Raw genomic sequence first — 113,689 nt, forward strand, 5'->3', positions numbered from 1 at the left:
AGGCGGTGGCGCGCCTTCGCGCCAGCCTTGAGGCCGGCCGATCACCGGTCTACAAAAAAGACAGTTGCTCCCCGGTGCTCCGGCTTGTTGGCCACCGTCGCCGTCGGGCTCATCATCACCCGCCGGCTTGGCATCAGCGTCGGGATGCCAGGACCACGCGACTTCACGTCCGCGCCATGCCGTCCGTCCACATGCCGAAGCACGCTGCGACACGTCGCGGCCACCGCATCCCGCGCTCCACGTCCGTGACGATCGCGAAGCGCCCCTCCTGTCGAGCACGGGACCAAATCAGCATAGCAGGCTTTTCCGAAAAAGCGAATCCTAAATTCGGCCGCCGGCAACGGCGCCGTCCGGCCCGCCTCCCGGCGCGTCCGCTGGCCGCGGACGGCCCGACCGCCTAAGCTGTCCGCTCCTGCACGCCCGCCGCCCGGAAGAACCGAATGCCCCTCGACATCATCTGTTTGCGTGACCGGCCCGACCTGATCCCGCGCGTGTTCTCGCCCGAGCTCGATGGTCTTTGGCCCCCCTTCATGCGTCAGGACCGGACCGCAATGTTGTACTTCGACCCGCCCGTGTTCGACCACTATTTGGACTGCGCCTATGCGGCGCTGGCCGGTAACGAGGTGGTCGGACGCGGCTTCGCCATTCCCTTCGCCTTTGGCATCGAGGGCCGCCGGACGCTGCCGGATGCGGGCTGGGACGAGGTGATCCGCTGGGGTCACGAGGATCGCCTGCTGGGGCGGCAGCCGACGACGATGAGCGCGCTCGAGATCGCGCTGCTGCCGAAGGCGCGCGTGCCCGGCAGCTCGCTCGCCATGCTGGCGGCGCTGAAGGACGGCGCGCGCGCAAAAGGCTTTGCCGAGCTGTACGCGCCGGTGCGGCCGAACCAGAAGCATCTGGTGCCGCGGACGCCGATGCGCGCTTATCTCGATCAGCGGCGCGAAGACGGCCAGCTCGCGGATTCCTGGCTGCGCACGCACATCCGCATCGGCGGCGAGATCGTCAAGATCGCGCCGTGCTCGATGACCATCGTCGGCACGCTCGCCGAGTGGTCGCAATGGACCGGCGTGACCTTCGATCGATCGGGTGAGATCGAGATCCCCTGTGCTCTCGTGCCTGTGCTCGCGTCGGTCGCGCACGACCATGCCGCCTATGTCGAGCCGAATGTCTGGATTCGACATCCGCTCTAACAGACCGCACGAAAGCCGTCCGCCCGTTGCAGATCGTCCGCGCCATGATCAACGCGCCGGCACGGCGCGTTCGTCGAGAAATCCGATCGCTGCATCGAACGCCTGCTGTCGATTCCGTTCCATCAGGACCATGTGCGTGCCCTGGCCGATCTCGACCAGGCGCTTGTACGGCGCGCTCGCGAGTCGAACGAACAGGTCGTGCGCCATCTCGAAGCTGACATCCACATCCCATTCCGCCGAGAGCAGGAGAACCGGGCAGTTGATGCTGCCGGGATCATAGGTCGGCCTGGCCGCGGTCCAATGCGCGCGGACGTCCTGTACCGCGCCCGAGGGCGCGCGGATCGCGTCGGGGTACGGCGAGTCCGGATCGGTCGCGAGCGTCGCCTGCGCCCAGGTCTCGAACCAGCCGTCCGGAATCAGCTTGTCCCGCGCGTGCTCCGGAGCGGCGCCGCGCCATGCCGCCTCGAACGCGCGCGGGGTGACGATCCGATAGGCGCCGAGCGGTCCGCCGGCGTCGATGCGCAGCGGCTCGCTCGACAGCCAGAGCGGCGTCACCAGGATCAGCTTCTCGAGCTTCGCGTTCGCCGCGCTCGCGAACATGCCGGCGATCGTGGCGCCCCAGGACATGCCGAGCACATTGACGCGCGGGATATCGCGATGCCGGCGGATGAAATCCACTGCGGCAGAGAAATCGTCCACGGCGGTCCACGCATTGGCCAATGGAGAACCTTCCTCTGGCGCGCGCGACATCTCCGGCGGCCGGCTGGAGCCGCCGTAGCCGCGCGCGTCGACGGCCCAGACGTCGTAGCCGGCCTGCGCCAGCACATCCATGAAGGAGGCGCCATCGACCGCGACGTCGAACAGGCTCGCAGACGAAAAGGTGGCGCCGTGCATCATCACCAGCGTGCGCTCGGCCGAGAAGCGTTGCAGGTCGTGCCGGCGCTTGTTGATGAGCTGAAGCTGGACGTCGGACACCGGACCTTCGATCAGGCGGCGCTCGGAAACGATGCGCGAGGAGAACGTTGCATTATCGATCATGGCCATCTCGGATCAGGCGAAGTGCCAGGCAAACCGGTCGCCGTCGCGGCTGACGCGCCCGGCCGAGGACTCGGCGAAATGGGTGGTGAACACGAGGGAGCCGGTCTCCGCGGCATGGTTCATCGCCCATAGCCGTGAGGTCCGCGCCGCCTCCGGGAATTCGCAATAGACCGAATTCCAGTCCGGATGCGCGACCTGCATCGGATGATGCAGCACATCGCCCCAGAACAGCGCGCGCTCGCCACGCGAGCTGAAGCTGATGCAGGCGTGATCGATGCTGTGACCGGGGCTCGGCACAAAACGGAAGCCGTCGACGACCTCGCTCCCATCGACCGTGATCTCGCGCGCGAGGCCGGCCTCGACGATCGGCAGCACGCTGTCTTCGTAGACCCCCGGCATCGGTGGATGCAGCATGGGTCCGAGCCCGGCCGCGTCCCTGATCGCGGCGTTCGAGCCGTCGCCAGCCGAGAGGGCGGCGACATAGGCGCGCTCTCGGCCCGAGAAAACGTGCCGGGCGTTCGGAAACACCGGCATCCAGCGGCCATCGGCAAGCTGCGTATTCCAGCCCACGTGATCCGCATGCAAATGCGTCATCAGGACGAGGTCGACATCGTCGGGGGCGACGCCGGCCGCCCGCAATCGGTCGAGGAACGGCTCGTTCAGGCGATGCAGAACGGCCGCGCCGGGCCGCTCCTTGTCGTTGCCGGTGGCCGTGTCGATCAGCACCACGCGCTCCGGCGTCCGCACCAGCCAGCTATGGATGCTCAGGCGCAGCGATCCCGTGCGCGGATCGACCGATCCCGGCCCGAAACGGCCGCGTTCGCGGGCAATGCTGGCGGCGTCCACGCCTGGAAACAGAAACTCGCCCTCGACCGCATCGAGACCGATCTCGAAAATCCTGCTGATGGTGGCGTCCCCGACGCGATAGGTCGTGATGTCCTGCATGTTTGGCGGCCTCGATCCGAACGGTGATCTTGTCTGGGCCGAGATCTACGATTAGGTCATGCATTCCTCAAATCGATCCAACTCATGCAGTCCATCGATCATTTCGATCTTCGCTCCTTCGACCTCAATCTGCTGGTCGCGTTCGACGCGCTGATGCAGGAGCGCAGCGTGACACGCGCGGCGGCGCGCCTGAAGGTGGGGCAGCCGGCGATGAGCCATTCGCTGTCGACGCTTCGCGTGCTGCTGCAGGATGAGCTGTTCGTCCGCGTCGGCACGATCATGCAGCCGACCCCCAAGGCTGCGGTGCTGGCCGGACCGGTTCGGGCGGCGCTGGCCCAGATGCAGGCTGCGTTGCACGCCGCACCGGAGTTCGACCCAGCGACCGAGCAGCGCACCATCCGCTTGGGATTCTCGAGCGAGGTCGAGCTGCTGCTGATCCCCGAACTCACGGCGGAGCTGCGTCGAACGGCGCCCGGCGTGCGGCTTCTCAGCCGTCCGACCGAACGCAACGAGGTGCATCGTCTGCTCGACGAGGGCGCCTTGGATGTCGGCGTCGGCTGCTTCGAGGCGGTGGCGCTGCGGCACCGATCCCAGTTCCTGTTCGAGCAGGCGCTGAGCTGCGTCTACAATCCAAAGCGCATCGCGATGAAAACACCGATCGGCCTGGATGCCTATCTGTCGCTTCCGCACGCACTGGTGACGCTGACCAACAGCCTGCAGGGCTGCCTGGAGGCGGCGCTGGATGAGATCGGCACCGAGCTCAACGTGGTCTCGGCCTCCTCGGATTTCCTCAGCGTGCTGGCGACGGTGGCCGCGTCACCGGTGATCACCACGATCCCGACCCGGATGGCAAGGCTCTACGGACCCCGGTTTGGGCTGGCGCTCTGTCCGGCGCCGTTGAAGTTGCGGCTGCCGGCGGTCTCGATGGTCTGGCCGCTGCAGCTCGATCGTGACGCGGCATCGGTCTGGCTGCGGAACATGGTGGCGGACATCCTGCACACCACCGAGCGCGCCGCCTGTCGCGCGGCTGCCGGATAGCTCCGTCGGGACTCCGTGTGCACGTGAGCAGATCGCGACTGCCCCCCCGGCATGATTGCAGAGTCTCTCGCGCGATCGTGAGGCGGCGGGCCACGCGACGCACCTTCAGACGATCGGAAAGCCGGGAGCGGCTTAGGCTCTTGGCCACCCCGTGCGCGTTCGGTTAGAAGGCGATTCAGTCGATCTGCCCGTCTTCGTCCGAAGGTAATCCCATGGCCCTGATGCCGGTCTCCGATGCGTTGTCCGCGGTGCTCGCCGGCACCGAGCCGCTGGCTGAGGAAATGGTCGGGCTGGACGAGGCCTATCACCGCATCCTGGCCCGCGACCTCGCGGCGCTGCGGACGCAGCCGCCCGAGGCGATGTCGGCGATGGATGGCTATGCGGTGCGCGCGGCCGACGCAGCCAAGGCCAAGGCGCGGCTGAAGGTGATCGGCGAGGTCGCGGCGGGACGGCCGTTCGATCGCGTGGTCGGGCCCGGCGAGGCGGCGCGGATCTTCACCGGCGGCGTTGTCCCCGCAGGCGCCGACGCGGTGGTGATCCAGGAGGACACGATCGCCGAGGACGGCCATGTCGTGATCACCGAGGCCGCGATCACAGGCCGGCACATCCGGCCGGCCGGCGTCGACTTCCACCAGGGCATGGTGCTGCTGAAGGCCGGGCGCCGGCTCAGCGACCGCGACCTATCCCTGGCGGCCAGCATGAATCATCCGGCGCTGCCGGTGCGGCGGCGGCCGAAGGTGGCGCTGCTCGCCACCGGCGACGAGCTGGTGATGCCGGGCTCGACGCCCGGCCCGGGGCAGATCGTCTATTCCAACGGCTACGCGCTGCGGGCGCTGGTGCGCAGCGAGGGCGCGACGCCGATCGATCTCGGCATCGCCGCGGATACGATGGCGGCGACGGTCGCTGGAATCCGGCGCGCCCGCGCGGCAGAGGCCGACGTCCTGATCACGACCGGCGGCGCCTCGGTCGGCGATCACGACCTGGTCAAGCAGGCGCTGGAGGCCGAGGGCGTCGAAATGGCGTTCTGGAAGATCGCGATGCGGCCGGGCAAGCCGATGATGCACGGACGGCTCGGCGACATCAGGGTGATCGGACTGCCCGGCAATCCGGTGTCGTCCTATGTCTGCGCCATCCTGTTCATGGTGCCGCTGATTCGGCGCCTGCTCGGCCGCGACGAGGCCGTGATGCCGCGCGAGACCGCCCTGCTCGGCCGCGAGTTGGGGGCGAACGATTCGCGCGAGGACTATCTGCGGGCGCAGCTCGAGGAGCGCGCCGACGGCACGCTGGTAGCCACCCCAGTGAGCCAGCAGGATTCGTCGCTGCTCGGGAACCTCGCGCTGTCGCAGGCGCTGGTGATCCGGCCGGCGTTTGCGCCGAAGGCGCCTGCCGGCAGCCCGTGCGAGATCCTGCGCCTGCCGAACTGAGCCGCTTCCCCGGTAAAGCCCGGTCCGTTCATCATATTTTTAGGATTGCGGAACACACATCGAACATATAGTGTCCGTTCATGATTTGTTTTTAGTATGTTGCGGGCGACGCGATGACGGTCCGACTCCAGGGCGCTCTCAGCCGGCTTGTGCTCAAGGCGCAGCTCCTGGACTCGGACGACAACAAACCGGGGACCAGGTCGAGATGCTGACGCGCAAACAGTACGAACTTCTGCGGTTCATCAACGAGCGGCTCAAGGAAGCCGGCGTGCCGCCGTCCTTCGACGAGATGAAGGATGCGCTCGATCTGCGTTCGAAGTCCGGCATTCATCGCCTGATCACGGCGCTCGAGGAGCGCGGCTTCATCCGCCGGCTGCCGAATCGCGCCCGCGCGATCGAGGTGATCAAGCTGCCCGAGCTGTCGCAGGCCGCGGGCAACCGTCGCGGCTTCACGCCGTCGGTGATCGAGGGCAATCTCGGCAAGGTGCGCACCAGCACTCCCGCGCTGGACGATGGCGAGCGCCCCGTGGCGGTGCCGGTGATGGGCCGCATCGCCGCCGGTACCCCGATCGAGGCGCTGCAGACGCGCAGCCACACCATCAGCGTACCTGCCGACATGCTCGGCAACGGCGACCACTACGCGCTCGAGGTGCGCGGCGACTCGATGGTCGATGCCGGCATCCTCGACGGCGACATGGCGCTGATCCAGCGCAACGAGACCGCCGACACCGGCGACATCGTGGTGGCGCTGATCGACGATGAGGAAGCCACCTTGAAGCGCTTCCGCCGCCGCGGCGCATCGATCGCGCTGGAGCCGGCCAACACCGCCTACGAGGTGCGCATCTTGCCGCCGAACCGGGTGAAGATCCAGGGCAAGCTGGTCGGGCTGTATCGCAAGTACTGATCGCGAATGCGATCGGTCGATCGGCGGCGGGCGCACGCGCTTTCGCCGCCGAACAAGAGGCAGCCCAGCAAAGCAAGAGGCAGCCCAGCACAATACGTCGCTCGCGAATGCACCTCATGATGTGCAGCGCGGCATGCTCAAACGCTTGTGATCGGCCGCGGGCACACGCGATGCAGATCAGCGCAGAATTGCCGCGAAGCGCGCGCTAACATCACCATCGATGTCCACTCTGATAGAGGCCTGCGCCTGTCCGGGGGGAGCGTGGGTCGGCTATCTCTCAACGAGGAGCGATCCGATGTGTGACTACAGCCTCCATGCGGTTGCGTCCCGTCCCGCCAAGGTCGGCGAGACGTTGATCTCGATGACCTTCCGTGGCACCGCCACCCGCGGCTTCGCGTTGGAGAGCGAGCCGACCGTCGCAGTCTGCATGCTGCCCGGCACCGAGTTGGCCTTCGCCGAGGACGTCCGCTACGACAGCCGCTGGCTCTGGACCCGGACGATCCGCGAGCGCGTCGCGAAGTTCAACAGCATCGAGACGCACATTCCCGATCGCCATCACGACGCGATCGAGTTCGCCGACGGCCGCCACGTGCTGGTGACCCAGCTCTGCGAGGGCCAGCGCGTCACCGTGCTGCAATTGCCGGTCAGCAAGCAGCCGGCAGAGCGTCGCCCGGACATCGGCGAGGACGTGCCGACGTCGCAGGCCACACCGATTCGCCGCATCAGCATCACCTGAGGGCCTGCGCGTCGGCATTTCTGTCGGTCGTGAGCGCGCTTTCGACGGTGGGAGACTTGGTCAACTTGGGTTCTGCAAGCGCAAAGTCCTCTCGGGCGAATCTCACGCCCCGGCATCGCATCGGATAGGAACGACATCCCTCGGCCGGCATTGTTTGCCGGGGGAGCTTGCCGCCGTGGTCAACAAGATCGATTGGAACAAGGCCGGACGGATCACCGAGCCCGGCCGCTACATGCTTGCGTTCGGATGGCTGACGGTCACGGCTGATGACGTCGCCATCTGGCAACGCTATCCGGGCGCTGCGTTCACGCTGGTCGAAGGGCCCTCGCTGTTCGATGGACCAGACGACGCCGAGTATCATCTCGGCACCTTCGAGCTGCCCGGCGCTCAATCCTGCTCGCCCTGCTCCGTCTCCGGCGGCGTCGCGTCCTGAAGCCGCGCGGCCGGCGCACGCGGCGTCAGCGTCGTGTCGAACTCGCCGGCCTCGGCGGGCGCCGGCCACCATGGGCGGTCGGTGCCGCCGGCACGCGCCGGCGTCACGGCGAAGCCTTTGCCCTGCTGCACCAGCAACAAGGCGCCCTGCTGCCGCAGCCGCTCGCGATCGATCACGGCCGCCGCGCAGGATGACGGCGCGGCGCGCGCGGTGACGATCAGCGCGACACGGGCGCAATCGTCGGCGAGCGCCTCAGCGCGCAAGGTCATGGCGGCGAAGCGGCCGTCGGCCATCGCGACCACGCAGCCCGCCTCGTCGCAGGAGACGCCATCGGCGAGCGAGGCGTCCGCCGGCAGCCGGGCATCGGCGTCGGCCGCGAGCCACTCCTTGGTGGCGAACACATCCTTGCCGGCGCGCATCACATGCAGGCGTCCGTCACGGCCGCGCACCGCCACCGCGCGCCCATCGCCGGCGACCAGGACGTCGGGCAGCGGCGTCGCGGCCGCCCAGGCGGTGGCGGCCAAAAGCCCCATGGCGCCCAACCAGCGCAGCGGTGTGCGCAGCAGGCCGATCAGGATGACGCCCAGGCTGGCCAGGATCAGCGGGCCGATGTCGAAGGCCGGGATGCGCCCGACCGCGCCCGGCAGCGCCGCCACCCAGCGCGTCACCGCGATCATCCAGTCGATGCCGAGGCCCATCAGCGACCACCAGACGCCATCCAGGCCGAACGGCGCCGCCAGCAAGCCCATCAGGCCGGCCGGCATCACCAGCGCCGAGACCACCGGCATCGCCGCGAGATTGGCGAGCACGCCATAGGGCGTCACGCGATGGAAATGGAAGGCGGCATAGGGCGTGGTCGCGAGCCCGGCGATCAGCGAGGCCAGCAGCAGCATCGCGAGCTCGCGCCCGCCCCACAGCGCGACGCGCTGCGTCGTGGAGCTGTCCGGCGTCGCGAACAGCCTGGGCAGGCCGAACTGCACCAGCGCGACCAGGCCGAGCGTTGCCGCGAACGACATCTGGAAGCTCGGATGCACCAGCGCCTCGGGGGCTGCGATCAGCACGATCATCGCCGCGACCGCGAGCGTGCGGAAAGTGACGGCGCGGCGGTCGACCATGACCGCGATCAGCACCACGGCCGTCATGAAGAACGATCTCTGGGTCGCGACCTCCGCGCCTGAGAGCAACAGATAGAACGCCGCCGCGACCAGCGCCGCGGCCGCCGCCCATTTCTTGATCGGGTGGCTGACGGTAAGGCCTGGGATCAGCGCCAGCAGCGCGCGCACGGCGAAGAACACGACGCCGGCCACGACCGCCATGTGATAGCCTGAGATCGACAGCACATGGCCGAGACCGGAGACGAACATCGCGTCGTTGACATCGGGCGTGATGGCGTCGCGCCGGCCTGTCAGCAGCGCGGTGGCAATCGCCCGCTCGTCGCCCGACAGGCGGGCGCGGATGCGTGCGTCGATCGCGTCGCGCAGGCCCTGCATGGCCGCCGCATAGCCCAGGCCGAAGCCGACGGCCTGGGGCGGCGGCGCCGTCGTGATCGCGCCCATCACGAAGCCGGAGGCTCCGATGCCCTGGAAGAACATGTCGCGCGCGAAATCGTAGGAGCCCGGCCGCACCGGGGCCATCGGCGGCAGCAGCCGCGCCTTGAGCTGCACGAAGCTGCCGACCTCGGGCGCCGTGCCCTTGCGCACCGCGAGCCGCACGCGCGCCAGCGTGATCGCGTTGCGCGGGCTCTCCATCGCGGTGACGCGCAGCACGATGCGGTCGCTGCGCTCGCGGATGTCGCGCGCCTCGACGAAGCCGGACAGCGCCACCGAATACAGCGGCCGCGCCAGCACCGGATGCGCCACCCACGCGGTCTTGATGGTCGCGGTGGCAAAGCCGCACGCCGCCGCCGCGATCATCACGGCCGCCGGAAACAGCCGATGCCGCCGCATCATGATGGCGACGAGGCAGAGCAGCGCCGCCGCGATCGCGGCGATCCAGAGCACAGGCTCGTGATCGGCGGTGAAATACAGCGCGATGCCGGCCCCGAATGCCACCGGCACCCAGGGCAGCAGCCGGCCCGCCCCGGCCTCCTCGGCCGCCCAGATCTTGAGGCGCGCGGCGAATGCCGACGAGGCACTCGAGCCGACCGCGGGCCAGCCGCCGGCCAGCGCGCCCCGCGGCGGCCAGACGTCGGCCATCACGCCCGCGATCCCGCGCCGCCCTCCTGGACGTCCTGCTGGCGGCCTGACCGGCTCCGCCATTGCCAACACCACCCGCTACCCGACCGGGCGGGAAGGCTATCGGAAGCTGCGCGAGGCCGCCTAGCAGAACGGAACGGGAATCCTGGCTTTCTGCACGCGCACCTGGCTTGGAACTTTTCGCATCGCACGCGCTTATCGGAGTATGGACCCTAAAGGTATTGACGACCCCTTCGCCGATCTCGCGCTCGAGAGGGCGATCCACCTCCGCTGGACTCTCCGGGACATCAAGGCCCACCGGCTCACGCTGTCCCCAGTCGCCGAGGAAGACCTCTCGCTCCTCGCCGAGCGCGGGCTCGTCGAGCTCACCGACGGTGTGCCGACCCTGACGAACGCCGGCCAGGACGCGATCAGCTGAGCTGCAAGCGTCCCGCGGCTTCCGCTCGCCTCAGCCCTTGGCGACCTCCTTCGCAAACGTGTCGCGCAGGCCGATGGTACGATTGAACACGAGCTTGTCGGGCGTCGAGTCCGGATCGCGCACAAAGTAGCCCTGGCGCTCGAACTGCATCGGCGCGTCCGAATTGCTCGCGGCGATCGCCGGCTCGATGCGGGCGTCGGTCAGCACTTCCAACGAGTTGGGATTGAGGTCGGCCGTAAAGTCGGCGGCGTTCGGACTCGGATTGGCGAACAGCTGATTGTAGATGCGGATCTCGGCTTTCAGCGACTGCGCCGCCGGCAGCCAGTGCATCGTCGCCTTGACCTTGCGTCCGTCCGGCGCGTTGCCGCCCTTGGTCGCCGGATCATAGGTACAGCGCAGCTCGACGATCTCGCCGGCATCGTTCTTGATCACGTCGCGGCACTTGATGAAATAGGCGTAGCGCAGCCGCACCTCGTTGCCGGGCGACAGGCGGAAGAACTTCTTGGGCGGGTTCTCCATGAAGTCGTCCTGCTCGATATAGAGCTCGCGGCCGAAGGCGATCTTGCGCGTGCCGGCGGAAGCGTCGTCGGGGTGGTTGATCGCCTCGAGCTCCTCGACCTGGCCTTCCGGGTAGTTCTCGATAACCACCTTCAAGGGCCGCAGCACCGCCATCCGGCGCTGCGCCGTGCGATTGAGCTCCTCGCGAATGCAGAATTCGAGCATGCCGACATCGACGATGCTGTTGGCCTTGGCGATGCCGATGCGCTTGATGAACTCGCGCACCGCCGCCGGCGGCACGCCGCGGCGCTTCAGCCCGGCGATGGTCGGCATGCGCGGATCGTTCCAACCGGAGACGTGGCCGTCCTGCACCAGCCGCGTCAGCACGCGCTTGGACAAGAGGGTGTAGGTCAGATTGAGGCGCGCGAATTCGTACTGATGCGGATGCGACGGCACCGGCAGCTTGTCCAAGAACCAGTCGTAGAGCGGCCGATGGTCCTCGAACTCAAGCGTGCAGATCGAGTGCGTCACGCCCTCGATCGCGTCCGACTGGCCGTGGGCGTAGTCGTAGCTCGGATAGATCTTCCAGGTGTCGCCGGTGCGCGGGTGATGGGCGTGCAGGATCCGGTACAGCACGGGGTCGCGCAGGTTGATGTTGCCGGCGGCCATGTCGATCTTGGCGCGCAGCACGCGCGCGCCGTTGGGAAATTCGCCGGCCTTCATGCGCCGGAACAGGTCGAGATTCTCCTCGACCGAGCGGTCGCGGAACGGGCTGTTCCTGCCGGGCTCGGTCAGCGTGCCGCGCGCCAGCCGGATCTCCTCCTGCGTCTGGTCGTCGACATAGGCCAAGCCGGCCTTGATCAGGCCCTCAGCCCAGTCGTAGAGCCGCTCGAAATAATCCGAGGCGAAGAACAGGTTGTCGCCCCAGTCATAGCCGAGCCAGCGCACGTCAGCCTGGATGGAGTCGATATATTCCTGCTCTTCCTTGGTCGGATTGGTGTCGTCGAAGCGCAGATTGCAGCGGCCGCCGAACTCCTGGGCAATGCCGAAGTTGAGACCGATCGACTTGGCATGGCCGATATGCAGATAGCCGTTCGGCTCCGGAGGGAACCGGGTGACGACCGTCTTGTGCCTGCCGCTGTCGAGATCGGCCTGGACGATGTCGCGGATGAAGTCGCGCCCTGCCTCTGCCGTCGCCGCCGTGTCTGTCGTCGTGGTCATCAAGAATATCCTGCTCCGGAATTTGGCAGCCTATGTGCCAAATCCGCCTCCCCCAAGGAAGGCTTTAGTTATGCGATAGGCCTGCTATACACCCCCCGCCCTTCATAGCCCCTGCCTGGATTTCGTGCTGCCGCCCATGACCTCCCCGATCGTCACGCGCTTTGCCCCCTCCCCGACCGGCTTTCTCCACATCGGAGGTGCCCGGACGGCCCTGTTCAACTGGCTGTATGCGCGGGGCCGCGGCGGCAAGATGCTGCTCAGGATCGAGGACACCGACCGCGAGCGCTCGACCGATGCGGCCATCGCTGCCATCCTGGATGGCCTGAAATGGCTCGAGCTCGATTGGGACGGCGAGGTCATCTACCAATATAGCCGCGCCGCGCGCCATCGCGAGGTGGCCGAGCAGCTGCTCGCCAGCGGCATGGCGTATCGCTGCTATGCCACCGCCGAGGAGCTGACGGCGATGCGCGAGAAGGCGCGCGCGGAAGGGCGCACCCGGCTCTACGACGGGATGTGGCGCGACCGCGATCCGAAGGAGGCGCCCGAGGGCGTCAAGCCGACCATCCGGCTGCGCGCGCCGCTGACCGGCGAGACCGTGATCGAGGACCAGGTCCAGGGCCGCGTGGTCTGGCAGAACGAGAACCTCGACGACCTCGTGCTGCTGCGAGGCGATGGCAATCCGACCTACATGCTGGCGGTCGTCGTCGACGACCACGACATGGGCGTCACCCACGTCATCCGCGGCGACGACCATCTGATCAACGCCGCGCGCCAGAAGCAGATCTACGACGCGCTCGGCTGGACGGTGCCGTCGATGTCGCACATCCCGCTGATTCACGGGCCTGACGGCTCGAAGCTGTCGAAGCGCCATGGTGCGCTCGGCGTCGACGCCTACCGTGCGATGGGATATCTGCCGTCGGCGCTGCGCAATTACCTGGTACGGCTCGGCTGGAGCCATGGCGACCAGGAGATCTTCTCCACCGAGGAGATGATCGAAGCTTTCGACCTGCCGGCGATCGGCCGCTCGGCAGCGCGCTTCGATTTCGCCAAGCTCGAGAACCTCAACGGCCACTACATCCGTCACAGCGACGATGCGGCGCTGGTGCGGCAATTCGAGGACGTACTGAACTATGTGCCGAACGGCGCGGCGCTGAAGACGAAGCTCAACGACGCCACGCGGGCGCAGCTCACTTTGGCGATGCCGAGCCTCAAGGAGCGCGCCAAGACCTTGCTGGAGCTGATCGACGGCGCCGCCTTCATCTTTGCCGACCGGCCGCTTCCGATCGACGCCAAGGCCGCCGCCCTGCTGACGCCGGACAGCCGCGCCTTGATCGGCCGGCTGCATGAGGCGCTGGCCGCTGTCGAGTCCTGGAGCGGACCGGCCACGGAAGCCGCGCTGCGTGCGTTTGCCGAGGCCAACAATCTCAAGCTGGGCGCGGTGGCGCAGCCGCTGCGCGCGGCGCTGACCGGCCGAACCACCTCACCCGGCATTTTCGACGTTCTGGCGATCCTGGGGCGTGATGAATCCTTGGGCCGCCTGGAGGACCAGACCACCTCATAAGGTCTCATGGACCCCCATCTTGCAGCGCACAGGGCAATACGATACGCATTTGCGCGGCACCCGCTGGTTTTCCCGGCTCGGACATTCTTCACACGTTGCGGCGGGCTCGTTGAGCGATGTTTGGGCCGAAGGACACTAGTAAGCATAAGATTCCAGTACGGTTTCGGATTTGACCTTCTTAAGCTGTTGGCAGCGACAGTGACGCGAATGTCAAAGCCACCGCACTAGATAAAGTCCACCCGCCCTGCCATCTCTCACAAAGAACAAGGGCCAAGCCTAACGATCTCATCGGGGACAAACGATGGACGCAAAATCCGCAAGCAAGACCGCGACGCTCACCGTCGGCAACAAGAATTTCGATCTTCCGATCCTGAGCGGCACCGTGGGTCCCGACGTCATCGACATCGGCAAGCTCTACGCCCAGACCGGGATGTTCACCTATGATCCCGGCTTCACCTCGACCGGCAGCTGCCAGTCCAAGATCACCTATATCGACGGCGACGCCGGCGTCCTCGAATACCGCGGATATCCGATCGAGCAGCTCGCCGAGAAGGGCGACTTCCTGGAGACCTGCTATCTGCTGCTGTACGGGGAGCTCCCCACCAAGGCCCAGAAGCAGGATTTCGACTATCGCGTGACCCACCACACGATGGTGCACGAGCAGATGTCGCGCTTCTTCCACGGCTTCCGCCGCGACGCGCATCCGATGGCGGTCATGGTCGCTTCGGTCGGCGCGCTCGCCGCGTTCTACCACGACTCCACCGACATCAACGATCCGAAGCAGCGCATGATCGCGTCGATGCGGATGATCGCGAAGATCCCGACGCTGGCGGCGATGGCCTACAAATACACCATCGGCCAGCCCTTCGTTTATCCGAAGAACTCGCTGTCCTTCGCCGAGAACTTCCTGAACATGTGCTTCGCCGTGCCGTGCGAGGAGTACAAGCCGAACCCGGTGCTCGCCGACGCGCTCGACAAGATCTTCATCCTGCACGCCGATCACGAGCAGAACGCCTCGACCTCCACGGTGCGCATCGCCGGCTCGTCGGGCGCCAACCCGTTCGCCTGCATCGCCGCCGGCATCGCCTGCCTGTGGGGCCCGGCGCATGGCGGCGCCAACGAGGCTGCGCTGAACATGCTGGCCGAGATCGGCACCGTCGACAAGATTCCGGAATTCATCGCCAAGGTGAAGGACAAGAACAGCGACGTGCGCCTGATGGGCTTCGGCCATCGCGTCTACAAGAACTACGATCCGCGCGCCAAGATCATGCAGAAGATGTGTCACGCGGTGCTCAAGGAGACGGGCCACGCCGACGATCAGATGCTCAAGGTCGCGCTGGAGCTGGAGAAGATCGCGCTCAGCGATCAGTACTTCATCGACCGCAAGCTCTACCCGAACGTCGATTTCTACTCGGGCATCACGCTGAAGGCGATGGGCTTCCCGGTCTCCATGTTCACCGTGCTGTTCGCGGTCGCCCGCACCGTCGGCTGGATCAGCCAGTGGAGCGAGATGATCGAGGATCCGCAGCAGAAGATCGGCCGTCCGCGCCAGCTCTACACCGGCGTGACCACGCGCAGCTACGTCGAGATGGACAAGCGCGGCTGATCGCGCCCGCCGCGAGACATCAAATCACCAAAGGCCCGTCCAGCACGCTGGATGGGCCTTTTTCGTTACGGCTGGATGCTCTTGCGCCGAAGCTTGGGATGCGTTGCAAAGATCGGCAACGCGGCAGTCCCAACCGTCGATCGGCGAACCGATCAGCAAGACGGGGGGACGGCGCCACGGCGTAGCCTCTCGACGAGGACCGTCTCGGGCTGATGCTGGAGACATGATCATGTGGGACCGGGCATACGACGACGCCGCGGGCGGCAGGGTTAACCAAAATCGCATGTTCTGCTTGCTGCCGATTGACGCAGTCTGCGAGGGATGGCTGTCCCGCAGTTATATTTAGGCTTGGCTAAGGAGATGACTGGCAATTTGGATCAGGACCTGTTGCTTGGAATAAACGCGCTCGCCGGAACGCATGCCGGTCTCTATGAGCTTGCGACCAATTCCCTGTTCAGAGGAATTCCGATATTCGGCTCGCTTGTCGCGCTGTGGTTCGTGGACGATTGTGCAAAGCGCCGGAGTCGTATGCTGGCAGGACTGTTCGGAGTCTGCTTGGCGACGATGCTGTCTGTCTGGCTCCAGTTTCACGTCTTTGTCCACACGCGTCCTCTCCTGGACCCGGCGCTTCATGTGAACTCCGTCGCCGTACCCTGGAGCTGGGACCGCCAGAGTTCGTTTCCCAGCGACACCGCGACGTTGTTCTTCGGCCTCGCGACGGTGGTGTTCATCGAGAACAGATGGGCTGGATGGCTTTGCTTTCTTTGGGCGACCGTCGTCGTTGCGCTATCCAGGGTCGCCTTTGCGTTTCACTATCCAAGCGACGTGATCGGCTCGCTGGTCCTTGGCGTAGCATTCGTCGTGCTTTTCACCAGGCCTTCATATCCGCGCGTCGTCATCGAACGTATGCTCGTTACGCTCGGCAACCGCATGTATCTGGTGCATGCATTCCTTTTCGTTTTTTTGGCCGAAGCCTCAAATTTGTTTCTGAGCTTGGAACAGCTCGGAAAAGACCTCGTGCGAATGGTGCACTCGTAGAGCTTCGAGCCGCGGAACAAAGGCCTACTGCCGATTGAGCCGCGACAGCCCGTTAAAAGTGTCCAAGGCAACGGACGCGCTCACACGAACGACCAGCTTTCTTGTGGAGAAGTTGAAGTGAGCGACTCGGCGAGCCGCCGCAGGTGGGCAAAGCGGTCGCCGCAAGGCGGCAGCAGGCCCACCGTCGCGCGGCGCGTTCTGTCGGCGAGTCGCTGGACTCATCGCCTATCCGTCGGCGGCACGCCAATCGTCGGTCGCCAACCTTGTGGACGTCGGGCTGCGTCGCTCTGATCCCGCGGCGTAACGCGGCATACCTCGCACGGCTGCGTCGAAGGCCACACGGATGTCAGTTTGGCTGAAATTCCGGTCCCATAGCTCTGTCATCAAGGTGCCGATGATCTCGTTCAGCGGCGCAGGCAAACTGTGAGGGTTTCGCGCAGATAATTCCGCGCATCGCAATGCGAACGTGTACGCGGCATCGGCGCATTGTCCCTCCCAGGGGAGATCGTCTTGGTCGACCATCGTTTTACACCTCTCGCGGCGCTTAGACTGTAGCTCGGACTCGACCTGATTAGTTCCCTGCCCGTCCCCCGCGCATCGTCTCCAGCACGATGTCGGCGGCGCGCATGCTCGGTGACGATGCGCCGGTCGACATGATGGCGTCGAGGCGATTGAACGCCTCGACCTGACGCGCGCGGATCGGGCCGTTGCTCAGCAGATCCGCCAGCACGGGCGCGAGATTGTCGGCGGTGCAGGCTTCCTGCAGGAATTCCGGGATGACGTTGTCGCCGATCACGAGATTGGCGAGGATCACGGATTGGACCTTGATGAGCCGTCGCAGGATGAAGGCTTCGACCTCGCCGACCCGGTAGGCCGTGACCATCGGCACGCCCGAGATCGCGAGCTCAAGCGTCACGGTGCCCGACTTCGCAAGCGCTGCGTGGGCGCTACGGAAGGCGGCGCGCCTCTCCGTCTCGACGGTGACGATCTGCGGCGCGATCTGCCAGTTCGCCACTCCTGCCCTGACCGCGGCTTCGAGATGCGGCGTGGTGGGCACCACGGCCTCGAACGCGATGTCCTGCGCGCGCAGCCGCGCCAGCGTCTCACCGAAGACGGCGATGTGACGCGCGACCTCGCTGCGCCGGCTTCCCGGCAGCACGAGAAGAATCGGGGGTTTGGCGTCACGGCGCTGCTGCTCGGCCGCATTCGGCCGGAGCGTTGCAAGCTGCTCGATCAGGGGATGGCCGACATAGGTGCAGGGCGGGCCGCCGAGTCTGCGGAACGCCTCCGGCTCGAACGGCAACAGACCCAGCACGTGATCGACATAGCCGCGCATCGCCCTGGCACGGCCGGGACGCCAGGCCCACACGGTCGGCGCCACGTAGTTCACGATCGGAATCGCGGCATCGCGGGCATGAACCTTCTTCGCCACCCGCTGGGTGAAATCCGGGCTGTCGATGATGACGAGCACGTCGGGCTGAGCTGCAACGATCGCGTCCACCGTGCCGCGGATCAGGCGCAGGATCTTCGGCAGCTGCTTCAGCACCGCCGCGAAACCGACGATCGAGAGCTCCTCGATCGGAAACAGCGAGGCGAGCCCCTCGCGTGTCATGCCGCGACCGCCGACGCCGGAGAACTCGACGCCGTCGCCGAGCCGCTGGCGCAGCACCTTCATCAGGCTGGCGCCGAGGCGATCACCGGACTCTTCGGTCGCGACCAGGCAGATCCTGCGCATCGCCGGGCCTGCCGGAGGCCGGAACGTCACGCCGTGACACCCGTGATGAACACGCCTGCCCGGTCGGCGGCAGCCACCGTCTCCTGGGGATCGGCGAGCAGGGTATAGGCGGCAGCCACGGCGACTCCGGCGAGACCCGCGGCTGAAAGCCCCTCGACGGTGCGCGGCCCGATGGTCGGCAGATCGTAGCGGAGATCCTGGCCGGCCTTGGGCGCCTTCACCAGCACGCCGCGCCCGGCGGCGGCGCGAATGCGGCGATCGGCGCGCAGACGTGCCACGCGGGCCAGCAGCCCGTCGGTGCCCTCGATATCCTCGAGCGCAACGACGTGGCCGTCGATCACGACCACCGCCTGCCCGACATCGAACGGCGCCATGGCGCGGAGCACGGACATTCCTTTAGCGATGTCTCCGGTCACCAGATCGGTGGGCCCGCTCCGGGTCAGCCGCCCTTCGGGCACGAGCAGATTGGGGGCGACGTCCTTGACGCCGATCATGTGAAAGCCGTGGCGCTCGAAGATGCGGCCGACGCCGGACAGCAGATGATCGTCACCGCCGCGAAAGGCCGACCAGATGTAGGGCAGCTCGCGCAGCGTGCCCCAGTCGAAGCGGATCTCCGACACGGCCGGACGAACGAGATTGCCGATGAACATGAGATCGCGGACGCCCTCGGCCTTCAGCAGCTTCAGGGCATTGCCGAGCTGCCCGAGGCCGATCCAGTGATGCCGGAAGCGCGCCAGCGGCTTTGGATCGCAGATGCCCTTCAGGGCGAACAGCACCGGCGTCTGGCCGCGCGCGACGATGGCGTCGGCGACCGCGAAAGGCAGCACCCCGCCCGCGGCGATCATGCCGATCGGCGGAGAGGTGTCGGCGGCGGGCGCCATGGCGCTACGGCTCGATGGCCGGCCTGCCGATCTCGGGCAGGCACAAGGCGCGATGTCGGCCGCCATCGATGAAGGCGAGGATCTCGGCGATGGCGGGATCCTCGCCGGCCATTGGCCGCACGGCCGCCAGCCGCTCGGCGAACACGCCGGGGCCGTGGAACAGTTTCTGATAGAACGCCCGCACCGTGGCGAGGCGCTCACGGGTGAACTTGCGGCGCTTCATGCCAATGACGTTGAGACCTTCGAGCGCGGCATACTGGCCGTTGGCGAGGCCATACGGAATGATATCGCCGCGTACGCCGCAGACGCCGCCGACCATCACGCCGTGGCCGATGCGGGTGAACTGATGCACCGCGGACAGGCCGCCGATGTAGACGGCATCACCGACCTCGACATGGCCGCCAAGTGTGGCCGAGGTTGCGAAGATGACGTTGTCGCCGACCACGCAATCGTGGGCGACATGGGCGTTGTTCATGAAGAAGCCGGCATTGCCGACCTTGGTGAGACCGCCGCCCTTGGTGGTGCCGATGTTCATCGTCACGCCTTCGCGGAAGGTGCAGCCGGAGCCGATCTCGAGCCGATGCGGCTCGCCGCGATAGCTGAGATCCTGCGGCGCGCCGCCGAGCACGACGAAGGGCGAGATCACGTTGTCATCGCCGAGCGTGGTGTGGCCCATGATCTGGACGTGGCTGATCAGCTTGCAGTTGGCCCCGATCACGACGTTGGGGCCGACGATGCAGTAAGGACCGATCACGGTCCCCTCACCGATGACGGCGCCATCCTCGACGCGTGCGGTGGGATCAATCTTGCTCATTTCGACGCAATCAACTTTCTACCAGTCCGTCAGTCGGTCAGCATCGCGCCGACATCGGCCTCGGCGACGACGACGCCGTCGACCTTGGCATCGCCGTGGAACCACCACATCGTCTTGCGCCGGCCAATCGAGCGCATGTGGTACTCGATGGTCTGGCCGGGCAGCACGGGCTTCCGGAACTTGCACTTGTCGATGGTGAGGAAATACACCGCGCGCGGCTTTTCCGTGCCCTCGACCGACTTGATGCCGATCACGCCCGCCGTCTGCGCCATGCCCTCGATCATCAACACGCCCGGATAGACCGGCCGTTCCGGAAAATGGCCCTGGAAGCACGGCTCGTTGAACGAGACGTTCTTGACGCCGATGCCGCTGTAGTCGGCCCGGATGTTCTTCACGCGGTCGATCAGGAGAAACGGGTTACGGTGCGGCAGCGTCTTCAGAATCTCGTTGATGTCGATGTCCGCAAACCTGATGGGTGACTCGTCCATCACTCCCGCCCCTCGTCCCTGTTCGCCGCCGTCTGATCGCGCACCAGCCGTTCCACGGCGACGATCTCGCGGAACCACTGCTTGGTCGGCTTGGCGAAGAAGCCGCCCCACCGGCCGTTCGGCGGAATGTCGTCCTTGACGCCGCTCATCGCGGTCACTTGGGCACCATCGCCGATCGTCAGGTGATTGTTGATACCGACTTTCGCTCCAAGCGCGACGTTGTCGCCGATCGTGAGGCTGCCTGCCAGCCCGATCTGGGCCGCCAGCAGGCAATGCCGCCCGATTGTGACATTGTGGCCAATCTGCACCTGGTTGTCGATCTTGGTGCCCTCGCCGATGACCGTGTCGCGCAGGCTGCCACGATCGATCGTCGTACCGGCGCCGACCTCGACGTGGTTCTGGATCAGCACCCGCCCGGTCTGCGGCACCTTGGTGTGCCCATCCGCGCCGAAGAAGATGAAGCCGTAGCCGTCCTGGCCGATGCTGCAGCCGGGATGGATCAGGACGTCATTGCCGATCAGCGCGCACTGAATGACGGTGCGGGCGCCGACATTGCAGTCGCGACCGATCTTGACGTGGGGGCCGATCACCGCACCCGCACCAACGATCGTCCCCGAGCCGATCTCGACATGGGCGCCGATCACCGCCAGCGGCTCGACCGTGACGCCGTCCTCCAGCCGCGCAGTGGGATCGATGATGGCTTGGGGCGAAATTCCGTCGTCGCCGAACCAGGGTTGCGGCCGGAGTGCGTCGGCATGGAACTCACGCGCAAGCTGCACGAAGGCGCGGAACGGCTGATTGGCCCTGACCACCGCGACATGGGACGGCACGCGCGCCTCGAATCGCGGACTGACCAGGCAGGCGCCCGCCTTGGTCCCGGCGAGCTGGTCGGCGTATTTGAGGTTGTCGAAGAACGCCAGATGCATCGGGCCGGCCTCGTCGAGCGACGCCAGTCCCTTGATCACCTGCTCGCCGCGGGATGGGTCGACCAGGGTGGCCTTGGCGGCGGCTGCGATCGCCGCCAGCGTCGTGGGCGGCGGCGATTGGAAGAAGGTCGGCTGGGCCATTCCGTCGTACTCTCGAGACAAGTCGTACTCTCAGGACAAAAAGTCAGAGCCCGGCTCCGGTGTCCCGGAACCGAGCTCCCATCTCTTACACCGGCGGGGTTGGTCGATGCCAACCCGGATTCGATCGGCCCAGGCTCAGAACGAGGTACCGCCGCCGAACCGGAATTCCTGCGTCCGGTCGAACTGGCCCTTGGTGAGCGGGATCGCGTAGTCGAAGCGCAGCGGACCGAACGGCGATGCCCACACCAGACCCACACCGACCGACGTCCGGACCGTATTCTGGTCGCTGAACTGCAGGCCCAGGCAGGTGCCGGCGTTGTTCGGATTGCGCGACGGCGGGGTGCAAGGGGCTCGATTGACTTCGTTTGTCAAATCCCAACCCGTCGGACCCTGATAACCCGACAGACCGCCTGCATCAGCGTAGATCGCGCCCTTCAGACCCGTCTCCTTAGGCAGGAACCAGAACGGCATCTGCAATTCGAGCGAAGCGCCCCAGTACTTGGTGCCGCCCAGCGCATCCTGCGTGCCGAAGGGATTGATGTCACGCGGACCAATGCCGTTCGGGGCGAAACCACGAACCAGGTTCGGACCCATCTGGAAGTGATCGAGCATGCGCAACTGCGTGTTGCCGATCTTGTTCAGGATGCCGCCCTGGAGGTGGACGATGCTGACGATGTCCGACACCAGCGGGGTGAAGTACTTCGCATCGAAGGCGGTCTTCAGGTACGACACGTCGCCGCCAACACCCGCAAAGTCCTGCTTGAAGTCGACCAAGAGGCCGTCGGTCGGGTTCTTGGTGTTGTCGAGCGTGTTGTAGTTCAGCGTATAGCCGAGCGCCGAGGTCAGCGTCGCGCCCTTCGCCAGCTCCTGGCGGACCGGCAGCGAGGCCTCGCCATCAGAGAAGCACCCGAGGCCACCGGTCGCCGCACCGATCGCCGCAGCCTGCGCGTTGCCGGGATTGGCGTTGATGAACGCCGGTGTCGGATTGAAGGGCAGCGGGCTGCCGCCACCGCCGTTGTTACAGTTCGAGAGCGTCGCCGGCAGCGAGATCTCCTGGCGGTAGATCGAGTAGCGCAGCTGCAGCGACAGGTCTTCACGCAGCTGGAAGCCGAGGCGCGGGCTGAAGCCGAGCGTCTTGGTGCCGTAGGAGATGAAGTTGTTGGCGAGCTGCTGGCGCTGATACAGGTCGAGGCCCAGCGCAACCCGGTAGTCGAGCAGATACGGCTCGACGAAGGACAGCGAGTAACCGCGGGCGAACTGGCCGTAGGTCACAGACGCCTTGGCGAACAGGCCGCGGCCGAGGAAGTTGCGCTCGGAGATCGAGACCTCGGCCAGCGCGCCGTCCGTGGTCGAATAGCCGCCGGAGATCGAGAAGTCGCCGGTCGACTTCTCCTCGAGGTTGACGTTCAGGACCACGCGGTCGCTCGACGAGCCAGGCTCGGTGACGATCTTCACGTCCTTGAAGAAGTCGAGGTTCTTCAGGCGGCGCTCGGCGCGGTCCACCAGGGCGCGGTTGTAGGCGTCGCCCTCGGAGATGTCGAACTCGCGGCGAATGACGTAGTCGCGGGTGCGGGTGTTGCCGCGAATGTTGATGCGCTCGATATAGGTGCGCGGGCCCTCGTCGATGGCGAACACGACCGACACGGTGTGGGCCTCGAAGTTGCGATCACCGCGCGGGCGGACCACCGCGAACGCGTAGCCGCGCCGCGAGGCCTCGATCTGCATCTCCTCGACCGATTTCTCGATGTTCTCGACATTATAGAGCGAGCCGACGCTGACGCGCGAATAGCCGCGCAGCGTGTTGCCGTCGAGCGTCGCGATCGACGACTGGAAGTCGACCGAACCGACCCGGTACTGCTGGCCTTCCTCGATCTTGAAGGTCACAAGGAAGCCCTTGCGCTCCGGATCGTACTCGCTGAGCGCGGCCACGACCTGCACGTCGGCATAACCGTTCTTCAGGTAGAAGCGGCGAATCAGGTCGCGATCGGCCTCGACACGGTCCGGATCGTAGACGTCGCCCGAGCCGAGGAAGCTCAGGAGGTTGGTCTCGCGGGTCTTGATGACGTCCTTGAGGCGATAGGACGAAAAGGCGTTGTTGCCGACGAACTCGATCGACTTCACGCCGGTCTTGGCGCCTTCCTCGATCGTGAAGATCAGGTCGACGCGGTTGTTCGGCTGCTCGATCATCTCCGGCGTGACGCGCACGTCGTAACGGCCCGAACGGCGGTAGATCTCCGCAATGCGCTGGGCGTCGGACTGCACCATCGGGCGCGAGAGCGTGCCGCGCGGCTTCGACTGCACTTCCGCCTGGAGCTGCTCGTCCTTGACCTTCTTGTTGCCCTCGAACGCGACGCGGCCGATCACCGGATTCTCGACGACGGTCACGATCAGCCGCCCACCCTGGCGGTTGATCTTCACGTCCGAGAACAGGCCGGTCTCGATCAGCGCCTTGAGGCCGTCATCGACCCGGCCGGCGTCGAGCGTCCCGCCGGGGCCCGGCTTGAAGTACGAGCGGATGGTCTCCAGCTCGACACGGCGGTTGCCGACCACTTCGATCGAGTTGACCGTCTGCGCCGCAGCTGGCGACGAAAGAACCACGCTCGCCAGCGGCAAAGCCACCGGTCCGGCGAACATGATAAAGGCGGCCGCCAAGCCCCCCCGCACCCGCAATCCGAACTTCATGCGCTACGCGCCCTTATATTCCGTTGCCGGTTCCGTACCCCTACGAACCCGACAGATTCCCATTTGTCGTTCGCTTGTAGCCAATTTGGACCCGACGGCAAACGCCGGATCTCTCTGAATTTTCAAATTCGTTTCAAAACGTTGCCTAACGGCCACGTCGTAAAAAAGCCGCGCTCAGGACCCGGCGAGGTGAAGGATATCGTTATAGGTTGCAAAGACCATGAGCATGAGGACCAGCCCGAGGCCGATTCGGAACCCCATCTCCTGCGCCCGCTCCGACAGCGGTCGGCCGCGGACGGCCTCGACCCCGTAGAACAACAGGTGTCCGCCATCGAGCAGCGGAACCGGGAACAGGTTCAGCAGGCCGATCGAGACCGACAGCGTCGCGCACAGTTGCACAACGAACTGGAAGCCGAGGCTGGCCGCCTGTCCCGAGAGTTGAGCGATTCGGATCGGACCGCCGACGTCGCCGGCACTCCCGGCGCCCGCGAACAGCGAGGCGATGAACTTGAAGGTCGTGGAGATGATGAACCAGACCTGCTCGAAGCCGATCTTGATCGATTCGAGGAACCCGACCGGGATCGACCGCGATTCGTCCGGCTTGGCGTTGTACTGGATGCCGAGCACGCCGATCCGGTGGCTGTTGCCGAACAGGTCCTTGACCTCCTTGAGCGCCGGCGTCGCCTTGAGGGTGAGTTCCGTGCCGTCCCGCTTGACCAGGAAGGACAATTCCGTGCCGGCGCTGACCGAGACGACGCGCTGCATGTCGGCGAAGGTCTCGATCGACCGGCCGTCGATGGCGGCAATGACGTCACCGTCCTTGAAGCCGGCGGCGGCCGCGACGCTGTCCGGCTGCACCGCATCGACCCGCGGGGTCGTGTTCGGCTTGCCGAAATACAGCGCCATGCCGGCGAAGATGATGACCGCCAGGATGAAGTTGGCGATCGGGCCGGCCGCGACGATCGCGGCGCGCTGGCCGACGGTCTTGTGGTGGAAGCTGTCGGCGCGCTCCTCGGCCGTCATCTTCGCAAGCGCCTCGGCCGACGGCGTCGAGGCCTCGGATTCGTCGCCGAAGAACTTCACGTAGCCGCCGAGCGGGATCGCCGAGATCTTCCAGCGGGTGTTGTGGCGGTCGTTGAAACCGATCAGTTCTGGGCCAAATCCGAGCGAAAACGTCAACACCTTCACGCCGGCCCAGCGTGCGATCAGGAAATGGCCGAGCTCGTGGAAAAACACCACGATCGTCAGCACGAACAGGAACGGGACGATGTAGCCGAGAAGGCCGTGGCTCAAGGTATTGAAGATATGGTGGAAAAATTCGGACATCGATGACCTTCCCGACGGGCCAGAGGCCCATCCAACCCGTTAAGATGCTTTTGCGGCGATTTGAGGCAAGAGGCCGGCGGCCCTTTTTCGCGCATCATGGTCAATGGCGATGGCGTCGTCCGCGGACGTCAGAGGTGCCAAATTACCTGAACGCGTCCAGCTCTCGAGGGTCGCCTCGACCAGGCGGGCGATCGCACCAAAGCGGATGTGGCCGCCGATGAAGGCCGCGACGGCGACCTCGTTGGCGGCATTGAACACCGTCGTCGCGCCGCGCCCGGTGCGCAGCGAATCGTAGGCCAGCCGCAGCCCGGGGAACCGCTCGAAGTCCGGCGCCTCGAAGGTCAGCGTGCCGATCTTGGCAAGATCGAGCCGGGCCGACGGGCCCTTGATGCGCTCCGGCCAGCCGAGGCAATGGGCGATCGGGATTCGCATGTCGGGCGCGCCGAGCTGCGCCACCACTGACCGGTCCGAGAACTCGACCATGCCGTGGACGATCGACTGTGGATGCACCAGCACGTCGATCTCGTCTGGCGCCAGCGCGAACAGGTAGGACGCCTCGATCACCTCGAGGCCCTTGTTCATCATCGAGGCCGAATCGATCGTGATCTTCTGGCCCATGCTCCAGTTCGGATGCTTCAGCGCCTGGGCCAGGGTCGCCTGCTCGATATCGGCCGGCGCCCAGGTGCGGAACGGGCCGCCGGAGGCGGTGATGATCACCCGCACCAGCTCCTCGCGATTGCCCGAGGACAGCGCCTGGAACAGCGCGTTGTGCTCCGAATCGGCAGGCAGGATGCAAGCGCCGGCCCGGGCGGCCCGCTCCATGAAGAAATCGCCGGCACAGACCAGGCATTCCTTGTTGGCGAGCGCCACGGTCGCGCCGCGGTCCACTGCGGCGAGCGCCGGCTTGAGGCCAGCGGCGCCGGAGACGGCGGCCATGACCCAGTCGGCGGGACGGGCTGCCGCCTCGATGATGGCGCTCTCCCCTGCCCCGCATTCGATCCCGGTGCCGGCCAGCGCATCGCGCAGCTCGTCGAGGCCGGCCGGATCGGCCACCGCCACGAAGCGCGGGTTGAACTCTCGGGCCAGCTTCACCAGGCCCTGGACGTTGCTGTTGCCGGTCAGCGCCTCGACGCGGTAGCGCTCCGGCGCGCCGCGCACGAGGTCCATGGTCGAATCGCCGATCGAGCCGGTGGCGCCGAGCACGGTGACGCTGCGCATCTCCGCGACACCGGCCTTGTTGTTCCGCAATGGCACTGCGCTCATGTTCTCACCAAACATTATCGACCGCTCGGCTGCGCCGGCGGTCACCAAACCAGAAGACCGCGGCCGACCCCGTCGAGGCCGCCGCGCAGCAAGCCGAGCAATGCGGCGACGACGATCGCCGCGACATAGCCGTCCAGGCGATCCAACAGGCCGCCATGGCCGGGAATGATGTGACCGGAGTCCTTGACCCCGAAGTGCCGCTTCACCGCAGATTCGGCGAGGTCGCCGAGTTGCGAGACCACCGACAGCGCCGCGGCCAGCACGAGCGTCGTCACCAGTCCGCCGGCGCCGGCCATCGACCAGGCGGCCGCGGCGACGAGGCTGGCGACGAAGCCGCCGACTGCGCCGGCCCAGGTCTTGTTCGGGCTGATCCGCGGCGCGAGCTTCGGGCCGCCGATGCTGCGGCCGGCAACATAGCCACCGATGTCGCTGGCCCAGACCACCAGAAACACCAGCACCAGCGCGTGCCATCCCTCGGCGGCATCGAAGCGCACCAACACCGAGCCGAGCTCGGCGGCCGACGCATAGGCGAAGCCGGCGGCCACCCAGGTGCGACGTCCCGCAGCAAGCGCCGTAGCGGCGACCAGGCCGAGCCCGAGCACGACGACGGCGAAGTCGAGCAGGCCATAGGCGCAGCAGACGCCGGCAATGCCGATGGCCAGGGCTCCGGCCGTGCCGACGCTGGCGGTGCGGACCTCGCCTACCACCATCAACCATTCGAGATACAGGCCGACCGCGACCACCGTGACCAGAGCGGTCCAGAACATGCCGCCGGCATAGGCGGCGCCGAGCGCCAGCGGCACCAGCACGAGTGCAGCCACAACCCGCATCACCAGATTGCTGGTTGCGGCCTTTTTCGGCTGACCGGCATCATTGCGCTGCGCGGCGTTGGCGGCGTCTCCCACGGCTGCGGTATCCGGTTTGGTCACGAGGCGGTTTTCGCCGCGAGGCCGCCGAAGCGGCGTTCACGCCGGCCGAACTCGGCGATCGCACCCTCAAGCGCCGCCTTATCGAAGTCGGGCCAATGGATCGGTACGAACACCAGCTCGCTATAGGCGGCCTGCCACATCAGGAAGTTGGACAGCCGCTGCTCGCCGCTGGTGCGGATGATGAGGTCGGGATCGGGAATGTCGGGCGCATCGAGATGGGCGCCAATGGCATCGGCATCGATCGACGCCGGATCGCGCCGACCCTCGGCGACCTCGCGCGCCAGCCGCTGCGCCGCGCGCGCGATCTCCTGGCGCGAGCCGTAGTTGAAGGCAACCACCAGCGTCAGCTTGGTGTTGCCCCGGGTGAGATCCTCGGCTTCGCTGAGAAGCGCGCAGATGTCGGGCTCGAGCCCGTCGCGCTCGCCGATCACCCTGACACGCACGCCGTCGCGATGCAGGGTCGCGAGATCGTTGCGGATGAAGCGGCGCAACAGGCCGAACAGGTCGCCGATCTCGCTGGCCGGACGCGACCAGTTCTCGGACGAGAACGAGAAGATGGTGAGATAGCGGATGCCGAGCTCATGCGAGGCACGCACCACGCGGCGCAACGCCTCGACGCCGCGGCGATGCCCTTCCGCGCGCGGCAGCCCGCGGGCCGCAGCCCAGCGGCCATTGCCATCCATGATGATGGCAACATGGGCCGGTGCGTCGGACCGGTCCGGCGCCTCCGTCACCGGGGCCGCGGCTTTCGACATCAAGCGCATCCTTCAGACGGTGAGGATTTCCTTTTCCTTCGCCGCCAGCAACTGGTCGATCTCGGAGATCACGCTGTCGGTCGCCTTCTGCACGTCGCCGGCGAAGCGCTCCTGATCGTCCTCGGACATCTCGTGATTCTTCTCGAGCTTCTTCAGCGTATCGAGACCGTCGCGGCGCACGTGACGCACGGCGACACGGGCAGCTTCCGCATATTTGTGCGCGACCTTGACCAGCTCCTTGCGCCGCTCCTGGTTGAGCTCGGGAATGCGCAGCCGGATCACCTGGCCTTCGGTCGCGGGCGACAGGCCGAGGTTGGAATCGACGATCGCCTTCTCGACGGCCTTGACCATGGAGCGGTCCCAGACCTGCACCGAGAGCAGCCGCGGCTCGGGCACGGAGACGGTCGCGAGCTGGTTGAGCGGCATGTGCGAGCCGTAGGCCTCGACCTGGACTGGCTCCACCATCGATGCCGAGGCGCGGCCGGTGCGCAGGCCGCCGAGCTCGTGCTTCAGCGCCTGGGTCGCGCCCTGCATGCGGCGCTTCAGTTCGTTGAGGTCGAAATTGCCCGTGCTCATCACGCTTTCCTTTCTGCAATCCGGGGGGCCTGCGGCCGGCTCTGCCGGGCCTCGAAAGGCCTGCGGTCGGACTTGGGCGACTCCCGGACGAATTCCTGTCTCGCTTACGCTTCTACCGCAGGCTCGAAGCCGGTCCAACACCGGCCACCAGCGGCGCCGCGGCTCACCCCGCGACGATGGTACCGCGCCCTTCGCCCCGCAACATCGCGCCGATCGAGCCCGGTTCGGCAATGGAGAACACAATGATAGGCAGTGATGTTTCCCGGGCAAGGGCGAATGCGGTCGCGTCCATGACCTTGTAGCCGCCTTCGATGGCCTGCGAATGCGTCAGCCGGTCGAAGCGCTTGGCGGCCGGATCCTTCTTGGGATCGGCGCTGTAGACCCCGTCGACGTTCGTAGCCTTCAGCACGGCCTGGGCGCCGATCTCGGCGGCCCGCAAGACCGCCGTGGTGTCAGTCGTGAAATAGGGATTGCCGGTGCCGCCCCCGAGCACGACGATACGTCCCTCGGCCAGCGACTTGTGCGCCGCAGCGCGCGTGAACAGCTCGCACACTTCCGGCATGACGAACGCCGAGAGCGCCTGCGCCGGGGTGCCCTTGCGCTGGATGGCGGCTTCCAGCGCCAGGCAGTTCATGACGGTGGCGAGCATGCCCATGGTGTCGCCGGTCGGACGCGACACGCCCTGCGACGAGACCTCGACGCCGCGCACCATGTTGCCGCCGCCGACCACGACGGCGATCTCGATGCCGAGCTTCTGCGCTGCGATGAGGTCGTCGGCGATCCGATCGACGGTCGGCTGGTCGATGCCGAAGGAATGAGGGCCCGCGAGATACTCGCCGGACAGCTTGACCACGACGCGACGATAGACCGGCTCAGCCATGTGCCAATGCTCTCCTATCCCGCGCGTTGATATCCGGCGCGAACGCCGCGCCGGATCGTGACTGTGCCCAGTCGTTACTTCTTGCCGCTCGCAGCGGCGACTTCGGCCGCGAAGTCGGTCTCTTCCTTCTCGATGCCCTCACCGAGGGCATAGCGGACGAAACCGGCGACCTTGATCGGACCGCCGACCTTGCCTTCGGCTTCCTTCAGCGCCTGCGCGACCGACTTGCCGCTGTCGTGGATGAAGGCCTGCTCGAGCAGGGTGACTTCCTTGTAGTAGGTCTTCAGGCCGGACTCGACGATCTTCTCGATCACGTTCTCCGGCTTGCCCTGCTGACGATACTTGTCGGCGAGCACGTCCTTCTCGCGCTTGACGAGCTCCGGATCGAGACCCGCCGCGTCGATCGCCTGGGGGTTGGCGGCTGCGACATGCATCGCGAGCTGACGGCCGAGCACGGCGAGCTCGTCGGTCTTGCCAGGCGATTCCAGCGCGACGATCACGCCGAGCTTGCCGGCGCCCTCGATGACGGCACCATGGACGTAGCTCGACACGACGCCCTGGCTCACTTCGAGCGAAGCCGCACGTCGCAAGGTCTGGTTCTCACCGATGGTGGCGATCGAATCGGCAATCGCGGCCTCGACCGTGATGCTGCCCACCTTGGCGGCCTTGATCTTCTCCACGTCGGCGCCGACGTCGAGCGCGACCTGGGCGATCATCTTGACCAGGCCCTGGAAGTGCTCGTTGCGCGCGACGAAGTCGGTCTCGGAGTTGACCTCCACGACCACGCCCTTCTTGCCCGAGGTCAGCGCGCCGATCAGGCCTTCAGCCGCAACGCGGCCGGCCTTCTTGGCGGCCTTCGACAGGCCCTTCTTGCGCAGCCAATCCTGCGCGGCCTGCATGTCGCCGCCGTTCTCGGTGAGCGCGGCCTTGCAGTCCATCATGCCCGCGCCGGTCGACTCGCGCAGGTCCTTCACCATCGCTGCGGTGATATTCGCCATTGTTGAACGTCCTTTTGCCTGTCCAAAGCGCGACGCAGCGGATGGCTCGCCGCCGCCCGCTGCCAGGAAAACCTATCTCAGTCGCGATGGCCGGCGTGCGACGCCGGCCAGAATGGTGTTGTGTCGTCTTACGCGTCGGCGAGCGACTTGGCCTGCGCGACCCAGGCATCGGCCCGGCTCGGGAGACCGACCTCTTCGCCGATCTGGTGCGCGGTGTCGTGGTTGAGCTCGGCGAGCTGCCAGTAGTGGAAGATGCCGAGGTCGTTGAGCTTCTTCTCGATCGCACCGGACACGCCGGTGAGCTTCTTGAGATCGTCGGCCGTGCCGCGCGGACCAGGCAACCCCTGGAACGTCGAAGCGGACGCAGCCGGAAGATCCTCCTCGAGCGGAGCCGCCGAGGCGCCGACATCGATCCCGAGCTCGCCCTGCGCGCGCGAGATGCCGTCAATGGCGGCGCGCGCGATCAGGTCGCAGTACAGCGAAATGGCGCGGCCGGCGTCGTCATTGCCGGGCACGACATAGGTGATGCCCTTCGGGTCGCAATTGGTGTCGACGATCGCGGCCACCGGGATCTTGAGGCGCTGGGCCTCCTGGATCGCGATGTCTTCCTTGTTGGTGTCGATCACGAAGATCATGTCGGGCAGACCGCCCATGTCCTTGATGCCGCCGAGCGAGCGGTCGAGCTTGTCGCGCTCGCGCTGCAGGGTCAGGCGCTCCTTCTTGGTGTAGGAGTTGGCTTCGCCCGAGGACAGCACCTCGTCGAGATGGCGCAGGCGCTTGATCGAGGCCGAGATCGTCTTCCAGTTGGTCAGCGTGCCGCCGAGCCAGCGCGAATTGACGAAGTACTGGGCGCAGCGCTTGGCTGCGTCGGCCACGTTGTCCTGTGCCTGACGCTTGGTGCCGACGAACAGGATGCGGCCGCCCTTGGCGACGGTGTCGCTGACGGCCTGCAGCGCCGTGTGCAGCATCGGCACGGTCTGGGCGAGGTCGATGATGTGGATGTTGTTGCGGGCTCCGAAAATGAAATCGGCCATTTTCGGATTCCAGCGGTGAGACTGGTGACCAAAGTGAACGCCAGCTTCGAGCAGCTGGCGCATCGTGAATTCAGGCAGCGCCATTGGATATTCTCCGGTTGATTCCTCCGGAAACGCGTGAGCAAAAACGGGCCGTCAAGGCCCGGCTTGCCACCGGACGCCCTCTAGGAGAGCCAAGTTTCCGTGTGAGATGGCGCGCTATATAGCCGGATTTTGGCGCAACGCAAGGAAAATGGGCTCATTCCGCCTGCAGAAGCTCGGCCATCGCCGTCCGGGCCTGGCCCTCCTGGAGCGGAACGAAGTCGACCGGGCCCTTGTTGTCGGCGCCGGACGAGGCCGCGGCCATCACGCCCATGCCGAGCAGGCCGAAGGCCATGCCGCCGCCCTGCATCGCCCTGGACCGGTCGCTGGGCCTGATCGAGAAGAAATAGGTGCGTCCCGGTTCGGTGTTGAAATCGAGCACGGAGTCGCCTGGGAACAGGGTCTGGGTGGCGATGAGGTGGTGCGGACCGGCAGGCCGGTCGACGTAGACATAGGTCCCGGGGATCAGGCGGCTCAGCGCGACGCCGTCGACCTTGGCATCGCACGTGGTCCGGTCCAGCCAAGCATCCTTCAAGCTCATGATGATGATGCGGGACTGCCCGGCACGCGGCGCCCCGATCTTCTGTGACACCACGGCGTATTCGGTGCCTTCCTTGCCTGTCAGGCATCCTGATACCAGAAATGCCGCTCCCAATCCCAGCAGCGCTCGCCTGTTCATTGCCCCCCTCCCCGTAGAAACCCGGGCTTCGAGGCTATGACGGGAACCAGGGAACTTTCAATTTCGGGGAGCAAAGACAATGGAACTGTGATCAGCGCTCCACACCGGCCGGCGCCAGCGCGGCGCGGTCCGCATCGAGCTTCGCCCTCAGCCGCGCGGCGTCTTCGAAGAAGGTCTGCTCGTCCTGCACCGGAACCAGGCGCAGGGACGGCGGCATCAGCACGTGGCTCACATTGGGACGGCCGGAATTCGCCAGCGCCTCCGACCGCTGCACGGTCTGGATCGCGATCGCGACCACCAGCAGAAGGCCGACCACCACGCCCTTGGCGAGCATATGGCTGCGTCCGACCTCACGCAGATGCAGCAAGCAGGTCGCGGCGAGAACGATCCACGAGACGAGGTAGCCGTAGGTGAAGACAGCGGTCCAGGTCAGGGCGAACGAGGCAATCTGGGCGAACTCGCTGTAGACCCAGAACGCGATCAGACCCGCCTGCGCGATCAGGAGGTGGCGCAGAAAATGCGAGCGGCCGGAAAACAACCGCGCCAGCAGCGCCCAGACGCCAACCCATGCGACGACCACCCCGATCATCGTGACGGTCGGCACGAGATAATCGGACAGATGCGCCTCGGAGGTCTGCGCAAACCAGGTCATCACCGCGTTGATTGCGAGCAGGACGACGCCGAGGGCGATCGCGGCGATGATCGGCAGCGCCCCGCGTTCGGAGCCCGCGAGCCGCTCCGGCTCGACGGCATGGCCGGCGTCGCGGATCCGAAGCAGCGTCTGGCCGATCCGGATCGGCTTGGTGCCGTCGAGAACGAGCTGCGGCTTCCGGCTCTTGCCGCGATCGAGAAAGAGGCCGTTGGCGCTGCCGAGATCCTCGGCGACCAGGCGCCCCTCGCCGTCGCGGAAAATTCGCACATGGCGCGCGGCGACATAGGGATCGTCGAGAATGACGTGATTGTCGTAGCCGCGGCCGATGCTGATCTCGGCGGCATCGACACGGAAGCGGCCGGCGACGTCGCGATGCTTGGAGAGGATCTCGATCCAGATCATCGTGCGACCTGCAGGCGTTCGAGGAAGCTCTTGCCGAGGCGCAAGGCGTCGTCATAAGCGATCGCCTGCAGGTTCAGCCGCGACACCAGCGCCTCGTCGGCATGGTCCTGGGTCACCGCGACCAGAACGATGTCATAGAGGCCGTCGAACTCGCGATAGCCCTGCGCGCACCACAGCACGCGCAGCGGCGGATGAGCGGCCGCCGGCGTCACGCCGACGAAATCGGCATGGCAATGCTGCGGCGTGTACCATTTGCGGAACGAGCCGCCCTGGGTGAGTCGTGGCTGCGCCAGCTGCGTCAGCACGGTCGCGAACTGGAATTGATTGAGGTCGATCGATTTCGCGTAGGAGTGGCTGACCTCGACCACGCCGGTGTTGAGGTCGGAGGCGACATAGACGCTGGCCTCGGCCTTGCAACTAGTCGAATTGATGCTGGCGCGCGGCTTCGGCGACGCGCTGGCATTGGTGCTCGCCCAGCATTCGAACCAGCCCGCGCGCGTCTCCGGCGCCTGATAGGACCCGAACACGCGGTCGCGGAAGCCCTCCTCGCCCAGCGACTTGTAGAGCGCTCCGCGCCAGCTCGTAAGCTGCGCGATCACGTCCTTGCGCAGATCGGCCGCCGCCGGCCTGGCATCCTGGCCGCGCGCCAGGAGCGCGGCCGCGAAGCGTGCGGGCACCAGGAAGCTGATGAGCTGGCCGCCGCGGCGCGTCGCGACGTTGATGCCCACCACCTGGCCCTGCGCATTGACCGCCGGGCCGCCGCTCATGCCGGGATTGAGCGCGCCGGTGAAATGGATGTGATCGTTGTAGCTGTGCTCGACGAGGCCGTTATAGGTGCCCTCGATGATGGTGAAGCCGAGGTCGAGCGGGTTGCCGAGCGAATACAACCGCTCGCCTTTCGGCAGGCTGCCGTCGAGCGCGGCCTTGTCGAACGAGAAGAACGGCGCGTTCTGCTTGTCGACGCGAACGAGCGCGAGATCGTTGGGCAGGTCGACGGCAAGCAACGTGACGCCGCCCTGCGTGCCATCCGCTCCGGTATATTCGAGCCGGTACGTCTTCGGCTCGAGCGCTGCATCCGAGACGACGTGATAGTTCGTGACCGCGAGCCCGTCGGCCGAGACCAGAAAGCCGGATCCTGTCGAGGTCTGGCGGCCGGCATCGGCCACGAGCGTGCGGATCTGGAGCAGGCGCGGCGGCGCCGAGGCATAGACGGCTTCGGCGCCCGGCAGCCCCTGCGCATCGCTTGGCGAAGGCAGGCCGGCGATACCGACGCTGCAAAGGGCGGCCATGATTGAGCTTCGCCAAATTGAGCTTCGCCAAGACAGCGTGCGCAAGGTCCCGACAAACGCTGATTTCACTGAAGCCCCCGCAACACGTCGTCGGCCGTCGACGTCTTGCGCCCACGATCGATCAGTCCGGCGGTCCGCCCATATCGAAAACAGGCCGATGTTGCAACCGCGCCGGCGTCAGGCCAACGCGCGGCGGCTCAGCAATGCGGAACGTTCGGCGGACATCTCTTGCCCGGCGGCGGCGGGGCCGCCGGACGTGGCGGCGGCGCCGCGGGCCGCGCCATCGGCGGCGGTGGCGGCGCCGGCCGGGCCACGGCGGCCATCGGCGGCGGACTGGGACGCGCCATCTGCGGCGGAGGCGCAGGGCGCGCCATCGGTGGCGGAGCGGACGGACGCATGACTTGCGGCGGCGGTGGCGCCGGCCGAGGTGGCGGAGCCGCCCGAACCATCGGTGCAACCGGCGGTCGTGGCGGCGCCGGCGGCGGACTCAGACGCGCCGTCGCCGGTGGTGGCGGCGGGCGGCGCTGGATCTGCGGTGGCGTCGCCTGCTGAATGCGCGGGCTCACCTCAGGCCCGCGCGGAGCGGCTGACGGCATGACCGGACGGGACGGCATCGCCGATGGCCTTGCCGGCTGCGGCATGACGGCGCCCGGCGGCGTGCGGTTCGCGCGCAGATCCTGGCGCGCGGGCGGTGGCAGCGCGCCAGAGGGCGATGCCGGTGCCGGCTGGCGCAGACCAGGAGTCTGAACCGATGGTGGCACCGGCGGACCACCGCGACCGGGCACCGGCAGCGGATTGACGTTGGCATGCCCCTGCCCTGGTCCTGTCATGGCGGGCGAGGGTCCACCCGGCGGAGCGTTGGCCTGAATGGCCGGTGCCGCACCGGGCCGGAGTGCGGGATTGGCGAGCGGTCCTCCCGGCGGCGGGACCTTGCCCTGCTGGATCAGCGTGGCGCGCTGCACGACAGCCGGCGGCAGGGCCGGTGCCACCGCCACGGCCGGCGTCGGCACCGCCGCGGGGCCTGCAGTGATCGGTCCGGCCGGCGGCGCCGGACGATTGATCACGGTGTTGATGACGGTCGTGTTGTGGATGTTCTGGTAGATGATGTTGTTCGGCGGCGGCGCAACGAAGGCCGGCGGCCGGACATAGACCGGGATCGGCACGAACACCGGCCGCGGCAGGATGAACAGGCCGACCGGGGCGAATGGCGGCGGCAGCTCCACGAAATCCGGCGGAGGCGGCGGCAGGATGTAGACCGGCGGCGGGGGCGGCGGCACGAAATCGAATTCGGGATCCGAGAACATCAGCACCGGGCGCTCGACATAGATCACCTCGTCGAGCGGCGGCGGCGGCACGTCATAGTCGATCATCGCGAAGGTCGGCGGCGGCGCGGGCGGCGCGGACAACATCGCCAGCCGCCGCCGGGCGTCCTCGGCATGCGCGCCATAGGGATAGCGCTTCAGGTAGGACCAATAGGCTTCCGGACTGTCGGTGCGGAACGTCCGCCGCCAGGTCAGCGCCTCGCGGCGTGCGGCGACGAGGGCGCGCACGCGCCGCGCCAGCGGGTCGCTCGGATAGGCGGCGATGAAGTCCTCATAGCCCTGCAGCGTGTCGCGCTCGAGCGCGGCGGCATAGGCCTCCTGCACCGGCAGCTCGCGGATCGGGCGCGAGCGCAGCGCCGCGCTCTGCTCCGGCGAATCCGACGTGGCGGGGGCGTCGGGCGCCCGCTCGAAGAAGGTGAAGGCGGCCTGGATCTTCTGCGCGTCCCAGGGCACCTGCGCGCCCTTGGTCTCCTCGTTGACGCGCAGCCGCAGCCGGTCGAACACCTCCGGCAGCGACAGCCCGCCGGTGCGGATCATCTCGGCGAGCGAGCGCGCGTAGACGCCGTAGGCGCCGGTCTCGTTCGGCGCGATCGTGCCCGGCGCGGCATTGAACGCGATCAGCATGTTGGCATCGGGCTCGACCAGCGCCAGGCCGCCGGCGATCGCCGGACCGCTGGCGATGAAGGGCTGCTGGCGGGCGGCATCGAGCACCACGACGCTGGCCTTCACCGGCGTCGCCGCAAGCTGGCGGATGTAGTCGCTGAGGCGCAGCCCCTCGGTCGGAATGTCGACGTCACTGCCGATGTTGGCGTCGACGGGAAGAAAGTAGTTCTCGCCGGCGAGCTGCATGCCGTAGCCGGCGAGATAGACCATCGCGACGGTGTTGTTGTCGGCTGACTGGGCCTTGTGAATGAAATCACGAAAGCTCTTGCGCAACGTGTCTGCATCGAGATCGCGCGCGCCGACCACGTCGAAGCCCGCGGCCTGCAGCGTCTGCGCGATCAGGCCGGCATCGTTGGCCGCCGACGCCAGCGGGCCCTTGGCATAGGCCCCGTTGCCGATCACCAAGGCGATACGCTTTTCGGCACCGGGCTGCTGCGCTGCGGCAGGCCGCGGCAGGGCCGCCCAGGCGAGCAGGCAGAGCGAAACACTCAGGACGATCTTCGCGGTGATCTTGGCCAAGCGCATGGTTCAAGCCCCTTCGAGGCACCCGCCGCGGATTCAGCGGGAGAATGGCTGAACCGCGGTTGAACGGAGGCATGTCCGTACAGCCCACGCGCAGCTTTTTTGTTCCTCGTCCCCGTTCGACCGGCAAGATCGCCGGACGCAGCCGCTCCAGCGGAACGATCGCCTTTAGAGCTGCTGCACGTCGACCACGCCGGTCACCGCCTTGATGGCACCTGCGATTTGTGGCGAAACCTTGAAGCGCCCCGGCAGCTTCATCTCGACCTCGGTTTCGAGGTCCAGCATCATCACCAGCGATACCTCGCCCTCGCCTGCTGCCGTGCGGGGCGCCAAGGGGGGCGCCGCACCCTTGGCGATCGCTCCATTGCCATTGGCCGCGGTGCCTTCCGGCCCCTGCAGGCGCTTGACGATGGAGTCGAGCGGCTTGGTGTCGCGCAGGAAGATGCGCAGGCCGCGCTGCGTCTTGGCGGCGGCATCGTCGAGCGGTTCGGCATGCAGCACGCGGGCGCGGACATCCTCGCCCTGCAGCTCGGCGCCGAGCTGCAGCAGCACGGCCGCGCCGGGCTCGAGCACGTCGCGATATTGTGCAAGCCCCTCCGAGAACAGCACGGCCTCGAAATGCCCGGTCGGATCCGACAGGCCCATGATGCCCATCTTGTTGCCGGTCTTGGTGCGCCGCTCCATGCGCGATACCACGGTGGCGGCGACCTTGCCCGCGGTCGCGCCGGTCTTCACCGCGCGCGAGAACTCGGCCCAGCTCTGCACCCGCAGCCGCTTCAGCGCCGCCGCGTAGTCGTCGAGCGGATGGCCCGACAGGAAGAAGCCGATCGCATCATATTCGCGCCGTAGACGCTCGGCCGGCAGCCAGTTCTCGATGTTCGGCAGGATGATCGCCGGCGCATCGGCGGCGTTGCCGAACATGTCGTTCTGGCCGGAGGTGGCAGCCTCGTTGGCGCGCTGGCAGGCGGCAACGATGGCATCAGCGCCGGCGAACACGCGCGCGCGGTTCTTGTCGAGCCCGTCGAAGGCGCCGGCGGCGGCCAGGGTCTCGATGATGCGCTTGTTGATCGCGCGCGGACTGACGCGGGAGGCGAAGTCGGCGAGCGAGGTGAACGGCCCCCCCTTGTTGCGGGCCTCGACGATCATCTCGATCGCCTGCGGGCCGACGCCCTTCAAGGCGGCGAGCGCGTAGAAGATGGTGTTGCCGCTGACCTCGAAGGTCGGACCGGAGCGGTTGATCGACGGTGGCTCGACCTTGATCCCCAGACGCTGCGCCTCGGTACGAAATTCCGAGAGCTTGTCGGTGTTGTTGAGATCGAGCGTCATCGACGCCGCGATGAACTCCACCGGATAATGCGCCTTCATGTAGGCGGTGTGGTAGGACACCAGCGCGTAGGCGGCCGCGTGCGACTTGTTGAAGCCGTAGTCGGCGAATTTGGCCAAGAGGTCGAAGATCGTGTCGGCCTGGTCCTTCGGCACGCCGTTCTTGACGGCACCTTCGACGAAGCGGACGCGCTGCTTGTCCATCTCGGCGCGGATCTTCTTGCCCATGGCGCGCCGCAGGAGATCGGCTTCGCCGAGCGAGTAGCCGGACATCTGCTGCGCGACCTGCATCACCTGCTCCTGGTAGATGATGACGCCGAAGGTCTCCTTCAGGATCGGCTCCAGAATCGGGTGTAGATATTCCGGCTCCTCCTCGCCGTGCTTGCGGGCGCAGTAGGTCGGGATGTTGGCCATCGGGCCCGGGCGATACAGCGCGACCAGCGCGATGATGTCCTCGAACCGGTCCGGGCGCATGTCGATCAGCGCCCGCCGCATGCCCTGACTTTCAACCTGGAACACGCCGACCACGTCGCCGCGGGCGAGCATCTGGTAGCTCGGCGCATCGTCGATCGGCAAGGTCGCGAGATCGACGTGGATGTCGCGCTGCTTCAGCAGCTTCACGGCGACGTCGAGCACGGTCAGCGTCTTCAGGCCGAGGAAGTCGAACTTGACGAGGCCGGCCGGCTCCACCCATTTCATGTTGAACTGGGTGACCGGCATGTCCGATTTCGGATCGCGATACATCGGCACCAGCTCGCTCAGCGGCCGGTCGCCGATCACGATGCCCGCGGCGTGGGTCGAGGCGTGGCGCGTCAGGCCTTCGAGGCGCATCGCGATGTCGAAGGCGCGCGCCACCACCGGATCCTCGTCGCGGAACGCCTGCAGCTTCGGCTCGCCCTCGATCGCGGCGGCGAGCGTGACGGGAGCAGCCGGGTTCTGCGGCACCAGCTTGGTGAGCTTGTCGACCTGGCCATAGGGCATCTGCAGCACGCGGCCGACGTCGCGCAGCACGCCGCGCGCCTGCAAGGTACCGAAGGTGATGATCTGCGCCACCTGGTCGCGGCCGTAGCGCTGCTGCACATAGGAGATCACCTCGCCGCGGCGGTCCTGGCAGAAGTCGATGTCGAAGTCCGGCATCGACACGCGCTCGGGATTGAGGAAGCGCTCGAACAGCAGCGCGAAGCGCATCGGGTCGAGGTCGGTGATGGTCAGCACCCAGGCAACCAGCGAGCCGGCGCCGGAGCCGCGCCCCGGTCCGACCGGGATGCCGTGCGCCTTGGCCCATTTGATGAAGTCCGACACGATCAGGAAGTAGCCCGCGTACTTCATGCGCATGATGACGTCGAGCTCGAAGGCGAGCCGCTTCTGGTAGTCCTCCTCAGTCATGCCCGGCGCCATGCCGTGCACCTTGAGGCGCCGCTCCAGGCCCTCCTCCGCCTGCCGCTTCAGCTCGGCGGCCTCGGCGCTGGCGGCGTCCACGGCATCGCCGCTGCCGGCCCCGACCGTAAAGAACGGCAGGATCGGCTTGCGCGTGCGCGGCCGGTACGAGCAGCGCTCGGCGATCTCGACCGTCGAGGCCAGCGCCTCCGGCAGGTCGGCGAACAGCACCGCCATCTCGGCGCGGGTCTTGAAACGGTGGTCGGGCGTCAACTGCACGCGCTCGGTGTCGGCGATCAGGTGGCCGCCGGCGATGCACAGCAGCGCATCATGCGCCTCGTAGTCGTCGGCGGTCGCGAAATACGGCTCGTTGGTCGCCACCAGCGGCAGGCCCTTGCCATAGGCGATGTCGATCAGGCCGCCCTCGACGCGGCGCTCGCGGTCGACGCCGTGGCGCTGCAGCTCGATGTAGAGGCGGTCGCCGAACAGGCTCGCCAGCCGCTCGCAGCGCTGCGTCGCAAGTGCCGCCATGTCGTGCTGGATCGCGAGCGAGATCGGCCCATCGGGCCCGCCGGTGAGCGCAATCAGACCATCGACGCCCTCGTTCAGCCACTCGAACTTGATGTGCGGGGCCTGGTGCGTCGGCGTGTCCAGGAAGGCGCGCGAGTTCAGCCGCATCAGGTGGCGGTAGCCCTCCTCGCGTGCGGCGAGCAGGACGATTCGCGAGGGCTGCGCGGCCGCGCCGGCATTGCGGGCGTTAGGGTCCATGTCGCCGAAATCGATGGCGAGCTCGCAGCCGGCGATCGGCTGGATGCCGTAGCTCGCCATCTTGTCGGAGAATTCGAGCGCACCGAACATGTTGTCGGTGTCGGTCAGCGCCAGCGCCGGCTGGCGATCGGCCTTGGCGAGCTCGCCGAGCTTGGCGATCTTGATCGAGCCCTTCAGCAGCGAATAGGCGGAGTGAACGTGGAGATGGACGAATCCGGCGCTGGACATGCTCGCCTTGCTGATACCTGGGCTTTTCCGAGATCACGGGATCGGGCCGGCTTCGGGGCTCGCTCGGGATCCTGCCCCCCCCCCGCGCCATGCCCTATCCTCCGACCGACTCGCCCCCGCATCATATCGGAGGCCCATCGGTAAGTCCGGCGCCCTCGCCTGCCTTGTCCCCAGCCAACGCGCTCGGAAAACTAAAGCTGTGGAATGATTTGCGCCCAGAGCGCGATCATGCCGACGAACAGCGTGATCGACGCCAGCGCGGCGGCTTCTTGAACGAAAACCTTCAGCATCGGGACCTCCCTGAGTCAGAACATATGAAGAACAATGTTCCTTTTCTGTTCTCAGGTCAAGCGCGCTGATCGGCCCGTCGCGGCGCCGGCGCCGCAAATGGTTAATCCGGCCCTCAAACAAAAGCCCCGGCGCGAACGCCGGGGCTCTCCAATCCGCCGATCGGGCGGGATCGACTCAGTAGCGCGTCGCGACCGGGCCGCCGAAGCGGTAGTTCAGGCGGGCGGTGAACAGATCGACGTCCTGCTTGATGCTGTCGGAGCCGAGCGCGCCGAAGCTGACGGTCTGGCGGTCCATGAACAGATGATCGTACTCGACGCCCAGCGACCAGTTCGGCGCAAAGCCGTATTCGACGCCGGCACCGACCACGCCGCCCCAGCGCGTGTCGTCGTTTGAGGCGAGGAACGCGCCGGTCGCCGCATTGGTGATCGTGTACTTGTTGCTGGTCACGGCCGCACCGCCCTTGGCGTAGAGCAGCACGTTGTTGATGGCGTAGCCGACCTGGCCGGTGAACAGGCCGAACGCATCGGTCTTGGTGCGGTTACGCGTTCCGAACAGCGCGCTCTGATTGTCGCCGGTGAGGTCGGCCCAGTTGCCCTGCGCCTCGACGCCGAACACGATCTGGCCCATCTGCCAGCGATAGCCGACCTGGCCACCGACGGTGCCGCCGGATGCATCATGCGAGCCTTCGCGGCCGCCGCCGACCAGATCCCAGGTATTCTCGCTCCAGCCGCCGCCACCGTTCACGCCGATGTAGAAGCCGCTCCAGTCATAGATCGCAGCCATCACCGGCGGCGGTGCCTTCGTGTAGGGACGCGCGGCGAGATCCGCAGCAAGCGCCGGCGAGGCCAGCACCACGAGCGCCGTCGTCGTCAACAGAAGTTTCTTCATCACAGGTCCAGTCTCGTCTCATTTGGCCCCCAGGCCAGCCGCACCTCTTAACGATCTGCGCCACAATTGCTGTAGCCGCTCGGTCACAGCTCGCTGCTGAAAGGCCGTGAGACATGTCGGGAAATTAATCTGTAATCACAGTGTGTTGATGGAACTTTCCAGCTTGCAATCGAGAGCCGACCGACTACACACGTCAGGGCCGCGCCAGTGCTTCGCCATGATGCACCCGCGTTCTGGTCATCGAAGGGATGAAGGGAGATCGTTGATGCGTGAGGTGTTATTCGCGGCCCTGGCTGCAGCCGGCCTCGTGGTCGCAACCCATGCCCCGGCTCACGCCGTCGGTGTCAGACATGCGTTCTGCCTGCAGGGTGATGAGTTTCCGGGCTTGAGCCACTGCACCTTCGACACTTACGCGCAATGCCAGGCGACGGCGTCGGGACGCCTGCTGAACTGCATCGCGAATCCCTATTTCGCCGGCGTCAGCAATGACCCGCGCGCGACGCCCTATCCGTATCCGCACAGGCAGCGGATCAAGCCGCGTCCGCCGGCGCCCAATCCCTACGCGCCGTTCCCCAACCCGTTCGTGTTCGAAGAGGACTGACCCGTCCCCGCCTTCAACGCGACGCGTTGCCGTCTCAGGCCGTAGCATCAAGGTTCGTCGAAGCCGCGGCTTCGACGAACCGGAGCAATCGAGAGTGACGTTGCGTCAGCGCATCATCCCGAAACCCGGACCGAACTTGTAGTTCAGCTTCACGAGCCCGATGTCGATATCCTGCTTGATGCGATGAGTCATCGCGGGCGCGCCGGCCGCGGCGACGAAGTTCAGATTCTTGTTGCCCAGGAAAATGTGATCGTATTCGACGCCGACCGACCAGTTCGGCGCAAAGCCATATTCGATGCCGGCACCGACCGTGCCGCCCCAACGCGTCGTGTTGGCGCGATCGAGCATCACGTTGGTGCCCGTGGTGAAGGTGTCGTAGCGATCGCCGACGACCGCGGCACCGCCCTTGATATAGCCGAGAATGTTGTCGAAGGCATAGCCGACCTGGCCGGTGAACAGGCCGAAGCCGTTGGTGCGTGAACGGTCGCTGACATTGGGAAGAATCAGGTTGCGATTCGTGCCCTTGAAGTTGGCCCAGTCGCCCTGCGCCTCGACGCCGAACACCCAGTTGGCCATCTGATAGCGGTAGCCGACCTGGCCGCCGACGGCCGCGCCGCCGCCCCCGGAGCAGCCTTCGCGGTTGGCTGCCGGGTTCACCGCCACACCGGCGTTCGAAACCAGATTCCAGCAATCCCGGCTGGAACCTCCGCCGGCGTTGAAGCCGACATAGAAGCCGCTCCAGTCATACACCGTCGCCACGACGGCGGGCGGCGCCTTGGTGTACGGCCCCTTCTTCATTGGAAGATCAGCTGCGAATGCAGACGTCGCCGCGGCGATTGCGCCGAGCCCCACCGTTGCGCCGAAAAGCGTCTTCATCATCGAACTCCGTAGCTTCTGTCCCAAAGTCCCCAGGCCCCCTGGTTCCGTGCGAAAAACATGCAGCGCGACGAAGCGACTATGCCACCCGCATTCGCTCCGCCGACATCAACCGATGTGCAGATCAGAACCATTCTTTCCGGCTTTTATGGGATTGGGTGCAAAGGCCTGTTTTCAAAGGCTTTGCCGGCAACATGAACAAACAACTAATAAGATGTATGGAGGAGTCGTGGCCGTCGTCCATCCATGGCCACAATACGAGCGACGGCAAAATCGTGATCGGGAAACTCCCGGTCACGTAACGAACCTTCTGGCGTCCCAGTCGTGGATTCTTCGGGGCAGCACGATGGGTCCTGCGAATGCGTAGCATCATCATCCGCAAAGCAGTCGATTGTATGATGCCTGCCGGGCGATGCCGAACGCGCGCTCGTCATCATCACGTGTAGTAGATCGCCAGCTTCAGCGCGGGATCGTCGTTGGACTGGAACGTCGCGTATCGCAGCCTCACGCGGCCCTTCTTCGGATGCTCGAGCAGCTTCTCGCCCGCAGCAAGCGGGTTGATGTCGTGCGCCGCCCACAGACCGTCGAACTCGCGGCTGCCGTGCCGCAGCCGCGCGATCAGATCGACGAAGGCGGGATCGCCCGCCCACAGATCATAGGTCGCGCGAAACTGCGCGACCATGCGTTGCGCCAGCTCCTTCCATTGCACGCCGAACAGCCGGCGCACGCCGGGCTTGCAAAGCATCAGCACCAGCGTGTTGCGCTCGTCGTCGGCGAGTTGCGAGAAGCCGAAGATCTCGTCCGCCGCGGCATTCCAGGCCAGCACATCCCATCGTCGTCCGGAGATGTAGGCCGGCTGGTTCAGACTCTGCACGAGCTCGCGCAGCCGGACCGGCACCTGCTCGCGCACGAACGGCTTGCGCGTGGGATCGCGCACCAGCGCCTTGAGATGAGCATGCTCGGTTCGGCTCAGGCGCAGGGCGCGCGCCAGCGCATCGATGGTCGAGGAGGACGGCTTCACCGCCCGGCCCTGCTCGATTCGGATGTACCAGTCGACGCCGATGCCAGCGAGCTCGGCCACTTCCTCCCGCCGCAGCCCTGCGGTGCGTCGCCGCCGCCCGGTCGCGAGTCCGACCGCCTGCGGCGTCAGCTTCTCGCGCCGCGAGCGCAGGAAGTTGCCGAGCTCGGCATGGCGCTGATCACTCATGCGCTGGATCCCTCATGGTTCGCTTTCGAGGCGGCTTGCCAGCCTGGGCTTGCCCAATCCCAGGATAATACCAGGCCTTCCTGCGCGGAGCATAGACCGGCAGGCTGCAGCCTCGCCATCGCGAAATGGAGAAGCACCATGAAGGCCGCCGTACTCAAACGATTTGGATCGCCGCTCGAGATCGAGCGTGTCGAAGACCCCGTGCTCGGCACCGGCGAGGTCATCGTCGACGTCGCCGCGGCCGGCGTGCTGTCCTATGCCAACGAGGTTTTCAGCGGCGAGCGGAAGTACCTGCTGGACCTGCCGGTCATCCCGGGGACCGGGGGCATCGGCCGGATCAGCGCCCTCGGCCCCGATGCGACGCATCTCGCGATCGGCGACTGGGTGTACTGCGATCCAACCGTGCGCTCGCGTGACACAGCCCTCGCCCCTGACATCACCCTGCAGGGCCTGAGCGCGCGCGGACCGGGCGGGCTGAAGCTGCAACAGCATTTCCGGCACGGCTCGTTTGCCGAGCGCATGCGCGTGCCGACGGAGAACGCCAAGCCGATCGGGGCCATCGACGCTAACGACGCGGCACGGTGGTGCGCGCTCGGCACCCTGCTCGTGCCCTATGGCGGCTTTCTTGCCGCCCATCTGCAGGCGGGCGAGACCGTCCTGGTCAGCGGCGCCACCGGCCGGTTCGGCAGCGCCGCGGTTGCGGTGGCGCTCGCCATGGGCGCCGCTGCGGTCGTCGCCCCCGGCCGCAACGAGGCCATGCTGGCGGAGCTGAAGCGCCGGTTCGGCCCCCGCGTCCACCCGGTCAGACTCTCCGGCGACGAGAGCGAGGACACCGCACGCATGAAGCGCGCGTCGCCGCGTCCGATCGACTGCGTGCTCGACATCATGCCGCCGTCGGTCTCGGCCGGGGTCGTGCGATCAGCCGTGATGACCGTGCGTCCCTATGGGCGCGTGGTGCTGATGGGCGGCGTCGGGATGCTGGGCGGAGCGGGGCTCGAGCTGCCCTATCCATGGATCATGCGCGACTGCATCACGATCCACGGCGTCTGGATGTATCCGCCGGATGCTGCGGTCAGGATGGTCGCGCTGATCCGGGCCGGGCTGCTCGAGCTCGCGCAGTTCGAGCCCACCTGTTTCGACCTCGATCATGCCAACGACGCGGTCGCCCACGCCGCCGCTCATCGCGAGCCATTCCAGATGACGGTGATCAGGCCCTGACTGCGACCTGACTCAATCCAGCTCGACGACCTTGCCGCCGACGATGGAGACGCGCCGGTCCATGCGGCCGGCCAGCTCCATGTTGTGGGTCGCGATCAGCATCGCGACCCGCGTGGCCTTCACGAGTTGCATCAGCGCGTGAAAGACGTGATCGGCGGTGGCAGGATCGAGATTGCCGGTCGGCTCGTCCGCCAGCAGCGCACGCGGCGCATTGGCGACCGCACGCGCGATCGCGACGCGTTGCTGCTCGCCGCCGGAGAGTTCGGCCGGGCGGTGCTTGATCCGCTCGCCGAGGCCGAGATAGGCCAGGATCTCGGTCGCCCGCTTCACCGTCTCGGACCGTTTCAAGCCGCGGATCATCTGCGGCAGCATCACGTTCTCCAGCGCCGTAAACTCCGGCAGCAGCCGGTGCGACTGGTAGACAAAACCGATGTCGGTCCTGCGCATCTGGGTGCGCTCGATGTCGGTGAGCTGCGACGTCGGCACGCCCCCGACATAGACCTCGCCCTCGTCGGGGCTCTCCAGGAGGCCCGCGATGTGCAGCAATGTCGACTTGCCTGAGCCCGACGGCGCCACCAGCGCCACCGATTGCCCGGCCCACAGCGCCAGCTTGGCCCCGTCGAGAATGGTCAGCTGCTGCTCGCCCTGCATGTACCGCCGCTTGATCTCGTGGAGATAAACGACCGGCACATCCTCTGCCCCCTGCTCTTCCATCAGCGCCTCACTCGTAGCGAAGCGCTTCGACCGGGTCTAATCGGGCCGCGCGCCAGGATGGATACAGCGTAGCCAGGAAAGACAGGGTCAAGGCCATGATCAGAACGGCCGCAGTCTCGCCGGCATCGATCTCAGCCGGCAGCTTCGACAGGAAATAGAGCTCATTGGGAAACAGATCGGTGCTCGTCAGCCAGGACAGAAACTTCCTGATCGAATCGATGTTCATCGAGATCAGGAGGCCGACGACAAATCCGGTGAGCGTGCCGACCACCCCGATCGAAGCGCCGGTGATCAGGAATATCCGCATGATCGCCCCCTGCGAAGCCCCCATGGTGCGCAGCACGGCGATGTCCTGGCCCTTGTCCTTGACCAGCATGATCAGTCCCGAAACGATGTTGAGCGCGGCGACCAGCACGATCAAGGTCAGGATCAGGAACATCACGTTGCGCTCGACCTGCAGCGCATTGAAGAAGGTCGAGTTGCGCTGGCGCCAGTCGACGAGAAAAATCGGGCGGCCGGCCGCCTCCGTCACCGTCTTGCGAAACTCCTCCACCTTGTCGGGATTGCTGGTGAAGATCTCGATCGCGGTGACGTCGTTGTTGCGGTTGAAATAGGCCTGCGCTTCGGCCAGCGGCATGAAGACGAAGCTGGCGTCGTACTCGGACATCCCGATCTCGAACACCGCCGCGATCTTGTAGGGCTTGATGCGCGGCGTGGTGCCCATCGGCGTCACGGCGCCCTTCGGGGCGACCAGAGTGATGCTGTCGCCGGCATGCAGCGACAATTGGTCGGCAAGCCGGCGGCCGATCGCGACGCCCTGGCCTTCGTCGAAACCTTCCAGCGAGCCCTGCTTGATGTTCTTGGCAATCGACGTCAGGTTCGTGAGGTCCTGCGCGCGAATGCCGCGGATGAACACACCGGACGCATTGAAGGGCGACGAGCCGAGACCTTGTCCGTCGACCACCGGCGCGGCGAGGCGGATGCCCTGCACCTGCGCGATCCGGTCGGAGACGTCCTTCCAGTCGGTGAGCGGCGACTCCAGCGGTTGCACCAGCAGATGCCCGTTCAGGCCGAGGATCTTGTCGAGCAGCTCCTTGCGGAAGCCGTTCATCACCGCCATCACGATGATCAGGGTTGCGACGCCCAGCATGATGCCGAGGAAGGAGAACCCCGCGATCACGGAGATGAACCCCTCCCTGCGGCGCGCACGCAGATAGCGCCCCGACAGCATCCACTCGAAGGGAGCGAAGGGAGTGGTGGTCTGCACCGGTTCGGTCATGGCGTCATCCATTGTGCGATCATCCCATGATTCGGGCCGAATGTGGCCGGATTGGCCTGAAGGGGCGGGCAGCCCCGGTGGATAATCCGATGATCGAACGAGCGCCTCAGCCAGCCGATGTCCCGCCGCCGAGCCGTGCCACGACGTCCGCCGGGGACATCATCTGGCGGGCGCCGTCGCTGCGGGTCTTCACCTCGACCTTGCCTTCGGCAAGGCTCTTGGGTCCGACCATGATCTGCCAGGGGATGCCGATCAGGTCCGCCGTGGCGAACTTGCCGCCGGCGCGCTGCTCGGTGTCGTCGTAGAGCACGTCGACCCCCTTGGCGAGCAGATCGCGATAGAGCTGCTCGCAAGCGGCATCGGTGTCGGAGCCGCCCTGCTTCAGGTTGAGGATGACGGCGCGGAACGGGGCGACCTCCTCCGGCCATTTGATGCCGGCCTCGTCGTGACAGGCCTCGATGATCGCACCAGCCAGCCGTGACACGCCGACGCCATAGGAGCCACCGTGGACGGTGACCTCCGCCCCCTCTGGGCCGGCGACCAGGGCCTTCATCGGCTCGGAATATTTGGTGCCGAAATAGAAGATCTGGCCGACCTCGATGCCGCGGGTATGGACCCGCCGCTCGGCCGGCACCTCGGCCTCGAAGCGGGCCGCGTCATGGACGTCCTCGGTCGCCGCATAGAGCGAGGTCCATTGCTTGATGATCGGGGTCAGGTCGCCGTCATAGTCGACGGAGGCCGGCGGGATCGGCAGGTCGAGCACGTCACGGTCGCAGTAGACGCCGGATTCACCGGTCTCAGCGAGCACGATGAATTCATGGCTGAGATCGCCGCCGATTGGACCGGTCTCGGCGCGCATCGGGATGCCCTTCAGGCCCATCCGCGCGAAGGTGCGCAAGTAGGCGACGAACATCTTGTTGTAGGCACGCCGCGCGCCGGCCTCGTCGAGATCGAACGAATAGGCGTCCTTCATCAGGAACTCGCGGCCGCGCATCACGCCGAAGCGCGGACGCTGCTCGTCGCGGAATTTCCATTGGATATGATAGAGATTGAGCGGCAAATTGCGGTAGGACTTCACATAGGCACGGAAGATTTCCGTGATCATTTCCTCGTTGGTCGGCCCGTACAGCAACTCACGCTTGTGGCGGTCGCTGATGCGCAGCATCTCCGGCCCATAGGCGTCGTAGCGGCCGCTCTCGCGCCAGAGATCGGCGAGCTGCAGCGTCGGCATCAGCAGTTCCAGCGCACCGGCGCGGTTCTGCTCCTCGCGCACGATCTGCTCGATCTTCTTCAGCACCTTGAAGCCCAGCGGCAGCCAGGCATAGATGCCGGCCGCCTCCTGCCGCAGCATGCCCGCGCGCAGCATCAGACGATGCGAGACGATCTCGGCTTCCTTCGGATTTTCTTTCAGAATGGGCAGGAAAAACCGCGACAGACGCATGGGCCAAGCCTTCAGGATTCGGTTCGGGCTGGCGCAGTCAAAGCGGATCGGACGGCAAAACACAAGACTGGGTTTGAGAAAAAGCGGCTAAGCGACCGGATTCCCAATCATTTTACTCGCTGGGCTGATGCGGAGGATGAACACGCCGCAACGCCGTCTTGCCGCCGGTCGCGATGGTCGCGGCCGGCAGGGTCCTTGATCTCGGGCGCCCTATTGCCGCCGCACCTGTTCCGCGGACCATTTGTCGAGATCGCTGATCTCGGCGCTGCCCTCGATCGTTTCGACGGCGCCGTCACGGGTCACGAGCATCGTGCGCGGAATGTCGCCCTGCCAGGACGGATCGATCTCGAACCGCAGCCGCTCGACGAAGCCGTCGCTGAAGATGAAGTTCTCGGCCGCGGCGAGGCCGGCCTTGTCCAGCATGGCCTGGGTCGCGGCATCCAGATTCGGCACCAGGTCGGCGCTGACGGTGACCACGTCGATCTCGGGATGATCGGACATGAACTTGCCGAGCTGCGGCAGCTCGATCTTGCAGGGGCCGCAGGTGACGCCCCAGAAATGGATCAGTGTCGGACGACCCGCATGGGCCCGCAGCACCTCGCGCCAGGTGCCGCGCTCGAACGGCTTCAGCGACGGTGGAGCTGCGGTGCTCGACGCAGTCAAGGCGACGAGGCCAAAGATCGCAAGGGCGGCGAATGCGCGTGTCATGATTCATCTCCGATCGGCTGCAACCGATAGCCGTCCGACTTGGTCATCCAGGACAGGAAGATCTGCCTGCCATGGGCAACCAGCAGCGGATGATCCGACGCATTGTCCGTGCTGGCAAGCGCGCGCGGCTTCGACCACGTCTCGCCATCGTCGCGGGATTGCATCACCATCACCGTGGTGCGCTCGCCGTCGAACTCCTTCCACACCAGCGTCGTGGTGTCCTGGGTCGCGAGCATATAGGGTCGCGTCGGATTGCGGTCGGCCTGCCCGATCGCCATCGGTTCCGAGAACGTCCGGCCGCTGTCGCGCGAATGCGCGTAGAACAGCCCCTTGCGAACCTTGCCGCTGGTGAACCAGGCGACATGATAGGTGCCGGTCGGCGCCACGGTCAGGCTCGGACCCTGATGCGGGCAGGCCTTGATCTGCCAATCATCGGTGCTGACCCGGTAGACCTCGCCGGGGGTGCCGAGGTCGCTGAACGTGATCACGGCGTGGTCGCGCACGCTGCCTTCGAAGATGTTGCGGAACATCACCACCGGACGTCCCGGCCCCGCGAAGGCAACGCCGAGCCGGCAACATTCGCAGGTGTTGTCCTGGGCCAGCGTCGCTTCGGCATAGGTGGCGCCGCCATCGCGCGACGAGGAGAAGTACAATGCCGCACCCTCGTACGAGCGCCCTGCGGCCTTGGCCGGCACCCGGTTGCGCTTGTCGAGCCACGCCACGAAGACGGTGCCATCCTGGTCCAGCGCCAGCGCCTCGAAACGCTGGCTTTCGTTGTTCGACGTGATCGGACGGGGCGCCGCGAAGCTCTTGCCGCCATCCTCCGACCTGGAGTACAGCACCTGCCCGTTGAACGCCTGGTCGCGGAAGATCGAGAACGCCACCGCTATAACGCCTTTGCGATCGACCACCAGCTTCGGCCGGGCATCGGGCCCCCAGTCGAGATTGAGCTGCTGCTCGGTGACCGGCGCGGCGGCGGAATACGTTTTCCCGCCGTCGGTCGAGCTCGCCACCGACACCCGTCCTCCGGCCATCCAGACGAGCCAGAGCTTGCCGTCTTCAGCGAAGAATGGCGTCACCTTGGTGGCGCATCGGAGCTCGGTGCCCTCGCATGCCGCCTCCGACCCGTGCTGGTGCGCCATCTGGGCTCGGGCGGTGAGCGGACAAAGCATGGCGATCGCCAGCCCGACGAGCCCGCTCCGAAGCCGTGCGATCCTTGTCATTTCGGCCCTCATCGGAATGCCACCTTCATCCCGGCCAGGAACGCGCGCGGCGAGCCGGCGAAGATCGTTCCCGTGCCTGCCAGTCCCTGCACGCCGGCGCCCGTCACCGTATTCTGCAGGTTGTTCGCGGAGGCGATGTAGGTGCGGTCGAACACATTGCGGACTTCGAAGAAGACGTTCATCGACTTGAACGTGTCAGAGGCAAGCTCGGTCTTGTAGTGGACGTTCAGATTGACGAGCTCGTAGCCCGGCGCCTTCAGCAAATTCGCATTGTCCATATAGAACGATTCCTTCCACTGGACCTCGACGAACGCACCAAGTCCCGCGAACCGCCCGCTGTCGTGATCGTAGCCGAGCCGCGCGGTCAGCTCGTTCGGCGAGATGCCGGGGATCTTGTTGCCGGCGCGGTTGAAGCCGAACAGGTTGCTGCCGTTCACAAGGTTCTCAGAATACTCGGTGTAGACTTGGTCGAGGTAGGTGTAGGCAGCGGTGAACCGCCAGCCCGGCAGGACCCGCCAATCGGCCGCCAATTCGACGCCGCGATGCTCCGAACGCGGTGCGTTGAAGGTGTAGGACGTGTTCTGCGTCCCTGTGACGGCCTGGGTGACGATCTCGTTGCGGAAGAACTCGTAGAAGCCCGTCGCGCTGAGGGTCAGAGACCGGTTCGGCGTCCAGTCGAACCCCACGTCGTAGCCCAGATTGGTCTGCGACTTCAGCTGCGTGTTGTTGCCGAAATCGCCGGTCGGCAGCACGAACAGGTTGGAGACCTGCGGCGTGCCGTACCCGGTGGCGACGCGGGCCCGCAGCAGCCAATCGCTATTCACCCTGTAGAGCAGTGCCAGCTCGGGGGCGAGATTGTCGAACTGCCGGTCCGCCGTCGTGATCGTGGTCGTCGTTGCCGTCGCGCCGTAGGTGTAGGCGGTGTTCACGCCACGCAGATGGGTGCGCTCCCAGCCGAGACCGGCCACCCCCGTCAGTGCCGACGTCAACTTGAGCTCCTCGCGGGCTCGCAGGCCGTAGTTGGTGGTCTCGCTCCAGGTGTTGGCCGAGAGGCCGCCGAGCGCTGCGTTGCCGCCGGGCACGACGAAGCGCGTATCTCCGGACGCGGTCAGCGTGTTGTAGAACGCGCCGAAGAAGGCGGTCGATTCCAGCCCGAAGATCTCTCCCCTCTTGGTGATGTCGCTCATGTAGTTGTAGGACGGATAGTCGCCGATCGCGCTGGTCGATCCTGTCGGCTGGCTGATGTTGCGGTCGTCGAACACGAACTGGTTGCGCCAGGTCGTGTCGTTGTCGAAGTCGTGCTCCCAGCGGCCGCCGACGATCGTGCGTCGATCGTTGCGGCCGAGCCCCGCCTGCAACGCGGTCTCCTGATCAACCCCACCGAGCGTATTGATTCCGTTCTTGTTGAGCCCGACGGTCGCGCAGCCGGCCGCCATAGACGTTCTCGTGGTGCAGCCCTGCTGATATGGGTTCTGATAGTACTGGCTCAGCGTGTATCGAATCGGCAGCCGCGTAAACAGGTCGTTGTTGATGATCTTGACCGTGAAGCGGTCATCCGGCGTCGCCTTGTAGGTGCCGAGGAAGTTGACCGTCTGGGTGTTGAACCAGCCGTTGCCGAGATAGCCGTCGCCGCGGACGTCGCTGGTGAACAACGAGCCCTCGAAATTGCCGACCTTCTTGCCGAAGGTCATGTAGTTGCTGAGATAGCCGAAGCTGCCGCCCTCGCTGCCGATCTCCGCGCCGTCGATGCTGCCGCCCGGACGGGTGCGGAAGTTGATGGCGCCTCCGGTCGCATAGTTGCCGTAGAGCGCCGAGGACGGGCCGCGGATGACGTCGACCGCGCCATAGGCGTGGGGATCGATCAGGTCGCTGCGCGACAGCCCGTCCGGCTGCGTGACGGGAAAGCCATCCTCGAACAGCGCGATGTTGCGGATGCCGAAGCCGTTGCGGGCGTTGGAGCCTCGGATCGAGATGCCGAGATCGCGCGGTCCGTTGCCCTGCTTGAGCGAAACACCGGGGCTTTCGCGCAGGATGTCGCCGACGGAAAACGCAGGCCGGTCATCGTAGCGGCTGCGGTCGATGGTGGTTGCGGTCTGGCCGGACGGCGACTGGCTGAGCTGGTTGCGGGCGGCGCCGACAGCCGAGGCTGGGTCGGACACCGCTCCTCCCGGCCCGGAGCTGCCGGCCACGGATGCGCCGGCCGGCTTCGGCGCGCGGGGGCGGACGGAGGCGGCCTGCACAACCGGCTTGCGCACGGTCCGTTGTGGTGCTGCACGCGGCGCGTCGACGGTGACGGACGGCAATTCCTTCTCGGTCTCGGCGCGCGCGATCGTGGCCGGTTGCAGCAGCATGAGCTGCAAGGCAACCACGCTCACGCCACCCAGGGCATGACGACGGAACATGTTTGACTTCCCCGATGCCGGCTCTACACGGCCGGTCTTCCTGGTTCAAAACGGATCGGCGCGCTGCTGCGGCGCCGACGACGAGTTCTGTGCTCAGGAGAGGAACGGGGGTCCTCTTGGTTGCGCCTGCGCCCGGGCGAGGAGATGAACGAGGCGGAGCTCGCGCGCAGTCCAGACGATGGACGCCGTCCGACGCAGCGGAGCCGCATCGAATGGCGCCGGCGGCGCATCGAGCGCCGCAGCGGCGTGCAGCACGCAGCACATGACGCAGTCAAGGCCGCAGGCAGCGCGGTCGGTATCACCATTAGAGGGCGCCGCATCCGTCTCGGCATGGCAGATCGCCGTCCCGCCGAACGGATCGACCGTCACGATCGTCGCTGCCGTCAGGGCGGACGCGGCCACTGGCGCCAACACCTGCAACAGCATTGCTAGCAGCGCGACCGGCAGATATCGGACGAACTTCTGACGGACATTGGCAGGACGTCGGGTGCGGTCGGCCGCCAGCAGCCGGCTCGCGCGCGAGCCGGCTATCATGGCGGCGTTCAACACCCGTTGCGTCATCGAGGCCGGCCTCTCCGTCGGAGCCGCAGAGCGCCCGGCCTACATCTTCATGCCGGAATGATCATGCTGCTTCATCATGCCGCCGCCCTCGCCGCCTGGTGCCTTGGCGCCGACCGCCTGCACCTCGAGCGTCACGGCCACCTTGCCGGCCTTCTCGAACTCCAGCGTGACCGGCAGCTTGTCGCCCTGCTTCAGCGGGCTCTTCAGATCCATCAGCATCAGGTGATAGCCGCCCGGCGCCAGCGCGACGGTCTTGCCCGGCTCGATCGTGAGTCCCTTGTCGAGGGGACGCATGGTCATGACGCCGTTGGTGACGGCCATCTCGTGAATCTCGACTCGCCCGGCGACGTCGCCGGTCACCGCGACGAGGCGGTCGGGCGCGCTGCCCTTGTTCTCGATGGTCAGATAGCCGGCGCCCGTCTTGGCGCCGCCCGGCGTGGCGCGGCTCCAAGGCTGGGTGATGACGAGGTCACCGGCCTTCACGTCGGCGGCCAAGGCGGCGGAAGATCCTCCCAACAGGAGAGCGAATGCGAGCAGATAGCGTCCGAGGAAGGTCATGTCGATTATCCTTCTTGTCTTGGCGGCGATGCGCCAGCTTGGTTGATCGGCGCATGTCCGCACGGCGATCGCCGCGCAGACAACGCAGGTCATGGTGATGTGATTTGGGAGGTCAGGGCCGCACGACGGCCAGCGCGTCACGCTGCGGGCGGAGCCCGTGCCTGCGCGTTCGAAAAAGCCTTGGTGATCCCGTCTGCCGGGTCACCGGCGCGCCACACGACCTCGCCCGAATCGCGTTGCGGAACGGCGACGGTGGAGAGCCCTGGCCCATCCAGTGTGACCGGCTGCGCTAGGCAGCACAGCGAACAGCCGTGAAGCGCAGGGCTCGCCGGCGACCCATCGTCAATCGGCTGGGAACCCAGCTGGCCGTGGCAGATCTCAAGTCCGTACAGGGGATCGGCCGCGGCTGATGCCGCCGCCCAGGCAACACCGATCGGCGCCAGGATCTGCACCATCAGTGCGATCAGCATGATCGGGAGAAACGCCTGCAGCCGCTGCCGCATCAAAGCCTGCCAAATGAACCGAATTCTTGTGCCCGAGTGGACGCCCGGAGTCGAGGTCGCGCAGGGCACAGTCGGCACATTTCGCCAGCGGTCGTTGATTAAGAACAATCCCGCCGCGCCTCAGGAGCCGCCGTCAAATACGGTAACTTGGCACCTATCACGAGAAAACACGAAAATAAAACTCGTCAATTGCAAGCACTTACCGATCATTTCAGGAAGTGCGCGAAATTTGAACAATCGTTGCCGAAAAGGATGACAAACGCAAAAAGATCGTCTACGAATTTGGGCCTCAGGCTAACGCTTGCGGAAGTCTGGTGGTCCAAGTCTCGGGAGGAGCCCTGGCGCGCAACAAGCAGCGTCACCCCGCTTAACAAGATCAAATCTGAACTTGCGGGATATCTAAAGGGTCGACACAATTTCCGAGCAGGGCCCGCTGCCCTGCTCTATTTTTTTGCAGTCCTCGCAGGGCAGCCACCGTCTTCATGACGGTATTGCGGGCCGCATGAACGCCACCTGAACACGCCACCACCTCAAGCCACCGCAGCCGTCGCGAAGCGTGTCAACGGCGCACGCCACCGCGCCTTGGCCTTTGGCCAAGGCAACGTCACCGACAGCGGTTCGCGGCCCGTCACGCTCCAGCGCAACGAACCATCGCCGATATCGAGAAGGCCAGCCGCTTCGGCTGGATCGCCCGAGATGAACGTCTCGGTCAGCGACTGCAACGTCAGATGCGGTGTGCCATCGACCGTCGTCATCGTATTCCAATGGACATGCCCGGCGAGCGCGACGATCGGGCAAGGCGCATCCGCGATCGCCGCGCGGATCGCATCGGTCTCGGCATAGGCCGCGTGTTCCGGATTGGCTTCGAAGTAGTAGTTGCCGGTCTGAGCCTGTCCTGACAGCGGCACGTGGCTGACGAGCAGGGTCGGCCGGTCATCCTGGGCAAGCAGCTGGACCAACGCGCCGAGATCGCCCGCGGAGAGGCGAAAGCCACGGCTCCGCGTCAGACTCACGTCGGGTTGCCAGAACACACATCTGACATCGCCGATGATCAGAGCCCGCGACCCGCACGGACGATCCATGATCGCTTCATTGTCGGCGAGACTGAGCAATGCGAGATCATGATTGCCACTGACATGATGATGCGCCGGCGCAAGCTTTGCGAAACACATCGCGACGTCGCTTTGCAGCAGACGATCGCGCTCGGGATCTTCGTCGGAAATCCGGTCGCCGAGATCGATAACCGCAGCGATGTTTTCGGCGTTCATCTGCGTGACGAAGCGCTCGAGCAATGGCAGCGCCACCGATCCACGCTTCGTCTGCGTGTCCCGGCCGTGATGGATGTCGGCGATCACGGCGATGCGTGTCGTTGCCAAAGGCTCTCTCCCAAAGCTGCGCTGCCGCGTACCACGGGTGCATCACGGTTTTCTGACATTGCGCGTGCAGCGCGAAAGCCATCCAGTGCAACGCACAACATCCGGCTGTGGCGTGATGAATTGGGTTGTGAAACACTGCAGATCTTGGCGGCGCGATCAATGACGCCGCCGGACAACGATGGGACAGGGAGCACGGGATGCCCGGCACTGACAAAACGTCCAAGAAAACGACCAGGCGCGATCTTCTCCAGGCGGCGACGGCCGCGGGCTCTGCGGCCGCGCTGCTCGCCGGCTTCGGCATCAATCCGGCGATGGCCGCCGAGATGGGCCGTTCCGAAAAGCCGCTCAAGGCGGCGTTCTCCAATGCCGGACTGCAGGCGACCTGGTGCGCCCAGGGCAAGCAGGCCGCGGAATGGTGGGGCAAGCTGCTCAACGTCGAGGTCACCTGGTTCGACGGCCAGCTCGATGCGGTGAAACAGCGCGCCGCGATCGACAACATGGCGTCGCAGAAGTGGGATTTCGTCGCCATCCAGGCGTTCGGCATCGGCACCCTGACCCAGCCGGTGCAGAAGATGATCGACGCCGGCATTCCCGTCATCGACATGGACACGCTGATCGCCCCGCTCGATCAGATCAATGTCCACTCGTTCCTGGCACCCGACAACGAGTTCATGGGCGCATCCGTCACCCAGGCGTTGGCGAACGCGATGGGCGGCAAGGGCAAGATCATCATGACGCAGGGCGCGCTCGGCCATACCGGCGCACAGGGCCGCGCCAAGGGCTTCAATTCGGTGATCAAGCAGTTCCCGAACATCGAGGTGCTGGACACGCAGCCGGCCGACTGGGACGTGTCGAAGGCGGCGCGGCTGTGGGAGACCTATCTCACGAAATATCCGCAGATCGACGCGGCGTTCTTCCACAATGACGACATGGCGCTTGCCGCCTACAACATCATGAAGGCGCGCAACCGCACCAACATCCTGATCGGCGGCGTCGACGCCATGCCGCCTGCGATCCAGGCGGTCAGCGACGGCCGCATGTTCGCGACCGTGCGCAATCCGTCCTGCCGCATCCACGGCGGCGCGATCGTGGCCGGCGTCGCGGCGGTCACCGCCGGCGAGAAGAGCGGCCAGGGCATTCCGAAGCACGTCATCACCGACGGTCCGGTCGTGACCAAGGCGAATGCCGCCGGCATGCAATGGATGGAGGATCATTTCCTGATCTGAAGTCCCTCCCATGTCGAACAGCCGCCCGCCGCTTCTGGAACTGCAGGACATCACCAAGTCGTTCGGCGGCGTCACCGCGTTGCGCGGCGTCGACTTCACGCTTCGCCCCGGCGAGATCCATGGTCTCGTCGGGGAGAACGGCGCCGGCAAGAGCACGCTGATGAAGATCATCGCCGGCGTGCATACCGGATTCTCCGGCCGCTTCCTGCTCGACGGCCGCGAGGTTCACTTCAACTCTGCCCGGGATGCCCGTGCAGCCGGCATCGCCATGGTCCATCAGGAGCTGAGCGTCGCCCCGGATCTCACGGTGGCCGAGAACGTGTTTCTCGGCAACCAGCCGACCAATGCGCTGGGCATCGTGCAGTGGCGCCGGATGGCGCGCGAGGCCGCCGAGCAGCTCAAGCGCCTTGGCATCGACGCCGATCCGATGAGCCGGCTCGGCGATCTCCCGATCGGCGTGCAGCAGCTGATCGAGATCGCGCGCGTGCTGTTCTCCGGCGCCCGCATCATCATCCTGGACGAGCCGACCTCGGCGCTGTCGCCGCCCGAGGTCGAGCGGCTGTTCGCGGCGCTGCGCAAGCTACGCGAGCAAGGCACGGGGATCATCTTCATCTCGCACTTTATCGAGGACATCCTGCTGATCTCCGACGAGGTCACGGTGTTCCGCAACGGCCGCAAGATCATGGAGACGCGTGCTGCCGACACCAGCAAGGCCGCGCTGATCGAGGCCATGATCGGCAAGGGACGCGATGCGCTGGAGGACAGCTACACCCACGACATCACCCTGCCCGCGCCGACGGCCGGCAAGCCCGTGGTCGTCGAAGCCGACGGCCTGTCGCTGGCGCGCAATCTGAAGCGCGTCTCGTTCGCCGTGCGTGCCGGCGAGGTGCTCGGCATCTACGGCTTCATGGGCTGCGGTCAGCTCGAGCTGGCGCGAATCCTGTTCGGCAAGCTTGCACCTGACGCCGGCGAGTTACGAATCGCCGGCCAGCGTAACCGCTTCAAGAGCACGGCGGATGCGCGCCGCGCCGGCATCGCCTTCGTGCCGGAGAGCCGCCGCGACATGCTGTTCCTGCAGGAGCCCGTCTACAAGAACGTCTCGATCAGCATCCTCGACCGAATCAACGCGGTGCTGCTGAAGCCCGCACACGAGCGCGCGCTCGCGAAGCGCCAGGTCGAGCAGTTGCAGATCCGGCCTGCCGATGTCGAGATCGACCTCGGCCTGCTCTCCGGCGGCAACCAGCAGAAGGTGGCGCTCGCCAAATGGCTCAGCCATCCGCCGCGGCTCCTGGTGTTGTGCGAACCGACGCGAGGCATGGATGTCGGCGCCAAGAGCGACGTCATCCAGATCGTGCGGCAGCTGCGCGACCAGGGCATCGCCGTGATCGTGCTCTCGACCGAGCCGGAGACCGTGCTGTCGCTGGCCGATCGCGTCATCGTGCTCAAGCGCGGCGAGGTCGTGCGCGAATTCGCCGGCGAGACCATCAGCAAAGACCGTCTGCTCGAGGCGGCGTAGGGAGATTGTCATGGCGCATGGCGAGACCGTTCCGATGCCGGAGGCGCAGCCGCGGCGCGCCGGCGGGGTCGCAGCGCTGCTGCGCTCACAGATGCGCAACATCGCGCCGTTCCTGACGCTGATCTTCCTCACCGCGTTCTTCGCGATCGCAAGCCCATCTTTCGCAACGCTCGACAATGTCGGCAACATCCTGACCCAGGTATCGGTCACCGGCATCATTGCGGTGGGCCTCACCTTCGTCATCCTGTGCGCGGAGATCGACCTGTCGATCGCCGCCATCGCCAACGTCACCGGCATCGCCGTGGCCTACTTCACCCTGCAGGAGTCCTACGTCAACATCGCCAACCTGCCGATGCCCGGCTTTGCCGCCATCCTGCTCGCGCTCGCGCTGTGCGCGCTGCTCGGCGTGGTCAACGCCTTCGGCCTGACCGTGATCGGCATTCCCTCGTTCATCATGACGCTCGCGATGATGCAGATCGCCGCAGGCATCTCGGCGATGCTGGTGCGCGGCCAGATCGCCTACAAGGTCCCGCCCATCATCACGACGCTCGGTTCAGGCTCGATCGCGGGCGTGCCCTGGATCGTGATCGTGGCGGCGCTGATGCTGCTGCTCGGGCACCTCGTGCTGACCTACACGCGGTTCGGCCGCTACGTCTACATGGTCGGCGGCAACCGCGAGGCGGCGGAATATTCCGGCCTGAACGTCAAGCTGATCCTCGGCAGCGTGATGGTGATCTCGGCCGTGTGCTCGGGAATCGGCGGCATGCTCGGCGTGGCACATTTCGGCAGCGCGCAGCAGAACGAATTCGACACCTACCTGCTGGACTCGATCGCTGCCGTCGTGGTCGGCGGCACCAGCCTGTTCGGCGGCCGCGGCGGCATCGGCAACACCATCGTCGGCCTGTTCGTGCTCGGCGTCCTCAACAACGGCCTCGACCACGTCAACATCGACAGCTTCCTGAAAATCCTGATCCGCGGCCTGATCCTGCTGGCGGCACTGGTGATCAACGTCTACGCACAACGGCTGCGCGCCAAGGCGGCGGACTAACTGGGATGCCGTAGGGTGGGCAAAGCCGCCGCCCGCAGGGCGGCAGCGTGCCCACCGTCCATCAGCAAGCTTGGTGCGAAAATGGTGGGCACGGCGCGGGAAAGAACGAGGCCGAGCTGATGCATCGCGGCGCGCCTTTGCCAACCCTACGCACCTGCTTCCATCATTGCGAGCGAAGTGACATGTCCGCCGACGGCGTAGGCGGAAGCAATCCAGGGCGTCACGCGCGCCTCCGGATTGCTTCGTCGCTTCGCTCCTCGCGGTGACGGGAGCCTCTGTCGAGGTCTAGAACCCCGGCTGCCAATGACGCAGCTCGCGCGCGGCCTTCGTTACCGTGTCGATCGACGTAAACGATGCCGTCTCAAGCATCAGCGTCCGCGCGAGCCACAGCGCCCTCGCCTCACACACCGCGCGCTGCTTGGCATCCTCGATCAGCTCGAAGTCGATGTTGTGCGCGAGACCCAGGATGCGGCGGATGATCTTCGCCGCCGTGAAGCCGACGGCATCCTGGAACAATCCGGCCATGTATGCCTGACGCTCCGTCTCCAGCCGTGTCGCTCCCGCCTCGCCCGGAAACAGCGACGGCGGATAGGCATCACCGGTCGCCTCACTCCGCCACAGCGCCAGGAACTTGTCGGCAAACCCGGTCCAGACTTCATCGACAGTCGCAAGCACCCAGCTTTCGAAGCCGTCCCTACTACCGCGCTCCTGCTCATGTCCTTCGGAGGCGAAATACGCCATCAGCAAATTGGCCAGCACGGCACCGACGTCAAAACCCATCGGGCCGTAGAAGGCGAATTCCGGATCGATCACCCGGGTCTCGGTATTCGTCACCATGATCGATCCCGTGTGCAGATCGCCATGGATCAGCGCCTCGGCGCATGACAGGAATTTCAGCTTGAGCCGGGAGATCGCGACGTGCAGATCGAGATCGGCACGGATCTCGGCGGCCGTGGCGTCGAGCCACGGTGACGTCCAGCGATTCTGCTCGGCGATGCGATAGGGGTCGGTGAAGATCAGGTCCTCGGTGATCTTGCACAGCGCATGATTGCCGGCAAAGCTCGCAATCGCATCCTTCTTCGCGGCGGCAGACAGCGCGAGGTCGGACGAGAAGAACAGCGTCCGCGCCATGAAGGTCGTGATGTGATCGACGAAGGCCGGGTAGATCGTGCCCGCGACCAGTCCCCTGCGCATGATGATGTGCGGCTCGAGCAGCTCCATCGCCGTCAGCGCCAGCGCCGGATCATGGTGAATGATGGCCGGCACGAGGCCGGGGCCAAGGCGGTTCTGATACGTCAGCGCCAGATGCTCATAGTGGGCGCGTGACAGCGGCAGCGGCCAACTCTCGCCGACCAGCCGCACGTAAGGCAACGCCTGCTTCACTGCGAGTCCGCCGGACGATCCCTTGACGATGAAGACCAGGTTGAGGTTGCCATCGCCGACCTCGGTGATCGACCAGCGCTCAGCCGATCCGCCGAGTTGCCCTGCGACCGAAGGAATCCCCGCGAGATGGTTTCGAAGATCAATCTCGTTCAGAATGCGATAGCCCGATGGCGTCCCGTTCCGGGCCTCGGCCGATGTCATCACGCGCAACCTCCCTGTCGGTCTTGTTTTGACCTCCTATAGCAAAAAAGCCGACGCGCGTCCGCGCATCGGCTTCGAGAGGACGTTGTGCGATGCGAGCGCGGCTAGAACGGAATTCCCATCAGCCGTGACAGCCGCTCGATGCTGAGATAGCCGGCCTGATAGGCCAGGAGCGCCAGGCCGAACACGACCGCCGACAACAGCGTGGTCCAGATCAAGCGGCGCCCCATCAGGCTGATGGTCGGCGCGCCGGGATCGGTGCCGGGCGAACCGCCGCCCGTCTCGTGCTGGCTACGCACGCCGAACGGCAGGGTCACGAACAGCATGACCCACCACAGCACGAAGTAGATCGCAAGCCAGGTTGAGATGATGTAGGCCATGATTGCCCCCGCTGCTCAGGCCTGCTCGATCTCGACGAGCGCGCCGGAAAAATCCTTCGGATGCAGGAAAAGCACCGGCTTGCCATGGGCGCCGATCTTCGGCTGGCCGTCGCCGAGCACGCGGGCGCCCTCCTTGATCAGCGTGTCGCGCGAGGCGATGATGTCGGCCACCTCGTAGCAGACGTGATGGATGCCGCCATCCGCATTGCGCTCGAGAAATTTGGCGATCGGTGACGCCTCGCCCAGCGGCTGGATGAACTCGATCTTGGTGTTGGGCAGGGTCACAAACACGGTGATCACGCCATGCTCCGGCAGCGGCACCGCGGGGGAGATCTCGGCACCGAACGCCGCGCCATAAATCCTGGCAGCCTTTTCGGCGTCCTTGACCGCGATGGCGACGTGGTTGAGCCGGCCCAGCATGACATCCTCCACTTTTTCTTTTGAACGGCCGTTCTGTTGGCCCGCGTCAGACTTCCAAGACATGGACGAGGCAGATCGGCTTCTTGCCCCACTGCTCGTTCACCGTCGAGCGCACCGCCCGCCGCACGGATTCCGCCGCGGCATCGGGATCACGACGCCGCGCGCGTGGCAGTCCTTCGAAGGTCGAGACGACCGCGTCGAACACGATGTCGTCCATCGCCTCGCCTGCCGCATTCTTCTCGGGGATGCCGACCATGTCGACTTCGGGATCGTCGGCCAGCTCGCCCTTCTCGGTGATGGCGAGCGCGACGAAGATGCAGCCGGCAAAGGCCATCTTGCGGCGCTCGACCACGGCGCGCGATTTCGAGTCCTCGACGATGCTGCCGTCCTTGTAGAGCCGTCCCGCCGGCAGTTCGTCGATGATCCCGGGATCACCGGGGCCGAGCTTGACCAGGTCGCCGTTGCGGCAGGTGATCACCTTCGGCACGCCGCAGGCGCGCGCCAGCCTCGCATGCTCATGCAGATGCAACGCTTCGCCATGCACGGGGATCAGGAGCTGCGGCCGCGTCCACGCGATCATGTCGCGCAGCTCGTCGCGGCGCGGATGGCCGGAGACATGAACCAGATGGTTGCGGTCGGTGATGATCTCGATGCCCTGCTGCACCAGCCCGTTGATGACGGCACCGACCGCCTTCTCGTTGCCGGGAATGGTGCGCGACGAGAAGATGACGGTGTCGCCCTTGTTCAGCGTCACCAACGGATGGTCGTCATTGGCGATGCGCGCCAGCGCGGCGCGCGGCTCGCCCTGGCTGCCGGTGCACAGCGCCAGCACCTTGTCCGCGGGGAAGTGGCCGTAGAGATCCATGCCGCGGAAGTTCTGCACGCCGTCGAGATAGCCCGTTTCGCGCGCGACTTGGACCACGCGCTCCATGGCGCGGCCGACGATGACGACCTCGCGCTCCGCCTCACGCGCTGCCTCGGCGACAGCGCGGATGCGCGCGACGTTGGAGGCAAAGGTGGTGACGGCGACGCGGCCCTTCGCTTCCTTCACCAAAGCCGCGATCGTCTTGGCGACTTCGGCCTCGGACGGCGAGCGTCCCTCGCGCACCGCGTTGGTGGAGTCGCCGATCAGCGCCAGCAGCCCGGCGTCGCCGAGCTCGCGCAGCCGCTTCTCATCGGTCGGCGCACCCAGCACCGGCGTCGGATCGATCTTCCAGTCGCCGGTGTGCAGGACGGTACCGACCTCGGTATGGATCGCCAGCGCATGCGATTCCGGAATCGAATGCGCGACGGGGATGAACTCGACGTTGAACGGACCGATATCGACGCGGCCGCCGGAAGGAATCACCTTGACCGGAATCTTGGCCGGCAGGCGCTCGGCCTCGCACTTGGCCTCGAACAAAGCGGCGCTGAACTTGGTCGCGTAGATCGGGCATTTCAGCCGCGGCCACAGGTCGATGATCGCGCCGAAATGGTCCTCATGCGCATGGGTCAGCACGAGACCGACCAGGTTGTTGCGCTCCTTCTCCAGGAAAGCGACGTCGGGCATGATCAGGTCGATGCCCGGCAGGTGCTCCTCGTCGCCGAAGGAGACGCCGAGATCGATCGCGAGCCAGGAGCGCTGATGGCGATTGCCGAGGCCGTAGATCGACAGGTTCATGCCGATCTCGCCGACACCTCCGAGCGGCGCAAATGTCAGTTCGTCGGGACGTGCCATCTAGACCGCTCCTTGGGAGGCGACCGAGCCGAAATGAACATCGCCTGCCGTGATCGGCTCCAATCGTCCCTCCGCGGTCCGCACCAGCATACAACCCTGTTCGTCGATCGTGTCGAAAATCCCCTCGATGATAGCATGTCCGGACCTGATGGCGACGGGCTGGCCGAGACCTGCCGCCCGCTCCAGCCAGAGCCGTCGGATCTCACCGAAGCCCCGCCCCTCGTTCCAGATGCCGAAATATTCGACCCAGGCATCCGACAGCGCCGAGAACAGGTCCTCGGCGGTCACCTGGACGCCGAGGTCCGCCAACGAGACCGCCGGTGTCGGGGTATCCGGCGGCGCCGCCACCACGTTGGTTCCGATGCCGGCAACCACGGCGAGCCCGCCAGCCACCTGCTCCGCTTCGAGCAGCATGCCGACGATCTTGCGGCCGTCGGCCAACACGTCGTTGGGCCATTTCAACGCAAAGGCCACGCCGCCTCCGGACCGCAGCGCAGCCTCGAGGCTCACCTGGCGCAACGCGGCCTCGATGGCCAGGCCCGCGGCGAAGCCGAGGGTGGCGGCCACGGCGGGAGCCACGTTCAGCACTTCGAGCACGCTCGAGGCCAGATTGCCGCGCGGCGCGATCCACGGACGCTGGCGACGGCCGCGCCCGGCCGTCTGCTCCGACGTGACGAACCAGCACCGCGCCTTGCCGCCCTCTCTGGCCGACTTCAGCGCCTCGACGTTGGTCGACCCCGCCTGATCGAACGTGACGAGCCCGTAACCTGCCGCAGCGGCACGGGACCCGAGAGCAAACGCCATCTAGAACAGCGACTTCGCCGCGGCCGCAGCCGCGCTGACCAGCGGGCCGGGATAGGCGAAGAACAGGATGTTGAAGATGCCGGAGATCGCGAGCACCGTGCGCAGCTCGATCCGGACCGGATCCAGCGTCGACAGCGGCTCGTCGAAATACATCGTCTTGACGATCAGCAGATAATAGTAGGCGCCGACCACGCTGGTCAGCACGCCGATCACCGACAGCGTGAACAGCCCGCCCTTGATGGCGGCGACGAACACGTACCATTTCGCGAAGAAGCCCGCGAGCGGCGGAACGCCGGCCAGCGAGAACAGCAGCATCGCGAAGAAGAAGGCGAGCAGCGGATTGGTGCGCGACAGCCCCGAGAAATCGCTGATCTTCTCGAACGACTGGCCGTTCCGCTTGATCGCCATGATCACCGCGAAGGAGCCGAGCGTCATCGCGACATAGATCGCGATGTAGGTCAGCACGCCCTGCGCGCCCTCGACCGTGCCTGCGGCGAGGCCGACCAGCGCGAAGCCCATATGGCCGATCGACGAATAGGCCATCAGGCGCTTGATGTTGGTCTGTCCGATCGCGGCGAACGAGCCGAGCGCCATCGAGGCGATCGAGACGAACACGATGATCTGCTGCCATTGGAAGGTGATGCCCGGGAACGCCGTCAGCGCGACGCGCGCGAACACGGCGATCGCCGCGACCTTGGGCGCAGAGGCGAAGAACGCCGTCACCGGGGTGGGCGCGCCCTCATAGACGTCCGGCGTCCACATGTGGAACGGCACCGCCGAGACCTTGAAGCACATGCCGGCGAACAGGAAGACGAGGCCGAAAATGATGCCGACGCTGCCGGTCTTGGTGGCAGCCGCGATCCCGGCAAAGCTCACCGTGCCGGTGAAGCCGTAGATCAGCGAGGCACCATAGAGCAGCATGCCCGACGACAGCGCACCGAGCACGAAGTACTTCAGGCCGGCCTCGGTCGACTTGACGTTGTCACGATGGCTGGCCGCGACGACGTAGAGCGCGAGCGACATCAGCTCGAGACCCAGATACAGCGAGATCAGGTCGCCGGCCGAGATCAGGACAAGCATGCCCAAGGTCGAGAGCAGCACCAGGATTGCATATTCGAAGATGCGGCGGTCCGGCTTGGACAAGAATTCCGCCGACATCACCAAAGTCGCGATCGAGCCGATGATCGCCAGGATCTTCAGGAAGCGCGCGTAGCTGTCAGCGATGAAGCTGCCGCCGAAGGCCTGGCCGCCCGGCTGCCTGAAGACGAGGATGCCGACCACGATCAGCAGAGCAACCGCCAGCCAGGTGACGAGCCCCGTCGTCCCCTGCCCGCGAAACGCGCCCAGCATCAACAGCGCCATGGCCCCCACGGCCAACAGCAGCTCCGGCAGCACCACCCAAAGCTGAGGCCCAAGATTCTCGATCATCGTCTCTGTCCCGACCCCAAGGGTCTCATCATTGGAGCAGCGCGGCGGCCTTCACGGCCGTCACGGCGGTATTGTAGTTGGTGACGAGCTGCTGCACCGACGCCGCCGACATGTCGAGGATCGGCTTCGGATAGACACCGAACAGGATGGTCAGCGCCACCAGCGGAAACAGGATCACGCCTTCACGCAGCGTGAGGTCCTTGATGCTGGCGAGCGACGGCTTGGTCAGCGCACCGAACACCACCTTGCGGTACAGCCACAGCGCATAGGCTGCCGACAGGATGACACCGAAGGTCGCGAAGAACGCGGTCGGGATCGACACCTTGAAGGTGCCGAGCAGGGTCATGAACTCGCCGACGAAGCCGGAGGTGCCGGGCAGGCCGACATTGGCCATCGTGAACACCATGAACACCAGCGCGTAGACCGGCATCCGGTTGACGAGGCCACCATAGGCCGCGATCTCGCGGGTGTGCATCCGGTCGTAGACGACGCCGACGCAGAGGAACAGCGCGCCGGAGACAATGCCGTGCGAGATCATCTGGAACACGCCGCCCGCGACGCCCTGCATGGTGCCGGCGAAGATGCCCATCGTCACGAAGCCCATATGCGCCACCGACGAGTAGGCAATGAGCTTCTTGATGTCCTCCTGCATCAGCGCGACCAGCGAGGTGTAGATGATCGCGATGGCCGAGAGTGTCCACACCAGCGGCGCGAAGTCGTGCGAGGCCAGCGGGAACATCGGCAGCGAGAAGCGCAGGAAGCCGTAGCCGCCCATCTTCAGGAGGATCGCGGCCAGGATCACGGAGCCCGCCGTCGGCGCCTCGACATGCGCGTCCGGCAGCCAGGTATGAACCGGCCACATCGGCATCTTCACCGCAAAGGATGCGAAGAAGGCCAGCCATGCCCAGGTCTGCAGGTTACGCGGCACCGCGGTGTGCATCAGCGTCGGGATGTCGGTGGTCCCTGCGTTCCAGTACAGCGCCATGATGGCGAGCAGCATCAGCACCGAGCCGAGCAGCGTGTACAGGAAGAACTTGAACGAGGCATAGACCCGACGCGGACCACCCCAGACGCCGATGATCAGGAACATCGGGATCAGGCCGCCCTCGAAGAACAGGTAGAACAGCACGAGGTCGAGGGCCGAGAACGTGCCGACCATCAGCGTTTCCAGGATCAGGAACGCCATCATGTATTCGCGCAGGCGGTTGGTGACCGACTTCCAGCTCGCCACGATACAGAACGGCATCAAGGCGGTGGTCAGGATCACGAACGGCAGCGAGATGCCGTCGACACCCATGTGATAGCTGATGCCGGCCGCCAGCCAGTTCGACTTCTCCACGAACTGGAAGTCGGTCTGTCCGGGATCGAAGCGCAGCACCAGGATCACCGACACCGCAAAGGTGATCAGCGTGGTCCACAGCGCGATCCAGCGCGCATTGCGCCGGGCCGCCTCGTCGTCGCCGCGGACCAGATAGATCAGCAGCGCGCCGACGATCGGCAGGAAGGTGACGACGGAGAGAATTGGCCAGGTGGTCATTGCTGGCCCCCCATGAACATGAACCAGGTGATCAGGCCGGCGACGCCGATCAGCATGGCAAAGGCGTAATGATAGAGGTACCCGGTCTGGATCTTGACGACGTTGCGCGTGATGTCGAGCACCCGCGCCGAGACACCGTCCGGACCGAATCCGTCGATGACGAAGCCGTCGCCCTTCTTCCAGAGGAAGCGGCCGAGCCACTTCGCCGGACGGACGAAGATCACGTCATACAGCTCGTCGAAGTACCACTTGTTGAGCAGGAACCTGTAGAGCAACGGTTGCTGCGCGGCGAGCTCCTCCGGGATGTCCGGACGTCTGACGTAGAAGAAGTAGGAGACCACAAATCCCAGCACCATCATGACGAAGGGAAGCTGAGCGAGCCAGGCCGGCATGTGCTCCATGTCTTCGAGAATGTGCGGGTTCATCTTCAGCGACTCGCCGAAGAAGTGCTCGACGCCATGAGGATCGGTGAACACGCCCTTGAACGGGAGCCCGGCCAGGATCGAGCCGGCCGCGAGCACGCCGATCGGGATCAGCATCCAGATCGGGCTCTCATGCGCGGCATCATAATGATGCTGATCGTGCGGCGTGCCGAAGAAAGTCTTGAACACCAGGCGCCAGGAATAGAACGAGGTCAGGCCGGCGGCGACAATGGTGAGGAAATACGCGTAGGTCGCGAACGGATTGTGCGCGGCGTATGCAGCCTCGATGATCGCATCCTTGGAGAAGAAGCCGGCGAAGCCGGGGAAGCCCGTCAGCGCGAGCGTACCGACCGTCATCACCGCGAAGGTGTACGGGATCTTGCGCCACAGGCCGCCCATGTTGCGGATGTCCTGCTCGTGGTGCATCGCGTAGATCACCGAGCCGGAGCCCAAGAACAGCAGCGCCTTGAAGAAGGCATGCGTGAACAGATGGAACATGCCGACCGAGTAGGCCCCTGCTCCCATCGCCACGAACATGTAGCCGAGCTGCGAGCAGGTCGAGTAGGCGACGATGCGCTTGATGTCGTTCTGCACGAGGCCGACGGTCGCCGCGAAGAACGCCGTGGTCGCGCCGAAGAACATCACGACGGCCTGCGCGTTCGGCGCGAGCTCGAACAGCGGCGACAGGCGCGCCACCATGAACACGCCGGCGGTGACCATGGTCGCGGCGTGGATCAGCGCAGAGACCGGGGTCGGACCTTCCATCGCGTCCGGCAGCCAGGTGTGCAGCAGGAACTGCGCCGACTTGCCCATGGCACCCATGAACAGCAGCAGGCAGGTCAAGGTCAGCGCGTCGGCGTGCCAGCCGAGGAAGTTGATCGTCGCCTTGCCAGCCAAGCTCGGCGCGGCGGCGAAGATCGTCTCGAAGTCGGTCGACTTCGTCAGCAGGAAGATCGCGAAGATGCCGAGCGCGAAGCCGAAGTCGCCGACGCGGTTGACGACGAAGGCCTTGATCGCGGCCGCGTTGGCCGACGGCTTCTGGAACCAGAAGCCGATCAGCAGGTAGCTGGCGAGACCGACGCCCTCCCAGCCGAAGAACAGCTGCACGAGGTTGTTCGCGGTCACCAGCATCAGCATCGCGAAGGTGAACAGCGACAGATAGGCGAAGAAGCGCGGACGGTTCGGATCCTCGTCCATGTAGCCGATCGAATACAGATGCACGAGCGAGGACACGCTGGTGACCACGACCAGCATGACGGCCGTCAGCGTATCGACGCGCAGCGCCCAGGAGACCTGCAGCTCGCCGGAATTGATCCAGGGCAAGAGCTCCTTCACCCCGGCCTCGTGATGCATGAAGCCAACGCTGATCAGCATCGCCCAGGACAGCCCGGCCGAGACGAACAGCAGCGCGGTGGTGATCGCCTGCGCCGCCCAGGTGCCGGCCGCGGGCGGCTCTGCGACATGATGGTCGTCGTGCCCATGACCGTGATCGTCATGTGCGTGCGCGTCGGCGGCGCCATGGTGATGGCCGTCGTCGTGATGATGCTCGACCACATCGCCGCTCGGATGGCGTCCATGCGCCCCCAGCAGCGCGATCAGGCCGGCCAGGATCGCGCCGAGCAGCGGCAGAAAGACAATGGCCTGGATCATTCGCCCATCCCCTTACGCATGACCTTGCCGGCAAGCCGGCCCCCATCTGTGCGGATCATGCGTCCTTAGCCCTTCATCAGATTGACGTCTTCAACCGCAATCGAGCCGCGGTTGCGGAAGTAGACCACCAGCACGGCAAGGCCGATCGCGGCTTCCGCCGCCGCAACGGTCAGGACCAGCAGCGCGAACACCTGGCCGACGATGTCGCCGAGGAAGGTCGAGAACGCCACCAGGTTGATGTTGACCGCGAGCAGGATCAGCTCGACCGACATCAGGATGACGATGATGTTCTTGCGGTTCAGGAAGATGCCGAGGATGCCGAGCGTGAACAGCATCGCCGCCACGGCGAGGTAGTGTCCCAGTCCGATGGTCATTTCACCCACTCCGCGGCATCCGTGTCCTGCAGCCCCTGCCCGACCGCGACCTTGCGCACCGCCATCGCCATCTCCGGCGTGCGCGCGTTCTGGACGTTGATGTCCTGGCGCTTCACGCTGGCCTTGTGGCGCAGGGTCAGCACGATCGCGCCGATCATCGCCACCAGCAGGATCATGCCCGACAGCTGGAAGTAATGGATGTACTTCGTATAGAGCACCAGGCCGAGCGCCTCGGTGTTGGTGACGTTGGTCGGGATCGCCGCCGTGATCGCCTTCGGCGTCGTCGGGTTGATGACCCAGTACGACACCGTCAGCAGCAGCTCGAACAGGAAGATGCCGCCGATCACGAGACCAATCGGCATGTACTGCAGGAAGCCCTCGCGCAGCTCGGTGAAGTCGACATCGAGCATCATGATCACGAACAGGAACAGCACGGCGACCGCGCCGACATAGACGACGACCAGGATCATCGCCAGGAACTCGGCGCCCATCAGCACGAACAGGCCCGAGGCGTTGACGAAGGCGAGGATCAGATAGAGCACCGAGTGAACGGGATTCTTCGAGACGATGACCATCACGGCCGAGGCCACGCAGACCGCCGCGAACAGGTAGAAGAAGAGCGCAGAAAGGATCATCGGACGGCCTCAGCGGTACGGCGCGTCGAGCGCGATGGCTTTGGAGATCTCGCGCTCCCAGCGGTCGCCGTTCGCGAGCAGCTTGGCCTTGTCATAGTAAAGCTCCTCGCGGGTCTCGGTCGCGAACTCGAAGTTCGGCCCCTCGACGATGGCGTCCACCGGACAGGCTTCCTGACACAGGCCGCAATAGATGCACTTCACCATGTCGATGTCGTAGCGCACCGTGCGACGGGTGCCGTCGTTGCGGCGCGGGCCGGCCTCGATCGTGATCGCCTGCGCCGGGCACACGGCCTCGCACAGCTTGCAGGCGATGCAGCGCTCCTCGCCATTGGGATAGCGGCGCAGCGCATGCTCACCGCGAAAGCGCGGCGAGATCGGGCCCTTCTCGAACGGATAGTTCAGGGTCGGCTTCGGCTGGAAGAAGTAGCGCATCGCGAGGAAGAACGCGGAGACGAACTCCTGCAGCAGCAGCGACCGTGCGGTGGCGGAGATGTTCATGACAGCCTCATTTCGGCGCGATGCCGGCGAATTGCAGCACGCCCGCGACGATCACCACCATGGCCAGCGACAGCGGCAGGAACACTTTCCAACCAAGGCGCATCAACTGGTCGTAGCGGTAGCGCGGCACGATCGCTTTCGCCATCGCGATCAGGAAGAACATGAAGAACAGCTTGAGCGAGAACCAGATGACGCCCGGCACCCAGTTGAACGGCGGCAGATCGATCGGCGGCAGCCAACCGCCCAAGAACAGGATCGTGGCCAGCGCGCACATCGTGGTGATCGCGACATACTCGCCGAGCATGAACAAGAGATACGGCGTCGAGCCGTATTCGACCATGAAGCCGGCGACGAGCTCGGATTCAGCTTCGACCAGGTCGAAGGGCGGGCGGTTGGTCTCGGCGAGCGCCGAGACGTAGAACACCACGAACATCGGGAACAGCGGCCAGACGTACCAGTTCAGGATCGTCAGCTGCGGCAGGCCGATCAGGCTCGCAAGCCCGCGGGCGTGCTGCGCCTCGACCACCGCCGACAGATTCAGGGTGCCGGCGCAGAGCAGCACGGTGATGATCACGAAGCCGATCGAGACCTCGTAGGACACCATCTGCGCCGCCGAGCGCAGCGCCGCCAGGAACGGATACTTCGAGTTCGACGACCAGCCGGCCATGATGATGCCGTAGATCGACAGCGACGAGATCGCGAAGATGAAGAGGATGCCGACATTGATGTCGGCGATCGCCCAGCCGAGATTGGTCGGGATCACCGCCCACGCCGCCAGCGCCAGCACGCAGGACACCAGCGGCGCCAGCAGGAACACGCCCTTGTTGGCGCCGGCCGGAATGATCGGCTCCTTGAGCACGAACTTCAAGAGGTCGGCGAACGACTGGAACAGGCCCCAGGGCCCGACCACGTTCGGACCCCTGCGGATCTGCACCGCCGCCCAGATCTTGCGGTCGGCCAGCAGGATGTAGGCGATCGCGACCAGGAGGACGACGAGCAGCAGCACGCTCTGCGCGATCATGATGATCAGCGGCCAGAGGAAACCGGTCCAGAATGAGCTCGCAAAGAAATCAGCCATCAGGTCACGCTCACTCCGCTGCCGTCAGCATCTGCCCAGAGGCCAGGCGGGAGCATTCCGCCATGACTGCCGAGGCACGCGCGATCGGGTTGGTGAGATAGAAGTCATCGATGACAGGCTTGAACGGCGCCTTCTCGAGGCTGCCGCCCTTGCCCGCCAGGGTCTTGATGTCGGCGATCTTGCCCGCCTCGATCTGGTCGATCCGGCCGAGATGCGGCACGGCCTTGATGATCGCAGCGCGCAAGCCGGCCAGCGAGTCGTAGCCGAGCTTCCTGCCGAGCACGTCGGACAGCGCCCGGATGATCGCCCAGTCCTCGCGTGCCTCGCCCGGCGGGAATGACGCCCGGCCCGTCATCTGCACCCGGCCCTCGGTGTTGACGAAGAGACCCGACTTCTCGGTGTATGCGGCGCCCGGCAGGATGACGTCGGCGCGATGCGCGCCACGGTCGCCATGGGTGCCGATGTAGACAGTGAACACGCCCTCGGGCACCTCGACCTCGTCGGCGCCCAGCAGGAACATCACGTCCATGGTGCCGAAGGTCGTCATCTGCGCAGCCGTCAGGCCGGTGCCGTTGAAGCCGATGTCGAGCGCGCCGACCCGCGACGCGGTGTCGTGCAGCACGGCAAAACCGTTCCAGTCGTCGCGCACGGCGTTGACGTCCATCGCGATCTTGGCCGCGAGCGACAGGATCGCCGCGCCATCGTGACGCGCGACCGCGCCGGCGCCGACCAGCACGATCGGATTCTTGGCGTTGCGGAACGTGGTCGCAAACGAGTGCTTGCCCGCGGCGACGTCGCTCAGGGAGTCCGTGCCCGCGCCAATGTGCTCATAGGCATAGGTGAGATCGGCCTTCGGGCCGACCACGCCGACCTTGAGCTGACCCGACCGCCAGCGCTTGCGGATGCGGGCGTTGAGCACGGCCGCTTCCTTGCGCGGATTGGCGCCAACGATCAGGATCGCGTCGGCCTGCTCGATGCCGGCGATGGTCGGATTGAACAGATAGGATGCGCGGCCGAGCTTGGCATCGAAGCTGTCACCGCCCTGCACGGCGACGTTGGTCGAGCCGAGCTTGGCAAGCAGATCCTTGAGCGCGAACATCTCTTCGACCGCGGCGAGATCGCCGGCGATGGCGCCGATGCGCTTGCCGTCGATGCGCGACAGCTTGGCGGCAATCGCCTTGAATGCCTCAGGCCAGGAGGCGGCGCGCAGCTTGCCATCCTCGCGAACGTAGGGACGATCGAGCCGCTGCGTGCGCAGGCCGTCGACGACGTGACGGGTCTTGTCGGAGATCCACTCCTCGTTCACGGAGTCATTGATGCGCGGCAGGATGCGCATCACCTCGCGGCCGCGGGTGTCGACCCGGATCGCTGAGCCCACGCCGTCCATGACGTCGATCGACTGCGTCTTGCCGAGCTCCCAGGGCCGCGCCGCGAAAGCATAGGGCTTGGAGGTCAGCGCGCCCACCGGGCAGATGTCGACCAGATTGCCCTGCAGCTCCGAGCTCAGCGCCTGCTCAAGATAGGTCGTGATCTCCATGTCCTCGCCGCGGCCGATCGCGCCCATTTCCGGCACGCCGCAGACTTCCGCCGAGAAGCGGACGCAGCGCGTGCACTGGATGCAGCGGTTCATCGAGGTCTTGACCAATGCGCCGAGATATTTGTCCTCGACGGCGCGCTTGTTCTCGGCGAAGCGGCTGGTGTCGACACCATAGCCCATCGCCTGGTCCTGCAGGTCGCACTCGCCGCCCTGGTCGCAGATCGGACAGTCCAGCGGATGGTTGATCAGAAGGAATTCCATCACGCCTTCGCGCGCCTTCTTGACCATCGGCGACCGCGTCGAGATCTCCGGCGGCTCGCCCTTCGGGCCCGGCCGGCAGTCGCGCACGCCCCAGGCGCAGCTCGCGACCGGCTTCGGTCCGCCCTTCACCTCGACGAGGCACATCCGGCAGTTACCGGCGATCGACAGCCGCTCATGATAGCAGAAGCGCGGGATCTCGGCGCCCGCCGCCTCGCACGCCTGCAACAGCGTGTACTCCGGCGGCACATCGATCTCTTTGCCATCGATGATGATCTTGGTCATAGCCTCACATCTCTCTCAAACCACGGACCGCCGCGCTGCGCACCGTGAGGGCGCGAGCGCGGGGGAAAACCTTGCTGGCGGACCGGACCGCCATCGCCTACTCCGCCGCCACCATGTGCGCGGGATCGCGCACGCCGACGTCGTCGACATCGGCCTTGTGCGAATACTGATCGATGCGCGCCTCGATCTCGTGACGGAAATGCGTGATCAGGCCCTGGATCGGCCAGGCCGCGGCGTCACCGAGCGCGCAGATCGTGTGTCCCTCGATCTGCTTGGTGACCTCCAGCAGCATGTCGATCTCGCGCTTGTGCGCCCGGCCCTCGGCCATGCGCGTCAGCACGCGCCACATCCAGCCGGTGCCTTCGCGGCACGGCGTGCACTGGCCACAGCTCTCATGCTTGTAGAAATAGGAGATACGCGCGATCGCCCGAATCAGGTCGGTCGACTTGTCCATCACGATCACGGCCGCGGTGCCGAGGCCGGAGCGCAGCTTCGACAGGCTGTCGAAATCCATCGGCGTATCGATGATCTGCTCGGCCGGCACCATGCGCACGGACGAGCCGCCGGGGATGACCGCCTTCAGATTGTCCCAGCCGCCACGGATGCCGCCGCAATGCTTCTCGATCAGCTCGCGGAACGGGATGCCCATCGCCTCTTCGACGTTGCAAGGCCGCTCGACGTGACCGGAGATGCAGAACAGTTTTGTGCCGACATTGTTCGGACGGCCGATGCCGGCGAACCACGCGGCGCCGCGGCGCAGGATGGTCGGCGCCACCGCGATCGACTCGACATTGTTCACCGTGGTCGGGCAGCCGTAGAGGCCGACGTTGGCCGGGAATGGCGGCTTCAGCCGCGGCTGGCCCTTCTTGCCCTCCAGGCTCTCGAGCAGCGCCGTTTCTTCGCCGCAGATATAGGCGCCGGCGCCGTGGGCGACGTAGAGATCGAACGGCCACCCGTGGATGTTGTTCTTGCCGATCAGGTTGGCCTCATAGGCCTGGTCGATCGCCGCCTGCAGCCGTTCGCGCTCGCGGATGAACTCGCCGCGCACATAGATGTAGCAGGCATGCGCGTTCATCGCGAAGCTGGCGAGCAGGCAGCCCTCGACGAGATGATGCGGATCGTGCCGCATGATCTCGCGATCCTTGCAGGTACCGGGCTCGGACTCGTCGGCGTTGACCACGAGATAGCTCGGCCGGCCGTCGGTCGATTCCTTCGGCATGAACGACCATTTCAGGCCGGTCGGGAAGCCGGCGCCGCCGCGGCCGCGCAGGCCCGACGCCTTCATCTCGTTGATGATCCAGTCGCGGCCCTTCTCGATCAGGCCCTTGGTGCCGTCCCAGCTGCCACGCCGGCGAGCGCCTTCGAGGCCCCAATCGTGCAGGCCGTAGAGGTTGGTGAAGATGCGGTCCTTGTCGTCGAGCATCAGACGGCTTCCTCGAAAATCAGCGGTTCGACTGCATGGTGGCGATGAAGGCGGCACAGCCGCCGAACACCAAGGCCCACAGCAGACTGGACTCCAGCGTCGCGTTGAGCGCGAACCGCTGCAGCACGAAAATGAAAGCGGCGGCAGCAAGCGTATGCAGCGCCACGTAGCGCCAGTTCTTCATCGCGGCGCCCTCTTCCGTCAGGGCCGCAACGCGGGTGCGATCGCGGCTCATGTCTTCTCCTTCAGCGTGGTCGGCCCACCTGCCGGCGCCGAGAACTGGCGGCCGTTCTGCGGGCCGGGCGTCGGCAGATTGCCGGTCGCGAAACCGTCGAGCACCTTGCCGAAGCTCTCCGGTGTCAGGTCCTCATAGGTATCCTTCCAGATCTGAACCATCGGCGCGTTCACGCAGGCGCCCAGGCACTCGACCTCTTCCCAGCTGAAGTCGCCGTCCTTCGACAGGTGGAAGGGATCGTGATGGATACGATGCTTGCAGACCTCGATCAGCTCTTCGGCGCCGCGCAGCCGACACGGCGTGGTGCCGCACACCTGCACATGCGCCTTCTTCCCGACCGGCTGGAGCTGGAACATGGTGTAGAAGGTCGCGACCTCGAGCACGCGGATATAGGGCATCCCGAGCATGTCGGCGACGACGCGGATCGCAGCCTCCGACACCCAGCCGTCGTGCTGCTCCTGGGCCCGCCATAAGATCGCAATCACCGCCGAGGCCTGGCGGCCTTCCGGATATTTCGCGATCTGCGCTTTGGCGAAGGCAAGGTTGTCGTCCGTGAACGCAAAGCTCGCGGGCTGAACTTCCTTCGGGGCAAGACGGCGGACGGACATGGCTCTTCAATCTTTCATTGCATGCGGCGCGCGGCGTCTGCATTGAGCGCTGCGACGCGATTCTGCCAGAAGGCACTTGCAGTTCCGAACACGTTATAGCCGACGTGGGCGGAAGCCTTGATGCGGTCGAGGATCGACAGCTCCGTCACGATCTCGAAGCGGCCGCTCGCGGGGTCGTAGACCATCAGCTGCATCGGCGTCTGATCGAGGATGTAGCGCGACACCGTATGGTTGCGGTCCTGGCCGTGCTCCTCGCACAGGATCATGCTGTCGGTCGCCAGCAGCCGCGCGCCGCCCTTGATCGCCTCGATCTCGACGCCCTCGACGTCGAGCTTGATGAGGTACTTGCCGGACGCGGCGACCTTGCCGTCGTCGATCAGATCGTCGAGCGCCATCACCGGCACCCGCTCGCCGTCGGCGGCGCCGCCCGCAATGCTGAAGGCCTCGTGCTTGGTGCCAGTCAAATAGGCCGTGCCGCGGCTGGCGCCGATCGCGCACTTCATCACCTCGAAGCGGCCGGCATTGATCCGGGCGTTGTTGGCGAGCTTGGCGAAGTTGGCCGAGGACGGCTCGATCGCGATCGCCTTGTGCGCACCGTAGGGCGCGCTCGAGACCAGCACCGACCAGTAGCCGTAATTGGCCCCGCCATCGATGAAGGTGTAGTCGACATCGACAGTGCCGAGAAACAGGATCTCGAGCTCGTCCTCGTAGTGATAGTCGCGGTTGAGCAGCTTGCTCCAGTAGCCGTCGCCATAGGGAAACTCGAACACGGCGTCCGGGTTGAGCTTCACCGCGATATCGCGTTCGGGCAGCGCCAGGCGCAACAGGTTGGCGCAGCGGTTGTAGCCGCGATGCGAGAAATGCGACGAGATCTTCGAGCCGGTCGACAGCGCCAATGCAGCCGTGCGCTCCCAGAGGTTCGCTCCTTCGAGCGCTCCGGACGCACGATCGAACTGGATCGGCGCATGGCCCATCAGCGGTCCACCTCTCCGAACACGATGTCGAGCGAGCCCAGGATGGCCGAGACGTCGGCGAGCAGATGGCCGCGACAGATGAAGTCCATCGCCTGCAGATGCGCGAAACCCGGCGCGCGGATCTTGCACTTGTACGGCTTGTTGGTGCCGTCGGCGACGAGGTAGACGCCGAACTCGCCCTTCGGCGCCTCGACCGCCGCATAGATCTCGCCGGCGGGGACGTGCACGCCCTCGGTATAGAGCTTGAAGTGGTGGATCAGCGCTTCCATCGAGCGCTTCATCTCGCCACGGCGCGGCGGCGCGATCTTGTTGTCGGTGATCATCACCGGGCCCTGCCCGTCCGGTGCACGCAGCTTCTGGATGCACTGCTTCATGATACGCACCGACTGGCGCATCTCTTCCATGCGGATCAGATAGCGGTCGTAGCAGTCGCCGTTCTTGCCGATCGGAACGTCGAACTCCATCTCGGCGTAGACGTCATAGGGCTGCGACTTGCGCAGGTCCCAGGCCGCACCCGAGCCGCGCACCATCACGCCCGAGAAGCCCCACTCCCAGGCCTGCTTCAGGGTGACGACGCCGATGTCGACGTTGCGCTGCTTGAAGATGCGGTTTCCGGTGAGGAGCCGGTCGAGATCGTCGACCACCTTCAGGAACGGATCGCAGAATGCGTCGATGTCGTCGATCAGCTTCGGCGGCAGGTCCTGGTGGACGCCACCGATGCGGAAGTAGTTGGCGTGCATGCGCGAGCCGGAGGCGCGCTCATAGAACACCATCAGCTTCTCGCGCTCCTCGAAGCCCCACAGCGGCGGGGTCAGCGCGCCGACGTCCATCGCCTGGGTGGTGACGTTGAGCAGGTGCGACAGCAGCCGTCCGATCTCGGAGTAGAGCACGCGGATCAGCTGGCCGCGGCGCGGCACCTCGATTCCGAGCAGGCGCTCGGCCGCGAGGCAGAACGCATGCTCCTGATTCATCGGCGCGACGTAGTCGAGCCGATCGAAATAGGGCATCGCCTGCATGTAGGTCTTGGTCTCGATCAGCTTCTCGGTGCCGCGATGCAGCAGGCCGATATGCGGATCGACGCGCTCGACCACCTCGCCGTCCAGCTCCAGCACCAGGCGCAGCACACCGTGCGCCGCCGGATGCTGCGGGCCGAAATTGATCGTGAAGTTGCGGAGGGCCGGGCTCTGCTCGTTCATGCTCGCGCTCCCACTCACTTATTCGCTTTCTCGTCGCCCGGCAGCGGATAGTCCGCGCCTTCCCAGGGCGACAGGAAATCGAACTTGCGGAATTCCTGGTTGAGCCTGACCGGCTCGTAGATCACCCGCTTCTCCTGGTCGTCGTAGCGCACCTCGACGAACCCCGTCGTCGGGAAGTCCTTGCGCAGCGGATGGCCATCGAAGCCGTAGTCCGTCAGCAGGCGGCGCATGTCCGGGTGGCCGACAAAGATCACGCCGTAGAGGTCGTAGGCCTCGCGCTCGAACCAATCGGCGCCCGGAAAGACATCGATCAGCGACGGCACCTGCGTGGTCTCGTCGGCTTCGGCCTTGAGCCGGATGCGCGCGTTCAGCGTCGGTGACAGGAAGTGGTAGACGACATCGAAACGCTTGGCGCGCTCGGGATAGTCGACCGCCGTGATGTCGGTGATGTTGACGAAGCGGAGAGCCGGATCGTCGCGCAGATGTGTCACGACCTCGACGATCCGGGCGGGCTCCACATTCACCGTGAGCTGATTGAAAGCGACCGTATGGCCGATCGCGGCGCCCGGGAGCGCGCTTACGATCGTCTGCCCAAGGGCGTCGAGCCTGCCGTCGTCCATAACGAAAAACCTTCAGCGTTCGATGGTGCCGGTGCGCCGGATCTTCTTCTGCAGCAGCAGCACACCGTACAGCAGCGCTTCGGCGGTCGGCGGACAGCCGGGCACATAGATGTCAATGGGAACGATGCGGTCGCAGCCGCGGACCACCGAATAGGAATAGTGATAGTAGCCGCCGCCATTGGCGCACGACCCCATCGAGATGACGTAGCGCGGCTCCGGCATCTGGTCGTAGACCTTGCGCAGCGCCGGCGCCATCTTGTTGGTCAGCGTGCCGGCGACGATCATCACGTCGGACTGGCGCGGCGAGGCGCGCGGCGCGAAGCCGAAGCGCTCGACGTCGTAGCGCGGCATCGAGACCTGCATCATCTCGACGGCGCAGCAGGCCAAGCCGAACGTCATCCACATCAGGGAGCCGGTGCGGGCCCAGGTGATGAGATCGTCAGCGGTGGCAACGAAGAATCCCTTGTCCGACAGCTCGGACCTGACCTCGAGGAAATACGGGTCGTTGGCACCGATCGGCCTGCCGGTCGCGGGATCGAGAATGCCCTTCGGGGCCGGAGCGATCGCCGGCCCGGTCGAGGACGTGGTCGGGCTCAATCCCATTCAAGCGCGCCTTTCTTCCATTCGTAGGCAAACCCGACCGTCAGCACGGCCAGGAACACCAGCATCGACCAGAAGCCGGCCGCGCCGAGCTTGCCGAATGCGACTGCCCAGGGGAACAGGAAGGCGACTTCGAGGTCGAAGATGATGAAAAGGATGGCAACCAGATAGAAGCGGACGTCGAACTTCATACGGGCGTCGTCGAACGCATTGAAGCCGCACTCGTAGGCGGAGAGCTTCTCGGGATCGGGCTGCTGGTAGGCGACCAGGAACGGCGCGATCAGCAGCACCACCCCGATGATGGCTGCGACACCTATGAAAACGACGAGGGGGAGATAGTTCTGAAGGATGCCGGTCATCGGCGCCACTTTCCTCTGCGGTTTCGGTGCAAACCGCAGACTCGTTGCATTGGAATTGGTCGAAGCCTTAGCGCAGCGCACCAAGCCGCGCAAGACGAGCCGTCTCGCTGTCGTCATCCCTCCCCACATTGCGGAAACCGGGACACACCGAGCAACGGCGCCGCGGATGACGCGTGCAGGAGCCGCATTGCAGACCCGCAGCATTACGGTGCCGCACGGTCCACCGCAGGATGCTGAGGCGATCAGCAATCGCGAGGACGCACGGCGTTGTGCGCAGGCTGGGCTGGTCGGAGACGGATGCGGATCAGCGTTCGATCGGGCGATCCAAACGAGGCGACTGGACCGTCGCCCGATAGGCTTCCGTTACCGCGGGAGATGGTCACGAAGGGCCGCCGGATCAAGATCATCCGCGGCCGCCGTCGATGCCGGCACCGCCGCGCGCAGTCAGCCCCGGCCGCATACTCCCGATTGCCGCCGCGGCGGCTGCAACCGATGAAACCATTTTGAGGAAACGAAGAAACCGGATCGAAACAAAGCAGGGGTACATGTCCGGGCAACAAAGTGGCGCTCTGAGACGCCGGGAGGCTGACATGAACCACTCACTGCATTCCGCAGACCGATCGACCCATCTGAAGATCGTCGCCGTTGCCCTGATCGCCGGCATCGCCGTGACCGCTTTCGGCATCGCGACCCGCGCCAACGTCGACTACAGCCAGACGGCATCGCACGTCGTGAAGGCCGGCAAGCCGGTGACCATGACGAGTTCCAGCGACTCGATGGTCCGCTGAGGCCACTGTCCGCTGCCATCTGACAGCATTCGCAGGCCACCCGCCGGGTGGCCTTTTTCATGCCCGGTCGGAAAATTGGCGACGGAGCACTTGCAGTCGGCGGAGCATCAGGTCGTAGGCGGGAAGAGATCGCGCGGGAGTGCCGCTTGCGCCAGCGGACGGATCAGATCGAAAGCTAAGCCATTGAAAACATGGCGCGAGAGACGGGGCTCGAACCCGCGACCTCCGGCGTGACAGGCCGAAAGAAATGTCGCAGATTCAATCGAGTGTGACATTTTCGCCGCATCAAATCGACGGGAAAACCGGAAAAGTGTCACGGCCTGACCGCCGCAGTAGCCGCGATTCGCTCGGTGCGGTGGGGCCGCTTGGCCGGAAGGCAGATCGGTACGTCGGCAGTTCCGCCGCTAGCGGATGAACTGATCGCCGGCCAGGTCAAAAGGTACGAGTGGAACGATCGTTCCCCGAGGAGGTGGACCTCCCGACGATCCACGACCTGCGCAGCATCGATATCGCGGCCCGCACCAAGCAGGGGCTACGAGGTGGACGAGATCGCAAGCGACATCTGCAAGTTCCCGGCAGAGTCTCGACATTATATGCGGTTCGAGGATCAAACGAAGGTCGCGGCCGACCGCCTGCTACGGCTGCCGCCCATAAGAATAAAGAATAGACACCGAGGTTCCGCCCCGACGATATGCCCCCGCCGAACGACGCGATTTGCAGAATCCCGAAAAGGTGCTGGAATTTCAATACCATCGGCGGGATAGTGTAACGGTAGCCTTTCGAATTTCGGGCTAACCTGTTGAAATCTCTCAACCCGTTCAGACACGCCGAACTCGGGTCCGTTGATTTCCGGACACTTCTGGCGCATTTGCAAAACTGGTTTCGGGCCAACCCTTCGCATCGCCCCCGAATAGGCTCAGTTGATGGATTGGTGCCGCTGGCGATCGACCGGGAGAGCTTCGGCTGCACGAGAGCGGGAACAACCTGAAGATCGGCAGCCCAGCATATTCCGCAAATTCAGGCGGTCAGGAATTTGCTCAGCTCTTTGGCCATTCAGCGAGGCTGAGAGTCTTTTGTGGCTGCCTCACGCTTCCGCTGGAGGATCTGCGCGCGATAATCCTTTTCGAAACCCGCCAGGAACTCACGCACGATCCCTTCGGTCCCTGCGCCAGCCTCAGCGGCGGCTCGCTCGAACAAGCGATCAATGTCGTCAGTCTTAGGTTTCTCAGGGGTCGACATGGCGCGGTCCCTCGCCCTCATGGCTGGCGCTGTCATTGTTCTAGATACCTCTGTCGGAACGATGGGTTAATCCGCTCCTCAAAATAATGTTTCCGTTTTACCCACACGAAACCGTCGCCTTTCGAGATCACGGCAACGTCGACCGGACCGCCTACCGTTTCCAGGTCGGGGTTAACTCGTTTTTGGATTTGAGAAGCTCCCAGAAAGGTTTCCGCTACCGCGCTGAGATCGCTTAGCGAAAGGCTCGCGATAGCTTGCCTAATCGGGCTCGTATAATTCTCAGACCGGTGGTCCGTCATTTTCTTGTAAAACTCACGGAAATGCTGCGGCAGAGACTTTCGTGCGTCCGTTGAGTATTTCTGCTTCTGTGCTTGAGTGAGCTCAGTTACGGGATTCAGAATTTTTTCAGGCAACGAGACGATCAAACTTATTGCACTTGTCAGGATCGTCTGCTCGAATCTTGGGCTAATGCCCTCGATGAGAGTCCTGATAACTTCGTCATCAGCCAGTGGCACTACCTCGCTTGCGTTCGAGGCAGTGATCTCCTTTGCCTCACTCAACCAGAAGCGCACCTTTCCACAGACAACAATATCGACGACATATTCACGAAGAGCCGGCAGCACCTCAGAATCGCCGAAGCCTGCAACAACGATACCAGAATAGTTTTCGAGTCGCTTTTGCTTTGTAAGCAGAAGGGCGACATAGTCCGAGATCTGGCGCTTGTGCCCGGCCATGTACGAGGCCTTAAAGCAGAGATTCGCGCACTCGTTGATTACTGTGCGGTAGGTGGAGAGAATCTGGCTTCGCGTGGCCTCATCGAAGCCAGGAACGTCCTTTTCTTTTTGAAGGGTTGCGATCCCTTTATTCAAAGCTGCGGCAAAAGCTGCTTTCGTCTTGACCCCATCCCTAAGGGCAACAAACGCACTAATCAGATTGCTGCCGACGATGCGCTCCGTCTGATCTGGGTCGAATGGAGCAGCGGTATTCAACCAATTAAAAAAGTCATTCGCGTATTGCTCGAGCCGGTCAAACTTAGTCCGATGAAGCTGCTTGCGATACAGCTTGATCCATGTTTCCCACGGCACGCCACCGAGCGTCACCGAGTTGTACAGCATTATGCCGACAGGCTCGAACTTCGAGAGAGTGAAAAGCTTGTTAGCCGTGTTGTGAACCTTCCGCTGCGTTCGAGAGTTGACGTACGTCTCGACGGTAACGGCGCTATCCGCCGCCAGTGCGACACCGAATTTGTTTAGAACCGCGACCTCCGTCGTCATTCCAGCCCCTCCCGGCGGAAACTAGGAGGCGCCCGCGCGCTGCTGCGGTGCACTTCGTCGGCTGAGTCGCCCCCCCCTATTTTTTATTGAACTTTGGCGAGCGCGCGCGCCGCTGTCAACCAATGGTCGCGGGTCGCGTTTCAGAGGCGAACGCCGGGCACCGGGTGTCGGTGTTTTGCCGCGAGGGTGGGCTGGCGAACCTCAGCACATGGTAGATTGAACGCGCGCAGCATCCAAACCTAGCGGCTTCCCTTGCGATCCGATCTCAGAAATGATCGTGCTATGTCTCCGCGCGTCATCCAAATCCCGCTCTCAGGTGGCGACCGCAAGGCTCAGGCCAAGGGCGTACGGAACGCGCACGGGCTGCACGACAGCTATTTTGTCCAGTCGCAGCTGATCCGCAGCGCGGCCGCGCAGAAACTGCGCGAGGCCGACCGCCTGGAGTGCGAGGCCTGGAACGCGATCATGTGGGCCGGCGGTCCGGCGATGCCGGCCGCCGGCGAGCCGCAGGCCAACCCGACGATCGAGATGGCCCTCAACTCCGGCTTCGATCTGCTCGAAGCCAAGTGCAACCGCTGCCGGAGGATCTCGCTGGTCGCCCTGCGCGCGCTAGACCGCCCACCGGCGACACCAATCTGGAAGCTCGAGGCCGCGCTCTATTGCGAACCATGCAGCGAGAAGCGGCGCTGGGGCCGGCAGCGCGCACATATCCTGCGGTTGACGTGCGCGGCACCGGATCCGGAGCCCAGCCGTGTCCGTAAGAGCTGACAGCCAATGTGCAATCTCTACTCCATGACCAAGAACGTCGACGCGATCCGGCGCCTGTTCAGCATCGCGCCTGAGAACGACCGCACCGGCAACCTGCCGGTCATGCCAGGCATCTTCCCCGACTACCCCGCACCGATCGTGCGCAACGGCGCTGATGGACGTGAGCTGGCCATGGCGCGCTGGGGCATGCCGTCGTCGCAGAAGGCGCTCATGGACGCGACCAAGCGCCGCGCGGCGAAACTCGAGGAGAAGGGCAAGCCGGTCGACTTCAAAGAGCTGCTGCGCATGGAGCCCGACAGCGGCACCACCAACATCCGCAACGTCAACAGCGCCCATTGGAAGCGCTGGCTGACGCCCGCGAACCGCTGCCTGGTGCCATTCACCTCGTTCAGCGAGTACGACACAGTCGACGGCAAGAAAGTGCCGGTCTGGTTTGCGGCCGACGACAGCCGGCCCCTGCTCTGCTTCGCCGGGCTGTGGACCAATTGGACGAGCGTGCGCAAGCTCAAGGAGGGCGAGATCACATGCGACCTCTATGGCTTCCTGACCACCGAGCCGAATTCCCTTGTAGCGCCGATCCACCCCAAGGCCATGCCAGTCATCCTGACGACGGCCGAGGAGCATGATGTCTGGGTGCGCGCGCCGTGGGACGAGGCCAAGGTGCTGCAGCGGCCGTTAGCTGACCACGAGCTGAGGATCGTCGCGCGCGGAACTGCGAAGGAAGACCCGGCTCCGGTTTGACCGGCTTGATGCCGAATTTCTGGCCGGCGAGGCTGCCGACCAGCCTGTCGAGCAGAAAGACATCGAGGCGGCGCTCCCGCCTCCCCGAGTGTCTCCTGCGCAGCCATCAAGCCAACGCGCCGTCATACCAGCGACAACAGATCCGGCGCGATCGCGAAGCGGTCCGGCGACGGGCCGGTGACCAGGATCTCGGCGACGTCGGACCATTGGCCCGAGATCGTGTAGCGGGTCGTCACGGCTTCGATCGCATAGTCCGCGAAGACCTCGCGCGTCTCCGGCACGTCGTTGACCGAAAGCATGAACTTGCCGGCGATGCTGCCGAGCCGCTGTGCCAGGCGCGCGAAATCGTCTCGCGAGAATACGCCGGCGCCGTAGTCTGCCTCGCAGCCCCAATAGGGTGGATCGAGATAGAACAGCGTGCCAGGTCCGTCGTAGCGCGCGATGAAGTCGGCCCAGGACAGGCATTCGATGACCACGCCGCCGAGGCGTTCATGAATGGCTTCGAGCAGCGGGCCGAGCTTGGTGACGTCGAAGCGCGCCGAGCCGGTCGGCTCGACACCGAAATTGCGCCCCGCGACCTTGCCGCCGAAAGCCAGGCGCTGCAGGTACAGGAAACGCGCGGCCCGCTCCAGATCGGTCAGCGTGTCGGAATTGGCCGCGGCTAGGCGCTCGAACTCCGCGCGCGACGTCACCTGGAACTTCAGCGTCTCCAGAAATTGCGGATAATGCCGTTGCAAAATCCGGAACAGCGTGACGACGTCGCGCGAGACATCGTTGATGACCTCGCGGCGCGGCGCCCAGCGTCTGCGGAAAAACACGCCGCCCATGCCGATGAACGGCTCGGCATAGGTGTCGTGATGGATCGCCTCGATGCGCCGCGCCAGCAGCTCGCCGAGGCGCCGCTTGCCCCCGATATAGGCCGCGGCGGGCCGAACGGGCGCAACCGCCCGCTTCTCTTCTCTCATGGAATTTCACTCAACGTTTTCGAAACCTGCCGCGCGCTAAATCTCCCGTTAGGCGGGCCGGCGTTGAGCGATCTGCAGTCGGGCGGGGCTTGTTGACGCAGGACCCGCGGTTTGGAGCGTTGGCGCGCTCCGGCCCCCGCCACGGACAAGGCACGTCCTGGCAAGGATCAAATCACCTTCTATCGATGGTTAGGGATCCGACGCCGCAGGCGATCGGGCTGGCACGCCGAGTTTGCCGGTCTGGTCTTGTCGGGCCGCCCTGCCCTCACGGCTTCGGCAGCGGATGCATCTGCCCCTGCAGATAAGCGAGATCGCGCGCGATGCGGTTATGCTCGTCCCAGAGCTTGACCACCCGCGCCTCGTCCTCGCGCCGCATGTTCTCGATCTGCGCCTCGGTTCTCGATTGAGCCTCGCGCACCGGCCAATAGAGCGCGCCGCCGATGCTCAGGAGGAAGCCGACGAGGATGCTGATCGGCGCCCAATCGATCTTGCTCCGCGTGTCCAGCTTCTGCGACAGCAGCGCAAAGCCGTTGTCCATCTTGGTGTCGAGAATGCGGAACTCTTTCCGCAATTCGGCATGCCCATCCTTGAGGTTCATCACCTCCTGCGTGAGCGCCCCCTGATCGAGCGGCGTCGCCATCACAGCGCCCCCCGATGGCTCTCGCGCGCCAACGCGCGCGCGTTCGCTGCGATGACCGATCGCATGCTTCACGTCTCCGACACTGCAATTGAAAGAAAACGGCCCTGCCCTGATCGCAAGCTTCCGCTTTCAGGACACCGCACCCTGACGTTTATATTACCCGTCGGATCTGCCTGTCGCGACTTTCGCAAAGAGGAGAAAGACACTATCGCACAGATTGCGCAATCGACAATTTACGCGCTTACGGCATCTTGCCGATCTGATATGCTGCGAAAGGACAGCAAAGTCTATGGGCAGGTAATCATGGAAGCAGATCGAGAGTTTGAACAGCTGAAGCTGTTGTTCGACTATACCAAATTCCATATCGGGCTTTACACGACCGTAGCGACAATCTTTGGTGGGCTTGTCTCGGCCAGCGATAAAGTCCCATTCAAGTTTAATCCTAAATTGTTGTTTGCCTCGGTCATCTGCATTTGCATAGCCGGCGTTGCTGGCGGCACGATCGCCAGCAGTATTCCCGGATACAGCGGCTACACCACTTTTTGGGCGTCACCGATAGGGCCCTTCAAATTTAAGGGGATCAAGGCCGAGTATTGGACCTACATAGAACATGCCGCTTTTTGGGTAGCTGTTGTCCTGGCTCTTCTCTCAATTTTCTTCTAACCTGCGAGGCGGATCGCAACGTGCCGAACGCTTGCTGATAACCCATCGCGACATTCTCTGTCGTGCAATGCGCCGTCGCCATCGGCGCATTGCGGAAATCGAGCAAGCCTCGCTCCGTTCGATTTGAAGCAACGGCCTAGCCGGTCGCCCTCAGGGTAAGGGCCGCATTGTTGTAGGTGAGCGTTCCGGCATTGGTGCCGCCAAGCACAGTCGCGTAATGCAGCCCCTCGGACAGGCCCGCCGCGGCCGTCGGCGCCGATACCCAGTTGTGATTGCTGTTGTTCAACAGCGGAACCCCATAGCCCGGCAACGGTGCCGTGCCATCGATGCCGACGCCGATGCCGGCGTTGCATTGATCGGTATAGGTCAGATCGCTGGCCGCCGAGACCGTCACGTCCGGCTCATCGCGCCACACCAGGAAGTAAAGCCGCAGGCTGGTGCTCACCTCCGAGAAATAGGCTGTGGACGTCGCATAGTTTCCGCTCGCCGTCGTCAACACATACGATCGCCGATTGAACCAGGTGATCACCCCCCGCACGAGTGCCGACTGCTGAAACTGTCCGCTGGCGTTGGTATAGGCCATGCCGATCAGGCTGCGCGTATCGTCACCGCTCTTGATCTCGGTGCCGACATTGCCGGCCGTCGTGCTCGTCGCGTGCGAGGTGGTGGAGAAATCCCCGGTGAGAACGCCGTTGTTGGCGAAGGCGTAGACGTAGTAAATCGTCCCGGCCGCCAGGTTCTGCCCGGCCACGCCATTGACGTACACCCCGGCATTGCCGAGCCCGGCAATGCCGGTGACGGGGATGCGATAGAGCTGGCCGCCGACCTTGAGCAGATCCCCCTTGTACGGCGGATATGACAGCGCCGTGGCGCTGGAATAGAGCAGCCGGCCGCACGCGATGGGCGCGCCGAGGTTGGCCAGCGCCTGCAGCCGCTGCGCGTCGGTCAGCGCCTGCGCCGCGGTATAGCTCACAGAGCCCCCGATATTGGTGAGCTGCGAGCCATCGACCGCGGGCAGCCTGCCATTGGCGTCGAGCTGCACCACCTGGCTTGCGCCGGTGCCGGCATTGAGCGCGGCAGCCGTGCCCAGCGACGGCCTGGCGCTCAAGTCGGAATACGCCCCCGACGTCGCGACCGTCGCGAGGGCTGGCTTTCCGATGAGATCGGCATAGGCGCCGGAGACGGCGACGGCCGCCAGCGCCAGGTTGGCGACGGCCTGCGCCTTCTGCGCGGCCGTGAACGCCTGCGCCGCGTCGACACGGAGCCGGTTGGCGAGCGCCGTCGTGACCGTGGCCGCGAAATTCGGATCGGACCCGAGCGCGTTGGCCAGCTCGTTGAGTGTGTCGAGCGTGCTCGGCGCGGAGTTGACCAGGTCGGCGCGCATGGCCTGCAAGGCCGCCATGGTGGCGATCTGGTCGGTGTTGGTGCCGAGCGCCGCCGTCGGCGCCGTCGGCGCGCCGCTGAAGGCGGGGCTGGCCGGGCCGACGCCGCCGAGCGCCTCCAACATCGCTGCCGCCGTGGCCTTGGACAGCATGGCCAGGGCCGGCGCCGAGATCGACGCCAGGGCGCCCGAGCCATCAGCTGCGACGCAGGGAAATGCGTTCGGTCTCACCGCAAGCGCTGCGAACAGCCCGAGCAGCCCGTCGATCACATGCTCGTCGTTCCAGTCCGACGGATGCACCGTGTTCGGATCGGTGCCGTCCTCGGCGAAGACCGTCTTCTTGTGCTTGATGCTCATCGGAGCCCAGCCCCCTGCTCGCAGCGCTTAAGCGAACGCCGCGTCGACCTGCTCGAATTTGGTGATGGTCCCGGCATTGATGCCAGTGACCAGCATCGCTTCGGCCGCGAAGCACTGCTGGATGTAGCTGCCGACGGCGGTCGCGACCGTGATCATCGTCGCTGCATCGAGCGTCACGAACGAGCCGTCGGCGACCTTCCATTTGAAGGTTGCCGCGGAATTGACCTGCGCCAGCAGCACTGCTGCCGACATCTTCGATTGCGTCTCGCGATCGGTGAGATAGGTCACGCCATTGACGGTCGTGCCCGCCGTCTCCTTGGCGTAGCGCTTGAACGCGGCATAGGCTTTGAGGTCGACGAAGACGTCGAACGGCGTCAGTACCTCCTGCAGCGCCGCCGTGGTCTGCGCGCCGGCCGCATCAACCGGCCACGGCGTGGCGCGGTTGCCGGCGGCGAGCCAGGCCAGATAGGTCGGATCATTCGCGGCGACCACGGCCCGCGCCGCGCTCGACAGGACGCGCCCGTCGCTCGCCTGCCAATACCAGTTGGTCGGATCATAACGCATGCGCGCGCCCCCTACTCGTAGATGCCGCCGGATTGCCGCGTGCCCGCGACCGTGCCGGGATAGTGGCCATCGCCGGCCCCGGCGACGGAGATGATCGCATTGCCCGTGACGAAGAACTTCTTGCCGGTGACGTTCCCGGCGCCGGTGATCGCGGCGTAAACGATCTGGCAGAAGCCGAGATAGAAGCACTCGATCCAGGCGCCGCCATTGCCGAGCGTGATCGGCACGGTGATCGTCAGCGTGACCGACGTCAGGCTCGGAATCTGGATGATGCCGCCGTCGCCACAGAACACGTGGCAGCCGATGGTCAGACCGGGATTGCTACCTTGCGGCGCGCCGCTCACGATCATGTTGCCGGCATAGGTCACGATGCCGGCCTGCGTCACCCCGAGGTGCGAGCCGCTGCAGACATTCCAATCGATGTTGGTGAGCGTCAGGTTCGTTCCGTTGCCGGAGCAGTTGACGCCGCACATCGGATCAGTGGTGTAGGCCCCGGTCGCCGTGAGGCGGAAGCCGTCGAAGGAGTGCGCACCGCCGCAATTCTGCGCCGAGATCGCCGTCACGCCGTTGCCGGCAATGGTGCAGTTCGACGGCGCAGCATGGTTGCCGATCCACCGGACGAAGCCGGAGCCCGCCATGTTGGGCAGGCGCACCGCGGCATAGGTGCCGTCAGCCACGTGGACGTTGATGCTGTAGCCGTTGAGATTGAACCGGGTCAGAAAGCTCGCGGCATATTGCAGCGTCGCCCAGGCGGCCTGCAGCGTCGTGCCGTCGTTGCCGTCCGAGCCGGAATTGGAGACAAAATAGTCCCGGCTGGCCTGCAGATAGATCGGCTGCCCCGGCACCCGCTGCAGCCACGCCAGCTGAAACTTGCTGCCATCATAGACGAAGGCCTGCATGGCGCCGGCGAGCAGATCACCCCATTGCAGCGGGGTGCCGTCGGAGCGCGTCACCGCCTTGGCGCCGAGGCCGTTGACGTTGATGACGCTTGCGCCATTGTTGTTGGCCGCAATCGTCGCGACCACCGTCATGCCCTTCTTGTACTCTCTCGGCGTCGGATTGAGCGTCACGACGACGTTGTTCGCCGTGCCGGTGTCATCGCCATAGGTCGGCTGTCCGCGCTGGATCAGGTACTGGATCGCGTTGGCGAACATCGCATCCGAGTTATCCTCGGACACCACGGGACCACCGGCGATTAGGCTGCCGTTGGCGCGGATCGTCTGCCGCAGGCTCGCGATGACGGCATTGAGCCAGGCCGCCATGACGCGGGTGCCGTCATTGGCCGTCCCGCTGGAGCAATCCTGAAACCAGGTGTCAGCAGCACCAAAGATGCGCGTCTCCGCCGGCCGCGCCGTCACGGTGTTCGGTGCGTTCGCCGGCCCTACAATGTCGGTCATCGCAGATTATCCCCCGGAGGTCTGGTAGGTGATCTCGATATGCGCGTGCGCGACGCGATCGAGGATGCATTGGAGTGGCGAGATGTCCGGCTCGCAGGCCAGCCCGCTGCCGGCCTGCAGGTGTCCGGCGTAAGGAAGCGTCCCGGCCGGGGCCGCATAGGCGGGGCTCTCGTCGAGATCGACGATGATCAGAAGCCGGCCGCCGCCGATCTGACCGCCCGGCCAGCTGCAGCCGGCCTGGAAATTACCGGCCGAGCCGCCGCAGTCGTTGGTTATATCAGTGCAGGTGATCGACCATCCGGCCCGCGCCGCAACGGCGGAGTAATACTCGCAGCGCGTCCCGCCGATCGCCGCGACCTTAGTGCAGAGATCCGGGAACGGATCGCAGGCATCCGGCAGACCATATTCGGCCATCCACAGATCATGCGTCTCCTTGTGCGTCGCGCACCAGAACTCGAGCCGCAGGTCGCAATAGCGCGCGAGAATGAAGGTCACGACCGAGGCGATCGCGCGCCAGAAGCCCAAGAGAATGCTCTGGGTCCGCCGTCGCGCCTGGAACGGCGGATCATCGAATACGCTGGGATCGAAGGCCCGCACTAACCCCGTCAGCGGGCCGCCTTCGTTAGCCTGCCAGGCCCGCCCGCGCGGCAGCAGCTGCAGCACCGATTGCAGGACCTCGTTCGCGGTCGGGCACCTCAGTGGTGCCGGCCGCGTCTGTTCACAGGTTGGCATGGGGACGTTCCGCTAGGGCATGGGCGCAAAAACGCGCAGCTGCAGCCTAGTTGAAGCTGGATTGGAGAAAGGCGAGGTCATCATCAGCGGCGCTTGTTGGAGCGGGCCGCGGACCCGATGGCGACGCTAACGGAGTGAAGCCTACGTCCACCGGACAGACAGTCCTGGGGAGTCCGTCGAAAATGCCCCAGGCAGACCTTTGCGACCCACGGACGTTGGGAACAAATCAGACGATCGATTAGACAGTGAATTGTGGGGATAAATAAACACTACCAAAAGTCGAATCTGTCGGCCGATACTAATCTGCTCGCGCGATCATTAGAAACCAAGGAGATTTTGAGATGGCTGATGTCCAAGTGACCTGCATAAATAAACTACCCAGAAACAACACGCACGAAGGCATCACACATCTCGGCAACTCCACAGGTAAGTGGACGCGACAAAGCGTGATCGATTGGATCGAGACCAGGACCCACACCTTCTTTACGTTCGTCGGCGGCAAGAGGGCTGACGTCGGCGTGGTCGACGGCCCGAACGGGAAGTATGTCCGGACCTATGCCGATGGCTACTACAACGACAACTTGTTGGCACTGCCGGAATGCCCTTAGGACAAAGCGTATGGTGACACTGCAGCGCCCTTCGCGAGGATAGTCCCGGGCTCTGATGAGAGTTGTATTGTTGGCCCTTCGCGACATAGTGCATCGCCGCATAACTTCGGTCGGCTTCAGCGCGAAACCGACATTGAGCGCTTGGGCACACGGCCTAAGTCGCCGAGAAGGTAACGCCTCCAAGCGTCGCGATCTGCCCCGCCGACAGCGCCGCGTCCGCCTCCGGTGCATCGACGCGGCTGCGGGCTTCGCCGGCAGCGTTCGCAATCGCCTGCCAGATCCACGACCGCGAGAACGATGTCGGTGACGCCAGATAGGGCATGGTCGAGATCGCGGCATCACTGCCGGCGACGCGCGAGTTGAGGCGGAAGGCCGCTGCCAGCTCGACCTTAATCGCCTCCTGCACGTCCGTGGTGAACGGCTGCAGGCCGCCAATTGCGATGTTGACGGGCACCGCGACGGGTGCCGCCACGGTCACCAGGGCGCCGGCCGGCTGCACGGTGTCGAGATAGGCCGCGACCCGGGCGATATCGGCCTGCTGCGGGATGCCGTCGGCGTAGAGATCGTCCATCAGCGGGAACACACGTACCGTCCCAGGGCCGTTGAACAGCCGCTCGACGAAGACCCGGGTCACGCCGGTGACGGAGCTCGCCCACAGCACATAGTCGGCCGCCGAGCCGCCATGCGGCGGGTTGCGCTTGCGGAACAGGATGCGGGCGCGGAAGGTCTCGTCGTCCTCGACGTCGAGGCCGCCAGCGATGCCGCCGCTGTCGACGGCCGCTGTCGCATCGTCGAGGCCGGGGCCGCTGAAGCCCGAGGTGAGATCGAGCGGCGTGTTGGCGACCGCGTTCGAGGCCTTGCCATCCGCCACGGCGATAACGCTCACGCGCAAGGGGCCAGCGGCCCCGATCGTCCCGCCGGCCGTGGCCAGATATTGCGTCCCGTCGGATCGCGTGAGCACGGCACCAGCAGTGACCGCGAGCGCGTCCGCCGTCGTGATCACGATCGCGCCGCTGGCAGGCGCTGCCGGCCGCCGCGCGAGCCCCAGCTCCTCGCCGTGGAGATCGAGGTTTTCCGAGTCTGCGGTCAGGGCGAATTTCTGCTTTTGGATGTAGTCGGCGAAGCCGAACAATAGATGCTCGATGCCGCCGAACACTTTCGCCGTCGGATTGATGTTGTTCGGCCAGATCCAGGCATCAGAGCCCGGAAGGTACGAGCGGAAAGCCGTGCGGGCGCGCTCGACCGAGTCCTTGAGAGACGGAATTGCGAACATCAGCGCGCCACCTGACTCCAGAGCACGTCGAATTTGCGGTCATAGACGAGCAGCCCGTCGCGGCCGTACAGCGCCACGGCCAGCTCGATACGGCCCTCGATCTCGTTCGCGGTCGCCTGCGCGTCGATACGCACACAGACGCCCTGATCCCTCAGTGTCGCCAGGGCCTCCAGCGCGAACTGCTCGGCCCATTGCGAGGCCGGCAGGCCAAGGATCGTCAGCGGCGCGCGCTCCAGCAGCCACAGATGCGAGCCGAGCGGCCCCTCGTCGAGATCGGCGCGGACGTCGATGCCGTCGCCCCACCATCCTCGCGCGTCGCCGTCAGCGAGAAAGTAGAGCGGATGATCGGGATCGACCCGCTTGTCGGTGAACAGCAGCAAGGTCACTGCGGTGTCGATCGCCGCCTTGGCGCGCAGGCCGCCGTGATTGCTGGTCTCGTCGGGCTCGGCCATGGCCCAGTCGGCGACACCGCGCGCCGGGTCCCAAACCGAATCCCACAGCGCATTGTTATCCGCGGCGCAGCCTTCGGCGACGCGGATCACGACATCATTGGCCATTCTCTAAACCGCAAACACCTTGGTGGCGCAGCCGCCGCCGCAGAGGCCGACCGGCGTCCCGCCGATGTCACCGAGATCGACCTTCGGCGACTTGATGACGACATGCGGCGATGTGTGCGTGATCTGGCCGTCCTCGACCTTGATCGAGGATTGCCCCCTGGTGACGGTCACGCCGTCGGCCGTCATGACGACCGTGCAATGACTGTCGTCGGACTGCTTCACGCCCTTGCCGATCGACAGCTTGATCGTCTTGGTGTGGAAGACCTCGAGCTGATCCTTGAAGACGCGGACCACGTCGCCGGTGTGGTTGTAGAGGATGGTCCCGCCTTCCGGCGTGTTCTTCGGCCGAAAATCCTTGTGCTCGAAGCCGAGCGCGAGCAGCCGATCGGAGCGGCCGCCGAGCGCGAGGAACACCCCCTCGGAGCCCTTCGGCGCGTGCGAGGAGAAGCCGTGCGGCTGCGGCCGATAGACGTCCTCGAACGTCTCGGACTTGAGCCCCGTCATGTTCTTGAGGATCTGCTGCGTGCCGCTGTCGTCGGTCTTCTGCACCGAGGCGCGCCGCAGGGTGCTAATCAGGCCCTCCTGGCCTTCCGGAAACCAGATCCACATCCCTCATTCCCCTGCATCCGAGCCCCAGGCCGCGCCGGACGAGCCGCCCTTGGCGCCGCTGCCGCCGAGCGCGCGGGGATCGACCAGCGACAGCACGCTCAGCGAGCCGTCGGTGCGATCCTGCGACCAGGTCACGGTCTCGATCGCCATATCCTGCGCGACGTCCAGGAACTGGCTCTGCGTGAAGATCAGCGCGCCCGGCTCCCACAGCGCGCCGCCATCGTCGCGAAAACCCTGCACGGTGACGCTGGCCTTAAGACTGTTGCCGGCCTCGCGGTCGCGCCGCGTCTGCGCTCGCTTCCTGGCGCGGTCCTTGTCGGTGTCGCCGTCATGGAACACGATGACCGGACGATAGCGCCCGACCTCGGCGTCGCGCGCGATGCCCTCGATCTGCAAGGCATCCTCGCCGTGCCCATAGGGCTTCTGGCCGCGCACGATGACGTCGGAATGCCGGCCGGACCAGTTATGATCCGCCTCGCCCTCCTCCATGTTGACGCCTTCGAGAATGGCACCGGCATGCCGCTTCCTGCCGCCCTTGGTGATCAGGATCGAGCCGTCGGCTTGGCCGACCGCGAACACCCCCTGCTCCCGGCAGAGCTTTTCCAGGCAGCGGAAAGCGGTCTCGCCGGGCGTGATGCGATAGATCGGGACCTTGGTCAGCGGCACGTCAGCGGCAATGCCGACGTCGAACTTGTCGAGCGTGGCCGCGATCTCCTGCGGGTCCTTGCTCTTGAACTGCCCGGTATCGTGCACAGCGCTGGAATCGATGAAGTCCTGCGACTTCGAGCGGCCGGAGATGGTGATCTCGGCCCGCTTGTGCTGGCCAATCTTCGGCTGATAGCGATCGACGTAGCCCCGGCAGGCCAGCGAGCCGTTGAACAGGATGTCGATCTCGGTGCCTGCCTTGAAGGTCCAGGCCGTTGCCGCGCCGCCCGGCTCGGCCGCCGCCTCGATCTGGAACGACCGCGCTGCGTCCTGGAACGAGGCGCGCACCAGCACGCGCCGCCACGCCGTCCATTGCCGGCCGCCGGCAATGACAGTGACGACCTCCTCGTTGAGCATGCCTACCTCGACAGCGCCGTGATCTCACGCGGCATCAGGAACGGGTTGCGGACGGCGTTGCGCGCGACCAGCTCGTCGGCGCGGGTTGGATCGGCGTAGAGGATCCAGGCGAGATCGAGCGAGGGGCGCTGCCGGTTGCTCTCGACCGTGATCACCGGCGCTAAATTGGCAATGGTGCGCGTGAGCCAGTCGATCACCCGGTCGCGCAAAGCCTCGATGGCGACGAACAACGCGGCGTTTTCCGCCCCGTCGGTCTCATAGAGCTCGGTCTCGAAGCGTTCGGCGACCTCGCCGCGTGCGGTCACGCCATCGGGCCTCGCGGCAAAGCTCGTGCGCAAGATCGCCTCGGCATAGGCGATCAGTGCCGCAAGCCTGACAGCACGGCTTGCAGCCGCAGCATTCTCCGCCACCAGCTTCTGCGTCGGCGTGAGATAGGCGGCGCCGGAAACCGAGCCGGATGGGAATGAGGCCACCAATTCGAGCGCCGCGCGCACAGCCGAGACCGCCGGCATCGCGTCCATCGTCTGCCTGACGAGGCCAATGAGGCTGGCGACCGCCGCGGTCGCGGCGGCGCCAGGCACGGCATCGTTGGTTATGCCAGTCGCGAAGCTCCCGACCACCAGCGGGACTGCGTCCCGCACCACGGCCGACGCCTTCGGATCGACCGGATAGCTCTGCCTGATCACATCGAGGGCCGCCGCACCTTCGGACAGCGTATCGGTGACGGCCGCCACCACCAACGCGGCCTTACCGGCTGTTGCGATCGTCGCCGGGAAGGTTTGCGCCAGCACCGACGCGAGAGCGTCGGCCGCGACGAACCCGACATTCTGCAGCAGCGGCACCGAGACCAGGCCCGATGCCGCGCCCTTGCGCACGAATTTGAGCTCGAAGGCCACATAGCCCATCTGATCGCGCTGCGTCGCACGCTCGAAGCTCTGGCAATGAACCGTGACAGGCCCGAAATACGGCACCACCAGGATGCCTGCGCCGCGCGAGGCCAGCGCCGCCTTGAGCGCCGTCGCCAACGCGTCCGCGCTGTCGCCATGCACATAGGCCGAGCCTGAATAGACCCGCGGCTCCTCACCCAGATCCTCGACAAAGGGATCATCCCGGTTCGGGAAGCTGTGCACGACCAGGCCGCGCCCGCCCTCCTCCTTGTCCTGCTCGAAAAAGAACGGCACGCCTTTGAACGATGCAGGCCAGAGCGTCTTGAGCCAGTCGCGGCCGGCTTGAGATGTCGCCATCAACAGAACCCTGCTTTGGGCCTACAAAACCAAACGGCGGCCGGAGGGGCCGCCGTTCAACGGGCCAAGCTCCGTTGTCCCGACTGCCAACATTTAACGAACTGGGGGTTATGGCCGTGGAGCTGGGCGGGTCTGCCGTGCCGCTGACGCGGTCCTGATCGCCGACTTACCCCGGATAGCTGCCGACTTATGCGCCGTCGATGTGGTGTATCTTTGCCTGAGCTTTCTGGCAGACACAGCAACCATGCCGGTTGTCGATTAAAAGCTACGACTGAATTGCTGCTGGGATTAGCTGGCACGGCTTCTTCTTTTTGCTCCCCAAACAGCAGCCTTCATTTAACGGCCTCTTCTGCAGCAGCTTCAGAGCGGGCTTCTCTAAGTCGTGGCTTAAAGGGTGGATACATATGGGCGAGCTTGTCCAAGGCCAGATTACAAATCTTCTTCAAGTCTGGCACCGCGTCGTCGATCAGAACGCGTGGAGGCATGGGAATGCGATGGAACCGGTGCAGAGGATTTAGGCATTGCCCATAAACAGAGTGCAGCACTGCTGACCAGTTGCCGTGAACGTACCCAGAGAGCACATCGTAGTATCTATCATAAAATGCTTTCTCTCCGGCATCCTTTGCCATGTCACGCAGATTTCGATTTGCCCACGCTCCGAGCTTTATGTCCTGAAACTCTAACCACGCATCGTGATTGGCCATCTGTTCGAGCAACTCTGTGCTGATGAACGACGGTACGTCTTCCTCATCAATGCGCTTTAAGAATGCCAGCTTGATCTGGCCCGCACCATAGTTGCGATACTGCATCCAGATTGTCGGATTGTCGTGGTGCACAAGGTAGGCGAGCGTGATGTGGCACTCCACGGCTGCTCTGAGGATGATGCGGCCCGGTATCGTCTGACCAACGACGCCCTTCAAGGAAAAGAATAGGAGGTGAGTTATAAAGAAAACGAGGCCGAAGCAGCTATCGTGTTTGGCATCGACGCCCGTGTGCTCCACTGTTTCCACGAAATGCCGCGTCAGTTCTTCACTTAGCTCCACCAGTTGCTCGAAAAGTTGATTGTGAGAAGCGATTTTCGCCTTCTCATCGGGGTTAAACAGGAGACATTCGGTTTTGCGCCACCCCTCCTGCCAAAACTCGTCCAGCCACTGACTTCTTGCTTCCCCCGCGCTTCCGGGACGAAAGGTCATTTCGAGCGCGCGGATCGAAGGCCGCACAGTCCTCATGTCTCCACGGTCGGGATACTCATTGAACTCCTTCCTACGCTCCTCCATGCTGGCGGGAAGGAAAAGGTTTCCTTGTGCGGCTACAGTTGTGAGTTTGAACCATCGGCAATCTGTCGCGGCTTGCGATTGATGGTCAAAGGTTCCAGCGATTGCATCGGCCAGCCTGTCCCATCCATCAGGGCCGACCTCTGGCAGTAGTCTTAACCAGTGTGCTCGGTCGGGAAGGTTTTCGAGCAGCAATAGCGGGGCGAGGGCCGTAGCGACGCTTTGTGTTTTGCACTCCTCGACGAAAAACAGATCAAATGATGCGGCGTCCAGCTCGGCTAGTTTTGAGTGCTCAAGCCGTCGGTTTCCAAGCACACCCTTGTGCTGAGCGACCTTGCGCAAAATGCGTCGAAAGCATTCAAGCCCCTCTTCTCGTGGCAGGGCAGTGATAACCAAGGTGCACCACAGCACCTCCGGCAGCGCATCTGCGATCCAAGAGGAGAACTGTACATTCTCTAGTCTCGCCATCGGCCCTTGCAACAGTCCCCCCGTGCGCTTGAGCTTGTTCAGAGGCGTCACACGAAGGGCGATGTGTTCGTTTACCGAGGCCATTTGCCCTCTCTATCCCAGTGTGTGAGCGAGAATGACACAACTCACGGTCACAATGAAACCATTTGTATAAATCCTAATTGGTGACCTTGCCTCTTGACGCTGATCCACCGAGGTGATGTCCGATTCGACCTATGATCAGTAGTTTGCTGACCAATGGGAGGCTCTCTGCTTGGCCTCAACTTCTGACCTAAAGCATCCTTAGATCCTAAGGTATAGTAGCTGCCTCCGGCATAGATCTTCCCGTCGATCCGGTCGAGCCCTTTGCCGTCCCCCCGCTGGATCGAAACGCGTTGATGGCGTTCTGAACCCGCTGCTCGACGCGCGTGAGAAAGTCAGGCGAGGGCTCGACGGTCACCTTGGTCTCCAGCGTGGCATTGCCGACCACCTCGGCCTTCGCCGGCTCGGCCGAGCCGATGCCCGTGGCCTTCCGGATGTCGTCGATCGTCCATTGCGACGCGAATTGACCTCGACCGGGGGGGCCGGCTGGCCCGTAGCCGAGACTGGTCAAGTCGCCCTCGATTTTCGCGCGCCTGGCATCGTTCATCGCCTTGAGCTGCGCCAGATAGGTCGGATCGCTGTCGCCGTAGATTGCGGCAGCCCGTTCGGAATCCTCGATATCGTGCAAGGCGTCGAACTTATCCGGATGCAGCCCGGCGAGGCTCTTCATTCGCTCGCTTGCCGGCAAGACATCCCGGCGGGTCGCGATGTCCAGGATCGGCGCTAGCATGGCTGTCATCCGGGTCAGGCCGAACTTCAGACTCCCCGCCGCGCTCTCCCCGCGAAAGATGCTCCCGGCCCCGCTCAACAGCGACGACGCCGAGTCGGCGCCGACAGCACCGGCCAGCGCGGCTCCGAAGCCTAGCTCGGCCGCCGAGCGCAGCGGGTCCTTCTTGGCCCGCTCGCTCATGTAGCTCAGTCCGCTCGACAGCCAGTTCATGCCCGTCGTCACCCCGGGCATCAGCGGCGCAGCCGTATTGCCGAGGAGATTGTCGACCTGGGCGCCGATCGCCTTCTGCAGCACTTTCGGGTCATGCTGCAGGAAGTCGTCGGCCGCCTCGCCGCCCTTGGCGCCGTGAACGAGCGCAGCATCCTTCTGAATGCGCGCCTGCTGCGTGGCAAAGATGCTCATCATCTGCGCCGTCGTCTGCTGCGAGGCAATCGCCGCGATCACCTCCTGGATCTGCGCGGGGTCCGTCACGCCCTTCTTGGCAAGCGCCGGGATCAGCACGTTGTTGGTCCAGGCGTAGGGGTCGGTCGCGCCAGGCTGCAGATACTCCTGGCCCACGATGCCGCCCGGCTTGACGCCCTTGACGTTGCCCGTCGTCGTCTTGATGACCTTCGACTGATCGAGCAGCCCATAGGCGGCAAGGGCCTCGACGGCCTTGTTCGACATCTTGCCGCCGACGAACTGCGTGTAGAAGCTCGACAGGGCCTTGCCGGCCGAGGAGCCGCCCAGCTCCTGTGCCAGGGTCGGCGCCGTCTTGAGCATGAAATCGTCGCTCAAGGCGTTGGTTGCGGCGCGGCCATATTTGAACATCTCGTAATAGTCGGTCGGCCGTAGGGTGTCGCCAAAGACGTTGATGGCCTTGGCCATGCCGTCGATATAGTGGTTGAACTTGGCGAGGTCCTGCGTGACGCCCTTGATCTCCATGCCCTTCACGAGCTTGTCGAAATCCTCGCCCAGCTCCGCGGCGTGCTCGGGATGGGCGCCAAGGGCGACGACGCGCAGTTTCATCAGGGGATCGAGGATGTGCGTCGCCTCCTCGAAGCTGCCGACCACGGAGCGGATATTGCGCGCGGTGTGCATGATCTCCGTCTGAGAGACCGCCTTGTAGCGCGCCGAGAGTTGAGCTGCGATGTCGTCGGCCTCGGCAATCTCCTGCGCGGACATGCCGGAGGCCGACATCCGCACCTCCTCGTGCGTGCGGTCCGAGGCCGCCTGCGCCGTCCGGGCCGCGAGCGCATGCACGGCGCGCGAGCCCTCATAGGCCGCCGCCGCGCCAGCGGCCAACTTCGCCGCGCCGCCGATTGTCACCGATCCCCGCTGCAGCCGGCTCGCCTGCCGCTCGGCAACCGAGGCCATGCTCATTTGCTTCTGCACATCGCGGTTGAGCGCATTGGCCGCCCGCGCAATGCGGTTGATCTTGTTCGCGACGGCGTCGAAGGCGCCGCCGGTCGCGTCCTTGCCCTTGATGACGGCAGTCGCTTCGAGGATCGTTCCCATCTACTTCCGCCTCTTCCGCAACGCGATCGCCCGACCGGCCCAATAGTCCAGCTCCGAGAACCCCATGCGCCCGCAGGCCTCGGCATCGACGATGCGCTCGACCAGCACGAGGTAGTCGCAGATGACGCCTATGGAGTCGGCGTCGCGTCCTCGAAAAAACTCAGCACCCCGTTCTTCACCGCCATGGCGTCGAGGATCGACAGGTTGTTCATGGCGAGCAGCGGATCCGGCTCGACGATCATGCGCTCGGTATAGGCGCGGATCACCTCGTCATTGTCGACCAGCGCCATGCCGCCCTTGGCCTTGACCCAGGTGCGAGGGTCGCCGAGGACCCAATAATCGGCGCTGGCCGGCTCCTGCAGCACCACGGCGGCAATGCGCCCCTTCGGCCCCTCGATCGGCCGCTTGAGTGGAATGGTCTTTCGTTCACGTGCCATGCGCCCTCCCGCTTAGCTGTTGAGCTTCTGGTACTGCGGCCCCCGGATCTCGCAGCCCTCGACCTCGCCGGACGAGAGGTTGACATCGGGCTCGCCGACGATCCGGGCCGAGGTGAAGATGTGGGTACGGCTGTTGTCCTCCTCGACGATGGTGACGTCGAGCGTCTTCCGGATCACGTCGTTCCACACGATGCCGGAGCGGTCGCGGAACTTGATCTTGGCGCCGAACAGTTTCGGGCTTGCGGTGAAGCAAGGCGAGCCGTCGCCGTTCGCCTTCGCCTCCACCTTGATGTTGGTCGGCTCGATCGAGATGTCGGCGTCGCTCGGCGGGAACCGATCGGTGCCGGCGGTGACGGAGATGCGACCGCCGAAATTGCTGTCGCCGGGATCATTGGCCATCGTTGGGGAGCCTCAAAGCTGTTGCGGGATGGACGCCAAGGAGGACGCGGCTAGACCGCCGCCGCGCCGGACGCGGTCTGATATTGCAGGTATGCCGTGATGTTCGCCGCGAACACGCGCAGCTGATTGACGACATCGACCGGCAGATAGGCGTTGAGCCGGTTGGCATCGTTCGGGTCGCGCTCGACATTGACGAATTGCGCAAACAGATCCGGCTTTTCCAGCACGCCGAGCGCGACCAGGTCGTTGTAGGCATGGATCAGCGTGTTGCGCACCGATTTCGGGGTCGCGATCTCGGCCAGGTTGAAGGGGTTGTCGTCCGCGAGCGCCTGCCGCGCATGCTTGTCGGAGACCGCGGTCTTGAAGTAGCGGGCCACGAACATCAGCTGAAACATCGTCTCGACGTCGCGGAATGTGCCGTCGGCAACGCCTGCGGCCGTCTTCTGGTATGTGGTCACCAGGCGGTCGATGGCGACCAGGCCATCGGAGCGCACCTTGCAGCCGGCGATGCCATCGGCATAGAGCGCCTGGCGGTCCGGGATGTCCCACCACAGCGACCGGTCGCGCGGCGGCAACACGCCCTGGAGCACCAACGTTTGGAGCGGGCGCGAGACTTCCGGGGCATCGCCGAGATGCGCGCTCGCCATCGCCGCTGCAGCCGCCGCCCATTCCCATTCCGGCGTCGGCGATCGCTGCGACCCGATCACGGTCACATGCTGGTCGTTGCGGCTGTTGCCGAACGTGACCAACGCCGACAGGGTGCCGTATTGCGTCGAGAAATAATGCCCATACAGCTGCTGGATAGGCGACCAGCGGCCGGCGCTGTCGTTGAGGAAGTCTCGGACAGCATTGAGCGACACCGCGTCCGAGTACGGGCCAGCCAGGAAATCATACTCCTGATCGCCGAGGCTCGCGAGCGGCCCGGCGAGGTCGGGAACGCCGCTGCCTCCGGTCAGCGGCACCACGGCCGTATTGGCCGCCGAGAGCACGTTCGCTTCGTCGGTCGCGAACGTCACCTCCTGCCCGTTGAACACGGCACCCTTGTGCACCGCAGTCACGTCGACCTTGCCGGCCGTGGCGCCATCCACGGCGGCGGTGATGGGCAAGCCCACGGCATTGATCGCGGCCGCGGCATTGGCCGCGACGATCGCGGCCGTATCGGAGGCGTTGACCTGGAACGTCACCCGCCGCCCCATCACCCACAGGATGCCGGCACCGGTCACGCCAGGCGCCGTAAAGGTGAGCGAGCCGGACGCAGCCGCACCGGCCGGATCGGCCAGCGGCAACACCCAGATCGGCTGAAACGGCGCGTTCAACCGAGCAATGCGATACATCGCCACCAGCATCGAGCCGACCCCGAACACCGCGGCAGCCTCGCGCTCGTTCTGGATCGGGCCGTAGGCAGTGCCGACGGGCGCCGAGCCGGCCGCGAGCTTCTGCCCGAACAACAGCACGCGCGGACTGCCCTGATACGGCGTGCCGCCCGAATTGATCTCGGCATAGAAGAAGGGCACCAGCTCGTTGCCCGGAATGTTGTTGAACAACACCGACATGGTGACGTGACTCCGTGTTCGCGCGACGTGGATTACGCCGGCGGGGCTTAGATTTTCCGGTTTGATTGGCAGGGCGCCGGACTAGGGCGTGTGCTCAGAGGTCATTCCAATAGCAAAGGCCGGGCGGAGAAATGTCCCGTACCCGCTACACGAACGAATCGGCCTCTCCAACGAAGGTCCGAGTTGGGCCATGAGCGGAACTCTTGAGCCCGGCTTTCCTATCTGTCACGCTGCAAGCTTCAGACTGGGGGTGGAGTATGGCAGAGCCAATTGGCGTTTCAGGCGCGTCAACAGCGTTGACGGTCGACTCGGCCAAATCCTGGGAGCAAACAGAAGCAATCGCGAAAATTCTGTCGTTGATCGCAATTCCAATCGTTCTTGCGGTAGTCGGTTGGTTCGTTCAGAGTTCGCTTTCAGCGCAAACCGCAAGTCAGGAGTACGTCAAGCTTTCGGTGTCAATCTTGAAGGAGCCGAAAGACAAGGTCGAGCCTTCGCTGAGGAGCTGGGCAGCTGACTTACTCAATACTAGTGCGCCAACTAAGCTTAGTCCCCAAGCACTACAAGCCTTAAAAGAGGGCACGGCAATACTTCCCACCCAACTTACTGCACTTCTGAGCAAAGGGAGTGACGGGGCCTCTCTCGCCGTCAGTCCAGATGGAGCGAGAGTCGCAACAGGCCATAGCGATGGAAGCGCGAGACTTTGGGACGCTCGCTCGGGTCGGATGTTAAGATCTTTCCAGGAGCATGAAGCCCCCGTGACAAGTATTGCGTTCTCTCCCGACGGGAAATCAATCCTGACTGGCAGCCTTGATAAGGTCGCCAAGTTGTTAGACCTTTCGACAGGTAACGTGCAACTCGCACTCAGGGGACATACAGAAGCGATTATAGGCGTCGCCTTTGCGCCCAGTGGGACTACTATCTTCACTCGATCACTCGACAAAACCATTCGATCGTGGTCGCTCGATGGGCAGGCGCTCAGCTCATTTCATCTACCCGACTAGCCCCGCCTAAAGACCGCTTCGGGTCGATTTCGTTGAAAAAGTCAGCAGTTGCGACGCAGAGATATCGGTGATTCAGTCTGTCTAGTGGGCAGGACTGAAGGTCATGATGGGGCATCGGCAAGTCGAACAGGCTGCGTTGTTCTATGAGTTCTCGCTGGAAAGGCACATCCCAGCCGACCACCTCGTGCGGTCGATCGATAGGTTCGTCGACCTTGAGGACTTACGGCGGGAGCTGGCGCCGTTCTACAGCAACATCGGGCGGCCCTCGATCGATCCGGAGCTGATGATCAGGATGCTCTTGATCGGCTATTGCTTCGGCATCCGATCGGAACGGCGCCTCTGCGATGAAGTCCATCTCAATCTGGCATACCGCTGGTTTTGCCGGCTGGGTCTGGATGGAGGCGTCCCCGATCACTCGACGTTCTCGAAGAACAGGCACGGCCGCTTCCGTGAGAGCGATCTCTTCCGTCGCGTGTTCGAGACCGTCTTGCGCCGCTGCATCCGGGAGCGCCTGATCGGCGGCGAAGGGTTCGCAGTCGACGCGAGCCTGATCAAGGCGGATGCCAATCGGCAGAAGGGAATCGAAGGCGATAAGAGGCTTCCGCCGGAGGCTGCGGGTCGAGCGATCGACGAGTATCTTGCCGTTCTTGATGATGCCGCGTTCGGTGCCGCGACGGAGGTCACGCCCAAGTTTGTATCGCCCTCCGACCCGGCGGCGCGCTGGACGGGAGCGCACGGCGGCCAAGCCTTCTTCGCCTACTCGACGAACTATCTGGTCGACGTCGAGAATGCGATCATCGTCGATGTCGAAGCGACCACGGCGATCCGCCAGGCAGAAGTATTGGCCGCCAAGCGCATGATTGAGCGTTCAATCGAAAGGTTCGATCTTTATCCAAGCCGGCTTCTCGGCGACAGCGCCTATGGCTCCGCTGAGATGCTCGGGTGGCTGGTCTACGAGTACGGGATCGAGCCGCACGTGACCGTCTTCGACAAGTCGGCCCGCACCGACGGGACCTTCTCGCGTGAGGCCTTCACCTACGACCATACCAGGGACGTCTATCGCTGCCCCGCTGGCAACCCCCTCACCACTACAGGGACGCTGGTGAACAACGACACGACGGTCCTCTACCGTGCGAGCAAGCGCGATTGTCAAGCATGCTCTCTAAGAAGCAGGTGTTGCCCCAACACCCCGGCTCGAAAAGTGCCGCGCTCGATCTACGAGGGCGCTCGCGACATGGCACGCGAGATCGCAAGCTCATGGGAAGGCCGCACTTCACGCCGGCTCCGCAAGAAGATTGAGATGCTGTTCGCGCATCTCAAGCGCATCCTCAAGCTAGATCGGCTGCGACTAAGAGGGCCGAACGGCGCACGCGACGAGTTCACCCTCGCTGCAGCCGCTCAGAACCTTCGTAAGATGGCCAAGCTGATCCCGATGCCCGCGCTGACGCCCGCGTGAACCACAACGCGCCAATTCGTCCTCGAAACAGACGGCGTTCACGACGAAACTACTGCCGACTTTTTCAACGGAATCGGTCAATTCCGGACACCGTCGACGTAACTGCAGCAGGCTCCATCTCGGCCTGCTGCAGTTCGATGACGTCACCGTCACGAAGCCGGCGCGTCCAATATTGCGACCGCGCCTTCCACTCGCCGCTCGCGGCCAGCGGGGCGCCGGTTTGGGGATCGCGCACGCGTACGACGCCGCCAGCGTCACACGGCGCCGGCCTCAGAAACATGTTCTCCATTATCCACCTTGCAGATTGCCAGCGCTGGCCTGCACCGGTTCGGTGCCGGTGACGCCGGGTTGCGGGGCCGCCTTCATGGCGACCGTGTCGAGGTCGACGCGTGTCGGCATGACCGACGCGGCGCGCGCCATGCCGAGCGCGAGATCGTGCAGATAGGTGGACGCGCCGAGTTGCGTCGCGATCGCCCTGAGCGCGGCCGGCAGCCGGTCGAACTCCGCTGGCGCCGAGACCGGCGCCGGGTCGTAACAGGCCTCTTTCACGCGGATACGTCCTCGGATCGTCCGGGCCGCGAGGCGAATGTTTTCCTCGCCCGAGCGATGCTTGATGCTCGATTGCCACTCCTCGAATGGCAGTTTGACCATTTGCCGGAACAGCACGCCGGTCGGCCCGAAATGCAGCGCGTGATAGATCTGATCTTCGAGCACGCCGAGCGAGGCCTCGACCGCCGCGTCGGTGTCGGCATAGTCGACGATGACCTCGCCGTCCTGATGGAAGTTGGCGACGACAGAGATTTCGAAGACGAGATCGACCTCGCCCTTGTAGAAAGCGGGGCCAGCCTGCGCGATCTTGGCGAGTGACGAGTTTTCCGTGAACACGGCGATCAACGGGCGCTTCTCGTCGTCGGTGAGGTCATCGAACGGATCGATGCGTGAGTCCGAGACATAGGCGCCGGCGATGGTCGGCCAGGGGCCGTTGCTTGCGAGCCGCGCCGATGGCCGCAGCGCTTCCAGCGCCGTCAGCCGCAGAAATTCGCGCGCCAGCATGGTTAGATCCCATTGAGCGTGAGCCGGACAAAGCCCGGCGTCGAAGGCAGGACCTCGTGAACGCGGAAGCGCCGCTCGGTCGCCTCTTGCGTCACGAGATCGCCGATGCGCGGGCGCCAGGCCAGGCGCGACAGATCGAGCGAGAGATAAGGCCGATCGGTCGAATGCCCGACGCGCTCCGGCTTGACGCCTGCTTGTGCGAAGGCTCCGGCACCGGCGCGGGCGGCGGACTCGCCGAACGGGCACAGCACGTGCTCGACCACGGCGCGCGCCGGATCAGGGATAAGCGGCGCGTTGCGATCGGTGTCGTATTTCATCGGGGCGAAGGTGAAGTGCTCGCCCTGGATACGATCATGCGTCACCGCCGCAGCGGCGACCGCACGCGCGAACGGTGAAGCCATGCCTTCCTCCTACCCCACCCTACGATCGATGATCACGGTCCCCGTCACATCGCCGGCCTGGGCGGCGTCACCGGCCAGGCCGACGCGCGTGTTGTTGTTGGCCGTCTTGGTGAAATTGAGCGCGGTCGCGTCCCAATACAGCGCATCGCCGAACGCCCAGGCGGCGCCAACCGCCTTCGGCTGATCGGCAAACACGCCCTCGCGGACGATGGCGACGGTGTCGCCGGGGTTGGAGTCGTTCATGGCGACGCCGAACAGCGCGCCGATCAGGACCGGGAGGCCGCGATTGGTGCCGCCGGCCGGCGAGACGATGTCGATCGTGTCGCCCTCGTGACGATAGGTCTGCATGGGAGGTTCTCACTTGCTGTGCTGGACAAGACGAATGGCCGGCGCCCGAGACGCTGGCCGCATGTGGTCGAAACGCCGGGTTAGTTGCCGGGGTTCTTGACCATGCCGCGCCAGTCGATCGCCTTGGCGGCGAAGTCGAGCCGGCCCTTGATCTCGATGCCATCCACTTCGAAGCCGAGCCGGCTCTCGGTGTAGAGGCCCTCCTCGCCTTCGAGATAGGCGTATTCGATGGTGTCGATCAGCGCTGGGTCGGCGAAGACGTACCAGGCATTGCCGGACAGTCGCGCCTCGGTGATCTGCAGCAGCGAGCCGGCAAACGGGTTCACCTGCGCGTTCTGCGTCGGATACAGGGTCGTGGCCAGGAACTGCTGGCACTCGGTTTCCTTGTCCGGCGACACCACGATGAAGGCCGGCGTCAGGTTCAACGGCTCGGCATCGGCCGCCTTGAGCGCCAGGCCCTTTTGCTTGCGCATCAGCGACCGCGCCTCGTTGAGCGAGGGAATCGCGATCGCAGCGCCCGTGCCGAGGTTGCCGTGCTTGGCATCGAACAGCGCGGTATTGTCGCCCATCTGCGGGTTGCTGAGGATGATCGCCCAGAACAGCGAGGACTCGGTTTCGGCCGCAGCGCGGCCGAGCAGCATCGGCAGGCGATCGAAGGCGCCGAGATCGTCGTTGATCAGCGACTGCCGGGTGATCGCAACGATGCGGCCATAGGTGGCGAGCGCGTACTGTTCCTTGCCGTCGCCGAGCGCCGCGTGCTGGTACTCGCCGCCTTCCTTGACGGGCTTGAACTGCGGCAGGTTGGACAGCTGCACGATCGCGCGGGCCTTGAAGTCGGGCGCGTTGTTCTGGCGCGACAGCTTCTTCCAGTGCTGCGGCGCGACCTGATAGGCCATGCGCAGCCGCTTGGACACGACATTGGCCAGGATCGCCGGAAAGTCCGATGTCGCCATCATGCCGCCGGCACGGGTCAGGCCGGAGTCGAGCCCGAGCAGGCGTGTGGCCAGCTCCATCTTGCCGAGGCCGCGCAAACGCTGGCCGGTGGTCTGCTCGAAATAGACCCGGCCCATCTCCATCAGCGACATGCCGCGCCACTCCCGCGCGGCGTCGTCGAGCTGGATCGCTTGCGGGTTGGCGCGATGCAGGATCGCGTTCTCCAGCGCCGCGCGCATGGTGTCGCGCTCGTCGGTGATCACCTGGACGCGGGCCGAGATCGGAGTCTCCGCGGCGCGGGCCGCGATCGCGTTGAGCACGGCCGAGCGGACCGTGTCGACCGCGGTGCCGCCGTTGATGTGGGTCGCGGCAAAATCGGCCGGCATGCCGTGACGCAAGGCGAGCGTGGTGATCTCGGCGACGCGGGCGCGCTCGGCCTCGACAGCGCTGCGCACGGCGCCATCGGTCGCCGCCGGCTCAGTGGGCGCGGTCACCGCAACCGGCGCGGCGCGGGTTTCGGTCGCAGCCGGGCTCGCGCCAGGTACGATGGTCTCAGGCTCCATTGTGGACTCCCTCTGGTCGGGCGCAGCCCGCTTGATGATGATGGGAAAGGTTTCGTCGGTGCTGCGCACCTGGGCGCCGGCATCCGCCGGGATGGTGACGAAGGACACCTCGAACGGCGTCCATCGGGTGGCGATGCGCTTTTCGACATCGCCCTTTTTCTGCGGCTCCTCGACGCGCAGCTCGTCGATCGCGTAGCCGACGGAGACGTTGCGGATGATGCCCTCGGACACCATCGCGAACATGCGGTCGGCGCCGTCGTCGACGCCCTTGCTCGGAAAGCGGATCAGCGCCCGCCCCTCGCTGCCGTCGATCCAGGCCTTCTCGATCACGCCCACCTGGCTTGCCGTGCGGTAGGCCGAATGGCTGTCGAGCGCCGGCGCCCCGGCGTTGAGCCTGGTCAGGTTGACGGCCGAGCGGGAGACTTCGAGGATCTCGTCAAACGGCACGGACGTATCCCAGCCGGTCCAGCGTCGGCGCCGCACGGCAGCACCCGTGGTGAACGTGACCTCGACGGTTCGCTTGTCGTGATCGACAGAGCCGACCGGCAAATCGCGCGTCTGCATCGGCAGCGCCGCCGGATCATTTACCGGGCTTAGCCCCACCTGACTTGGTTTCGACATTGCTGTTGACCTCGGTTTCGGATTCAGGTCGCGCCCCGCCCTTGGTCGAGGCGAGCGCCTGGCGCGGATCGGTGTCGAGCACGATCTTTCGCTTATCGATCTCCTTGAACCACGCCTCGATCTCGTCGAGCTGCGTGTCGGGATCGACGCCCCAGGCGAGCACGAATTGCGCCCAGGTCATGCGTCCGGAGCGCACCGCAAGGATGTCGGCCTGCATTTCCTTCATGGGATCGATCGGCTCGTTGGCCGGCATGATCCATTCGACGGGATAGCCGCCCTCGCGGCGCGGCAGGATGCCCGTGTCCTGCGCCAGGCCGACCCAGGCCTCCCAGAGCGGATCGAGCAGCATCGCAACCAACGTCAGATACTGAAATTGCTCGATGACGCGCCGAAACTCGATCTTGCCGGCCTTGAGCGAGGAGAAGTTCGCCCGCGTCAGATCGCCGGTGAGCTGGTCATAGGTGAGGCCCGCACCGGCAGCGAGCGCCTGAAACGTCGTGCGCAGCACGCTGTCGAACTGCATCGACGACGACGGCGAGACTGCCTGCACCTCTTCGCCCTGTTCGAGATAGGCGACCATGCCCGGCGCGAAATTCTCGATGCGGCGCTGATTGCCGTTGGCGCTGGTCTGTTGTGTCGCCTGCGCCAGCGTGCGCGCCGAGCTCGTGGTCTTGACGAAGGCGGCGAGGCACGCCTCGATCCGCGACTTGACGACGATCGCCTCTTGCAGATCGGCGACGTCGCGGCCCGTGAGCATGACAGGCGCGAGCCATGGCACACCGCGCCCCTGCCCGATCCGCTCCTTGCGGTAGGCGTGCAGCATCTCTGACGCCGGCACGCGGACCGAGGCCGACGGCATTACCAGGCCACGCGCGCCGGGATGGACGGGGAAAATCCAAAAGGCGCGGCGCTTGCCATGGACGTCGTATTCGATGCCCTGATCAACGACGACACCTTCGATGTCGACAGCGTTGGCCTGCGGCCGTTCGGCCATCAGGATGCGGTCGCGCGATGCGTCGAGATGATCCGGCTCGAGCAATTGGATTTCGAGCGGCACCACGCCGCGCGGAACGCTCTCCCGCGGCACAGGCACCAGCCGCGCCAGCACCTCGCCGGACTCGACGATGCAGCCCGCCGCCAGCGCCAGCAGGCCGTCAAAGTTGAGCTGCCCCTCGCGGTCGCATTGTTTCGACCATTTGCGCCAGGCCGCCTTGACCCTGCGGTCGAGCGCCTTGTTGCCGGTGTTCGGCTTCGGCATGATGCCGGTGCCGACCGCATGCGCTGTAGTCACCGACTTGATGCGGGTGCCCCACCAGGTATTGCGGACCAGATCGCGCGAGCGCGCGCGCAAGCGGTGCAGTGCGGCCTTGGTCTCGACATTGGCCGAGGCATTGGTCGCGCGCCAATTTTCGGTCCGCCGGCCGCCCATGGCGCCGTCATAGTGGCGCACCTGGTCGAGGCTGACCCGGGCGGCGGCGCGGCGCAGGCCGGCCGTCGGCGCGAAGAACGCCACGACGCGATCGAGCACATTCATGTTGGAAGCCTCAATCGCGGCAGTGCCGGACGTAGGACACACGCGGGGGCGCCGCCGAGGGCGACACCTCTTTGACCATATCGTCGAGCGTGGCGATCATCTCGGCCCGCGAGCGATATTCGACCTCGCGGCTATCAGGCCCCGAGCCGAACTTGACCCGCCGCGCCCCGGTCGCGATCGCGGCCTTGAGCGCATCGATGTCGTCCTGCGTATAGGCCATCGCGCATCACCGCCGACTGATGATCTTCGCCACGTTCTCAAAGCCACGCTTGGCGAAATAGAAGCTGACGATGAGGTTGGACGTCGTCGCCGCGAAGCCGGCGAGCGGGTCGGTACTGCCGAGCCCGAGCACCTTGTCGTAGATCAGGAGCTTGCCGAGATACGCCGCCACGAAATAGCCCATCAGCTTGTCGGGCTCGTACCAGCGGCCCAGCTCCGCGATCCGATATTGCGTGATCGCGCTGGTCTCGGCCGTTTGCGCTGCGATCTCGGCCGCCGCGAGATCAGCGGCCGTCTTGGTGTCGGTCACCCCGGCGGCGACCTTGGCCTTGTAGGCCTCGATCAGCCCCTTGATGACGGGGCCACCGAGGAAACTGAGGATCGCCATCCACATCGGATCAGGCCCTCAACAGCGAGCGCACACGGGCCGCGATGGTGATCACCGAGATGCCGGCCAGGATGTAGCCGAGGATCTGCGGATTGCTCTGCAGGGCCTGCGAGACCTTGTCCTTGAGATCGGCGTCACCGACGGCCGGCGCGATCCTGTCGAGCAGCGCCAGGCTCGAGCCGATGCCGCCGAGCACATAGCCCCAGAGAACCGTGATCGACTTGCCGCAGATGGCCCAGACCTTGGCCCAAAAGCCATCGGCCTCGGCGTAGAAGGTCTGGAACGCCGGGATGCGATGCAGGATCGGACGCAGCAACAGCGCGTAGGCCGCGACCAGGCCGGGAACGACTGCGAGCAGGAAAAGAACGTTGCCGAACATGTAAGGCTAGCTCCGCTTGAAGGTGAGGATGACGGTCCGGACCAGGCTCGCGACCAGATCCCCGATCGAGCCTTTGGCGGGATGGGAGATCGACGGCCGCGGTGCCGGCATCGCTTGCGAGGGCGGCGGCACGGACGGGACAGACGCATTGGATGGGAAGATCGAGGCGTCCAGCGCCTTCATGGCCAGCAGAAGGCCCGCGCATCCGAGCTGGCGGTCGACCACGGCAGGATCATAGACGCCATCGCGGACATA

The 113,689-nt window shown here is 65.2% G+C and carries 107 protein-coding genes (1 of these 107 cut by a window edge); 22 read left to right on the forward strand and 85 right to left on the reverse strand.

Translation table 11 applies throughout. From position 1 onward, the window contains the following. Positions 1–530 precede the first annotated feature (530 nt). Positions 531–1,190, forward strand: a complete 660-nt coding sequence (locus QX010_RS19550; protein ID WP_316181556.1) for a hypothetical protein — start codon at positions 531–533, stop codon at positions 1,188–1,190. 48 nt (positions 1,191–1,238) lie between these two features. On the opposite strand, the gene QX010_RS19555 is transcribed toward QX010_RS19550, so the two are convergent. After that, a complete protein-coding gene (locus QX010_RS19555; protein WP_316181283.1) occupies positions 1,239–2,228 on the reverse strand; it encodes an alpha/beta hydrolase in 990 nt (329 codons plus the stop codon). Between the two features lie 12 nt (positions 2,229–2,240). Next, positions 2,241–3,173 (reverse strand): MBL fold metallo-hydrolase, encoded by a 933-nt coding sequence (locus QX010_RS19560; protein WP_316181285.1) that lies wholly within the window; start codon positions 3,171–3,173, stop codon positions 2,241–2,243. An 84-nt stretch (positions 3,174–3,257) separates the two neighbouring features. Here QX010_RS19560 and QX010_RS19565 point away from each other — a divergent pair, with 84 nt between their 5' ends. The 5 genes from QX010_RS19565 to QX010_RS19585 all read left to right on the forward strand — a co-directional run bounded on the left by QX010_RS19565 (position 3,258) and on the right by QX010_RS19585 (position 7,708). Continuing rightward, positions 3,258–4,211, forward strand: coding sequence for a LysR family transcriptional regulator (locus tag QX010_RS19565; RefSeq protein WP_316181287.1), 954 nt, complete (start codon positions 3,258–3,260; stop codon positions 4,209–4,211). Between the two features lie 212 nt (positions 4,212–4,423). Then, positions 4,424–5,635 (forward strand): gephyrin-like molybdotransferase Glp, encoded by a 1,212-nt coding sequence (gene glp, locus QX010_RS19570; protein WP_316181289.1) that lies wholly within the window; start codon positions 4,424–4,426, stop codon positions 5,633–5,635. A 205-nt stretch (positions 5,636–5,840) separates the two neighbouring features. Next, entirely contained in the window at positions 5,841–6,539 is a 699-nt protein-coding gene (lexA, locus tag QX010_RS19575; RefSeq protein WP_006611089.1) for a transcriptional repressor LexA, read from the forward strand. Between the two features lie 295 nt (positions 6,540–6,834). After that, on the forward strand, positions 6,835–7,275 hold the full coding sequence (locus tag QX010_RS19580) for a hypothetical protein (RefSeq protein ID WP_316181291.1): 441 nt from the start codon (positions 6,835–6,837) through the stop codon (positions 7,273–7,275). Positions 7,276–7,450: 175 nt separating this feature from the next. After that, entirely contained in the window at positions 7,451–7,708 is a 258-nt protein-coding gene (locus tag QX010_RS19585) for a hypothetical protein (RefSeq protein ID WP_410051447.1), read from the forward strand. Here the strand turns inward: QX010_RS19585 and QX010_RS19590 are convergent. Beyond that, positions 7,663–9,966 (reverse strand): ComEC/Rec2 family competence protein, encoded by a 2,304-nt coding sequence (locus QX010_RS19590; protein WP_316181294.1) that lies wholly within the window; start codon positions 9,964–9,966, stop codon positions 7,663–7,665. The two genes, QX010_RS19585 and QX010_RS19590, sit on opposite strands and share 46 nt — an antisense overlap. 142 nt (positions 9,967–10,108) lie before the next feature. Between QX010_RS19590 and QX010_RS19595 the strand changes: the two genes are divergently transcribed. Next, positions 10,109–10,321 (forward strand): hypothetical protein, encoded by a 213-nt coding sequence (locus QX010_RS19595; protein WP_316181296.1) that lies wholly within the window; start codon positions 10,109–10,111, stop codon positions 10,319–10,321. A gap of 30 nt (positions 10,322–10,351) precedes the next feature. On the opposite strand, the gene QX010_RS19600 is transcribed toward QX010_RS19595, so the two are convergent. Then, on the reverse strand, positions 10,352–12,040 hold the full coding sequence (locus tag QX010_RS19600) for a glutamine--tRNA ligase/YqeY domain fusion protein (RefSeq protein ID WP_316181297.1): 1,689 nt from the start codon (positions 12,038–12,040) through the stop codon (positions 10,352–10,354). A gap of 136 nt (positions 12,041–12,176) precedes the next feature. Here QX010_RS19600 and gltX point away from each other — a divergent pair, with 136 nt between their 5' ends. The 3 genes from gltX (at position 12,177) to QX010_RS19615 (ending at position 16,245) form a co-directional block, all read left to right on the forward strand. Next, a complete protein-coding gene (gltX, locus tag QX010_RS19605; protein ID WP_316181299.1) occupies positions 12,177–13,601 on the forward strand; it encodes a glutamate--tRNA ligase in 1,425 nt (474 codons plus the stop codon). Positions 13,602–13,902: 301 nt separating this feature from the next. Then, a complete protein-coding gene (gene gltA, locus QX010_RS19610) occupies positions 13,903–15,207 on the forward strand; it encodes a citrate synthase (protein ID WP_315799743.1) in 1,305 nt (434 codons plus the stop codon). A gap of 360 nt (positions 15,208–15,567) precedes the next feature. Further along, positions 15,568–16,245, forward strand: a complete 678-nt coding sequence (locus QX010_RS19615) for a phosphatase PAP2 family protein (protein WP_316181300.1) — start codon at positions 15,568–15,570, stop codon at positions 16,243–16,245. A 571-nt stretch (positions 16,246–16,816) separates the two neighbouring features. Here QX010_RS19615 and lpxB read toward each other — a convergent pair. The 20 genes from lpxB to QX010_RS19715 all read right to left on the reverse strand — a co-directional run bounded on the left by lpxB (position 16,817) and on the right by QX010_RS19715 (position 42,158). Then, positions 16,817–18,010, reverse strand: a complete 1,194-nt coding sequence (gene lpxB, locus QX010_RS19620) for a lipid-A-disaccharide synthase (protein WP_316181302.1) — start codon at positions 18,008–18,010, stop codon at positions 16,817–16,819. Continuing rightward, positions 18,007–18,861: an LpxI family protein gene (locus QX010_RS19625; RefSeq protein WP_316181304.1), complete on the reverse strand. Its 855-nt coding sequence runs from the start codon at positions 18,859–18,861 to the stop codon at positions 18,007–18,009. The genes lpxB and QX010_RS19625 overlap by 4 nt, the downstream gene beginning before the upstream one ends. Positions 18,862–18,865: 4 nt before the next feature. Continuing rightward, complete coding sequence (lpxA, locus tag QX010_RS19630) at positions 18,866–19,675, reverse strand: acyl-ACP--UDP-N-acetylglucosamine O-acyltransferase (protein ID WP_316181306.1); 810 nt, start codon at positions 19,673–19,675, stop codon at positions 18,866–18,868. Positions 19,676–19,704: 29 nt separating this feature from the next. Beyond that, positions 19,705–20,163, reverse strand: a complete 459-nt coding sequence (gene fabZ, locus QX010_RS19635; RefSeq protein WP_315799738.1) for a 3-hydroxyacyl-ACP dehydratase FabZ — start codon at positions 20,161–20,163, stop codon at positions 19,705–19,707. Further along, positions 20,163–21,230 carry a UDP-3-O-(3-hydroxymyristoyl)glucosamine N-acyltransferase gene (lpxD, locus tag QX010_RS19640; RefSeq protein ID WP_316181308.1) on the reverse strand — a complete coding sequence of 356 codons (1,068 nt, stop codon included), beginning with the start codon at positions 21,228–21,230 and terminating at the stop codon, positions 20,163–20,165. The genes fabZ and lpxD overlap by 1 nt, the downstream gene beginning before the upstream one ends. Before the next feature lie 135 nt (positions 21,231–21,365). Next, a complete protein-coding gene (gene bamA / locus QX010_RS19645) occupies positions 21,366–23,912 on the reverse strand; it encodes an outer membrane protein assembly factor BamA (RefSeq protein ID WP_316181310.1) in 2,547 nt (848 codons plus the stop codon). A gap of 174 nt (positions 23,913–24,086) precedes the next feature. Further along, positions 24,087–25,238: an RIP metalloprotease RseP gene (gene rseP / locus QX010_RS19650; protein WP_315799735.1), complete on the reverse strand. Its 1,152-nt coding sequence runs from the start codon at positions 25,236–25,238 to the stop codon at positions 24,087–24,089. 39 nt (positions 25,239–25,277) lie between these two features. Further along, positions 25,278–26,501 carry a 1-deoxy-D-xylulose-5-phosphate reductoisomerase gene (gene dxr, locus QX010_RS19655; RefSeq protein ID WP_316181312.1) on the reverse strand — a complete coding sequence of 408 codons (1,224 nt, stop codon included), beginning with the start codon at positions 26,499–26,501 and terminating at the stop codon, positions 25,278–25,280. A gap of 41 nt (positions 26,502–26,542) precedes the next feature. Continuing rightward, positions 26,543–27,430: a phosphatidate cytidylyltransferase gene (locus QX010_RS19660; RefSeq protein WP_316181313.1), complete on the reverse strand. Its 888-nt coding sequence runs from the start codon at positions 27,428–27,430 to the stop codon at positions 26,543–26,545. Further along, positions 27,427–28,185, reverse strand: coding sequence for an isoprenyl transferase (locus QX010_RS19665; protein ID WP_315799732.1), 759 nt, complete (start codon positions 28,183–28,185; stop codon positions 27,427–27,429). Before QX010_RS19665 ends, QX010_RS19660 begins: the two co-directional genes overlap by 4 nt. 12 nt (positions 28,186–28,197) lie before the next feature. Further along, a complete protein-coding gene (gene frr / locus QX010_RS19670; RefSeq protein ID WP_315799731.1) occupies positions 28,198–28,761 on the reverse strand; it encodes a ribosome recycling factor in 564 nt (187 codons plus the stop codon). Positions 28,762–28,924: 163 nt separating this feature from the next. Then, positions 28,925–29,641, reverse strand: a complete 717-nt coding sequence (gene pyrH / locus QX010_RS19675) for a UMP kinase (RefSeq protein ID WP_316181314.1) — start codon at positions 29,639–29,641, stop codon at positions 28,925–28,927. Between the two features lie 74 nt (positions 29,642–29,715). Further along, positions 29,716–30,639: a translation elongation factor Ts gene (gene tsf / locus QX010_RS19680; RefSeq protein ID WP_315711597.1), complete on the reverse strand. Its 924-nt coding sequence runs from the start codon at positions 30,637–30,639 to the stop codon at positions 29,716–29,718. A 128-nt stretch (positions 30,640–30,767) separates the two neighbouring features. After that, entirely contained in the window at positions 30,768–31,757 is a 990-nt protein-coding gene (locus QX010_RS19685; protein WP_315799728.1) for a 30S ribosomal protein S2, read from the reverse strand. 154 nt (positions 31,758–31,911) lie between these two features. Beyond that, a complete protein-coding gene (locus QX010_RS19690) occupies positions 31,912–32,433 on the reverse strand; it encodes a hypothetical protein (protein ID WP_316181315.1) in 522 nt (173 codons plus the stop codon). 91 nt (positions 32,434–32,524) lie between these two features. After that, positions 32,525–33,487, reverse strand: coding sequence for an FHA domain-containing protein (locus QX010_RS19695; protein ID WP_315799726.1), 963 nt, complete (start codon positions 33,485–33,487; stop codon positions 32,525–32,527). Next, positions 33,484–34,776 carry a serine protease gene (locus QX010_RS19700; protein WP_316181316.1) on the reverse strand — a complete coding sequence of 431 codons (1,293 nt, stop codon included), beginning with the start codon at positions 34,774–34,776 and terminating at the stop codon, positions 33,484–33,486. The genes QX010_RS19695 and QX010_RS19700 overlap by 4 nt, the downstream gene beginning before the upstream one ends. A 197-nt stretch (positions 34,777–34,973) precedes the next feature. Next, complete coding sequence (locus QX010_RS19705; protein WP_316181317.1) at positions 34,974–37,286, reverse strand: caspase family protein; 2,313 nt, start codon at positions 37,284–37,286, stop codon at positions 34,974–34,976. 165 nt (positions 37,287–37,451) lie between these two features. Continuing rightward, positions 37,452–40,979: a DNA polymerase III subunit alpha gene (gene dnaE / locus QX010_RS19710; protein ID WP_316181319.1), complete on the reverse strand. Its 3,528-nt coding sequence runs from the start codon at positions 40,977–40,979 to the stop codon at positions 37,452–37,454. 465 nt (positions 40,980–41,444) lie between these two features. After that, positions 41,445–42,158: an outer membrane protein gene (locus QX010_RS19715; protein WP_315711588.1), complete on the reverse strand. Its 714-nt coding sequence runs from the start codon at positions 42,156–42,158 to the stop codon at positions 41,445–41,447. 265 nt (positions 42,159–42,423) lie between these two features. Between QX010_RS19715 and QX010_RS19720 the strand changes: the two genes are divergently transcribed. Then, entirely contained in the window at positions 42,424–42,759 is a 336-nt protein-coding gene (locus QX010_RS19720; RefSeq protein ID WP_315738242.1) for a DUF3551 domain-containing protein, read from the forward strand. 105 nt (positions 42,760–42,864) lie between these two features. On the opposite strand, the gene QX010_RS19725 is transcribed toward QX010_RS19720, so the two are convergent. Both QX010_RS19725 and QX010_RS19730 read right to left on the reverse strand, forming a co-directional pair. Next, positions 42,865–43,638, reverse strand: coding sequence for an outer membrane protein (locus QX010_RS19725; RefSeq protein ID WP_315799722.1), 774 nt, complete (start codon positions 43,636–43,638; stop codon positions 42,865–42,867). A 433-nt stretch (positions 43,639–44,071) separates the two neighbouring features. After that, the gene (locus QX010_RS19730) at positions 44,072–44,842 is read right to left on the reverse strand and encodes a helix-turn-helix transcriptional regulator (protein WP_316181321.1); all 771 of its coding nucleotides are present in this window, start codon (positions 44,840–44,842) and stop codon (positions 44,072–44,074) included. A gap of 138 nt (positions 44,843–44,980) precedes the next feature. Here QX010_RS19730 and QX010_RS19735 point away from each other — a divergent pair, with 138 nt between their 5' ends. Further along, a complete protein-coding gene (locus tag QX010_RS19735) occupies positions 44,981–46,060 on the forward strand; it encodes a zinc-binding alcohol dehydrogenase family protein (RefSeq protein WP_316181322.1) in 1,080 nt (359 codons plus the stop codon). 12 nt (positions 46,061–46,072) lie between these two features. Here QX010_RS19735 and QX010_RS19740 read toward each other — a convergent pair whose 3' ends face one another. The 10 genes from QX010_RS19740 to QX010_RS19785 form a co-directional block, all read right to left on the reverse strand. Beyond that, positions 46,073–46,774, reverse strand: coding sequence for an ABC transporter ATP-binding protein (locus tag QX010_RS19740; protein WP_316181324.1), 702 nt, complete (start codon positions 46,772–46,774; stop codon positions 46,073–46,075). A gap of 7 nt (positions 46,775–46,781) precedes the next feature. After that, complete coding sequence (locus QX010_RS19745; protein ID WP_316181325.1) at positions 46,782–48,065, reverse strand: lipoprotein-releasing ABC transporter permease subunit; 1,284 nt, start codon at positions 48,063–48,065, stop codon at positions 46,782–46,784. Between the two features lie 94 nt (positions 48,066–48,159). Next, positions 48,160–49,494 carry a proline--tRNA ligase gene (gene proS / locus QX010_RS19750; RefSeq protein ID WP_316181326.1) on the reverse strand — a complete coding sequence of 445 codons (1,335 nt, stop codon included), beginning with the start codon at positions 49,492–49,494 and terminating at the stop codon, positions 48,160–48,162. 210 nt (positions 49,495–49,704) lie between these two features. After that, complete coding sequence (locus QX010_RS19755) at positions 49,705–50,202, reverse strand: TlpA disulfide reductase family protein (protein ID WP_316181327.1); 498 nt, start codon at positions 50,200–50,202, stop codon at positions 49,705–49,707. Then, a complete protein-coding gene (locus tag QX010_RS19760; RefSeq protein WP_316181329.1) occupies positions 50,199–51,425 on the reverse strand; it encodes a sialidase family protein in 1,227 nt (408 codons plus the stop codon). Before QX010_RS19760 ends, QX010_RS19755 begins: the two co-directional genes overlap by 4 nt. A gap of 8 nt (positions 51,426–51,433) precedes the next feature. Next, positions 51,434–53,827 (reverse strand): TonB-dependent receptor family protein, encoded by a 2,394-nt coding sequence (locus tag QX010_RS19765; protein WP_316181330.1) that lies wholly within the window; start codon positions 53,825–53,827, stop codon positions 51,434–51,436. A gap of 93 nt (positions 53,828–53,920) precedes the next feature. Continuing rightward, on the reverse strand, positions 53,921–54,388 hold the full coding sequence (locus tag QX010_RS19770) for a DUF2946 family protein (RefSeq protein WP_316181332.1): 468 nt from the start codon (positions 54,386–54,388) through the stop codon (positions 53,921–53,923). A gap of 39 nt (positions 54,389–54,427) precedes the next feature. Then, entirely contained in the window at positions 54,428–54,946 is a 519-nt protein-coding gene (locus tag QX010_RS19775) for a copper chaperone PCu(A)C (protein WP_315799713.1), read from the reverse strand. 137 nt (positions 54,947–55,083) lie between these two features. Continuing rightward, positions 55,084–55,449 carry a DUF2946 family protein gene (locus QX010_RS19780; protein ID WP_316181334.1) on the reverse strand — a complete coding sequence of 122 codons (366 nt, stop codon included), beginning with the start codon at positions 55,447–55,449 and terminating at the stop codon, positions 55,084–55,086. Positions 55,450–55,979: 530 nt separating this feature from the next. Then, on the reverse strand, positions 55,980–56,825 hold the full coding sequence (locus QX010_RS19785; RefSeq protein ID WP_316181336.1) for a metallophosphoesterase family protein: 846 nt from the start codon (positions 56,823–56,825) through the stop codon (positions 55,980–55,982). 197 nt (positions 56,826–57,022) lie between these two features. On the opposite strand from QX010_RS19785, the gene QX010_RS19790 reads away from it, so the two are divergent. From QX010_RS19790 to QX010_RS19800, 3 genes are read left to right on the forward strand one after another with little or no spacing between them, the layout of a single operon-like run. Further along, complete coding sequence (locus tag QX010_RS19790; protein WP_315799710.1) at positions 57,023–58,051, forward strand: sugar ABC transporter substrate-binding protein; 1,029 nt, start codon at positions 57,023–57,025, stop codon at positions 58,049–58,051. 10 nt (positions 58,052–58,061) lie between these two features. Beyond that, positions 58,062–59,567 (forward strand): sugar ABC transporter ATP-binding protein, encoded by a 1,506-nt coding sequence (locus QX010_RS19795; protein ID WP_316181338.1) that lies wholly within the window; start codon positions 58,062–58,064, stop codon positions 59,565–59,567. A gap of 10 nt (positions 59,568–59,577) precedes the next feature. After that, on the forward strand, positions 59,578–60,615 hold the full coding sequence (locus tag QX010_RS19800; RefSeq protein ID WP_315799708.1) for an ABC transporter permease: 1,038 nt from the start codon (positions 59,578–59,580) through the stop codon (positions 60,613–60,615). Between the two features lie 285 nt (positions 60,616–60,900). On the opposite strand, the gene mtnK is transcribed toward QX010_RS19800, so the two are convergent. The 21 genes from mtnK to QX010_RS19905 form a co-directional block, all read right to left on the reverse strand. Beyond that, positions 60,901–62,202, reverse strand: a complete 1,302-nt coding sequence (mtnK, locus tag QX010_RS19805) for an S-methyl-5-thioribose kinase (RefSeq protein ID WP_410051964.1) — start codon at positions 62,200–62,202, stop codon at positions 60,901–60,903. A gap of 101 nt (positions 62,203–62,303) precedes the next feature. After that, positions 62,304–62,579: a DUF1467 family protein gene (locus QX010_RS19810; RefSeq protein WP_315799707.1), complete on the reverse strand. Its 276-nt coding sequence runs from the start codon at positions 62,577–62,579 to the stop codon at positions 62,304–62,306. A 15-nt stretch (positions 62,580–62,594) separates the two neighbouring features. Beyond that, entirely contained in the window at positions 62,595–62,999 is a 405-nt protein-coding gene (mce, locus tag QX010_RS19815; protein WP_316181340.1) for a methylmalonyl-CoA epimerase, read from the reverse strand. Between the two features lie 46 nt (positions 63,000–63,045). Then, complete coding sequence (locus QX010_RS19820) at positions 63,046–64,716, reverse strand: ribonuclease J (protein ID WP_315799705.1); 1,671 nt, start codon at positions 64,714–64,716, stop codon at positions 63,046–63,048. Continuing rightward, positions 64,717–65,520 carry a biotin--[acetyl-CoA-carboxylase] ligase gene (locus tag QX010_RS19825; RefSeq protein WP_316181341.1) on the reverse strand — a complete coding sequence of 268 codons (804 nt, stop codon included), beginning with the start codon at positions 65,518–65,520 and terminating at the stop codon, positions 64,717–64,719. It abuts the gene before it with no gap. Then, positions 65,521–66,948, reverse strand: a complete 1,428-nt coding sequence (gene nuoN, locus QX010_RS19830) for an NADH-quinone oxidoreductase subunit NuoN (protein ID WP_315799703.1) — start codon at positions 66,946–66,948, stop codon at positions 65,521–65,523. Between the two features lie 28 nt (positions 66,949–66,976). Continuing rightward, positions 66,977–68,485, reverse strand: a complete 1,509-nt coding sequence (locus QX010_RS19835) for an NADH-quinone oxidoreductase subunit M (protein WP_316181342.1) — start codon at positions 68,483–68,485, stop codon at positions 66,977–66,979. Continuing rightward, on the reverse strand, positions 68,482–70,557 hold the full coding sequence (gene nuoL, locus QX010_RS19840) for an NADH-quinone oxidoreductase subunit L (protein WP_315799701.1): 2,076 nt from the start codon (positions 70,555–70,557) through the stop codon (positions 68,482–68,484). The genes QX010_RS19835 and nuoL overlap by 4 nt, the downstream gene beginning before the upstream one ends. Positions 70,558–70,622: 65 nt before the next feature. Beyond that, positions 70,623–70,931, reverse strand: coding sequence for an NADH-quinone oxidoreductase subunit NuoK (gene nuoK / locus QX010_RS19845; RefSeq protein ID WP_006611001.1), 309 nt, complete (start codon positions 70,929–70,931; stop codon positions 70,623–70,625). Continuing rightward, on the reverse strand, positions 70,928–71,566 hold the full coding sequence (locus QX010_RS19850) for an NADH-quinone oxidoreductase subunit J (RefSeq protein ID WP_316181344.1): 639 nt from the start codon (positions 71,564–71,566) through the stop codon (positions 70,928–70,930). The genes nuoK and QX010_RS19850 overlap by 4 nt, the downstream gene beginning before the upstream one ends. A gap of 9 nt (positions 71,567–71,575) precedes the next feature. Beyond that, positions 71,576–72,064, reverse strand: a complete 489-nt coding sequence (gene nuoI / locus QX010_RS19855; protein ID WP_006611003.1) for an NADH-quinone oxidoreductase subunit NuoI — start codon at positions 72,062–72,064, stop codon at positions 71,576–71,578. 7 nt (positions 72,065–72,071) lie between these two features. After that, entirely contained in the window at positions 72,072–73,142 is a 1,071-nt protein-coding gene (gene nuoH / locus QX010_RS19860) for an NADH-quinone oxidoreductase subunit NuoH (protein WP_315799700.1), read from the reverse strand. Between the two features lie 10 nt (positions 73,143–73,152). Then, positions 73,153–75,222, reverse strand: a complete 2,070-nt coding sequence (gene nuoG / locus QX010_RS19865) for an NADH-quinone oxidoreductase subunit NuoG (RefSeq protein ID WP_316181346.1) — start codon at positions 75,220–75,222, stop codon at positions 73,153–73,155. A gap of 97 nt (positions 75,223–75,319) precedes the next feature. Further along, a complete protein-coding gene (nuoF, locus tag QX010_RS19870) occupies positions 75,320–76,645 on the reverse strand; it encodes an NADH-quinone oxidoreductase subunit NuoF (protein WP_316181348.1) in 1,326 nt (441 codons plus the stop codon). A gap of 19 nt (positions 76,646–76,664) precedes the next feature. Continuing rightward, entirely contained in the window at positions 76,665–76,880 is a 216-nt protein-coding gene (locus QX010_RS19875) for a hypothetical protein (RefSeq protein WP_315799697.1), read from the reverse strand. Further along, positions 76,877–77,488, reverse strand: coding sequence for an NADH-quinone oxidoreductase subunit NuoE (gene nuoE / locus QX010_RS19880; RefSeq protein ID WP_316181350.1), 612 nt, complete (start codon positions 77,486–77,488; stop codon positions 76,877–76,879). The genes QX010_RS19875 and nuoE overlap by 4 nt, the downstream gene beginning before the upstream one ends. Before the next feature lie 14 nt (positions 77,489–77,502). Next, complete coding sequence (locus QX010_RS19885) at positions 77,503–78,462, reverse strand: FkbM family methyltransferase (RefSeq protein ID WP_315799695.1); 960 nt, start codon at positions 78,460–78,462, stop codon at positions 77,503–77,505. Next, positions 78,462–79,658, reverse strand: a complete 1,197-nt coding sequence (locus tag QX010_RS19890) for an NADH-quinone oxidoreductase subunit D (protein ID WP_315711546.1) — start codon at positions 79,656–79,658, stop codon at positions 78,462–78,464. Before QX010_RS19890 ends, QX010_RS19885 begins: the two co-directional genes overlap by 1 nt. A gap of 14 nt (positions 79,659–79,672) precedes the next feature. Continuing rightward, entirely contained in the window at positions 79,673–80,278 is a 606-nt protein-coding gene (locus QX010_RS19895; RefSeq protein WP_315799694.1) for an NADH-quinone oxidoreductase subunit C, read from the reverse strand. A gap of 12 nt (positions 80,279–80,290) precedes the next feature. After that, positions 80,291–80,875, reverse strand: coding sequence for an NADH-quinone oxidoreductase subunit B family protein (locus QX010_RS19900; RefSeq protein ID WP_315800415.1), 585 nt, complete (start codon positions 80,873–80,875; stop codon positions 80,291–80,293). After that, complete coding sequence (locus tag QX010_RS19905; protein WP_008964559.1) at positions 80,872–81,237, reverse strand: NADH-quinone oxidoreductase subunit A; 366 nt, start codon at positions 81,235–81,237, stop codon at positions 80,872–80,874. The genes QX010_RS19900 and QX010_RS19905 overlap by 4 nt, the downstream gene beginning before the upstream one ends. Positions 81,238–81,827: 590 nt before the next feature. Here QX010_RS19905 and QX010_RS19910 point away from each other — a divergent pair. After that, positions 81,828–82,025 carry a hypothetical protein gene (locus QX010_RS19910; protein ID WP_315799693.1) on the forward strand — a complete coding sequence of 66 codons (198 nt, stop codon included), beginning with the start codon at positions 81,828–81,830 and terminating at the stop codon, positions 82,023–82,025. A 1,053-nt stretch (positions 82,026–83,078) separates the two neighbouring features. On the opposite strand, the gene QX010_RS19915 is transcribed toward QX010_RS19910, so the two are convergent. Together QX010_RS19915 and QX010_RS19920 are read right to left on the reverse strand one after the other, a co-directional pair. After that, positions 83,079–83,264 (reverse strand): hypothetical protein, encoded by a 186-nt coding sequence (locus tag QX010_RS19915; protein ID WP_316181352.1) that lies wholly within the window; start codon positions 83,262–83,264, stop codon positions 83,079–83,081. Positions 83,265–83,296: 32 nt separating this feature from the next. Next, positions 83,297–84,538 (reverse strand): hypothetical protein, encoded by a 1,242-nt coding sequence (locus tag QX010_RS19920; RefSeq protein ID WP_316181354.1) that lies wholly within the window; start codon positions 84,536–84,538, stop codon positions 83,297–83,299. Positions 84,539–84,790: 252 nt separating this feature from the next. Between QX010_RS19920 and QX010_RS19925 the strand changes: the two genes are divergently transcribed. Further along, the gene (locus QX010_RS19925; protein ID WP_316181356.1) at positions 84,791–85,306 is read left to right on the forward strand and encodes a hypothetical protein; all 516 of its coding nucleotides are present in this window, start codon (positions 84,791–84,793) and stop codon (positions 85,304–85,306) included. A gap of 6 nt (positions 85,307–85,312) precedes the next feature. Continuing rightward, positions 85,313–86,047, forward strand: a complete 735-nt coding sequence (locus QX010_RS19930) for an SOS response-associated peptidase (protein ID WP_316181358.1) — start codon at positions 85,313–85,315, stop codon at positions 86,045–86,047. A 122-nt stretch (positions 86,048–86,169) separates the two neighbouring features. On the opposite strand, the gene QX010_RS19935 is transcribed toward QX010_RS19930, so the two are convergent. Together QX010_RS19935 and QX010_RS19940 are read right to left on the reverse strand one after the other, a co-directional pair. After that, the gene (locus QX010_RS19935) at positions 86,170–87,012 is read right to left on the reverse strand and encodes a DNA adenine methylase (RefSeq protein ID WP_316181360.1); all 843 of its coding nucleotides are present in this window, start codon (positions 87,010–87,012) and stop codon (positions 86,170–86,172) included. Between the two features lie 265 nt (positions 87,013–87,277). Beyond that, positions 87,278–87,652, reverse strand: a complete 375-nt coding sequence (locus QX010_RS19940; protein WP_315728971.1) for a hypothetical protein — start codon at positions 87,650–87,652, stop codon at positions 87,278–87,280. A gap of 51 nt (positions 87,653–87,703) precedes the next feature. Between QX010_RS19940 and QX010_RS19945 the strand changes: the two genes are divergently transcribed. Beyond that, a complete protein-coding gene (locus QX010_RS19945; protein WP_316181362.1) occupies positions 87,704–88,315 on the forward strand; it encodes a hypothetical protein in 612 nt (203 codons plus the stop codon). 136 nt (positions 88,316–88,451) lie between these two features. Here the strand turns inward: QX010_RS19945 and QX010_RS19950 are convergent, their stop codons facing one another. Genes QX010_RS19950 through QX010_RS19965 form a run of 4 tightly spaced genes read right to left on the reverse strand, consistent with a single transcriptional unit; the run spans position 88,452 to position 92,746 of the window. Beyond that, complete coding sequence (locus QX010_RS19950; RefSeq protein ID WP_316181364.1) at positions 88,452–90,053, reverse strand: hypothetical protein; 1,602 nt, start codon at positions 90,051–90,053, stop codon at positions 88,452–88,454. Positions 90,054–90,080: 27 nt separating this feature from the next. Continuing rightward, positions 90,081–90,617, reverse strand: coding sequence for a DUF4376 domain-containing protein (locus QX010_RS19955; RefSeq protein WP_316181366.1), 537 nt, complete (start codon positions 90,615–90,617; stop codon positions 90,081–90,083). 11 nt (positions 90,618–90,628) lie between these two features. Further along, a complete protein-coding gene (locus tag QX010_RS19960) occupies positions 90,629–92,014 on the reverse strand; it encodes a hypothetical protein (RefSeq protein ID WP_316181368.1) in 1,386 nt (461 codons plus the stop codon). A gap of 6 nt (positions 92,015–92,020) precedes the next feature. Beyond that, entirely contained in the window at positions 92,021–92,746 is a 726-nt protein-coding gene (locus QX010_RS19965; RefSeq protein WP_316181370.1) for a hypothetical protein, read from the reverse strand. A 341-nt stretch (positions 92,747–93,087) separates the two neighbouring features. On the opposite strand from QX010_RS19965, the gene QX010_RS19970 reads away from it, so the two are divergent. After that, positions 93,088–93,354 carry a DUF3892 domain-containing protein gene (locus tag QX010_RS19970; RefSeq protein WP_316181372.1) on the forward strand — a complete coding sequence of 89 codons (267 nt, stop codon included), beginning with the start codon at positions 93,088–93,090 and terminating at the stop codon, positions 93,352–93,354. Between the two features lie 154 nt (positions 93,355–93,508). Here QX010_RS19970 and QX010_RS19975 read toward each other — a convergent pair whose 3' ends face one another. The 10 genes from QX010_RS19975 to QX010_RS20020 form a co-directional block, all read right to left on the reverse strand. After that, positions 93,509–94,627 (reverse strand): baseplate J/gp47 family protein, encoded by a 1,119-nt coding sequence (locus QX010_RS19975; RefSeq protein WP_316181373.1) that lies wholly within the window; start codon positions 94,625–94,627, stop codon positions 93,509–93,511. After that, positions 94,627–95,184, reverse strand: a complete 558-nt coding sequence (locus QX010_RS19980; RefSeq protein ID WP_316181375.1) for a phage GP46 family protein — start codon at positions 95,182–95,184, stop codon at positions 94,627–94,629. Before QX010_RS19980 ends, QX010_RS19975 begins: the two co-directional genes overlap by 1 nt. Before the next feature lie 3 nt (positions 95,185–95,187). After that, the gene (locus QX010_RS19985) at positions 95,188–95,793 is read right to left on the reverse strand and encodes a phage baseplate assembly protein (protein ID WP_316181377.1); all 606 of its coding nucleotides are present in this window, start codon (positions 95,791–95,793) and stop codon (positions 95,188–95,190) included. A gap of 3 nt (positions 95,794–95,796) precedes the next feature. After that, complete coding sequence (locus QX010_RS19990) at positions 95,797–96,855, reverse strand: phage baseplate assembly protein (RefSeq protein WP_316181379.1); 1,059 nt, start codon at positions 96,853–96,855, stop codon at positions 95,797–95,799. Between the two features lie 2 nt (positions 96,856–96,857). Continuing rightward, positions 96,858–98,099: a DNA circularization N-terminal domain-containing protein gene (locus QX010_RS19995; RefSeq protein WP_316181381.1), complete on the reverse strand. Its 1,242-nt coding sequence runs from the start codon at positions 98,097–98,099 to the stop codon at positions 96,858–96,860. Between the two features lie 332 nt (positions 98,100–98,431). After that, positions 98,432–99,925 carry a DUF5677 domain-containing protein gene (locus tag QX010_RS20000; protein ID WP_316181383.1) on the reverse strand — a complete coding sequence of 498 codons (1,494 nt, stop codon included), beginning with the start codon at positions 99,923–99,925 and terminating at the stop codon, positions 98,432–98,434. A gap of 205 nt (positions 99,926–100,130) precedes the next feature. Beyond that, positions 100,131–102,149, reverse strand: coding sequence for a hypothetical protein (locus tag QX010_RS20005; RefSeq protein WP_316181384.1), 2,019 nt, complete (start codon positions 102,147–102,149; stop codon positions 100,131–100,133). 128 nt (positions 102,150–102,277) lie between these two features. Next, a complete protein-coding gene (locus QX010_RS20010) occupies positions 102,278–102,586 on the reverse strand; it encodes a hypothetical protein (protein ID WP_316158468.1) in 309 nt (102 codons plus the stop codon). A gap of 12 nt (positions 102,587–102,598) precedes the next feature. Continuing rightward, entirely contained in the window at positions 102,599–102,985 is a 387-nt protein-coding gene (locus QX010_RS20015; RefSeq protein ID WP_315792457.1) for a hypothetical protein, read from the reverse strand. Between the two features lie 50 nt (positions 102,986–103,035). Next, on the reverse strand, positions 103,036–104,538 hold the full coding sequence (locus tag QX010_RS20020; protein ID WP_316181386.1) for a phage tail sheath subtilisin-like domain-containing protein: 1,503 nt from the start codon (positions 104,536–104,538) through the stop codon (positions 103,036–103,038). Positions 104,539–104,795: 257 nt separating this feature from the next. Here QX010_RS20020 and QX010_RS33080 point away from each other — a divergent pair, with 257 nt between their 5' ends. Next, positions 104,796–105,539, forward strand: coding sequence for a WD40 repeat domain-containing protein (locus QX010_RS33080; protein ID WP_410051967.1), 744 nt, complete (start codon positions 104,796–104,798; stop codon positions 105,537–105,539). 103 nt (positions 105,540–105,642) lie between these two features. Next, positions 105,643–106,995: an IS1182 family transposase gene (locus QX010_RS20025; protein WP_316181388.1), complete on the forward strand. Its 1,353-nt coding sequence runs from the start codon at positions 105,643–105,645 to the stop codon at positions 106,993–106,995. A gap of 64 nt (positions 106,996–107,059) precedes the next feature. Here QX010_RS20025 and QX010_RS33085 read toward each other — a convergent pair whose 3' ends face one another. The 10 genes from QX010_RS33085 to QX010_RS20070 all read right to left on the reverse strand — a co-directional run. After that, a complete protein-coding gene (locus QX010_RS33085) occupies positions 107,060–107,284 on the reverse strand; it encodes a DUF2635 domain-containing protein (RefSeq protein ID WP_410051965.1) in 225 nt (74 codons plus the stop codon). Then, entirely contained in the window at positions 107,284–108,048 is a 765-nt protein-coding gene (locus QX010_RS20030; RefSeq protein ID WP_316181389.1) for a hypothetical protein, read from the reverse strand. Before QX010_RS20030 ends, QX010_RS33085 begins: the two co-directional genes overlap by 1 nt. A gap of 2 nt (positions 108,049–108,050) precedes the next feature. Further along, positions 108,051–108,449: a hypothetical protein gene (locus tag QX010_RS20035; RefSeq protein ID WP_316181391.1), complete on the reverse strand. Its 399-nt coding sequence runs from the start codon at positions 108,447–108,449 to the stop codon at positions 108,051–108,053. Between the two features lie 9 nt (positions 108,450–108,458). Further along, positions 108,459–108,797, reverse strand: coding sequence for a DUF2190 family protein (locus tag QX010_RS20040; RefSeq protein WP_316181393.1), 339 nt, complete (start codon positions 108,795–108,797; stop codon positions 108,459–108,461). 80 nt (positions 108,798–108,877) lie between these two features. Continuing rightward, positions 108,878–110,857, reverse strand: a complete 1,980-nt coding sequence (locus tag QX010_RS20045; RefSeq protein ID WP_316181395.1) for a prohead protease/major capsid protein fusion protein — start codon at positions 110,855–110,857, stop codon at positions 108,878–108,880. A gap of 16 nt (positions 110,858–110,873) precedes the next feature. Continuing rightward, on the reverse strand, positions 110,874–112,448 hold the full coding sequence (locus tag QX010_RS20050) for a phage portal protein (protein ID WP_316181397.1): 1,575 nt from the start codon (positions 112,446–112,448) through the stop codon (positions 110,874–110,876). A 10-nt stretch (positions 112,449–112,458) separates the two neighbouring features. Continuing rightward, positions 112,459–112,668, reverse strand: a complete 210-nt coding sequence (locus QX010_RS20055; protein WP_315729094.1) for a phage head-tail joining protein — start codon at positions 112,666–112,668, stop codon at positions 112,459–112,461. Between the two features lie 6 nt (positions 112,669–112,674). Beyond that, positions 112,675–113,061, reverse strand: a complete 387-nt coding sequence (locus QX010_RS20060; RefSeq protein ID WP_315731054.1) for a hypothetical protein — start codon at positions 113,059–113,061, stop codon at positions 112,675–112,677. A 4-nt stretch (positions 113,062–113,065) separates the two neighbouring features. Then, positions 113,066–113,434 carry a hypothetical protein gene (locus QX010_RS20065; RefSeq protein ID WP_316181399.1) on the reverse strand — a complete coding sequence of 123 codons (369 nt, stop codon included), beginning with the start codon at positions 113,432–113,434 and terminating at the stop codon, positions 113,066–113,068. A 6-nt stretch (positions 113,435–113,440) separates the two neighbouring features. Then, positions 113,441–113,689 carry the 3' portion of a hypothetical protein gene (locus QX010_RS20070; protein ID WP_316181400.1) on the reverse strand. It continues 453 nt past the right edge of the window, so 249 of the gene's 702 nt are visible here — the last part of the coding sequence; the start codon falls outside the window, past its right edge; its stop codon occupies positions 113,441–113,443.

The sequence above is a fragment of the Bradyrhizobium sp. SZCCHNRI1009 genome (assembly GCF_032487575.1).
GTDB lineage: Bacteria > Pseudomonadota > Alphaproteobacteria > Rhizobiales > Xanthobacteraceae > Bradyrhizobium.

What these genes read in the sequence shown, in the direction of transcription:
- QX010_RS19550 (WP_316181556.1), top strand. Translation starts at nt 531, where the DNA reads ATGCGTCAGGACCGGACCGCAATGTTGTACTTCGACCCGCCCGTGTTC.
- QX010_RS19555 (WP_316181283.1), bottom strand. Translation starts at nt 2,228, where the DNA reads ATGATCGATAATGCAACGTTCTCCTCGCGCATCGTTTCCGAGCGCCGC.
- QX010_RS19560 (WP_316181285.1), bottom strand. Translation starts at nt 3,173, where the DNA reads ATGCAGGACATCACGACCTATCGCGTCGGGGACGCCACCATCAGCAGG.
- QX010_RS19565 (WP_316181287.1), top strand. Translation starts at nt 3,258, where the DNA reads ATGCAGTCCATCGATCATTTCGATCTTCGCTCCTTCGACCTCAATCTG.
- glp (WP_316181289.1), top strand. Translation starts at nt 4,424, where the DNA reads ATGGCCCTGATGCCGGTCTCCGATGCGTTGTCCGCGGTGCTCGCCGGC.
- lexA (WP_006611089.1), top strand. Translation starts at nt 5,841, where the DNA reads ATGCTGACGCGCAAACAGTACGAACTTCTGCGGTTCATCAACGAGCGG.
- QX010_RS19580 (WP_316181291.1), top strand. Translation starts at nt 6,835, where the DNA reads ATGTGTGACTACAGCCTCCATGCGGTTGCGTCCCGTCCCGCCAAGGTC.
- QX010_RS19590 (WP_316181294.1), bottom strand. Translation starts at nt 9,966, where the DNA reads ATGGCGGAGCCGGTCAGGCCGCCAGCAGGACGTCCAGGAGGGCGGCGC.
- QX010_RS19595 (WP_316181296.1), top strand. Translation starts at nt 10,109, where the DNA reads ATGGACCCTAAAGGTATTGACGACCCCTTCGCCGATCTCGCGCTCGAG.
- QX010_RS19600 (WP_316181297.1), bottom strand. Translation starts at nt 12,040, where the DNA reads ATGACCACGACGACAGACACGGCGGCGACGGCAGAGGCAGGGCGCGAC.
- gltX (WP_316181299.1), top strand. Translation starts at nt 12,177, where the DNA reads ATGACCTCCCCGATCGTCACGCGCTTTGCCCCCTCCCCGACCGGCTTT.
- gltA (WP_315799743.1), top strand. Translation starts at nt 13,903, where the DNA reads ATGGACGCAAAATCCGCAAGCAAGACCGCGACGCTCACCGTCGGCAAC.
- QX010_RS19615 (WP_316181300.1), top strand. Translation starts at nt 15,568, where the DNA reads ATGACTGGCAATTTGGATCAGGACCTGTTGCTTGGAATAAACGCGCTC.
- QX010_RS19625 (WP_316181304.1), bottom strand. Translation starts at nt 18,861, where the DNA reads ATGGCGCCCGCCGCCGACACCTCTCCGCCGATCGGCATGATCGCCGCG.
- lpxA (WP_316181306.1), bottom strand. Translation starts at nt 19,675, where the DNA reads ATGAGCAAGATTGATCCCACCGCACGCGTCGAGGATGGCGCCGTCATC.
- fabZ (WP_315799738.1), bottom strand. Translation starts at nt 20,163, where the DNA reads ATGGACGAGTCACCCATCAGGTTTGCGGACATCGACATCAACGAGATT.
- lpxD (WP_316181308.1), bottom strand. Translation starts at nt 21,230, where the DNA reads ATGGCCCAGCCGACCTTCTTCCAATCGCCGCCGCCCACGACGCTGGCG.
- bamA (WP_316181310.1), bottom strand. Translation starts at nt 23,912, where the DNA reads ATGAAGTTCGGATTGCGGGTGCGGGGGGGCTTGGCGGCCGCCTTTATC.
- rseP (WP_315799735.1), bottom strand. Translation starts at nt 25,238, where the DNA reads ATGTCCGAATTTTTCCACCATATCTTCAATACCTTGAGCCACGGCCTT.
- dxr (WP_316181312.1), bottom strand. Translation starts at nt 26,501, where the DNA reads ATGAGCGCAGTGCCATTGCGGAACAACAAGGCCGGTGTCGCGGAGATG.
- QX010_RS19665 (WP_315799732.1), bottom strand. Translation starts at nt 28,185, where the DNA reads ATGTCGAAAGCCGCGGCCCCGGTGACGGAGGCGCCGGACCGGTCCGAC.
- frr (WP_315799731.1), bottom strand. Translation starts at nt 28,761, where the DNA reads ATGAGCACGGGCAATTTCGACCTCAACGAACTGAAGCGCCGCATGCAG.
- pyrH (WP_316181314.1), bottom strand. Translation starts at nt 29,641, where the DNA reads ATGGCTGAGCCGGTCTATCGTCGCGTCGTGGTCAAGCTGTCCGGCGAG.
- tsf (WP_315711597.1), bottom strand. Translation starts at nt 30,639, where the DNA reads ATGGCGAATATCACCGCAGCGATGGTGAAGGACCTGCGCGAGTCGACC.
- QX010_RS19685 (WP_315799728.1), bottom strand. Translation starts at nt 31,757, where the DNA reads ATGGCGCTGCCTGAATTCACGATGCGCCAGCTGCTCGAAGCTGGCGTT.
- QX010_RS19690 (WP_316181315.1), bottom strand. Translation starts at nt 32,433, where the DNA reads ATGAACAGGCGAGCGCTGCTGGGATTGGGAGCGGCATTTCTGGTATCA.
- QX010_RS19695 (WP_315799726.1), bottom strand. Translation starts at nt 33,487, where the DNA reads ATGATCTGGATCGAGATCCTCTCCAAGCATCGCGACGTCGCCGGCCGC.
- QX010_RS19700 (WP_316181316.1), bottom strand. Translation starts at nt 34,776, where the DNA reads ATGGCCGCCCTTTGCAGCGTCGGTATCGCCGGCCTGCCTTCGCCAAGC.
- QX010_RS19705 (WP_316181317.1), bottom strand. Translation starts at nt 37,286, where the DNA reads ATGCGCTTGGCCAAGATCACCGCGAAGATCGTCCTGAGTGTTTCGCTC.
- dnaE (WP_316181319.1), bottom strand. Translation starts at nt 40,979, where the DNA reads ATGTCCAGCGCCGGATTCGTCCATCTCCACGTTCACTCCGCCTATTCG.
- QX010_RS19715 (WP_315711588.1), bottom strand. Translation starts at nt 42,158, where the DNA reads ATGAAGAAACTTCTGTTGACGACGACGGCGCTCGTGGTGCTGGCCTCG.
- QX010_RS19720 (WP_315738242.1), top strand. Translation starts at nt 42,424, where the DNA reads ATGCGTGAGGTGTTATTCGCGGCCCTGGCTGCAGCCGGCCTCGTGGTC.
- QX010_RS19725 (WP_315799722.1), bottom strand. Translation starts at nt 43,638, where the DNA reads ATGATGAAGACGCTTTTCGGCGCAACGGTGGGGCTCGGCGCAATCGCC.
- QX010_RS19730 (WP_316181321.1), bottom strand. Translation starts at nt 44,842, where the DNA reads ATGAGTGATCAGCGCCATGCCGAGCTCGGCAACTTCCTGCGCTCGCGG.
- QX010_RS19735 (WP_316181322.1), top strand. Translation starts at nt 44,981, where the DNA reads ATGAAGGCCGCCGTACTCAAACGATTTGGATCGCCGCTCGAGATCGAG.
- QX010_RS19740 (WP_316181324.1), bottom strand. Translation starts at nt 46,774, where the DNA reads ATGGAAGAGCAGGGGGCAGAGGATGTGCCGGTCGTTTATCTCCACGAG.
- QX010_RS19745 (WP_316181325.1), bottom strand. Translation starts at nt 48,065, where the DNA reads ATGGATGACGCCATGACCGAACCGGTGCAGACCACCACTCCCTTCGCT.
- proS (WP_316181326.1), bottom strand. Translation starts at nt 49,494, where the DNA reads ATGCGTCTGTCGCGGTTTTTCCTGCCCATTCTGAAAGAAAATCCGAAG.
- QX010_RS19755 (WP_316181327.1), bottom strand. Translation starts at nt 50,202, where the DNA reads ATGACACGCGCATTCGCCGCCCTTGCGATCTTTGGCCTCGTCGCCTTG.
- QX010_RS19760 (WP_316181329.1), bottom strand. Translation starts at nt 51,425, where the DNA reads ATGACAAGGATCGCACGGCTTCGGAGCGGGCTCGTCGGGCTGGCGATC.
- QX010_RS19765 (WP_316181330.1), bottom strand. Translation starts at nt 53,827, where the DNA reads ATGTTCCGTCGTCATGCCCTGGGTGGCGTGAGCGTGGTTGCCTTGCAG.
- QX010_RS19770 (WP_316181332.1), bottom strand. Translation starts at nt 54,388, where the DNA reads ATGACGCAACGGGTGTTGAACGCCGCCATGATAGCCGGCTCGCGCGCG.
- QX010_RS19775 (WP_315799713.1), bottom strand. Translation starts at nt 54,946, where the DNA reads ATGACCTTCCTCGGACGCTATCTGCTCGCATTCGCTCTCCTGTTGGGA.
- QX010_RS19780 (WP_316181334.1), bottom strand. Translation starts at nt 55,449, where the DNA reads ATGCGGCAGCGGCTGCAGGCGTTTCTCCCGATCATGCTGATCGCACTG.
- QX010_RS19790 (WP_315799710.1), top strand. Translation starts at nt 57,023, where the DNA reads ATGCCCGGCACTGACAAAACGTCCAAGAAAACGACCAGGCGCGATCTT.
- QX010_RS19795 (WP_316181338.1), top strand. Translation starts at nt 58,062, where the DNA reads ATGTCGAACAGCCGCCCGCCGCTTCTGGAACTGCAGGACATCACCAAG.
- QX010_RS19800 (WP_315799708.1), top strand. Translation starts at nt 59,578, where the DNA reads ATGGCGCATGGCGAGACCGTTCCGATGCCGGAGGCGCAGCCGCGGCGC.
- QX010_RS19810 (WP_315799707.1), bottom strand. Translation starts at nt 62,579, where the DNA reads ATGGCCTACATCATCTCAACCTGGCTTGCGATCTACTTCGTGCTGTGG.
- mce (WP_316181340.1), bottom strand. Translation starts at nt 62,999, where the DNA reads ATGCTGGGCCGGCTCAACCACGTCGCCATCGCGGTCAAGGACGCCGAA.
- QX010_RS19820 (WP_315799705.1), bottom strand. Translation starts at nt 64,716, where the DNA reads ATGGCACGTCCCGACGAACTGACATTTGCGCCGCTCGGAGGTGTCGGC.
- QX010_RS19825 (WP_316181341.1), bottom strand. Translation starts at nt 65,520, where the DNA reads ATGGCGTTTGCTCTCGGGTCCCGTGCCGCTGCGGCAGGTTACGGGCTC.
- nuoN (WP_315799703.1), bottom strand. Translation starts at nt 66,948, where the DNA reads ATGATCGAGAATCTTGGGCCTCAGCTTTGGGTGGTGCTGCCGGAGCTG.
- QX010_RS19835 (WP_316181342.1), bottom strand. Translation starts at nt 68,485, where the DNA reads ATGACCACCTGGCCAATTCTCTCCGTCGTCACCTTCCTGCCGATCGTC.
- nuoL (WP_315799701.1), bottom strand. Translation starts at nt 70,557, where the DNA reads ATGATCCAGGCCATTGTCTTTCTGCCGCTGCTCGGCGCGATCCTGGCC.
- nuoK (WP_006611001.1), bottom strand. Translation starts at nt 70,931, where the DNA reads ATGACCATCGGACTGGGACACTACCTCGCCGTGGCGGCGATGCTGTTC.
- QX010_RS19850 (WP_316181344.1), bottom strand. Translation starts at nt 71,566, where the DNA reads ATGATCCTTTCTGCGCTCTTCTTCTACCTGTTCGCGGCGGTCTGCGTG.
- nuoI (WP_006611003.1), bottom strand. Translation starts at nt 72,064, where the DNA reads ATGAACATCTCCGCCACCGCACGGTCGCTGCTGCTGCAGGAGTTCGTC.
- nuoH (WP_315799700.1), bottom strand. Translation starts at nt 73,142, where the DNA reads ATGGCTGATTTCTTTGCGAGCTCATTCTGGACCGGTTTCCTCTGGCCG.
- nuoG (WP_316181346.1), bottom strand. Translation starts at nt 75,222, where the DNA reads ATGACCAAGATCATCATCGATGGCAAAGAGATCGATGTGCCGCCGGAG.
- nuoF (WP_316181348.1), bottom strand. Translation starts at nt 76,645, where the DNA reads ATGCTCGACGACAAGGACCGCATCTTCACCAACCTCTACGGCCTGCAC.
- QX010_RS19875 (WP_315799697.1), bottom strand. Translation starts at nt 76,880, where the DNA reads ATGAGCCGCGATCGCACCCGCGTTGCGGCCCTGACGGAAGAGGGCGCC.
- nuoE (WP_316181350.1), bottom strand. Translation starts at nt 77,488, where the DNA reads ATGTCCGTCCGCCGTCTTGCCCCGAAGGAAGTTCAGCCCGCGAGCTTT.
- QX010_RS19885 (WP_315799695.1), bottom strand. Translation starts at nt 78,462, where the DNA reads ATGGGCCATGCGCCGATCCAGTTCGATCGTGCGTCCGGAGCGCTCGAA.
- QX010_RS19890 (WP_315711546.1), bottom strand. Translation starts at nt 79,658, where the DNA reads ATGAACGAGCAGAGCCCGGCCCTCCGCAACTTCACGATCAATTTCGGC.
- QX010_RS19895 (WP_315799694.1), bottom strand. Translation starts at nt 80,278, where the DNA reads ATGGACGACGGCAGGCTCGACGCCCTTGGGCAGACGATCGTAAGCGCG.
- QX010_RS19905 (WP_008964559.1), bottom strand. Translation starts at nt 81,237, where the DNA reads ATGACCGGCATCCTTCAGAACTATCTCCCCCTCGTCGTTTTCATAGGT.
- QX010_RS19910 (WP_315799693.1), top strand. Translation starts at nt 81,828, where the DNA reads ATGAACCACTCACTGCATTCCGCAGACCGATCGACCCATCTGAAGATC.
- QX010_RS19915 (WP_316181352.1), bottom strand. Translation starts at nt 83,264, where the DNA reads ATGTCGACCCCTGAGAAACCTAAGACTGACGACATTGATCGCTTGTTC.
- QX010_RS19920 (WP_316181354.1), bottom strand. Translation starts at nt 84,538, where the DNA reads ATGACGACGGAGGTCGCGGTTCTAAACAAATTCGGTGTCGCACTGGCG.
- QX010_RS19930 (WP_316181358.1), top strand. Translation starts at nt 85,313, where the DNA reads ATGTGCAATCTCTACTCCATGACCAAGAACGTCGACGCGATCCGGCGC.
- QX010_RS19935 (WP_316181360.1), bottom strand. Translation starts at nt 87,012, where the DNA reads ATGAGAGAAGAGAAGCGGGCGGTTGCGCCCGTTCGGCCCGCCGCGGCC.
- QX010_RS19940 (WP_315728971.1), bottom strand. Translation starts at nt 87,652, where the DNA reads ATGGCGACGCCGCTCGATCAGGGGGCGCTCACGCAGGAGGTGATGAAC.
- QX010_RS19945 (WP_316181362.1), top strand. Translation starts at nt 87,704, where the DNA reads ATGACCGATCGCATGCTTCACGTCTCCGACACTGCAATTGAAAGAAAA.
- QX010_RS19950 (WP_316181364.1), bottom strand. Translation starts at nt 90,053, where the DNA reads ATGAGCATCAAGCACAAGAAGACGGTCTTCGCCGAGGACGGCACCGAT.
- QX010_RS19955 (WP_316181366.1), bottom strand. Translation starts at nt 90,617, where the DNA reads ATGCGTTATGATCCGACCAACTGGTATTGGCAGGCGAGCGACGGGCGC.
- QX010_RS19960 (WP_316181368.1), bottom strand. Translation starts at nt 92,014, where the DNA reads ATGACCGACATTGTAGGGCCGGCGAACGCACCGAACACCGTGACGGCG.
- QX010_RS19965 (WP_316181370.1), bottom strand. Translation starts at nt 92,746, where the DNA reads ATGCCAACCTGTGAACAGACGCGGCCGGCACCACTGAGGTGCCCGACC.
- QX010_RS19970 (WP_316181372.1), top strand. Translation starts at nt 93,088, where the DNA reads ATGGCTGATGTCCAAGTGACCTGCATAAATAAACTACCCAGAAACAAC.
- QX010_RS19975 (WP_316181373.1), bottom strand. Translation starts at nt 94,627, where the DNA reads ATGTTCGCAATTCCGTCTCTCAAGGACTCGGTCGAGCGCGCCCGCACG.
- QX010_RS19980 (WP_316181375.1), bottom strand. Translation starts at nt 95,184, where the DNA reads ATGGCCAATGATGTCGTGATCCGCGTCGCCGAAGGCTGCGCCGCGGAT.
- QX010_RS19985 (WP_316181377.1), bottom strand. Translation starts at nt 95,793, where the DNA reads ATGTGGATCTGGTTTCCGGAAGGCCAGGAGGGCCTGATTAGCACCCTG.
- QX010_RS19990 (WP_316181379.1), bottom strand. Translation starts at nt 96,855, where the DNA reads ATGCTCAACGAGGAGGTCGTCACTGTCATTGCCGGCGGCCGGCAATGG.
- QX010_RS19995 (WP_316181381.1), bottom strand. Translation starts at nt 98,099, where the DNA reads ATGGCGACATCTCAAGCCGGCCGCGACTGGCTCAAGACGCTCTGGCCT.
- QX010_RS20000 (WP_316181383.1), bottom strand. Translation starts at nt 99,925, where the DNA reads ATGGCCTCGGTAAACGAACACATCGCCCTTCGTGTGACGCCTCTGAAC.
- QX010_RS20005 (WP_316181384.1), bottom strand. Translation starts at nt 102,149, where the DNA reads ATGGGAACGATCCTCGAAGCGACTGCCGTCATCAAGGGCAAGGACGCG.
- QX010_RS20010 (WP_316158468.1), bottom strand. Translation starts at nt 102,586, where the DNA reads ATGGCACGTGAACGAAAGACCATTCCACTCAAGCGGCCGATCGAGGGG.
- QX010_RS20015 (WP_315792457.1), bottom strand. Translation starts at nt 102,985, where the DNA reads ATGGCCAATGATCCCGGCGACAGCAATTTCGGCGGTCGCATCTCCGTC.
- QX010_RS20020 (WP_316181386.1), bottom strand. Translation starts at nt 104,538, where the DNA reads ATGTCGGTGTTGTTCAACAACATTCCGGGCAACGAGCTGGTGCCCTTC.
- QX010_RS33080 (WP_410051967.1), top strand. Translation starts at nt 104,796, where the DNA reads ATGGCAGAGCCAATTGGCGTTTCAGGCGCGTCAACAGCGTTGACGGTC.
- QX010_RS20025 (WP_316181388.1), top strand. Translation starts at nt 105,643, where the DNA reads ATGATGGGGCATCGGCAAGTCGAACAGGCTGCGTTGTTCTATGAGTTC.
- QX010_RS33085 (WP_410051965.1), bottom strand. Translation starts at nt 107,284, where the DNA reads ATGGAGAACATGTTTCTGAGGCCGGCGCCGTGTGACGCTGGCGGCGTC.
- QX010_RS20030 (WP_316181389.1), bottom strand. Translation starts at nt 108,048, where the DNA reads ATGCTGGCGCGCGAATTTCTGCGGCTGACGGCGCTGGAAGCGCTGCGG.
- QX010_RS20035 (WP_316181391.1), bottom strand. Translation starts at nt 108,449, where the DNA reads ATGGCTTCACCGTTCGCGCGTGCGGTCGCCGCTGCGGCGGTGACGCAT.
- QX010_RS20040 (WP_316181393.1), bottom strand. Translation starts at nt 108,797, where the DNA reads ATGCAGACCTATCGTCACGAGGGCGACACGATCGACATCGTCTCGCCG.
- QX010_RS20045 (WP_316181395.1), bottom strand. Translation starts at nt 110,857, where the DNA reads ATGCAGACGCGCGATTTGCCGGTCGGCTCTGTCGATCACGACAAGCGA.
- QX010_RS20050 (WP_316181397.1), bottom strand. Translation starts at nt 112,448, where the DNA reads ATGAATGTGCTCGATCGCGTCGTGGCGTTCTTCGCGCCGACGGCCGGC.
- QX010_RS20055 (WP_315729094.1), bottom strand. Translation starts at nt 112,668, where the DNA reads ATGGCCTATACGCAGGACGACATCGATGCGCTCAAGGCCGCGATCGCG.
- QX010_RS20060 (WP_315731054.1), bottom strand. Translation starts at nt 113,061, where the DNA reads ATGTGGATGGCGATCCTCAGTTTCCTCGGTGGCCCCGTCATCAAGGGG.
- QX010_RS20065 (WP_316181399.1), bottom strand. Translation starts at nt 113,434, where the DNA reads ATGTTCGGCAACGTTCTTTTCCTGCTCGCAGTCGTTCCCGGCCTGGTC.